This is a genomic window from Vibrio sp. CCUG 15886, assembly GCF_028570825.1.
GTDB lineage: Bacteria > Pseudomonadota > Gammaproteobacteria > Enterobacterales > Vibrionaceae > Vibrio > Vibrio vulnificus_B.
This window is the reverse complement of record NZ_JAQQBT010000001.1, coordinates 1-115,343: the sequence shown is the minus strand read 5'-3', so window position 1 is coordinate 115,343 and position 115,343 is coordinate 1. Positions and strand designations below refer to the sequence as shown.

110 protein-coding genes and 1 tRNA gene (1 of these 111 running past the window's edge) are annotated in these 115,343 nt (G+C 46.0%); 61 read left to right on the top strand and 50 right to left on the bottom strand.

What is annotated here, in order from left to right; all coding sequences use genetic code 11:
* Positions 1–198 carry the 5' portion of an exopolyphosphatase gene (locus PQQ36_RS00555; protein ID WP_011082519.1) on the bottom strand. Its footprint begins 735 nt before the window's first position, so only the first 198 of its 933 coding nucleotides appear in the window; its start codon is at positions 196–198; the stop codon falls past the left edge of the window.
* A 165-nt stretch (positions 199–363) separates the two neighbouring features.
* Positions 364–1,221 (bottom strand): YdcF family protein, encoded by an 858-nt coding sequence (locus PQQ36_RS00550; RefSeq protein ID WP_045619718.1) that lies wholly within the window; start codon positions 1,219–1,221, stop codon positions 364–366.
* Between the two features lie 184 nt (positions 1,222–1,405).
* Between PQQ36_RS00550 and PQQ36_RS00545 the strand changes: the two genes are divergently transcribed.
* Positions 1,406–2,776, top strand: a complete 1,371-nt coding sequence (locus tag PQQ36_RS00545) for an L-serine ammonia-lyase (RefSeq protein ID WP_011151867.1) — start codon at positions 1,406–1,408, stop codon at positions 2,774–2,776.
* A gap of 21 nt (positions 2,777–2,797) precedes the next feature.
* Here the strand turns inward: PQQ36_RS00545 and PQQ36_RS00540 are convergent, their stop codons facing one another.
* The gene (locus tag PQQ36_RS00540; protein ID WP_017790018.1) at positions 2,798–2,932 is read right to left on the bottom strand and encodes a hypothetical protein; all 135 of its coding nucleotides are present in this window, start codon (positions 2,930–2,932) and stop codon (positions 2,798–2,800) included.
* Between the two features lie 212 nt (positions 2,933–3,144).
* On the opposite strand from PQQ36_RS00540, the gene PQQ36_RS00535 reads away from it, so the two are divergent.
* Positions 3,145–4,629: a peptide MFS transporter gene (locus PQQ36_RS00535; RefSeq protein WP_045621160.1), complete on the top strand. Its 1,485-nt coding sequence runs from the start codon at positions 3,145–3,147 to the stop codon at positions 4,627–4,629.
* Positions 4,630–4,719: 90 nt separating this feature from the next.
* Here the strand turns inward: PQQ36_RS00535 and PQQ36_RS00530 are convergent, their stop codons facing one another.
* The 8 genes from PQQ36_RS00530 to PQQ36_RS00495 form a co-directional block, all read right to left on the bottom strand.
* Positions 4,720–5,505: a phosphotransferase gene (locus PQQ36_RS00530; RefSeq protein WP_045621162.1), complete on the bottom strand. Its 786-nt coding sequence runs from the start codon at positions 5,503–5,505 to the stop codon at positions 4,720–4,722.
* 114 nt (positions 5,506–5,619) lie between these two features.
* Positions 5,620–6,498, bottom strand: coding sequence for a LysR substrate-binding domain-containing protein (locus tag PQQ36_RS00525; RefSeq protein WP_045621164.1), 879 nt, complete (start codon positions 6,496–6,498; stop codon positions 5,620–5,622).
* A gap of 115 nt (positions 6,499–6,613) precedes the next feature.
* The gene (locus PQQ36_RS00520) at positions 6,614–8,062 is read right to left on the bottom strand and encodes an FAD-dependent oxidoreductase (RefSeq protein WP_045621166.1); all 1,449 of its coding nucleotides are present in this window, start codon (positions 8,060–8,062) and stop codon (positions 6,614–6,616) included.
* Between the two features lie 141 nt (positions 8,063–8,203).
* Complete coding sequence (locus tag PQQ36_RS00515) at positions 8,204–9,106, bottom strand: DMT family transporter (RefSeq protein WP_045621168.1); 903 nt, start codon at positions 9,104–9,106, stop codon at positions 8,204–8,206.
* Positions 9,107–9,225: 119 nt separating this feature from the next.
* Positions 9,226–9,930: a phosphonate utilization transcriptional regulator PhnR gene (gene phnR / locus PQQ36_RS00510; protein WP_011151851.1), complete on the bottom strand. Its 705-nt coding sequence runs from the start codon at positions 9,928–9,930 to the stop codon at positions 9,226–9,228.
* A 9-nt stretch (positions 9,931–9,939) separates the two neighbouring features.
* Positions 9,940–11,664, bottom strand: coding sequence for a putative 2-aminoethylphosphonate ABC transporter permease subunit (locus PQQ36_RS00505; protein ID WP_123773220.1), 1,725 nt, complete (start codon positions 11,662–11,664; stop codon positions 9,940–9,942).
* An 8-nt stretch (positions 11,665–11,672) separates the two neighbouring features.
* Positions 11,673–12,779 carry a putative 2-aminoethylphosphonate ABC transporter ATP-binding protein gene (locus tag PQQ36_RS00500; RefSeq protein WP_123773219.1) on the bottom strand — a complete coding sequence of 369 codons (1,107 nt, stop codon included), beginning with the start codon at positions 12,777–12,779 and terminating at the stop codon, positions 11,673–11,675.
* Positions 12,780–13,965: 1,186 nt separating this feature from the next.
* Positions 13,966–14,976 (bottom strand): putative 2-aminoethylphosphonate ABC transporter substrate-binding protein, encoded by a 1,011-nt coding sequence (locus tag PQQ36_RS00495; RefSeq protein WP_025533230.1) that lies wholly within the window; start codon positions 14,974–14,976, stop codon positions 13,966–13,968.
* 267 nt (positions 14,977–15,243) lie between these two features.
* Here PQQ36_RS00495 and phnW point away from each other — a divergent pair, with 267 nt between their 5' ends.
* The 3 genes from phnW to phnX all read left to right on the top strand — a co-directional run bounded on the left by phnW (position 15,244) and on the right by phnX (position 18,660).
* A complete protein-coding gene (phnW, locus tag PQQ36_RS00490; protein WP_225470201.1) occupies positions 15,244–16,347 on the top strand; it encodes a 2-aminoethylphosphonate--pyruvate transaminase in 1,104 nt (367 codons plus the stop codon).
* A 26-nt stretch (positions 16,348–16,373) separates the two neighbouring features.
* Positions 16,374–17,753, top strand: a complete 1,380-nt coding sequence (locus tag PQQ36_RS00485; protein ID WP_225470200.1) for an aspartate aminotransferase family protein — start codon at positions 16,374–16,376, stop codon at positions 17,751–17,753.
* A 91-nt stretch (positions 17,754–17,844) separates the two neighbouring features.
* Complete coding sequence (phnX, locus tag PQQ36_RS00480; RefSeq protein ID WP_273660144.1) at positions 17,845–18,660, top strand: phosphonoacetaldehyde hydrolase; 816 nt, start codon at positions 17,845–17,847, stop codon at positions 18,658–18,660.
* A gap of 73 nt (positions 18,661–18,733) precedes the next feature.
* Here the strand turns inward: phnX and PQQ36_RS00475 are convergent, their stop codons facing one another.
* Positions 18,734–19,603 (bottom strand): AraC family transcriptional regulator, encoded by an 870-nt coding sequence (locus PQQ36_RS00475; protein ID WP_086016975.1) that lies wholly within the window; start codon positions 19,601–19,603, stop codon positions 18,734–18,736.
* Positions 19,604–19,716: 113 nt separating this feature from the next.
* Between PQQ36_RS00475 and PQQ36_RS00470 the strand changes: the two genes are divergently transcribed.
* Both PQQ36_RS00470 and PQQ36_RS00465 read left to right on the top strand, forming a co-directional pair.
* The gene (locus tag PQQ36_RS00470) at positions 19,717–20,871 is read left to right on the top strand and encodes an aminotransferase-like domain-containing protein (protein ID WP_072604405.1); all 1,155 of its coding nucleotides are present in this window, start codon (positions 19,717–19,719) and stop codon (positions 20,869–20,871) included.
* A 55-nt stretch (positions 20,872–20,926) separates the two neighbouring features.
* Positions 20,927–21,652 carry a lipoate--protein ligase family protein gene (locus PQQ36_RS00465; protein ID WP_130250375.1) on the top strand — a complete coding sequence of 242 codons (726 nt, stop codon included), beginning with the start codon at positions 20,927–20,929 and terminating at the stop codon, positions 21,650–21,652.
* 35 nt (positions 21,653–21,687) lie between these two features.
* Here PQQ36_RS00465 and PQQ36_RS00460 read toward each other — a convergent pair whose 3' ends face one another.
* Both PQQ36_RS00460 and nrtS read right to left on the bottom strand, forming a co-directional pair.
* On the bottom strand, positions 21,688–22,590 hold the full coding sequence (locus tag PQQ36_RS00460; protein ID WP_045619732.1) for a methyl-accepting chemotaxis protein: 903 nt from the start codon (positions 22,588–22,590) through the stop codon (positions 21,688–21,690).
* A gap of 4 nt (positions 22,591–22,594) precedes the next feature.
* The gene (gene nrtS / locus PQQ36_RS00455) at positions 22,595–22,867 is read right to left on the bottom strand and encodes a nitrate/nitrite transporter NrtS (RefSeq protein WP_045619734.1); all 273 of its coding nucleotides are present in this window, start codon (positions 22,865–22,867) and stop codon (positions 22,595–22,597) included.
* 113 nt (positions 22,868–22,980) lie between these two features.
* On the opposite strand from nrtS, the gene PQQ36_RS00450 reads away from it, so the two are divergent.
* Complete coding sequence (locus tag PQQ36_RS00450; protein ID WP_188010694.1) at positions 22,981–23,907, top strand: AraC family transcriptional regulator; 927 nt, start codon at positions 22,981–22,983, stop codon at positions 23,905–23,907.
* 2 nt (positions 23,908–23,909) lie between these two features.
* On the opposite strand, the gene yjjG is transcribed toward PQQ36_RS00450, so the two are convergent.
* Positions 23,910–24,584 carry a pyrimidine 5'-nucleotidase gene (gene yjjG, locus PQQ36_RS00445; RefSeq protein ID WP_130192378.1) on the bottom strand — a complete coding sequence of 225 codons (675 nt, stop codon included), beginning with the start codon at positions 24,582–24,584 and terminating at the stop codon, positions 23,910–23,912.
* 125 nt (positions 24,585–24,709) lie between these two features.
* Between yjjG and PQQ36_RS00440 the strand changes: the two genes are divergently transcribed.
* Genes PQQ36_RS00440 through PQQ36_RS00430 form a run of 3 tightly spaced genes read left to right on the top strand, consistent with a single transcriptional unit; the run spans position 24,710 to position 26,731 of the window.
* Complete coding sequence (locus tag PQQ36_RS00440) at positions 24,710–25,633, top strand: LysR family transcriptional regulator (protein WP_101957792.1); 924 nt, start codon at positions 24,710–24,712, stop codon at positions 25,631–25,633.
* Positions 25,634–25,685: 52 nt separating this feature from the next.
* The gene (locus PQQ36_RS00435) at positions 25,686–26,000 is read left to right on the top strand and encodes a hypothetical protein (protein ID WP_101957793.1); all 315 of its coding nucleotides are present in this window, start codon (positions 25,686–25,688) and stop codon (positions 25,998–26,000) included.
* Between the two features lie 44 nt (positions 26,001–26,044).
* On the top strand, positions 26,045–26,731 hold the full coding sequence (locus PQQ36_RS00430) for a helix-turn-helix transcriptional regulator (RefSeq protein WP_101957794.1): 687 nt from the start codon (positions 26,045–26,047) through the stop codon (positions 26,729–26,731).
* 57 nt (positions 26,732–26,788) lie between these two features.
* Here PQQ36_RS00430 and PQQ36_RS00425 read toward each other — a convergent pair whose 3' ends face one another.
* Both PQQ36_RS00425 and PQQ36_RS00420 read right to left on the bottom strand, forming a co-directional pair.
* On the bottom strand, positions 26,789–27,337 hold the full coding sequence (locus tag PQQ36_RS00425) for a sugar O-acetyltransferase (RefSeq protein WP_015727642.1): 549 nt from the start codon (positions 27,335–27,337) through the stop codon (positions 26,789–26,791).
* Positions 27,338–27,460: 123 nt separating this feature from the next.
* Positions 27,461–27,859 carry an OsmC family protein gene (locus tag PQQ36_RS00420; protein WP_044024029.1) on the bottom strand — a complete coding sequence of 133 codons (399 nt, stop codon included), beginning with the start codon at positions 27,857–27,859 and terminating at the stop codon, positions 27,461–27,463.
* A 147-nt stretch (positions 27,860–28,006) separates the two neighbouring features.
* On the opposite strand from PQQ36_RS00420, the gene msrB reads away from it, so the two are divergent.
* Positions 28,007–29,149 carry a peptide-methionine (R)-S-oxide reductase MsrB gene (gene msrB, locus PQQ36_RS00415; protein ID WP_011082490.1) on the top strand — a complete coding sequence of 381 codons (1,143 nt, stop codon included), beginning with the start codon at positions 28,007–28,009 and terminating at the stop codon, positions 29,147–29,149.
* Between the two features lie 409 nt (positions 29,150–29,558).
* Entirely contained in the window at positions 29,559–30,575 is a 1,017-nt protein-coding gene (locus PQQ36_RS00410) for a GGDEF domain-containing protein (protein WP_040110599.1), read from the top strand.
* 159 nt (positions 30,576–30,734) lie between these two features.
* Here PQQ36_RS00410 and PQQ36_RS00405 read toward each other — a convergent pair whose 3' ends face one another.
* Positions 30,735–31,307, bottom strand: coding sequence for a malate synthase (locus PQQ36_RS00405; RefSeq protein ID WP_015727639.1), 573 nt, complete (start codon positions 31,305–31,307; stop codon positions 30,735–30,737).
* A 182-nt stretch (positions 31,308–31,489) separates the two neighbouring features.
* Between PQQ36_RS00405 and PQQ36_RS00400 the strand changes: the two genes are divergently transcribed.
* Together PQQ36_RS00400 and PQQ36_RS00395 are read left to right on the top strand one after the other, a co-directional pair.
* Positions 31,490–33,013: a DUF3612 domain-containing protein gene (locus PQQ36_RS00400; RefSeq protein WP_011082487.1), complete on the top strand. Its 1,524-nt coding sequence runs from the start codon at positions 31,490–31,492 to the stop codon at positions 33,011–33,013.
* A 440-nt stretch (positions 33,014–33,453) separates the two neighbouring features.
* Positions 33,454–35,448, top strand: coding sequence for a methyl-accepting chemotaxis protein (locus PQQ36_RS00395; protein WP_011082486.1), 1,995 nt, complete (start codon positions 33,454–33,456; stop codon positions 35,446–35,448).
* A gap of 124 nt (positions 35,449–35,572) precedes the next feature.
* On the opposite strand, the gene PQQ36_RS00390 is transcribed toward PQQ36_RS00395, so the two are convergent.
* Positions 35,573–36,952 (bottom strand): diguanylate cyclase, encoded by a 1,380-nt coding sequence (locus tag PQQ36_RS00390; protein ID WP_011082485.1) that lies wholly within the window; start codon positions 36,950–36,952, stop codon positions 35,573–35,575.
* Between the two features lie 142 nt (positions 36,953–37,094).
* Between PQQ36_RS00390 and PQQ36_RS00385 the strand changes: the two genes are divergently transcribed.
* Positions 37,095–37,706, top strand: a complete 612-nt coding sequence (locus tag PQQ36_RS00385; protein WP_045619746.1) for an alpha-ketoglutarate-dependent dioxygenase AlkB family protein — start codon at positions 37,095–37,097, stop codon at positions 37,704–37,706.
* A 70-nt stretch (positions 37,707–37,776) separates the two neighbouring features.
* Positions 37,777–38,874, top strand: a complete 1,098-nt coding sequence (locus tag PQQ36_RS00380) for a DUF3541 domain-containing protein (RefSeq protein WP_060533483.1) — start codon at positions 37,777–37,779, stop codon at positions 38,872–38,874.
* A gap of 110 nt (positions 38,875–38,984) precedes the next feature.
* Here PQQ36_RS00380 and PQQ36_RS00375 read toward each other — a convergent pair whose 3' ends face one another.
* Positions 38,985–40,193, bottom strand: a complete 1,209-nt coding sequence (locus PQQ36_RS00375; RefSeq protein ID WP_015727633.1) for a NupC/NupG family nucleoside CNT transporter — start codon at positions 40,191–40,193, stop codon at positions 38,985–38,987.
* A gap of 559 nt (positions 40,194–40,752) precedes the next feature.
* Between PQQ36_RS00375 and PQQ36_RS00370 the strand changes: the two genes are divergently transcribed.
* The 4 genes from PQQ36_RS00370 (at position 40,753) to PQQ36_RS00355 (ending at position 42,737) form a co-directional block, all read left to right on the top strand.
* Positions 40,753–40,836: transfer RNA gene (locus PQQ36_RS00370), tRNA-Leu, on the top strand.
* Between the two features lie 25 nt (positions 40,837–40,861).
* Positions 40,862–41,470, top strand: a complete 609-nt coding sequence (locus PQQ36_RS00365) for a DUF2913 family protein (RefSeq protein ID WP_065091017.1) — start codon at positions 40,862–40,864, stop codon at positions 41,468–41,470.
* 62 nt (positions 41,471–41,532) lie between these two features.
* A complete protein-coding gene (locus tag PQQ36_RS00360; RefSeq protein ID WP_130192384.1) occupies positions 41,533–42,090 on the top strand; it encodes a GNAT family N-acetyltransferase in 558 nt (185 codons plus the stop codon).
* Between the two features lie 173 nt (positions 42,091–42,263).
* Positions 42,264–42,737, top strand: a complete 474-nt coding sequence (locus tag PQQ36_RS00355) for a type II secretion system protein (protein WP_011082479.1) — start codon at positions 42,264–42,266, stop codon at positions 42,735–42,737.
* A 61-nt stretch (positions 42,738–42,798) separates the two neighbouring features.
* Here PQQ36_RS00355 and PQQ36_RS00350 read toward each other — a convergent pair whose 3' ends face one another.
* Entirely contained in the window at positions 42,799–43,674 is an 876-nt protein-coding gene (locus PQQ36_RS00350) for an NAD(P)-dependent oxidoreductase (protein ID WP_015727629.1), read from the bottom strand.
* 198 nt (positions 43,675–43,872) lie between these two features.
* Here PQQ36_RS00350 and PQQ36_RS00345 point away from each other — a divergent pair, with 198 nt between their 5' ends.
* The 3 genes from PQQ36_RS00345 (at position 43,873) to PQQ36_RS00335 (ending at position 46,155) form a co-directional block, all read left to right on the top strand.
* A complete protein-coding gene (locus tag PQQ36_RS00345; RefSeq protein ID WP_045597066.1) occupies positions 43,873–44,508 on the top strand; it encodes a fused MFS/spermidine synthase in 636 nt (211 codons plus the stop codon).
* On the top strand, positions 44,498–45,397 hold the full coding sequence (locus tag PQQ36_RS00340) for a spermidine synthase (protein WP_045597064.1): 900 nt from the start codon (positions 44,498–44,500) through the stop codon (positions 45,395–45,397). Before PQQ36_RS00345 ends, PQQ36_RS00340 begins: the two co-directional genes overlap by 11 nt.
* A 110-nt stretch (positions 45,398–45,507) precedes the next feature.
* Entirely contained in the window at positions 45,508–46,155 is a 648-nt protein-coding gene (locus PQQ36_RS00335) for an HAD family hydrolase (protein WP_225470197.1), read from the top strand.
* A 101-nt stretch (positions 46,156–46,256) separates the two neighbouring features.
* Here the strand turns inward: PQQ36_RS00335 and PQQ36_RS00330 are convergent, their stop codons facing one another.
* Both PQQ36_RS00330 and PQQ36_RS00325 read right to left on the bottom strand, forming a co-directional pair.
* The gene (locus tag PQQ36_RS00330) at positions 46,257–47,546 is read right to left on the bottom strand and encodes a peptidoglycan DD-metalloendopeptidase family protein (RefSeq protein ID WP_011082474.1); all 1,290 of its coding nucleotides are present in this window, start codon (positions 47,544–47,546) and stop codon (positions 46,257–46,259) included.
* A 104-nt stretch (positions 47,547–47,650) separates the two neighbouring features.
* A complete protein-coding gene (locus PQQ36_RS00325) occupies positions 47,651–48,277 on the bottom strand; it encodes a hypothetical protein (RefSeq protein WP_224640439.1) in 627 nt (208 codons plus the stop codon).
* An 86-nt stretch (positions 48,278–48,363) separates the two neighbouring features.
* Between PQQ36_RS00325 and PQQ36_RS00320 the strand changes: the two genes are divergently transcribed.
* From PQQ36_RS00320 to PQQ36_RS00310, 3 genes are all read left to right on the top strand, one after another.
* Positions 48,364–48,756 (top strand): GFA family protein, encoded by a 393-nt coding sequence (locus PQQ36_RS00320; protein WP_040110588.1) that lies wholly within the window; start codon positions 48,364–48,366, stop codon positions 48,754–48,756.
* A 150-nt stretch (positions 48,757–48,906) separates the two neighbouring features.
* Entirely contained in the window at positions 48,907–49,575 is a 669-nt protein-coding gene (locus PQQ36_RS00315) for a YoaK family protein (RefSeq protein WP_015727624.1), read from the top strand.
* 295 nt (positions 49,576–49,870) lie between these two features.
* A complete protein-coding gene (locus tag PQQ36_RS00310) occupies positions 49,871–51,247 on the top strand; it encodes a YjiH family protein (protein WP_015727623.1) in 1,377 nt (458 codons plus the stop codon).
* Between the two features lie 119 nt (positions 51,248–51,366).
* Here PQQ36_RS00310 and PQQ36_RS00305 read toward each other — a convergent pair whose 3' ends face one another.
* The gene (locus tag PQQ36_RS00305; protein WP_045597062.1) at positions 51,367–52,584 is read right to left on the bottom strand and encodes an O-antigen ligase family protein; all 1,218 of its coding nucleotides are present in this window, start codon (positions 52,582–52,584) and stop codon (positions 51,367–51,369) included.
* Positions 52,581–53,609, bottom strand: coding sequence for an acyltransferase family protein (locus PQQ36_RS00300; protein ID WP_011151815.1), 1,029 nt, complete (start codon positions 53,607–53,609; stop codon positions 52,581–52,583). The genes PQQ36_RS00305 and PQQ36_RS00300 overlap by 4 nt, the downstream gene beginning before the upstream one ends.
* Positions 53,610–54,310: 701 nt before the next feature.
* Between PQQ36_RS00300 and PQQ36_RS00295 the strand changes: the two genes are divergently transcribed.
* Positions 54,311–56,182, top strand: a complete 1,872-nt coding sequence (locus PQQ36_RS00295) for a methyl-accepting chemotaxis protein (RefSeq protein ID WP_011082467.1) — start codon at positions 54,311–54,313, stop codon at positions 56,180–56,182.
* A 141-nt stretch (positions 56,183–56,323) separates the two neighbouring features.
* Complete coding sequence (locus PQQ36_RS00290; RefSeq protein ID WP_011082466.1) at positions 56,324–58,192, top strand: methyl-accepting chemotaxis protein; 1,869 nt, start codon at positions 56,324–56,326, stop codon at positions 58,190–58,192.
* 94 nt (positions 58,193–58,286) lie between these two features.
* Here PQQ36_RS00290 and PQQ36_RS00285 read toward each other — a convergent pair whose 3' ends face one another.
* The 3 genes from PQQ36_RS00285 to ppiC all read right to left on the bottom strand — a co-directional run bounded on the left by PQQ36_RS00285 (position 58,287) and on the right by ppiC (position 61,041).
* Positions 58,287–59,666 carry an alpha-amylase family glycosyl hydrolase gene (locus PQQ36_RS00285; protein ID WP_101957800.1) on the bottom strand — a complete coding sequence of 460 codons (1,380 nt, stop codon included), beginning with the start codon at positions 59,664–59,666 and terminating at the stop codon, positions 58,287–58,289.
* A 438-nt stretch (positions 59,667–60,104) separates the two neighbouring features.
* Complete coding sequence (locus PQQ36_RS00280) at positions 60,105–60,530, bottom strand: universal stress protein (protein WP_011082464.1); 426 nt, start codon at positions 60,528–60,530, stop codon at positions 60,105–60,107.
* Between the two features lie 232 nt (positions 60,531–60,762).
* Positions 60,763–61,041 (bottom strand): peptidylprolyl isomerase PpiC, encoded by a 279-nt coding sequence (gene ppiC, locus PQQ36_RS00275; protein WP_011082463.1) that lies wholly within the window; start codon positions 61,039–61,041, stop codon positions 60,763–60,765.
* Between the two features lie 167 nt (positions 61,042–61,208).
* On the opposite strand from ppiC, the gene PQQ36_RS00270 reads away from it, so the two are divergent.
* Entirely contained in the window at positions 61,209–62,132 is a 924-nt protein-coding gene (locus PQQ36_RS00270; protein ID WP_011082462.1) for a chemotaxis protein, read from the top strand.
* A 20-nt stretch (positions 62,133–62,152) separates the two neighbouring features.
* Here the strand turns inward: PQQ36_RS00270 and PQQ36_RS00265 are convergent, their stop codons facing one another.
* The 4 genes from PQQ36_RS00265 to hutW form a co-directional block, all read right to left on the bottom strand.
* Positions 62,153–62,686 carry an ATP:cob(I)alamin adenosyltransferase gene (locus PQQ36_RS00265; RefSeq protein ID WP_011151808.1) on the bottom strand — a complete coding sequence of 178 codons (534 nt, stop codon included), beginning with the start codon at positions 62,684–62,686 and terminating at the stop codon, positions 62,153–62,155.
* A 105-nt stretch (positions 62,687–62,791) separates the two neighbouring features.
* Positions 62,792–63,322, bottom strand: a complete 531-nt coding sequence (gene hutZ, locus PQQ36_RS00260; protein ID WP_045621224.1) for a heme utilization protein HutZ — start codon at positions 63,320–63,322, stop codon at positions 62,792–62,794.
* 38 nt (positions 63,323–63,360) lie between these two features.
* Positions 63,361–63,864: a heme utilization cystosolic carrier protein HutX gene (hutX, locus tag PQQ36_RS00255; protein WP_011082459.1), complete on the bottom strand. Its 504-nt coding sequence runs from the start codon at positions 63,862–63,864 to the stop codon at positions 63,361–63,363.
* 71 nt (positions 63,865–63,935) lie between these two features.
* Entirely contained in the window at positions 63,936–65,309 is a 1,374-nt protein-coding gene (gene hutW, locus PQQ36_RS00250) for a heme anaerobic degradation radical SAM methyltransferase ChuW/HutW (protein WP_060533461.1), read from the bottom strand.
* A gap of 160 nt (positions 65,310–65,469) precedes the next feature.
* On the opposite strand from hutW, the gene PQQ36_RS00245 reads away from it, so the two are divergent.
* Genes PQQ36_RS00245 through PQQ36_RS00220 form a run of 6 tightly spaced genes read left to right on the top strand, consistent with a single transcriptional unit; the run spans position 65,470 to position 69,979 of the window.
* A complete protein-coding gene (locus tag PQQ36_RS00245) occupies positions 65,470–66,192 on the top strand; it encodes an energy transducer TonB (protein WP_273660137.1) in 723 nt (240 codons plus the stop codon).
* A gap of 2 nt (positions 66,193–66,194) precedes the next feature.
* Complete coding sequence (locus PQQ36_RS00240; protein ID WP_011082456.1) at positions 66,195–66,887, top strand: MotA/TolQ/ExbB proton channel family protein; 693 nt, start codon at positions 66,195–66,197, stop codon at positions 66,885–66,887.
* On the top strand, positions 66,880–67,293 hold the full coding sequence (locus tag PQQ36_RS00235) for an ExbD/TolR family protein (protein ID WP_072612214.1): 414 nt from the start codon (positions 66,880–66,882) through the stop codon (positions 67,291–67,293). The genes PQQ36_RS00240 and PQQ36_RS00235 overlap by 8 nt, the downstream gene beginning before the upstream one ends.
* Before the next feature lie 11 nt (positions 67,294–67,304).
* Positions 67,305–68,156 (top strand): heme/hemin ABC transporter substrate-binding protein, encoded by an 852-nt coding sequence (locus PQQ36_RS00230; RefSeq protein ID WP_072612215.1) that lies wholly within the window; start codon positions 67,305–67,307, stop codon positions 68,154–68,156.
* A 9-nt stretch (positions 68,157–68,165) separates the two neighbouring features.
* On the top strand, positions 68,166–69,197 hold the full coding sequence (locus PQQ36_RS00225) for a FecCD family ABC transporter permease (RefSeq protein ID WP_072612216.1): 1,032 nt from the start codon (positions 68,166–68,168) through the stop codon (positions 69,195–69,197).
* On the top strand, positions 69,194–69,979 hold the full coding sequence (locus PQQ36_RS00220) for a heme ABC transporter ATP-binding protein (RefSeq protein WP_225454380.1): 786 nt from the start codon (positions 69,194–69,196) through the stop codon (positions 69,977–69,979). Before PQQ36_RS00225 ends, PQQ36_RS00220 begins: the two co-directional genes overlap by 4 nt.
* An 87-nt stretch (positions 69,980–70,066) precedes the next feature.
* Here the strand turns inward: PQQ36_RS00220 and PQQ36_RS00215 are convergent, their stop codons facing one another.
* Positions 70,067–70,528, bottom strand: a complete 462-nt coding sequence (locus PQQ36_RS00215; RefSeq protein ID WP_011082451.1) for a TetR/AcrR family transcriptional regulator — start codon at positions 70,526–70,528, stop codon at positions 70,067–70,069.
* Positions 70,529–71,057: 529 nt separating this feature from the next.
* On the opposite strand from PQQ36_RS00215, the gene PQQ36_RS00210 reads away from it, so the two are divergent.
* A complete protein-coding gene (locus PQQ36_RS00210) occupies positions 71,058–71,357 on the top strand; it encodes a YfcZ/YiiS family protein (protein ID WP_011082450.1) in 300 nt (99 codons plus the stop codon).
* Positions 71,358–71,382: 25 nt separating this feature from the next.
* On the opposite strand, the gene PQQ36_RS00205 is transcribed toward PQQ36_RS00210, so the two are convergent.
* Positions 71,383–71,688 (bottom strand): DUF1496 domain-containing protein, encoded by a 306-nt coding sequence (locus PQQ36_RS00205; protein ID WP_011151800.1) that lies wholly within the window; start codon positions 71,686–71,688, stop codon positions 71,383–71,385.
* 79 nt (positions 71,689–71,767) lie between these two features.
* Here PQQ36_RS00205 and PQQ36_RS00200 point away from each other — a divergent pair, with 79 nt between their 5' ends.
* Positions 71,768–72,379, top strand: a complete 612-nt coding sequence (locus tag PQQ36_RS00200) for a hypothetical protein (protein ID WP_011151799.1) — start codon at positions 71,768–71,770, stop codon at positions 72,377–72,379.
* Positions 72,380–72,467: 88 nt separating this feature from the next.
* Here PQQ36_RS00200 and PQQ36_RS00195 read toward each other — a convergent pair whose 3' ends face one another.
* A complete protein-coding gene (locus tag PQQ36_RS00195; protein WP_040110578.1) occupies positions 72,468–73,571 on the bottom strand; it encodes a 1-acyl-sn-glycerol-3-phosphate acyltransferase in 1,104 nt (367 codons plus the stop codon).
* A gap of 204 nt (positions 73,572–73,775) precedes the next feature.
* Between PQQ36_RS00195 and PQQ36_RS00190 the strand changes: the two genes are divergently transcribed.
* On the top strand, positions 73,776–74,381 hold the full coding sequence (locus tag PQQ36_RS00190) for an AraC family transcriptional regulator (RefSeq protein ID WP_225495132.1): 606 nt from the start codon (positions 73,776–73,778) through the stop codon (positions 74,379–74,381).
* A gap of 118 nt (positions 74,382–74,499) precedes the next feature.
* Here the strand turns inward: PQQ36_RS00190 and PQQ36_RS00185 are convergent, their stop codons facing one another.
* A complete protein-coding gene (locus PQQ36_RS00185) occupies positions 74,500–74,979 on the bottom strand; it encodes a hypothetical protein (RefSeq protein WP_243344852.1) in 480 nt (159 codons plus the stop codon).
* A gap of 20 nt (positions 74,980–74,999) precedes the next feature.
* The gene (locus tag PQQ36_RS00180) at positions 75,000–75,524 is read right to left on the bottom strand and encodes a nicotinate-nicotinamide nucleotide adenylyltransferase (protein WP_011082444.1); all 525 of its coding nucleotides are present in this window, start codon (positions 75,522–75,524) and stop codon (positions 75,000–75,002) included.
* A 148-nt stretch (positions 75,525–75,672) separates the two neighbouring features.
* On the opposite strand from PQQ36_RS00180, the gene nadE reads away from it, so the two are divergent.
* Positions 75,673–76,503 (top strand): ammonia-dependent NAD(+) synthetase, encoded by an 831-nt coding sequence (gene nadE / locus PQQ36_RS00175; protein ID WP_101957821.1) that lies wholly within the window; start codon positions 75,673–75,675, stop codon positions 76,501–76,503.
* A gap of 112 nt (positions 76,504–76,615) precedes the next feature.
* On the opposite strand, the gene PQQ36_RS00170 is transcribed toward nadE, so the two are convergent.
* Positions 76,616–78,436, bottom strand: a complete 1,821-nt coding sequence (locus tag PQQ36_RS00170) for a hybrid-cluster NAD(P)-dependent oxidoreductase (RefSeq protein WP_273660135.1) — start codon at positions 78,434–78,436, stop codon at positions 76,616–76,618.
* Between the two features lie 269 nt (positions 78,437–78,705).
* Here PQQ36_RS00170 and pyrC point away from each other — a divergent pair, with 269 nt between their 5' ends.
* Together pyrC and PQQ36_RS00160 are read left to right on the top strand one after the other, a co-directional pair.
* Positions 78,706–79,734, top strand: a complete 1,029-nt coding sequence (gene pyrC, locus PQQ36_RS00165; RefSeq protein ID WP_224640388.1) for a dihydroorotase — start codon at positions 78,706–78,708, stop codon at positions 79,732–79,734.
* Between the two features lie 130 nt (positions 79,735–79,864).
* On the top strand, positions 79,865–81,028 hold the full coding sequence (locus tag PQQ36_RS00160) for a GGDEF domain-containing protein (RefSeq protein ID WP_273660134.1): 1,164 nt from the start codon (positions 79,865–79,867) through the stop codon (positions 81,026–81,028).
* Here PQQ36_RS00160 and PQQ36_RS00155 read toward each other — a convergent pair.
* Positions 81,025–81,939 carry a DUF808 domain-containing protein gene (locus PQQ36_RS00155; protein WP_243344840.1) on the bottom strand — a complete coding sequence of 305 codons (915 nt, stop codon included), beginning with the start codon at positions 81,937–81,939 and terminating at the stop codon, positions 81,025–81,027. The genes PQQ36_RS00160 and PQQ36_RS00155 overlap by 4 nt on opposite strands.
* Before the next feature lie 172 nt (positions 81,940–82,111).
* On the opposite strand from PQQ36_RS00155, the gene PQQ36_RS00150 reads away from it, so the two are divergent.
* Complete coding sequence (locus PQQ36_RS00150) at positions 82,112–83,029, top strand: M14 family metallopeptidase (RefSeq protein WP_273660132.1); 918 nt, start codon at positions 82,112–82,114, stop codon at positions 83,027–83,029.
* Here the strand turns inward: PQQ36_RS00150 and PQQ36_RS00145 are convergent.
* Complete coding sequence (locus tag PQQ36_RS00145) at positions 83,024–83,812, bottom strand: AraC family transcriptional regulator (RefSeq protein ID WP_026050763.1); 789 nt, start codon at positions 83,810–83,812, stop codon at positions 83,024–83,026. The genes PQQ36_RS00150 and PQQ36_RS00145 overlap by 6 nt on opposite strands.
* Before the next feature lie 99 nt (positions 83,813–83,911).
* Here PQQ36_RS00145 and PQQ36_RS00140 point away from each other — a divergent pair, with 99 nt between their 5' ends.
* The 3 genes from PQQ36_RS00140 (at position 83,912) to PQQ36_RS00130 (ending at position 85,805) form a co-directional block, all read left to right on the top strand.
* Positions 83,912–84,820, top strand: coding sequence for a DMT family transporter (locus PQQ36_RS00140; RefSeq protein ID WP_015727602.1), 909 nt, complete (start codon positions 83,912–83,914; stop codon positions 84,818–84,820).
* Positions 84,821–84,933: 113 nt separating this feature from the next.
* A complete protein-coding gene (locus PQQ36_RS00135) occupies positions 84,934–85,419 on the top strand; it encodes an acyl-CoA thioesterase (protein ID WP_011082435.1) in 486 nt (161 codons plus the stop codon).
* Positions 85,420–85,559: 140 nt separating this feature from the next.
* Positions 85,560–85,805 carry a hypothetical protein gene (locus PQQ36_RS00130; RefSeq protein ID WP_011082434.1) on the top strand — a complete coding sequence of 82 codons (246 nt, stop codon included), beginning with the start codon at positions 85,560–85,562 and terminating at the stop codon, positions 85,803–85,805.
* 366 nt (positions 85,806–86,171) lie between these two features.
* Here PQQ36_RS00130 and malG read toward each other — a convergent pair whose 3' ends face one another.
* The 3 genes from malG to malE all read right to left on the bottom strand — a co-directional run bounded on the left by malG (position 86,172) and on the right by malE (position 89,908).
* Positions 86,172–87,062 carry a maltose ABC transporter permease MalG gene (malG, locus tag PQQ36_RS00125; RefSeq protein ID WP_011082433.1) on the bottom strand — a complete coding sequence of 297 codons (891 nt, stop codon included), beginning with the start codon at positions 87,060–87,062 and terminating at the stop codon, positions 86,172–86,174.
* Between the two features lie 18 nt (positions 87,063–87,080).
* Complete coding sequence (malF, locus tag PQQ36_RS00120; RefSeq protein WP_263222094.1) at positions 87,081–88,652, bottom strand: maltose ABC transporter permease MalF; 1,572 nt, start codon at positions 88,650–88,652, stop codon at positions 87,081–87,083.
* Between the two features lie 74 nt (positions 88,653–88,726).
* Entirely contained in the window at positions 88,727–89,908 is a 1,182-nt protein-coding gene (malE, locus tag PQQ36_RS00115) for a maltose/maltodextrin ABC transporter substrate-binding protein MalE (RefSeq protein ID WP_011082431.1), read from the bottom strand.
* 670 nt (positions 89,909–90,578) lie between these two features.
* Between malE and malK the strand changes: the two genes are divergently transcribed.
* The 10 genes from malK to PQQ36_RS00065 all read left to right on the top strand — a co-directional run bounded on the left by malK (position 90,579) and on the right by PQQ36_RS00065 (position 102,304).
* Positions 90,579–91,694 (top strand): maltose/maltodextrin ABC transporter ATP-binding protein MalK, encoded by a 1,116-nt coding sequence (gene malK / locus PQQ36_RS00110; protein WP_011082430.1) that lies wholly within the window; start codon positions 90,579–90,581, stop codon positions 91,692–91,694.
* Between the two features lie 414 nt (positions 91,695–92,108).
* Complete coding sequence (locus PQQ36_RS00105; protein WP_225457318.1) at positions 92,109–93,509, top strand: undecaprenyl-phosphate glucose phosphotransferase; 1,401 nt, start codon at positions 92,109–92,111, stop codon at positions 93,507–93,509.
* Positions 93,510–93,543: 34 nt separating this feature from the next.
* Positions 93,544–94,758: an outer membrane beta-barrel protein gene (locus PQQ36_RS00100; protein WP_263222479.1), complete on the top strand. Its 1,215-nt coding sequence runs from the start codon at positions 93,544–93,546 to the stop codon at positions 94,756–94,758.
* A 13-nt stretch (positions 94,759–94,771) separates the two neighbouring features.
* Positions 94,772–95,305, top strand: a complete 534-nt coding sequence (locus PQQ36_RS00095; protein ID WP_011151785.1) for a polysaccharide biosynthesis/export family protein — start codon at positions 94,772–94,774, stop codon at positions 95,303–95,305.
* A 19-nt stretch (positions 95,306–95,324) separates the two neighbouring features.
* Positions 95,325–97,505, top strand: coding sequence for a GumC family protein (locus PQQ36_RS00090; protein WP_273660131.1), 2,181 nt, complete (start codon positions 95,325–95,327; stop codon positions 97,503–97,505).
* 23 nt (positions 97,506–97,528) lie between these two features.
* Positions 97,529–98,569 carry a glycosyltransferase gene (locus tag PQQ36_RS00085; protein ID WP_273660130.1) on the top strand — a complete coding sequence of 347 codons (1,041 nt, stop codon included), beginning with the start codon at positions 97,529–97,531 and terminating at the stop codon, positions 98,567–98,569.
* 152 nt (positions 98,570–98,721) lie between these two features.
* Entirely contained in the window at positions 98,722–99,555 is an 834-nt protein-coding gene (locus tag PQQ36_RS00080) for a putative capsular polysaccharide synthesis family protein (RefSeq protein WP_011082424.1), read from the top strand.
* Positions 99,552–100,583, top strand: a complete 1,032-nt coding sequence (locus PQQ36_RS00075; protein ID WP_273660128.1) for a glycosyltransferase — start codon at positions 99,552–99,554, stop codon at positions 100,581–100,583. Before PQQ36_RS00080 ends, PQQ36_RS00075 begins: the two co-directional genes overlap by 4 nt.
* A 10-nt stretch (positions 100,584–100,593) precedes the next feature.
* Entirely contained in the window at positions 100,594–101,907 is a 1,314-nt protein-coding gene (locus PQQ36_RS00070) for a capsular biosynthesis protein (protein WP_273660127.1), read from the top strand.
* A gap of 4 nt (positions 101,908–101,911) precedes the next feature.
* The gene (locus tag PQQ36_RS00065; protein ID WP_372456893.1) at positions 101,912–102,304 is read left to right on the top strand and encodes a VanZ family protein; all 393 of its coding nucleotides are present in this window, start codon (positions 101,912–101,914) and stop codon (positions 102,302–102,304) included.
* A 180-nt stretch (positions 102,305–102,484) separates the two neighbouring features.
* Here PQQ36_RS00065 and PQQ36_RS00060 read toward each other — a convergent pair whose 3' ends face one another.
* The 7 genes from PQQ36_RS00060 to PQQ36_RS00030 all read right to left on the bottom strand — a co-directional run bounded on the left by PQQ36_RS00060 (position 102,485) and on the right by PQQ36_RS00030 (position 110,322).
* A complete protein-coding gene (locus PQQ36_RS00060; RefSeq protein ID WP_047111853.1) occupies positions 102,485–103,825 on the bottom strand; it encodes an HlyD family type I secretion periplasmic adaptor subunit in 1,341 nt (446 codons plus the stop codon).
* Positions 103,818–105,530, bottom strand: coding sequence for a type I secretion system permease/ATPase (locus tag PQQ36_RS00055; RefSeq protein ID WP_158122312.1), 1,713 nt, complete (start codon positions 105,528–105,530; stop codon positions 103,818–103,820). The genes PQQ36_RS00060 and PQQ36_RS00055 overlap by 8 nt, the downstream gene beginning before the upstream one ends.
* Positions 105,531–105,574: 44 nt before the next feature.
* Positions 105,575–106,147 carry a biofilm matrix calcium-binding repeat protein CabA gene (cabA, locus tag PQQ36_RS00050; protein WP_011151776.1) on the bottom strand — a complete coding sequence of 191 codons (573 nt, stop codon included), beginning with the start codon at positions 106,145–106,147 and terminating at the stop codon, positions 105,575–105,577.
* Between the two features lie 318 nt (positions 106,148–106,465).
* Positions 106,466–107,125 (bottom strand): LuxR C-terminal-related transcriptional regulator, encoded by a 660-nt coding sequence (locus PQQ36_RS00045; RefSeq protein WP_011151775.1) that lies wholly within the window; start codon positions 107,123–107,125, stop codon positions 106,466–106,468.
* A 194-nt stretch (positions 107,126–107,319) separates the two neighbouring features.
* Positions 107,320–107,985: a LuxR C-terminal-related transcriptional regulator gene (locus PQQ36_RS00040; protein WP_011082416.1), complete on the bottom strand. Its 666-nt coding sequence runs from the start codon at positions 107,983–107,985 to the stop codon at positions 107,320–107,322.
* A 175-nt stretch (positions 107,986–108,160) separates the two neighbouring features.
* Positions 108,161–108,361, bottom strand: a complete 201-nt coding sequence (locus PQQ36_RS00035) for a hypothetical protein (RefSeq protein ID WP_011082415.1) — start codon at positions 108,359–108,361, stop codon at positions 108,161–108,163.
* Positions 108,362–108,408: 47 nt separating this feature from the next.
* Positions 108,409–110,322, bottom strand: a complete 1,914-nt coding sequence (locus tag PQQ36_RS00030) for a methyl-accepting chemotaxis protein (protein WP_263221523.1) — start codon at positions 110,320–110,322, stop codon at positions 108,409–108,411.
* A 298-nt stretch (positions 110,323–110,620) separates the two neighbouring features.
* On the opposite strand from PQQ36_RS00030, the gene PQQ36_RS00025 reads away from it, so the two are divergent.
* From PQQ36_RS00025 to PQQ36_RS00005, 5 genes are all read left to right on the top strand, one after another.
* On the top strand, positions 110,621–111,577 hold the full coding sequence (locus PQQ36_RS00025) for an AAA family ATPase (protein ID WP_043877463.1): 957 nt from the start codon (positions 110,621–110,623) through the stop codon (positions 111,575–111,577).
* 3 nt (positions 111,578–111,580) lie between these two features.
* Positions 111,581–112,498, top strand: a complete 918-nt coding sequence (locus PQQ36_RS00020) for a DUF58 domain-containing protein (RefSeq protein ID WP_273660122.1) — start codon at positions 111,581–111,583, stop codon at positions 112,496–112,498.
* Positions 112,499–112,503: 5 nt separating this feature from the next.
* The gene (locus PQQ36_RS00015; protein ID WP_011082411.1) at positions 112,504–112,974 is read left to right on the top strand and encodes a DUF4381 domain-containing protein; all 471 of its coding nucleotides are present in this window, start codon (positions 112,504–112,506) and stop codon (positions 112,972–112,974) included.
* Complete coding sequence (locus PQQ36_RS00010; protein ID WP_130306540.1) at positions 112,967–113,938, top strand: vWA domain-containing protein; 972 nt, start codon at positions 112,967–112,969, stop codon at positions 113,936–113,938. The genes PQQ36_RS00015 and PQQ36_RS00010 overlap by 8 nt, the downstream gene beginning before the upstream one ends.
* Positions 113,931–115,343: vWA domain-containing protein (locus PQQ36_RS00005; protein WP_273660120.1), on the top strand; the 1,413-nt coding region annotated here is incomplete at its 3' end. The genes PQQ36_RS00010 and PQQ36_RS00005, both read left to right, overlap by 8 nt.

Here is a 115,343-nt window from a genome sequence, read left to right as displayed (position 1 = left end):
GAACACTAAGTGTGCTTCTGCGACATAAGGCAAGTTGGTAACAATATCGTTTTCCGTAATATCAATCAGGCCGTCTTGCATATCTTTGGGATGGACAAATTTTATCTCATCAATCAAATCTTGTTGTTTTAATAAAACAGCACAAACCAAGCCGTCAAAATCACTGCGGGTTACCAAACGGAATTTTTGTTGTGACATTTACATTTCCTTTGCCAATGATGGGTTGCGATACGATAACCGCAGAGCGAAAAGTGACGCAACAAACCTGTTAATATCAATGGTAAAAATCGGAGCTTCACCACTTGAAACTCTTCTAAGCGTAGTCGAGCGTGCGCTAACTTCCAAATTGCTCAATAACGTTTATCAGTCCCTTAAAGCTTGTTCCGGATCAAAGCGACGATTTAGCCCCACTAAGGTGCGGTTAAAACCACGAGCAATCTGAGAAATCGTTGCCGGCTCTTGCTCAATATCGCTCTCTTCTATCCACTGCTGAAGCTGCGCAAAATCGTGATAATAAGCAGAAAATTCCGCATGTTGTGCTAGCACAGAACGAATGGCCCTTAATGCTTCTTGGGCTTTTTGGTAGGGGATACGGCGCACCTCTTTTAATGGCCGCTGAAACACGCCACGCGCTACCCCTTCCAGGTACACTCGGTATGTGGTGAGCTCATCAATCAACAAAAACAGTTGTGCTTCGCCGCCGACATTTGGATACGGCACGCTAACATGCGCCTCCAGATCATGGCGAATATCAAGATGCACACCGTGTTGAGCGCAGCGCTCGCGCAACACTCGCAATAGCCCTTGCTCATCCATTAATTGTTGGATTTCAAAGATACGCTTGAGATGGTAATCATTGGAAACGAAAGTGACTTTCAAAACGCTGCCCTCTGAACACTGGCCACTTTGGATCAGCAAACGAGACACTTCAAAAATGTTCTCCACTGTGCTGGTCGAGCGCTCTTCCAGCAAAATGTTCTGAGCCGAAAAAGTCAGGTTATTCGCATGGCAACGCTGTTGGAAGTAATCGAACATAGCAATGGCTTCTGAGCGAGTCTGCCCTTGTGTGACGCCACCACAAAATGCAATACGACTCCCTGGTTCAATCTTTCCCGAAGCCATTGCCTCAACCAAAGCGTCTACTCGGCTAACGCCTTCTGGCGTTAACGCATTTTTAAACAGTCTCTTACCCAGCACGATGACCAGACGTTTCTCTTCCATTATTTACAGATCTCTCGTTTTAAACACATCACTCTCATCTTCTGCTGTACTTTTGTTCAAGCTGAGGCTATTTTCACCGCATTAAGATTCATTAACAAAATTTCAACATACATACTCAAGATGAACTGGTACAACTCACTGCTTCATCCATACTTACTAGCAGGTTGTCAGATAGGAAATCATTATGCTGTCGATTTTTGATATTTTTAAGATTGGCGTTGGCCCTTCAAGCTCTCACACCAATGGTCCCATGATTGCGGGGTATCAGTTTACGCAATTGTTGGCAAATGATCTTGATAAAGTGCAACGAATTCAGGTCGATCTCTACGGTTCTTTATCGCTAACAGGAAAAGGTCACCACACCGATCGCGCCGTCATTTTAGGGCTGTTAGGCAATCGCCCTGATACCATCCGTATTAGCAGTGCCAATCAAGCGATGCGCCAAGCCATTCACGAAGGGCAGCTCTCGCTACGTGGTGAGCGCTTTATTGAATTCGACTTTGCCAGTGACATTCTCTTCCATACCGAAAACCTACCACTGCACGAAAATGGCATGACCATCAGTGCCTTCGATGAACAGCAGCAGCGCCTTCACTTCGAGACCTACTACTCCATTGGCGGCGGCTTTATTGCGACCGAAGATGAACTGAAAAATGGCAAGCAAGAATCCGCTGTGAAGGTGGATTTCCCCTTTAGAAATGCCGATGAAATGCTAGAAATGGCGGAAAAGAACGGGCTTAGCCTTGGAGGAATGGTGCTGCGCAATGAGCAAATGTTCCACGATATGGACACCATCGATGCCAAAGCTGAGCAAATTTGGAAAGTGATGAGCCTGTGCATGAAGCGCGGTTTTGAAACCGAAGGCATTCTTGACGGTGGTTTAAACGTCACTCGCCGTGCACCCAACTTGCTGAAAAAGCTCGAAGCCAATGCCGCGATTGAAAACGATCCGATGGAAATCATGGATTGGATTAACTTGTTTGCCTTTGCCGTCAGCGAAGAAAACGCGGCCGGTGGCCAAGTGGTCACCTCCCCGACCAACGGCGCAGCAGGTGTGATTCCAGCGGTATTAATGTACTACCACAAGTTCATCAAAGAACTCGATACTAAGCAGTTGAAAGACTTCCTTGCTGTATCTGGCGCAATTGGCATTTTGTACAAAACCAATGCTTCGATTTCAGGAGCAGAAGTGGGCTGCCAAGGTGAAATTGGTGTTTCCTCCTCAATGGCTGCGGCGGGATTGACCGCATTACGGGGTGGCAGCAACGAGCAAATTTGCATTGCCGCAGAAATCGCGATGGAACATTCACTCGGCATGACGTGCGATCCGATTGGTGGCTTGGTTCAAGTGCCGTGCATTGAACGCAATGCGATGGGCGCCATGAAAGCGATAAACGCTTCGCGCATGGCCTTAAAGCGCACAAGTAAGTGCCTCATCTCATTAGATAAAGTTATCGAGACCATGTACCAAACGGGTAAAGATATGAATAAAAAATATCGAGAAACCTCGCTCGGCGGTTTGGCGCTGATTCACATGGCGCCTCCGTGTGAATAGCCTGTCACTTCATCAAATTGACTAAATAAACATCACAAAGGGTAGCGCTGCTGCCCTTTCTTTGTATGGCTTACGCACAAACTCAGTGCCCCCTCTCTTCTTCCCTTTTTCTGCGCGCTTTTGCTTACCAATACCAATACATTTGTGAAATTTCACAAAAAACTACCGTTAGTTTCATCTGACGAATATTATCCCAATCAATACATTTGATTTAGAACAACCCATTAGTTAAGCAATCGTTTGTCATTAGAAAATGTAGTGCAAAACTTTTACTTTGTGCGACAATTGTTTCAAAATATTACACACCATTAATATACAATAAATCCAGTCATAACCACTGCAAATAATCCAACAGTGAGCAATAAATTATGTGGAATAAACTAAATAAATCCATGATGTTCTGCCAAATGATGTTTGGCTTGTCATTTTACGGCGTGCTCGTTAGCTTAACGCGCTTTTTCTTAGAGGATCTGAATTACAACGAAGCAGATACAATGATGATCGTCGGCGCATTCTCCGCCATCGGTCCACTGTTTGCGATTGCGGGTGGCTTTATCGCTGATAAATTTTTAGGCGCATATCGCTCATTGTCTATTGCATTCCTTGCGTTCTCTTCTGGCTATGTGCTGTTGGTGCTGGGCGCATCCGCCAGTAACGTTCCCCTTTCAATGTGCGGTATCGCGTTGGCCAGCTATGGCCGTGGCTTGATGTCTCCATCCTACCCAAGCCTGTACAAGCGCACTTTCAACTCTCAAGAAGATTTTGAAAAGGGCTACCCTATCAACTATTCCGTTAACAACGTTGGGGCATTCTTAGGTCAATACCTCTTCCCCATGCTGGTGTTGGTCATTGGCTTTAACGGCGGCTTCGTCATTTCAGCCGTGATGGCAGCAGCGGCACTGGTCACCTTGATTATTTTCCGCAAAGGCTTGGTGGGTGTCGCAACGGATCTGGATAGACAGTCCGTGAGTGTAAAAAACTGGATCTTCTTTGCCGTGATTTCTGCAGCCATGATTGCGTTGGTGTTCTTCATGTTCTCAAACATGGCGATTGGCCAAAACATCGTTTACGCCATTGGCGGCGCAGCCATTCTCTACTTCATCTCTTTGATGTTTAAAGTGAGCAAGTCAGAGTCATTGAAGATGGGCACCATCTTAATCGTGACATTCCTGACCACATGTTTCTTCGTCTACTACGGTCAGATGATGACATCGATGAACATGGTGGCGATCAATACGCTAAAAGGCGACCTCTTTGGTTTCATTCCACTTGAGCCAGAAGCGGCCATGGCGATGAACCCATTGTGGTGTATGGTGGGTGGTCCTATCGTGGCAGGTTTCTTTGCAATGCTAGAGAAGCGCAACATCTTCCTCTCAACAGCAACAAAGATTGCTTTGGCGTTTGTTTTAACCGCCATAGCCTTTGGTATCCTGACCTTCGCCGTCATCAATATCAGTGAAGATGTGATCATCCTGCCAGAGATTTTCCTCGCGATTCACTTCTTCCAAGCGATTGCTGAAGTTATCGTGGGCTCAATGGTGGTGGCGTTTATCCTATCGGTTGCACCAAAACACATTGAGAACTTCTCTGTCAGCTTGTTCTCTGTGGCGCTTGCGCTCAGTGGCATCGTTGGCGCGGTATTCTCTACTTCTATCGCCCTAGAGAAAGGCCAAGCAATTACGCAAGAGATCGTGCAAACGGTTTACGGTGATTACTTCCAATTGCTCACCGTACTAGCGGTCGTCATGGTGGGTGTAGCGCTGGCGGCCTCTTGGGTGATTCGTAAGATGCTTGATGCAGCAAAAGAGAGCGAACAGCCTGAAGTACTGGCCGAAGCTGAAATGCAAGGTTAATCACTGACGCATTCTAAACGAAACAAGCCCGCATTTTTGCGGGCTTTTTGATCGTACGATGCCATAATTCGTTCTTCGCGTTTGAGTCGTTTATCTCGCGAGGCCTTGCAGCACTCCTTGGGTGATCGCATGGCGATATTTATTGAGATAGTCGATGTCATTCAGATAGGCCAAGTGATGGCCTTGCGCGATATTTTCTGCGAACTGTGCATTGCCTTCACTGGCCTGGGTTCGCATGTAATCCACCAGTGCGGTCAACCTTAACGTCATGGTTTCGACCAGTTCTTCTCGCTGTAAACGACTGCATTCATAGGAATCACAAAATATCCGTGCGCGGCTAATTTGCTCTTCTAGACTGCCAAGCTTATCTGTTTCATCCGTTTTAAACGGCGCCCAGCCATAAACCGCAAAGGCAATGTCCCAAATTCTTGGCGCTGGGTGCACGGTATCAAAATCAAACACACCAACCACCACCTCTTCTTCAAGCACGACGTTGTAAGGCATAAAGTCACCATGGCAGATCACTTCTGCAGGCTGCCTTGCTGGCAGCATCCAGTGTAGGTTCTCACGCGAATGTAAACTGAGAAAAGATTGTGATGCGTCATGCAGGTTTCGCAGTAGGCGAGCCGCTGATTTGAGAGCATTGATTGACGTGATTTTGCCGCTTAACGGGTAGTTATAGCAGTCCCCTTGCACAAAGCTGACGGTTTCGCGATCTTGCTCAAGATCCAACGGCTCTGGGCAAGCATGAAACCCATGCTGATGCAGATGCCGCAACAGTTGATGGACTGTCACGGTTGATGCGCTCGCCGGACGAGTTACATGATTTCCTTGTCGCAAAATGACCCCTTCTCGGCCACCATTGAGTACTTCCATTTCACGCCTCCCGCTTTTGTTCCGCACCACATACAGCGGAAAAATATCGGTGAGATAGTAACAACGAATACCTTTGATTCGAAAAGAGCAAACGCGTAATTTGTCTGCCGCCTCTCAGCGATTTTTGCAACAATCTGTAAGCCAGTGAACAAACGCATCCACTTGAGGTTTGTCTGCGTTTCGTACAATCAAATGATGTGCGCCAGCACTGGGCATCGACCACTCTCCCACTTGAACCAAGCTGCCTTGGCGTAAGTGGTCATCCACCAATAAATCTCGTACCAACAGCACACCCAGTTGATGCACTGCCGCTTCGATGGAGAGTGTCGAATGGTCAAACTCTAAAGCCATTTTGCCGCAGGCGACGGAGACTTCATGATAGTCAAACCAGCGTGGCCAGGTTTCCACATACCCACTGGTCGCCAAGCGAGGCACATTTTTGAGATCATCTAACGTGGCTATCGGATTGAGTTGCAGAAAGCCGGGGCTCGCGACCAATATCCAGTTTTCCTCTGTTAATTTCGTCACTTGATGGTATTGCCAATCACCATAGCCATTGATGATCTCGACATCTGCCGTGGCGCTGTTATCAGGTAAAGTATTTGATGTTGTGGAAATTTTTAGCGGCCATTGTGGATAGCGACGTCGAAAATCGCCCAAACGTGGTAACAGCCATTGCAAGCAGAAGCTGTGCGCCACGTGTAAAACCAATTGCCCATTTTGCCTACGATTGAACAATTGCTCCGTGGTCACCGCCAATTGCTGAAAAAGATTGGAAACCACAGGCAAATAATCTCTCGCCGCCTCAGTGAGGACCAACTGCGCGCCGTGCCGCTCAAACAAAATCGCCTCTAATTGAGATTCAAGTGCTTTCACTTGCTGACTCACGGCAGCACGGGTGACGTTTAACTCCTCCGCCGCCTTGGTAAAACTCTGCAATCGCGCAGCGGCTTCAAACGCTTTCAGCGCATTCAGTGGTGGTAGGCTTTGCATTCAGTACTCTCACTTGAGCGAAACCAAACACGCGCCCCAATAAGAAGACAACCGCGTGTTTGTTTTCAAATTTACAATGTAAAGAGCAGCCTATCGTCAGTTAGTGACAGTAATATTATTCAAGCTTGTCCGCCTTGCCAGCAGGGCCTGCCAGCTTTGCCAGCCATTTATCCCAGAGCCAAGGCGTTTGTTCGTTGTCTTCCGCCTCTTCTTTTCTTCTCACTGCATTGCGCACCAGCATGGCACCCAACCAACGAAACGGCTCTGGAGGGAATTGCCCTAACGGACCTTTCGCCAAACCGCACTGGCTCCATTCGTTGTCGATTCCCAACACCAAAGAGGAGAGAATCTTGCCCCCCATTCGCGTTTGAGCAACACCATTGCCTGAATAGCCAAAACCATAGAAGACATTACTTTGCCCTGCTAAGCGGTCGAAAAAAGGGAAACCCGTAGCAGAGCGATCCGAACCACCTGTCCAACTGTAAGCAAATTCTTCGCCTTTTAAGCTTGGAAAGAGCTTATCGAAGGAACGACGTAGCAAATCTTGGTAGCGTGTAGCGCGCTGGAACATCGGCTCTACCGCATTGTTATAGGAAAAATGGTTCCCCCCTTTTCCGAGCATTAAGCGGCCATCAACCGTATCGCGGTAATAATGCACAAAAATTCGCGAGTCCAACACGCTGCTTCCTGCCTTCCAACCTGCATCAGACAAAGCTTCAGGTGCAAGCGGTTGGGTAATCACCATATCTGACGAGACCACCACAATGCTGCGCTTAAATTGCGGAAACTGTTCCACCATCCAAGCATTCAGCGCAAGAACCACTTGCTGTGCATAAATTTCCCCTTTGGGCGTAGTGACTTTCGCTGGCTCTCCATATGCTAACGCCGTCATTGGTGTGTGCTCATAGATCTGCACGCCCATCTCTATGGCCACTTTTCGCAGCCCTCTTGCTAACATTGCAGGTTGAACAGTAGCTGCGATCGCCGAATAGTGGCCATCAACATTGCGAGGCGAGCCGCTATGGGTGGCGAGTTCGTGTTGTTCACAATGACGCCAACTGTTGATATTCAAACGCTCTAGCTCCGCGACGACAGGCTGTAATGCGCCTTTCTGCGCCGAGTTGGTCGCGGTGTAATAAACGCCTTTTGACGAAAGTTGTGCGTCAATTTGGTGTTGTTGGCAAAATGCCTCAATGTCTAAGACGGCTTGTTCCGATTGCTCAACCAACCACTTGGCGTGGGCTTCACCAAACAATCGCTTGAGCGTCGGATACTTGGTTGACCATGTCAGCATACAGCCACCATTTGCGCCCGAGGCTCCGCAGCCACATAGCCCCTTTTCAATGACGGTAATCTGTTTTTCTGGTGCCTGCTCTTTGAGCATGATGGCCGTCCACAAACCCGTGTAGCCACCACCGACAATCAAAACATCCGTCTCGAGTTGCCCCTGCAGTGGTTTTGCTGATGGGGGTTGCTCCTGTTCGATCGCTTGTTTAAACCAGAAAGAAGGGTGTGAATGGTTCGACGGTGAGCCCGATTGTTCTGTGGCATTAACATTCCGCATGGGGTTTTCCTTTGCAATAATCATAACGATAAATTACAAAACGCTCGCCAAAGGCACGAGCGAGAAAAACTGTTGTACAGCGTAAGAAATGATAACGATGACTGAAAAACTCGAATTGACTCAGCACCTAGACTAGAGTGTTTAGGTAAGCGTTAATACTAATCCCGCCACGATTGAAGCGACGCCAATCCCACGAGTGAGGTACCACTTCTCACCCAAAAATTGAATACCCATCAGCAAACCAAACACGATGCTGACTTGGCGCAAAGCAACCACCAAACTGACGTTATCAGTCATGGTCATCGCAAACAGCACTAAACCATAAGTCGATGCCATCATTACCCCTGCCAAACTCGCGCTTAGGCGGATGTTCCAGGCATATTCAAATTCGGTGCGCTTGGAGAACTTCAAGCACCAAAGCAACATCGGCAGCCCCATTGCCCAGAATTGAATACCAAGATAAAAAATAGCACTGTATTGATCCGCCAAAACGGAGTGCGCAGTTTGCGTGACCAACACCAACGCTTCTTTGTCGATCACCGAGTAGCCTGCGGTACCCAACGCAGCCACCAGCGCCCAAGCAACCCCAACATTCAGGTAAGAGGCTGGTCTCATCTGGTTAAAATGAGTCAATGGCACCAACATGCAACCTAAAGTGATCAGCATAAAACCGAACCATTGTTGGGCGGTAAGCTCGTATCCCAACACTAGACTTACTCCCCCCACCATCATGACTGGCAGTGAACGCGCGATGGGATACACCACACCAACGTCAGCGTGTTTGTAGGCAATGATGAGGCCAACCAGATAGATCATTTGTGAAATGCCACTAATGATCAGCAGCCACCAGAACGTTGCGGGTAACGCTGACCAACCAACTTGGCTTAGATACCAAATCAGATAAGGCGTGAGCAATAGGGAGGCAGCAAGGCTGGCCACCATAGTAAAAGTAGGACCTGAACCAGAATGGCTCTTACCAAGGATATTCCAACCTGCATGAAAAACGGCTGAAATGATGACTAACACTATCGCCAATGAATTCATCTGCGTTCCTTATAGAAAAGGCTCCAGATGGAGCCTTAACACTGCATAGAAGAATGCTTATCGATTAGGAAAATACTCGGATATGAAACAGACTTCAATCGGCTTATTTCACCATGTGATCATCTTGCCAATTCTGCGAGAGACTCGATACAAATGGCATCATGACGCCAATATTCAATATCGCAGTCAATGAGCTCGCCATGCTGATTGTAGTTAATGCGCTCCACCACCATTGCTGGTGTCCCAGAAGTTGCACGTAGCGCCTGAGCCATCTCTCCGAGCAAGGTACTGGTAGAAATGCGGTAGCGCGTTTTTTGATAGCTGACCCCAAAGTGCTCACGATAGATATCCGTCAGTGAGTTCGATAAATCGTGGTCTAACAGATTGGGAAACAACTCAGGGCGAACGTAATTTGTTACGTACACCACCGGGCGGTCTTCAAGATAACGCACACGATCAACACGGAACACATCAGAAAATGGCTGAAGGTTAAGTAAGCGAGCCGCCACTTTGTTAGCTAAAATCGCTTTTGCGCCGAGCAGTTGTGTTTTCGGCACTCGATTCTGCGCTAACGCCATATTGGTAAAATTCAGTGTTTGAGTTGGGTCGTAACGCAACGGTACAGGCGAGATAAACCAACCTCGGCGGTCTTCGCGATAGATTCGACCTTCCGCTTCCAATAAAGACAACGCCTCGCGTAGCGTAACTCGTGTGGTATCAAACGACTCTGCCAATTTGCGCTCTGCTGGCAACTTTTGTCTTGGCGCTAACATGCCCGCTTCAATCTGTTCAACAATCGAATCTTTAATTTTTACGTACTGCACGAGGTGTCCTTATCTTTTCCGCCAAGCCTGAGTGCGACTGTCTAACCACTTCCCCAACGTCATCTGAACGATCTTCGCAATCGCGGCTGCAATCATGATCATCACGGCCATCGCAGCAGCTGCGCCCGTTTGGCCTGCATCGTCCATATTGAGAATCGATACTGACGCGGGAATGGTATCCGTCGAATAGAGGAATACTACCGCAGAAGTGGTGGTTAATGCATTAACAAACAAGTAGCTAGCAATATCCAAAACCGCAGGAAAGCACACGGGCAAACTCACTTTAAAAAAGAGCTTATACTGTGGCAGCTTGACCGATGCCGCTGTGGCTTCGATTTCTGAAGGCAGTTGCTTGAGCGCCGTTAATGCTGTCATATGGCCGACCGTGTAATAGTGCACTACGGTGTTAATCACCAAGAATGCCATGGTGCCATAAAGCACGTTCAAAGGATTGTTCGCATCGTTAAAATAAAAAATGTAACCCAAGCCAAGCACCATACCGGGAACCGCCATTGGCACCACGCTGAGCATTTGCATCACTTGACGAACTGGCCCAAACGCACGCCCTTTTTCAATGCAATACGCACCGACGAAAATAATGGCTGTACCAATAAGCGCAGTCCAACCTGCCAGCGTTAGCGAGTTAAAGAATGGACTCCAACCGTACGTGCTCATTTCAGCGAAGTTGTAGTTGTTGAGCGTCAACGCTTTGTTCCAAGGCCAGAATGTGACTAACGAACCGTACACCGCCATGCCAAGCACTGCCAGCACTGCGATAGAAATGATGCTGCAGTAAACCAAGCAGATGCTGTCGCGCGCTTTGTTAGGTTCTGGCTGATAAGGCACTGAACGCGTGTCGAATAAGCTCTTTTGTTTTTTCTGTACCCAGCGGTCTGCACCAAACGCCATGACCGCAGGGAATAGCAACATAATGCTGGTCACCGCCCCCATAGCAAAGTTTTGTTGCCCCACCACTTGCTTGAAGATGTCCGTCGCCAGAACGTTGTAGCTGCCACCAATCACTTTCGGCACACCAAAATCGGTAATCACCAACGTGAATACAACAATCAGGGTACTGATCAAACCGTATTTCGCCGCCGGTAACGTCACCATAAAGAAGGTTTTGATGGGTGAGGTTTTCAGCGCGCGGGCGGCTTCATACAAACGGGCATCGGAAGTGCGCAGCGAAGTGGTCAAAATCATCAATGCATGAGGGAAGGTCCAGAAAATCAAACCCATCGAGATACCAATCACGCCGTAAACCGAGTTTCCTAACAGCATTTCTTTGGCAATGCCTTGATTACCAAAAAGGAAGATCAAACTGATCGCTGGCAACAACGAAGGCGCAAGGATCGGCGCAGTACCTAGGATTTGAAATAAGCCTTTAAACGGCATGCATGAACGAGTCAGCGCGTAGGCATAACCAAACGCAAGCACACCCACTACCGAGGTCACAATCACGCCCAAAGTAAAGGTGTTGCCGACGGAAACCCACAAGCTTGAAGAGGCAAAGTACGTCAAAAAGTTGGCTAACCCAACAAACTCACCATCGCTGTTTTGTACGCTTTTGGTCAACATTGCCCAAAGCGGCATTAAGATGAACAGCACCATCAATACCGATAAACCGGCCAACAAGCTAAACAACACGAGGTTGTCACGACTGATGCGCCCGAGTAAAGATTTCGCTTTGTCTTGTGTGGTGAGGCTATTCATTGTCATTATCTTTGCATCCATGTTTACACCTACGCCGCTAGCGCTTTATCAAACGAAGGCACGGCGTAACCATGTAACCCTTCTTCCGCAAACTGGATGTAACGTACATCGCCCGCCTTGATAGTAAGTTTCTGCACTGTTTCTACAGGCACATCCACAACGATGGTTTGGCTTACGCTGTCGTTTTGCAATACACAATCAATGCGGAAAAACGCCCCCAGAAACTCGGTTGCGGTAACACGTACCGGTAAAGAGTTGTTGTAGTTTTCAACGAACTTGATGCTTTCAGGGCGCACCGCAAGGTCGAATCGGTCGCCACGTTGGATCTTACGATTGGTCAGACTTGGCGCTGGCATCAGGGTCTCAGCAATACGCACTTGGGAATCCGTTGCGACGGAGGTTTCAATAAAGTTCATGCTGCCGACAAACTCGGCCACAAAGCGCGTTGCTGGTTGTTGGTAGATCTCTTGAGGTGTGCCGACTTGCTCAATCACCCCATGGTTCATCACCACGATGCGATTGGCCATCGACAGGGCTTCGTCCTGATCGTGCGTAACCATAATGGTGGTGATGCCAAGCTTACGTTGAAGCTTGCAAATTTCATTACGCAAGTGAACGCGCACTTTTGCATCCAGCGCCGACAAAGGCTCATCGAGTAACAGTAGACCTGGAGACAACGCCAACGCGCGGGCCAAAGCAACACGCTGCTGCTGCCCACCAGAAAGCTGGTTCGGGAATTTCTCACCGGAAGTTGGCAGGCCAATGGTCTCAAGCCACATCTCCACAGTCTCTAACGCTTCTTTGGTCGACATGCCTTGGTTCTTCAAACCCACCGCAATGTTCTCTTGCACAGTTAGATTCGGAAACAGCGCATAAGATTGGAATACGATGCCGAAATCGCGCTTCTCTGGTGGTAGGAATGTGGTCTCTTGACCGTTTTGAAAGATTGCACCAGATGTTGGTAGGTCTAAACCTGCAATGGCACGAAGTAAAGTGGTTTTACCGCAGCCAGAAGGGCCCAAGAAACAAACGAACTCGCCTTTTTGTATCGCCAGCGAGATATTCTTTAATGCCGTGAACTGACCGAATTGCTTCACAACATTTTCAATATTTAGGTAAGGTTGGTTAGTTGACATAACACACACTCCAAATGGTATATACCAAATTTAGTTTTAGAGTGTTACGTTCCAATGACAAATTTATAGCCAGAAGATGACAAATAGATGAAGGGAGATCACCGCGTCGACCTAACAAGACTCATCGTTAAAGATACTATGGTCAACTTAAGCCCCAACACCAAGCAAATACCATGGTTTCCCGACCACGCTCCTTCGTCGCTATCGGGAATGACACTTAGGCGCGACACTTCCATTATCCAAGAACTCATCATTCCGGACGAGCGTGAGCGAGCTATCCGGAATCCATTCCGCCGCGAGCACCCATATAACGGATGACATCGAACCTAAAGCGTCGACACGATCAAAAAACAGCCTCATCTTGGTGCCGAAAACAAAAAAATCTATTTCTATCGAGGGAAAAATTCGCCCCAACACCAAGCAAATACCATGGTTTCCCGACCACGCTCCTTCGTCGCTATCGGGAATGACACTTAGGCACGACACTTCCATAATCAGAAAGCACGTCATTCCGGACGAGCCTGAGCGAGCTATCCGGAATCCATTCCGCCGCGAGCACCCATATAACGGATGAGCGTCGAAACGATAAAAGACAGCCTCGCCTAGGTGTGGATGATAACAAACAATCCATTTCTATCGTGGTAAACTTTCGCATTCGCGCTAGAAAATACCATGGATCCCCGATCACGCGCCTTCGTCGCTATTGGCAATGACACTTAAAGCGCGACACTTCCATAATCAGAAAGCACGTCATTCCGGACGAGCCTGAGCGAGCTATCCAGAATCCATTCCGCCGCGAGCACCCATACAACGGATGACATCGAACCTAAAGCGTCGAAACGATAAAAGACAACCTTGCCTTGGTGCCTATAACAAACAATCCATTTCTATCGAGATGAAAATTCACCCCAACACCAAGCAAATGTCATGGTTTCCCGATCACGCTCCTTCGTCACTATCGGGAATGACACTTAAAGCGCGACACTTCCATAATCAAAAAGCACGTCATTCCGGACGAGCCTGAGCGAGCTATCCGGAATCCATTCCGCCGCGAGCACCCGTAAAACGAATGGCATCGAACCTAAAGCGTCGACACGATAAAAAAACAGCCTCGCCTTGGCGCCGCAGACAAAAAAATCCACCTCAACCGAGGTGGATTTCAGTATTCAACTCAAAGCAAATTCGATTAAGACTTTGGCTCTGATTTCGCGTCAAATTTCTCAGACCATGTCGCTAAGATTTCTGCACGTTTGCTACCCATTTGCGCAAAATCCATCTTCGCCATATTTTCTTGAACGTTCGGGAAGTTAGACACAGTCGCTTTCACTTCTTTGTGACCCACCACTGGGTACATTTCTACGTAGAGCTCATTTGCTGCTTTAGAGATTGACCAGTCGACAACGCGCTTCGCTGCATCAGACTCTTTCACTAGGCCAACCGCTTCTGATTCCCAGCCAATGCCTTTAGGTGTGATAACCGCAAGTGGTGCACCTTGTGTTTTCAGCTTCGCGCCGCGACTCGCCATCGAAATACCGATAGCCACTTCGCCCATACCTGCTTGAACGCATGGCTTAGAACCAGAATGTGTGTAGTGTGCAATGTTTTTGTCTAGGTCACGCATGTAGTTCCATGCCTGATCTTCACCCATGTTTTGTAGCCAAGCAGAAACCTGCATGTAGCCAGTACCTGAAGACGCTGGGTTAGGCATTGCAATGTGACCTTTGTAAACCGGCTTTGTTAGGTCTTCCCAAGACGTTGGTTTCGGTAGGTTAAGTTGTTTCGCTACCGCTTCGTTGAAACAAACTGCGTTAAAGAACGCATCGTTACCAAACCAAGCTTGGTTTGATTGAGGGTCGTTTAGGTTCGCGTGCAGCTCTTCCAAACCTTTTGGTGTGTAAGGCTTAAGAAGACCTTCATCTTTAAGCAGTGCCATTGACGAGCCAGCAAGACCCCAAACCACTTCCGCTTGAGGGTTGTTCTTTTCTGCCAGCAATTTCGCCGTCATGATACCGGTTGAATCGCGAACCCACTTAATCTTGATATCTGGGTTATCTTTCTCAAACGCAGACTTGTATTTAGCAAGAATGTCTGTTTCGAAAGCGGTGTAAACCGTCACTTCCTGTGCAGCCATTGCATTGGTAGCAAGAAGAGAGACAAGTGCAGCCAGCGATCCTTTCATCAAACGGTTTTTCATCATTTTCTCCAGTTAATTTGGCTAAGTTTTCATTTGGTCTGTACCAGTTGACGATAACCACCCTACTGAGCCTTTGTGACGAAATCATGACCATTAAATGGCAGTTTTGAGAAAATTATCGATAAATAGGCGACCAAATGATCGGTGGAATTTTGGATATGAAAGTTTTATGAAATTCACTGAATGGCTATTTACGACCCTTTTTCATCCTTGTTAGAGTGAGCCTAATTTCTGGTGTAGACCAATTAATTTATTCTGAAGGAAATCGAGATGAAAAACGAATACCTACTACTGACTCCAGGTCCTTTATCTACTTCTGAAACCGTACGTGAAGCCATGCTAAAAGACTGGTGTACTTGGGATGATGAATACAACAAAGACATTGTAGAAGTGATCCGCACTAAGCTTGTAAAACTGGCGACAAAGCATAGCGGCTATACCAGCGTACTAATGCAAGGTAGCGGCACCGCATCAGTAGAAGCGACGATAGGCAGCGCCATTGGCAAAGATGGAAAGTTGTTGGTTGTCGACAACGGCGCTTACGGTGCGCGTATCGCCCAGATCGCTGATTACTTAAATATTCCATGCCATGTTGTTTCCCCAGGCGAAACATCACAGCCACACTTGAACGAGGTGGAAACTGCATTGGCATCGGATCCTGCAATCACACACGTGGCGATTGTTCACTGTGAAACTACCACAGGCATGCTGAACCCAATTGAGGCCTTTGCTTCTGTCGCAAAAGCGCACGGCAAAGTGGTGATTCTCGATGCCATGTCGAGCTTTGGTGGCATTCCTATCGATATTGCAGAATTAGGCATCGATTTTATGATCAGCTCTGCAAACAAATGTATTCAGGGTGTACCAGGCTTTGGCTTTGTGATCGCGAAACAAACTGAGCTAGAAAAATGCCAAGGTCAGGCGCGTTCTTTGAGCCTTGATCTTTACGACCAGTGGCACTGCATGGAAGTGAACCACGGCAAATGGCGTTTCACATCTCCTACGCACACGGTTCGCGCTTTCTGCCAAGCATTGTTAGAGCTGGAACAAGAAGGCGGTATTGAGGCTCGCCATAACCGTTACCAAACTAACCAGAAAACACTGGTTGCAGGTATGCGCTCTCTTGGTTTCGAACCGCTACTGAGTGATGACCTTCACTCGCCAATCATCACTTCTTTCTACTCTCCGACGCACAGTGATTACCAGTTCAAAGCGTTCTACACACGTTTGAAAGAGCAAGGTTTTGTGATTTATCCGGGTAAGGTGTCGAACGCAGATTGCTTCCGTATCGGCAACATTGGCGAAGTTTACCCAGCAGATATCGAGCGCTTAATCGGTGCGATTGAAAAAGCAATGTACTGGCAAGTTGCATAAAGCAGCCTCCTGATTGAGAGAGCGTTATGACTCAGAATATCAAACCGAGCCACTTCCGCTGCGAAGGCGATGTCAACACGACACCAGCGCGCCAAGCTTGGAATGCATCGATGGACGACGAGCGCACGCAAGCATTATTGAAGCGTGATTCGGAGGTCTTTCTTCATCAAGCCATGTCGACGCCTTGCTTAGATACCTTGGAAGCAGCAGAAGGCATCTACATCCAAGATGCTACCGGCAAAAAGTACATGGACTTCCATGGCAATAACGTCCACCAGTTGGGCTATGCTCACCCGCATGTGATTAAACGCGTGCAAGAGCAAATTGCCAAACTGCCGTTTTCACCACGTCGTTTTACCAATGAAACTGCGATTGAATGTGCCGAAAAACTCACCCAAATCTGTGGCGGCGAATTGAATCGCGTGCTGTTTGCTCCGGGTGGCACATCTGCGGTTGGCATGGCACTTAAACTAGCGCGCCACATCACGGGCAACTACAAGGTGGTGTCTCTGTGGGATTCCTTCCACGGCGCATCGTTGGATGCCATCTCAGTGGGCGGCGAAGCGTGTTTCCGCCAAGGTATGGGACCATTAATGGCAGGTGTTGAGCGCATCCCACCAGCCGTATCTTACCGTGGTGCTTTCCCAGTCGCGGACGGCAGTGATGTGCATTACGCCGATTACCTCGAATACGTGATTGAGAAAGAAGGCGGCGTGGGCGCGTTTATCGCAGAAGCAGTTCGTAATACCGACGTACAAGTGCCGAGCAAAGCCTACTGGAAACGCATTCGAGAAATCTGTGACAAACACAATGTCATGTTGATCATCGACGACATCCCGAATGGCATGGGTCGCAGCGGAGAATGGTTTACCTACCAAGCCTACGACATCGAGCCAGATATGCTCTGCATCGGTAAAGGCTTGGGCGGAGGCTTAGTGCCTATCGCAGCCATGGTAACCAAAGACAAATACAACACTGCCGAGCAAATCTCCATGGGTCATTACACTCATGAGAAAAGCCCTATTGGTTGTGCTGCAGCACTGGCAACCATGGAAGCCATTGAGCAAGACGGCTTGCTAGATAAAGCCAAAGCCGACAGCCAGTTCATGCGTGAAAAGCTGCTAGAGATGAAAGCCAAATACCCAGTGATTGGTGATGTTCGTGGCATCGGCATGTTGTGGGGCATTGAACTGGTCACTGACCACGGAAGCAAAGCACGCGCGTATGACGAAGCGGAAGCTGTGTTGTACCAATGCCTCAACAATGGCGTGAGCTTCAAGGTATCTCAAGGCAATGTGATTCAACTCAGCCCACCGCTGATCATCACTCGCGAACAACTGACAGAAGCGTTGGCGATCTTCGAACAAGCCATCGCCAAAGTGTGCAAAGACTTTAACTACTTTTAGGGTCGATAGACATCGACAAAAAAACAATTTATCCAGAGCGCAGTTCCAACATTTAGGTAAACGTTCTGGCACAAAAGAAAAAGGATTCAACATGAGCAACTCACCAATTCAAGCAGTGATCTTTGACTGGGCTGGCACTATCGTCGATTTTGGCTCTTTTGCGCCAACCAGTATCTTTGTGGAAGCGTTCAAACAAGGCTTTGATTTCGATATCGACCTTGAAGAAGCACGCGAACCAATGGGGCTTGGTAAGTGGGATCACATCCAAGCTGTGGGTCGTATTCCTGCAGTTGATAAGCGTTGGAATGAGAAGTTTGGTCGCTCAATGACCAGCGAAGACATCGACGCTATCTACGCAGCGTTTATGCCGCTACAAAAAGCAAAAGTGGCTGATCACGCCGAACCAATTCTCAATGCGATTGAAGTTGTGAACGGTCTAAAAGATAAAGGCATCAAGATCGGTTCTTGTTCTGGTTACCCGCGTGAAGTGATGGACGTACTGATTCCAGTGGCAGTGGATTACGGCTACAAACCAGATTACGTAGTAGCAACGGATGACCTGCCTCAAGGTGGTCGCCCTGCGCCATTTATGGCACTGAAGAACGTGATTGAGCTGAATGTAACGGACGTTAACGCGTGTATCAAAGTGGATGACGCCGCACCGGGCATCGATGAAGGTCACAACGCCAGTATGTGGACCGTTGGTTTGCTGCTTTCTGGTAACGAAGCGGGTCTGACGTTTGAAGAATACCAAACTGCAGACGAAGCAACGCTTAATGCCGCTCGTGAAAAAGCGCGCGCAAAGCTAATCAAAAGCTCACCGCATTACCTCATCGACACCATTGCAGACTTCCCACAAGTGGTTGCAGATATCGAACGTCGCCTAGCGGCAGGTGAGCGTCCATAGCGATTAAAATCACGGCACAATAAACGAGCGCCGCGTGGACAACACGCGGCGAACCAGTCCTCAGAAAAGCGCCTCAGAAAAAACTGATAGGCAGATAAAAGTCCAGCTCGAACGCTTCACTTTCATTGACAAAATGATTGCTGTGATAGTGTACATAAGCGGGCGTTGAGCGCAGTTTGAAACCTGACGCTGGCAGCCATTTTTCCAGTACCATGCTAATTTGAGGTAGCAATTCACCATACACCCCATGCAGACGAAACACCGCGTGCAAACCACCTGGAATCACCATTTGATTCACCACTCCCCGATATTTCAAAGGCTTATCTATCGCGATACACGCCACATAACGGCACTTATCCAACTCAACCCACGCTGGATTGGAATGGTGCAAGCCAAATTGCACCTCAAATGAGCGCCCTTCACTGTTTGCCCACGCTTTGAGGATCAGCCACGCATTTTTGATGGATCGGTTATACCCCACATGGCGCACATACGCCGCCATCCGCTCAGGCACTTCGGTAATTTTCGGTTCGGGTAAGGTACGTTTCGCCACACGATGATAACCCGCAGCCACCTCGGGATCCTTCAAATAGGGTTTGTCGGAGATGTGTAAATCGTGATAACGCCACTCTCCGGGCGCCATTGAGAATGTCGCTTTGAACGCTCGGCTAAACGAGGAGACCGAGCTAAAGCCACATTTGTTGGCAATATCGAGTACCGACGAGCGCGTATCAAACATCAATTGATTGGCTGCGTACTCCATTCTAGTGCGCCGAATATATTGATGAATGGACTCCCCAACCACCTGTTTAAACACACGATGAAAATGCTGCTCAGAGTAAGCAGCCACATCGGCCAGTGCTTTGGCAGACAGTTCGCGACTGATGTCTTGATGAATGAAGTAAAGAACGTCATTGATACGGGATATGTGCTGCTGGCTCATCAACGAAAATAGCATAAATGGACATATTCAAGAGCATAAATGGACATTTCACAAAACTCAACCCCATGTACTATCAGTCGAATAAACAAAATAAAAGACAGACAGGAAACACAATGGAAATCGCTCGTTCGTTACAACAAATTCAATCGTCCTATATTCGCGAAATCCTCGCTGCTGCGAGCGATCCTAGTGTCATTTCTCTTGCGGGTGGTTTGCCTGATGAGCAGACTTTTCCGATCGAGTTAATGAAACCGACGTTGGAAAAACTCTCGGAAATGCCGCAAGTATTCCAATACGGTGCCACGGCGGGTTACGCCCCGCTGCTTAACTTTCTAAAAACCTACATGTCGCTGCCTGAAACGCACATGGCAATGGCGTGTACCGGTTCACAGCAAGGGCTCGACCTCATCGCTCGCGCTTATATTAACCCGGGCGACACCGTGGTGATGGAAGCGCCAAGCTATCTTGGTGCGATGCAAGTGTTTGGCCTTGTTAGTGCCAACATTGCCACGGTTTCTCAAACCGAAGCGGGGCCCAATCTTGACGAACTTGAAGCGTGTTTTAAGCAACATTCGCCAAAAATGTTCTACGCCGTACCTGATTTTCACAACCCAACGGGCGTGTGTTGGTCACTCGAAACGCGCAAACAGGTCGCCAAACTGTGTATCGAACACAAAGTGGCATTCATTGAAGATGCGCCATACCGTGAGCTTCGCTTCCAAGGTGAAGCACTGCCGCTGGTTTCCGATTTCTGCCCGCAAGATTCGATTGTGCTACGTTCGTTTTCAAAGATCGCCTCCCCAGGTCTACGCATTGGTATCGTGACAGGCAAAGTCAGCTACCTAGAACCGTTGATCAAAGTAAAACAAGGGGCCGACCTTCATTCCAGCGTGCCGATGCAAGCATTACTGCTTGGTTTGCTTGAGCATGAAAAATTCCCAGAGCATATGGAAAAAATCCGCACGCTTTACCAATCTCGCTACCAAGTGTTGGCAGAGGCGCTGCAAAAGCAGTTGCCTGAAAACTGCCAGTTGAAATCGGTCGATGGCGGCATGTTTGTGTGGGTAACGCTACCAGAATGCGATACGTTCGCACTGGCTAAATCACTGCTCGGCAATGGTGTTGCGGTGGTCCCTAGCCCGGTGTTTTACCCTGCTGGACAAAAAGCGCAAGCCGCGCTGCGTCTCAACTTCACCAATGCCACGCCAGAACAGTTGAAAGAAGCCGTGACGCGATTGGCGGAAGGTCTTAAACTGGCCTTGGTTTAAGAACAGAAAGATCGAGACTAAACCGCCTACGGGCGGTTTTTTCATCGTCGTCGTAATGGGTGTGAGGAACATTGTGGCTACAAAAAACCGATTAATTCGCTATCTCAGTATCGATGCAGAAACGCTGTTCCAGCGGGAAGAGGCATTGATCAAGCAGGTACAGGCTGGTGAACTCGATCAAGTGCTGTTGCTCTGGCAAGTAAAGCACCCCACGCTTGTGCTGCCCGCGGGTAATAAATGGCCACAAACCGAACATTTGCGCGCTGAATTGGCTAAGCTTGGCTGGAAACTGACGGCACGAAAAACCGGTGGAGCGCCCGTGCCACAGGTGCCGGGCATTATTAACCTCTCGCACCTTTACCACTGGCCGCAAGATCAAGCCTATGACATCCGCTCAGCCTATCTGAAGCTGTGTGATACTCTGCGCGGCTTTTTTCAGCAATATGGCTTAGAGGCTGATGTTCATGCCACACCGGGTTCTTATTGTGATGGTGACTACAATCTCAACATTGCTGGGCAAAAAATTGTGGGTACTGCGCAACGTGTGCTGCTGAAAAAATCAGGAGGACAAATCATCCTTGCTCAAGCGTGTTTATTGATCGATGCCGATATGGCCGAGATAGTCAAACCCGTTCAATTGTGTAATCAACTGAGCAATCATAACGCGGAGATCCTTGCCGATGTACATACGCCGTTGTATCAACACATTGAGCAAAGACCGTCGATTGACCGCTTGTTTCAATCCTTATCGGATGCGTTTGTCAAACAAGTGAAATCCTGAGAGATGGAGTGCGCGTCCCTGCGCCGTTGGGGAAATTATTTTACGTCAATCAGTGCTTGAGTAATTTGCTTCGCCAGTTCATGGTTAGAACCCGACAAAGATAACGCCGTTCTGGTGTCTTCAACCAAACGATGCATATTACTTTGAATCGTATGTGAATCTGATAGCTGCTTTTGCACACTCTCAATCACATTCGCCACCGAGCGTTGGCTTTCGCCAGACATCAGCACCAAGCTTTCCATATCGCTAACGGTTTTTTCTGCAATTTCTGCACTGTAGTGGATGACTTGCTCCACTTCCTTCTGCTTTTCCATCACCTGAGCAGAAATATCCATGATGGATTTCATCTCAAAGCTAATGCTGTCGGCAGATTCCGTTGCTGTGTTAGCCAAAGAGCGTACTTCGTCTGCCACCACCGCAAAGCCTCGTCCATGCTCACCAGCGCGTGCTGCCTCAATCGCCGCATTCAGTGCCAACAAGTTGGTTTGTGCTGCAATACCTTTGATGGAGTCCACCAATTTGCCGATATTTTGGTTGTTTTGCTCTAACGAATTCAACAATTTGGTAAATTCACAAATCTGCACTTTCGAATCATGAATTTGCTCCATAACACTATGCAACTTCAAAATGGCGTGTGACGCAGTGTCTGCCGTTTGCGTTGCCGAGCGATAAGAATCTGCCGACAAACGTTCAATATCGTTAGATTGCTCAATGAAATACCCCACCAGCTCTGAGCTTTCCGTAATAGAAGTCATGCGATTGGCAGACGCCTTATTCACATTGCTCGCGTTGGTGACAATTTGCTGCGCATAAGCCAAGGGATTATCTTGGACAAACTGCTGATAGCGTGCTTCGGTTGCTTCTAATTCTGCTAGTCGTGAGCGATCAATAATGATCTGGTCTTGCTCTAATTTCTTTTGGAATAGTCTAAATTTCATTCAGTTACGCACTCTTTCGCATGGACAATGTTGCACTCACGCTGGCTTGGGTAGAAACACAAAATGGCACCATATAAGTCAGCAAAATTTTTAGTACGCGCTCACTTTCGACCTGACCCGCAAACAATGCATCACCGTGATTGATCATCATTAATACCGTACCGACAATCGCCGCCACCTTGATGGAGCGTTTCAAAATTGAAGGGGTTTTCGCGGTCGAGATAAAGTCACTCAACGTTGTTTTTCTGCTTGTCGATTTCAATTCTGAAGTTGGCATGGCAAAGGTCAGCTCCCTGTTGTTTTATCGCGTTTTAATTTGTGTGATTGCCTTGGAGTTACCACCAGCAAATGCAGGAATAATTCGTTTTAACGGGGTTAACAGTAAAGGAATTGTTCTGTACGATGAATGCTTTCTCGTCCACAAATTATGCTCAGGAGTACAATTTGGAGCCCTTTTCTCATTTAATTCAACATATGCGGTTGGACGTTGAGGTGTATCACAATGCCCAAGTGTGTGGAAACTGGGTAATAAACAAAGACGAAGCCACCCACACCAGTTTCCATATGGTGACCAAAGGCGACTGTCGTTTAGATGTTCCTGACGTAATGCAACAAACCTTGAACACGGGTGACTTGGTCATTTTCCCCAAAGAGCTCAACCATAGCCTCGCCCCCATTACGCCATTGAGTGGCGAGCAGCAGCATCTCAGCTATGCGCAATGCCAAGATCCAAACGCCACCGGATTATTGTGCGCTAAAGTCGAGTTTCAACACATTGGCATTCATGGCATTTTGCAAGCCTTGCCTTGTGTTTTCGTCATCAAAGCAGAAGAAAGTGAAAAATGGCTGACACCAATCATGTCGATGATTCTTGCTGAAAGTTACCAAGACGGGACTGGGTCGGATGTGATCATCGGCAGGCTTGCCGAACTGCTGTTTATCAACGCGTTAAGGGCTTACTTGTACTCGCACCCCGAACAAGTAGGGCTGCTCTCTTTGTACGCCCACCCCAAGCTGCGTCATGTCATTTCTGCGGTTCATCAACAGCCACAGCATGACTGGACATTGGAATCTCTCGCCAAGCACTGCGCTATGTCGCGCAGCGCACTCGCGAACACGTTTCGTCAGATCAGTGGTTCAACGGTCATCGAGTATTTGACCTGGTGGCGCATGCAGCTTGCATGGAGCCAAATTAAGGCTGGAGACAGCATAGCTTTAGTCGCCGAATCGGTGGGTTATCGCTCGGAAGCGGCGTTTTCAAGGGCCTTTAAGAAAGCGTTTCTTATTAGCCCCGGAAAAGCTCGGAAAGAAGCTTGATCTTACGCTTGAAGAATGGCTTTCAGCTCTGACAGTGATGTCACGGTGTAGTGAGGAGCAATCTTTACATCAGGCTGACTACCTGGGTGTTGCAACCAACAGGTTTCAATACCAAAATTCAGCCCGCCGAGAATGTCAGAGTGAAGGTTGTCGCCCACCATCAGAATTTTGCTTTTGCATGGTAATCCAGCCACTTGCAGCGCGTGGTCAAAAATGGCGAAATCCGGTTTGGCAACGCCCACCTGTTCAGAGATCACCACTTTGTCGAAATAGGCGCTCATTCCGGTGCGCTCTAAACGTACTGCCTGCAATTCAGTAAAACCATTGGTGATGATGCCCATCTTCACTTTGCCGTGCAGTGCTTCCATTAGTTCTCGCGCACCTGGCAGCAAAGTACAAATATCGGCCATGGCATCGAGAAACGCAGAGTTAAGCTCTAAAGTCGTGGTGTCGAGTCTTTTCGCCCAATCAGCAAAACGTCGATGCTTGATCTCTTCTGCGGTGATCTTGCCATCTTGGTAGTCTACCCAAAGTGGCTTGTTGACGGTTTGATACTCTTGAAAGTCCTCTTGCGTGAAATCCACCCCTTTACGGGCAAACATCAATTGCATGCCTTTAAAGGCATCAAAGTGAAAAAGGGTTTCGTCTGCATCAAACCAGATCCATTCGTATTTCATTGTTTTACTTCCACAACCAACTCATTTTTCGCTAGTTTAGATTGTTTTTTTATTTAAGATAATCACCAGAAAGAGAAAAACATTGTATCCTTAGTGGCAACAATTTCATTTTCATCACGAGCCCTATGCATAGCCAATTCTCCGATTTGCCGATTTTTGTCTCGGTTGTTGAATGCGGTAGCTTTTCCTCTGCTGCCAAACAGCTCCATTTAACCAAATCCGCCGTTAGTAAACGCATCAATCATCTCGAAGATAAACTCGGTAGCCGCTTGTTGAATCGTACCACTCGAAAGCTGAGCTTAACGGAGGCGGGAGAACGTTACTACGAGTACGCGGCGCAAGCACTCAATCTGGCCAGACAAGGGGTTGATGCCGTTACCGAACTGCAAGGTGAACCACGAGGAAGACTTAAAATCACCGCCCCGATGACTTTTGGTGTGCTTCATGTTGCCCCGCTGATCAGTGAATTTTTGAGCCGTTATCCTAAGGTCGAAGTCGATTTGCAGTTGGAAGATCAGATGGTCGACCTCGTGGCTGGCCGCTTCGATCTCGGCATTCGTATTGGTCACCTCCCTGATTCAAACCTTATCGCAAAGCGTCTAGCGCCATGCCGTACCGTGTTGTGTGCCTCGCCAGACTATGTTTCTCGCATGGGTTCACCGAGCAAACCTGACGATCTCGCTCAGCACAATTGCTTGCGCTACAGCTATTTTCGCGGTGGTAACGAGTGGCTTTTTCTCAATCAAGGTAACGAATATAAAGTTCTGCCTAAGGGCAATTTTATCGTCAACAACAGTGAAGCCATCCGAAGAGCACTGCTTGCCGGCATTGGCATTGCGCAAATGCCGACATTTATCATCGGCAAGGAGTTACGTGACAGAAAACTCGTCAACCTCATGCCAGAGTATCAGTTGCCACAACATTTTCTCTACGCTGTTTTTCCAGAACGCAAACACATGCCATTGAAAGTTAGGATGTTTATCGACTTCCTCAACGAAAACCTGGGCAGTGATGCACCGTACTGGGATTCGGCTACTGACACGTTCTGACAACGATGAGAGGTAATGTGAGTTCGACTATCACACAACAGGAGAATCTCTCATGGAACAAGTTATCGAGTTAGTAAGCTACACGTTAGTGGAAGGGGCAACAGAGCAGGACATCGTTACAGCGACAAAACAAAGCCATCGGTTTATCGCTACTCTGCCCGGTTTTCTTTATCGCTCGCTAAGTCACGACAGCACCACGAATCGTTGGACAGACATTGTTTACTGGCAAACAATGGACGATGCCAAGAATGCTGGTGAACAGTTTATGGCTTGCCCTGATTGCCAACCATTGATGGGGTTGATCGAACAGCCATCATTAGTGATGCAGCATCAGTTGATCAAAATGAGTTCATGCAGCACTCAGTAATCGACAAGCATCACTTAACCCAGTTTGTTTAATTTAGGAACACCATGAGTAAATCGGAACGACTATTTGAACTGCTCACCCTATTACGCTCAAAGCGTTACGCAGTCACCGCCAAGCAACTTGCCGAAACAATGGAAGTGAGCGAGCGGACGATTTATCGTGACATTCAATCACTGATTCACTCTGGTGTTCCCATTCAAGGAGAAGCGGGCGTTGGCTACTTACTCCAAAGTGGTTCTCACCTGCCACCGCTGATGTTTACTGGAAAAGAGATGATGGCACTGGAACTTGGTATGCGAATGGTGCGAGCTTGGTCAGATGCAGAATTGGCCGACGCGTCGCGCTCCGCTTCCATCAAAATTCTTTCGGTCCTGCCGGATAAACTCAAACAGCAAGTGGAAGATTTTCCTCTCATTGTGCCAGAGTTTCATACCCATTCCGAAACCGCAAAGCGCGGACAACTGCTGCGACACGCGATTGAACATCACTTTAAAGTCAGCCTCGATTATCAAGATGAAAACGGCCAAATCACTGAACGTAAAATCCAACCTCTTGGCCAGTTCTTTTGGGGCAAGGTTTGGACGCTGGTCGCCTGGTGCGAACTTCGCCAAGATTACCGTCAGTTTCGCCTCGACCGAATCCAAGCGCTGCGTATGCACGATGAAGAGTTTGAGACAACCGCAAGCAAATCGCTCAAGCACTATCTAGCGCAATACGAGCCAAAGGATTGATAGCGAACAAACAGCCTGAGCGTTTTTCGCATCAAGGGTGTCGATAACGTGTTCGCGCTACTTGTCTAACCGTCGAATCAGTTTCGCTGGGGTGCCCCCATACAAACAGTCTGGCGGGACATCATGATTGACGACCGAATTTGCAGCGATGACGGAACGAGCTCCAATGGTGACCCCCTGATTGATAACGCAATTTCCACCAATCCAAACATCATCTTCTACGACAATCGGTTTGCAGAAGGTTTCCCACTGGCGTCGGCTTCGGTAATCAAGGGAATGAGAAGCGGTATAAAACTGGCAACTCGGGCCAATTAACACGTGACTGCCGATCGTAATGTGCGCCCCATCCAACATCACAACATTCATGTTGATGAACGTTTCCTCACCAATAGAGATGGTTTTGCCAAATTCACACATAAATGGTGGCTGGATATAACTGTTGCCCATGCTGGCAAAGAGCTGTTTTTGCAGTGTGATGCGTTGTTCTGTTTCCGTTGCTGCGTTGATCTCTTTCAATAACACCGCAGCACGATTGCGAATCGCATCAATTTCCGCATCCGCGCCATCAAAGATTTGCCCGGAATTCATTTTTTCAAATTCAGTCATCGGATACACCTCATCCTAAGTGACGAAAAATACTCATCCATCCTAACCAGAAGTCAAAAATAAAAAAGAGAAAAGCCTTCACTTTTCTCTTCCGCTTTAACGAGTTATTTGGGTCGTTTGGATTTAAACGATTTCCCAGCTGTGCGTCATTTCGACACCGGCACCGAGCATCAAGCACACAGAACAATATTTTTCGAGAGAATCCGCCGTCACTTTTGCCACGATCGCTTCATCAAGTTGTTCACCCGAAACGACGAAATGGATGTTCACTGCGGTAAAAATACGTGGGGCGGTTTCGCGACGTTCAGTGGTCAGTTTTGCGTTCACAGAACTCACTTTTTGACCTGCCGTCTTCAGACCGTCTACCACATCAACAGAGCTACAACCGCCCGCGGCCATTAGCACCATTTCCATAGGGCTTGGCGCCGTTGCACCACCATTTCCGTCCATAACAACGGAATGTCCTGACTGCGAGGTACCCAAAAATTTAAAATCTTCTACCCACTTAACTTCTGCTTGCATGGTTTCTATTCTCAACATTGACCATTAGTGGCTCTACTCTAGCCAGCTAAAACCGGATAGCAACGGAAAATTGCATTTCTAGGAAATTTTTTTGTCCTTTGGCCTTTCTTGTTACGTATGTTCTCAATAAATTCCATTGAGGTAGTAATGAAAAAACTCAGCAAATTACTCATTTCCGCAGCCATTGCGCTGCCACTTATGTTCACTCTGCTCGCCAAAGTCGGCGTTGCCGATACCATGGACAAAACCGCACCAAACTTGGCATCCTTGCCAGTAGCAACGTTAGCTGGTGGTTGTTTCTGGTGTACTGAATCAGACCTTGAAAAACTGAATGGGGTGTATGATGTGGTGTCTGGTTATTCGGGTGGCGAGATGGCGAATCCGACTTATCGACAAGTCTCCTCGGGTAAAACGGGTCACATTGAAGTAATTCAATTCCGCTACGATCCCAACGTTGTCAGCTATGAAGCGGTGTTAGATTACTTCCTACGCCATATTGACCCTACCGACGATAAAGGCTCATTTGTCGATCGAGGTCCACAATATCGCCCCGCTATTTTTTATCATACTGCCGAGCAAAAACAGATTGCGGAGCGGTTTCTTAAAGAAGTCGATGAGGCGAAGATCTACCCAAAACCAATTAAAACGGAATTGATTGAGTACACAGCGTTTTATCCCGCGGAGCAATACCATCAGGACTACTACAAAAAAAGTAGCTTGAAATACAAGTATTACCGCCACGCCTCTGGTCGTGACCAGTATCTCGATAAAGTCTTTGGTGATGATCGCATTGAGCAACCCAAAACACTGCGTCAGTTGATTGATGAGAAGGCACTGACGAAAAACGCCAAAACCTACTCGCGCCCATCAGACAAAGAGATCAAAGCACAACTAACAGATTTACAATATTACGTCACACAGAAAGAAGGCACTGAAAGACCCTTTAACAACGAATATTGGGATAACAAAGAGGCGGGTATCTATGTTGATATTGTCTCTGGTGAGCCACTCTTTTCTTCAACGGACAAGTATAAATCCGGTACAGGTTGGCCAAGTTTTACCAAACCGATTAGCTCGGCTTACATTGTCACCAAAACCGACTACAAACTGCTTTACCCACGCACAGAAGTGCGAAGCAAGTTTGCGGATTCGCACTTAGGCCATGTCTTTGACGATGGACCCGCACCAACCGGATTGCGTTATTGTATGAATTCAGCGGCCATGAAATTCATTCCTGTGGCTCAAATGGAGAAAATGGGTTACGGCGAGTATTTAACCCTGTTCCAATAACAAGGTCGGTTTTCTGTTTATTCTCCAATGAGGGGCACATTTTGTGTCCCTCATTTTCTTTTCAATTCGTCTCATACCTACAAACTGTGATTTCAAACTGGATTTTACAAATTATCTGGTTTAAGGTTCCATCCATTGCAATTCACTCTGTTGCACATTTATTCCCCCAAAATTTGTTCCGCGAGAGGTAAGGCAGTTGTTTCAACACCATCTTTCTCACTTCCCTGCGGAACACTTCCCTTTCAAATTACAATTCAATAGATCGCATACCAGTCATTAAAGATATTGATTGCTGCATGGTTTTTTTTAATAATTCCTGCTCAAAAATGATAAAAATTAAAGCACTACAATCATTGTTCCGCTACTCTTAGCTATATGATTGTTAGCTCTCGTTAAAAGCATAATTAGAATGACAAGCGACGACTTTAAGAAATCCACCGCTAATTTGAAAAAAGCGGTACCTTTGATGATTAAGAATCACGTAGCTGCCACACCCGCAAACTATGCCCTTTGGTATACCTACGTGGACAACACCATTCCTCAACTCAACCAGGAAATGGATACCGTTTTAGAAAACTACGGTATCTGCCCACCCGCGACTAACGAGCAGCTCTACAACAACTACGTAGCAAGCAAAGCGGAAACCAGCATGAAGGACCTGAGAAGCAACATTGAAGTGTTGTTGCTCGAGGTTGCGAGCTCCATGACGGATACCATCGCGGACACTTCCTCTTTTTCGACCCTCGTTGATAAAAATTTCAGCAAGTTAGAGAAAGTCGAAGATGAAGGCTTGAGCATTGAAGAAGTGATGGGCGTTATACGTGAACTGGTGACAGAGTCACGCGAGATCCGCCACTCCACCCGTTTCCTCACTAGCCAACTCAATAACGCGAGCAACGAAATCTCTCGCTTGAAAGAGCAGTTAGCGGAAGTGCAAAGAGACGCTCTCTTTGATGGACTATCCACGCTTTACAATCGCCGCGCGTTCGATAGTGATCTCAAGGCACTCGTGAATGCCCAGCAAAATCTAAGCCTTATCTTGCTCGACATCGATCATTTTAAAACCTTCAACGACAACTATGGCCACCTGTTTGGCGATTCGGTGATTCGCGCGATTGCCAAACGACTGCAAACAAGTTGCCGTGAAGGCATTGCAGCGTATCGATTTGGCGGAGAAGAGTTTGCGTTGATTGTGCCTAATAAATCTCTGCGCATTGCTCGTCAATACGCTGAGTCACTTCGCCGCACTATCGAAAAACTGAAAGTCAAAGATAAACGCTCTGGCCAGCAAGTGGAAAACATCAGTGCTTCATTTGGTGTTGCCGAGTTGAAGCCAGACGAAACTTCAGAATCGTTGATCGAACGTGCAGACAAACTGCTTTATGAAGCGAAGCAACTTGGTCGTAACCGAGTGATGCCACTGTAAAGACGGCAAGAAAAGCAGCGAGAAGACTTCGAGTCCCCGCAGAAAGGCATACTGCATGCTGAGCGCTCAAAAGCGATAACGGCCAACAAACAACGTCAACACAAACAACAAAGCCCCGAGAATAAACAGAGATGCTCGGGGCTTGAGTTGTGTGTTTATTTAGATGCTATAGCAGTAACTCAGTACATAATCTTCACCACTTTTCGCGGTATATTCTTTATCTTCACTGCTTGCCATTGGCTTACCATTCACATCGCCTTTCACTAGACTGATCCAATGACGCATTGCCGTTGGTGCATCACCCGTTAATTCAGGGCTAAAGGTCGTGCGCGTTTCCAATTGAATATCATCGATATCAACAAGTTCCACACTTCCTGTGCCTTTGTGGCAACCCAGCATCACTTCAATGTGGCTGCCTGATTCATCGCGTAGCAAGATAGAGCAAGGATCTTCCTTCTCACCGGTGAAAGCGACAAAATGTTTTGGAGCTTGAAGGCCACTGTGGGAACCATCTGCAAAATATGCCATCAGGTGGCGATAATCGATCACATAGCTGGTTACGTCTTGATGTGAGCCAGATTCTAGCGGAAACATTCTGTCGAGAAGCTGTTTCGCTTTTTGTTGTTTTTCATCTTGCTGATTAGAATTTACCGCTTCGACGGCAAATACAGCTTCAGCGATAAATGGGCGTTGTTGTTGGTTTTCATTTTTATCGAATGTCAGCATATTCATCGTCTTGTCCTCTTGGATAACACACAACAATTTTGTTTTAGAGCACATACTTCAAACTTACGTTTTAGTTGCAAGCAAATTTGTGAAGTTGAAGGTTCTTTTCCTTGCTCTCTTAGTATGTAGACTAGCGAATTTTTTACTACAATTTCACAACAAAAATTTTACAGTGTGAATTTTACAAAATGTCTGTGTCAAAAAGCTTGATTCGCCAATCGCATTTTCTGGGGACAAAAATTAGAAATTTGCGGAAAAATAACCACTTAACAATGGAAGACCTTTCTGCGCGCTGTATCCGTATTAACCCTGAATACGCGCCTTCGGTTTCCTACCTATCTATGATCGAACGGGGAAAACGCGTTCCAAGCATCGATATGCTAGAAGTTATTGCTGAAGTTTTTCAAAAAGATCCCGCTTGGTTTCTCGACGATGAACCCGAGCTAGAAGCGATTACCCCCAACAAAGGCAATCGTGGTGGCTTAAATGGGATGGCGTTAGAGCCCAGCTTTCTTTTCTCCAACGACATTTTACAAATCGCCATTCCCGAAATGCTGTCACAAACGGGCATTACAGGACGACAATTTGCCCACTTATTGATCCGTGCTCACCAAGAAGCTAACCAAAACCATTTCCCAGATTTGGAAAGAGCCGCGGAAGAGGTTGGCAAGAAACGCCTCAATTTATCGGCAGAAGACCTTATCGACATTGCGAAAAGCCTTGGCTTGGACATCCGTTGGATCAATCGCACGCCGAAAGATGTGGTGGACGAACTTGGCGTTAACGCCAAACAACTCGTCACCTCTTTTATGGAGCCACCGGGCACTATCTACCTCAACAATCTGATGAAAGAGTACCCAACCCGCTTGAAATACGACTTGGCGGTGTACATTGGTCATCGAATTTTGCACAGCTCAGACAACGTGAAAAACGTGCTTTCCATTGGTCACCAAAATAACTGGGATCAGAATGACGATTTTAACCCGACCTCTGAGCTCAATTCACAAGACATTCTGCAAGCTTGGCGAGATTTTGAATCCAGTTTTTTTGCTGGTGCACTCCTTTGTCCTAAAGTGCCTTTCCGCCAATTGCTTGATCGCTCAGGTTACGAAATCGATGTGCATCAGAAAGCGGGCGTGTCACCTTCTGTCGCCATGCGACGTATGACGGTGGTGTCACCCTATCCTCACTGGCACTATTTTGATGCTTATGGCCCGGGCAAGTTAAAAGCGGTTTATCGTGGCAATGGCATCCCTCTGCCTTGGGGAAACATGCGAACGGTTAACGATCCATGCCAGCATTGGGCGGTATTTCGCCGCCTATCTGAACCACGTAATGGCAGTTCTGCACAACTTTCCATCTTAAACGTGGGCAATGAGCCAAGGCTATATTGCTGTGAATCCATTAACGTGATGGACCCTGCAGGCAATAACCGGGTGTTGTGCGCCGGCATCGACCTTAACCCTGCGATTAATGCCCAAGGTGGCGATGCACTCGAGATTGCGGAAGAACTGAAACGCCTATGTGTCAAACAAGGCGGAAGTGCTGAGATTCCTTTCCACATGCGAAAAGACCTCAAGACCATCGCAAAAATATTGAACATCAAATGGATTGAACGAGGAATCGAAGCCCCTGCTCGTCTTATTTGTTCTCGTGGCGCTGTCTGTCCAAGGCAGCCAAGCTGTTATGCCAAATGTTCTGAAGAGGAATAAAAAAAGGCCAAACACAATCAGGTGTTTGGCCGTATATATGTGTGAACAAGTCATTATTCACTAACAACGTCAGTTGGCTAGGTGACCCTCGGCTTAATAAGGGTCACCTTAACTAAAGCAGAATACGTGCCAAGTTTAATATGGGCATAAAATCACGAATTCCGTATCAAATCGACGTATTTATACACACAAAATTGCATATTGCATTTGCATAATGCAACCGCAGACCAATATGCTAACAATTTCATTATCAATAACGCATTATTCTCTGTGGTTACGTTTTAAACGCTTGATATAAATCCGATTAAAATTTGTGTGATTCACTCAACGTTATCTCACTTTACCATCCATCATGCGCGTGATCTCACTCTATACTTGTTTAGAAATTCTTAATATAAGCGTGTCGTACGTCGCAGATTCGTATGACTTTGAGAGGTTTTATGCATTCGCTTTTACGTCGGTTCCAACTCTATATCATCGTGAGTATTGTGGCTGGAGTTCCTTTACTGATTTCCATTTTCTTAGCTGGCAATACCATCCTTGATTTCAATCGTCAGGCTAAGATGTCAGAAGTGGACAGAGAAGCTATTCAGATGGTGATCTTGTTTGACAACCTAGCCCATAATTTAGCGGTAGAACGGGGACTCACCGCTGGTGTGTTAGGCAGCAAAGGCAATCCAGACCAAGTCGCCGCCTTAGGGCAGCAAAGAGGAAAAGCAGACCAAGCGATCGCCGCGTTGCGCAGCTACAAACCCGAGTTGCTAAATAGTACCTTCGTCAATATGTTGGTCAGCGACATCACTCAGCAACTAAGCCAACTGAACAACGTCCGAGCCGGAGTCGACAAACTTGCACCAACCATTGCGCCATTCGGTTATTACTCCAACCTCAATCAACTGGCGATCGATAACAGCCGCTTAATGCTGTCACAAGTGGGTAACTACCAGCTTGGTGCACTTGGCGAATCTCTTGTATCGATCATCATAATGAAGGAGCGAGCAGGTCAGGTACGCGGCGCACTTAACGGTGTGTTTGCACGCGGCCAAGCAACCCCGGTTCTGTATGCCAATATCCAAGGCTACATCAGCTCCGGTGACTATGCGAAGCGCAGCGCGATGCTTGAGCTTCCCCCACAATTCAAGCAACAGCTGCAAAACCAAGAGCGCAACCAAGTTTGGCAGCAAGTGGAAAGCATCCAAAAGAGCTTCCTGTCTCAATCTGAGCAGCTCGATGCCATCAACGGTCCAACGTCACAAGAATGGTTTAAACTCGCAACAGAACGCATTACCTTGATTAACCAAGTCCGCAATCTGTTACAAGGTGAAATGAACACCCTTTCAGAACAACGCGCGGCCAGCGCCATCATGACCCGTAATGTTCTCACCATCGGCGCCGCTGTGCTTTCTTTCCTGTTTGCGTGGATCGTTATCGCGACCGTCACCAACTTGAGAAGCCGCGTTGGCTCCTTAACAAACAAGTTGTCTGAGATGGCTAAACGTTGCGATCTCTCCGTCGATCTTGACCAAACGGGCCGTGACGAAATTGCCTCTATTGCGGCGAGCATTAACCAACTTAACCACGCGATTCGTCATTTGATTCAAGATGTCAAAGAGACCAATGATCACAGCACAGAACGTCTAAACCAAATCATCGCAACTTCCGGAGAACTCGACTCAAGCGGCCAAGAAACCATCGCAAAATGTGACAATATCGCCACCGCAATGACCGAACTGTCTCAATCCAGTGTTGAAATTGCCCACTCAGCCGAGCGTGCAACCGAAGACACAGACAATATGAACCAGCAAGTATTGGAGTGCCAAAGCCAAAGTACACTTTCATTTAATTCGGTAAAAAGCTTGCTAGCGCAAATCGACGCCACGCAGCATTGCATGCATGAGTTAGAAAGCGATACACAAAGCATTGGGCAAATCGTCGCGACCATCAACGCCGTATCCGAACAAACCAACCTCTTGGCGCTCAATGCTGCGATTGAAGCCGCCCGAGCAGGAGAACATGGCCGTGGTTTCGCGGTTGTCTCATCTGAAGTCAGAGATCTTGCTCAACGTAGCCAAGAAGCAACAGAGAGCATCAGTAAACTGCTGGATAAAATTCGTGACAACACCAAATCTGCGGTGGATAACATGGCGAAGAGCAAACAGGCCAGTGATGAAACTTTCCATTCTGTCGATGTCGTGAAACAGAGTGTCGAAAAGCTGGAATCGGCTATCGAGCAGGTCAATCAACACATCAGTAGTATTGCCAACGCCACCATTGAGCAGTCTAAAGCCAGTGAGGCGATCGACAAAGATGTCGATGTTTTGGCCGATATTGCACATCGCACCGGTAGCCATGCGAACAACCTCAACGAAATCGTCAACGGTTACCAAGCAGAAGTACATCGAGTCCAAGGTAAACTTCACGAATTTAAACTCTAGCCTTCCAAGGCAAACACAGCACCGCTGTACAAAAATAACAAAGGCCCTGTTGGGCCTTTGTTGTTTCTTTTTGTTAGCAACACGAATGGTGTGCTTTGGGCGACGCTTAATGCTCATCCTCACGCTAGCCAATGGCGGCAAAACGCATTTTGTTGGCTTTCTTCTCGTTATACATACGTTGGTCGGCTTGTTTGAGCATCTCTTCAGAATCTTTCATCTCATGGTGGAACAAGCAGTAACCAATGCTGATGTGCAAATAGATCAACTCACCTTCATACACAATGGGCATAGAGCAAAGCGCCGCTTTGAGTTTATTGAGCAAGATTTCCATGTCTTTTTCATGCGTCATTCTTGCAGAGAGTACCAAAAACTCATCACCACCAATGCGTGCTACTAAGTCGGTCGAGCGCAAAGTGCTCTTCAACCTTTCGGCACAAGCAATCAGTACTTTGTCGCCAGCTGCATGCCCATGAGTATCATTGATCTGTTTAAAGCGGTCGAGATCGAGGTTAATGACGGCAAAGGTATCATCACGGCCTTGTTTCTTGGCGTGTTCAAAATGGTGCTCTAGGGAATACATAAAGTAACGTCGGTTCGGCAACCCCGTCAGCTCATCATGCAAAGAGCGGCTATGTGCCATCGTATAGAGACGATAAATGGCGAGAAACACCAGACAAAGCAATAATGCGGTGGGGTAACCAATCAAACGCACAATTTGTGTTTGATACCAAGGCATTAACGCGGCATAGCGCCCATCATCGGCCACGGCCAACACCCACCCTCCGTAAGGAAAGCTCACACGCTCTTTGACAAATGCATCGTTGAACGTCGCTTCATCACCGTAAATCATCGCTCCTTTCTCGGCTTCACTATCCAAACCTTTTATCGCGACTCGGTATTGATAAGCAAAACTGGCAAATCCGACGTCCATCAATAGCGAATCAAAATTCAGTACGGCACTGCACACACCCCAGTATTGTGAATTAAGCGGGGGATCGCTAAAGATAGGCACACGAGCCACCAGCGCCTTGCCTCCTTGAACTAACTCCATCGGGCCAGCAATAAAAATTTCTTCAATGGTTTTCGCTTTAACGATCGATTCCCACTGTGCTGGTTCTTTTTTGTAGTCCAGTCCTAGAACACCCTCATTTCCGACCCATGGATAGACATAATTCACCACGTCATCTCTGGCGAGGCCTATAACGCGTAAATGTTTCCCTTTACGCAGAATTTTCTCAGAAGCTTGGTCAAGTGCTTGCTTGTTGCTATTTGGATGAAGAGAAATGAGCGTTGCTAGGCTGCTTACGATGTAGATGTCCGACACAATCGCCGCTTCCAACTTCGAACGAATGGTGGATAGCTGATCTTTTGCTTCTCGCTGGAAATACTCTTGGCGCACTTTTTTCTGCTCATGATGGAGCAGTTCGACAATGCCGACGGAAAGAGTGATGAACAGGAGAAACAATAAGTTAACACTCCATCGCTTTCCAAACGTATACTTCATTCAATCCCCAGATCAACGCCTACAACGTAGGACAAGAAAATAATAAATCGTTATTATTGTTAAAAAAGTTAATATACGTATAAGAATAAACCAATCTTGTATTTATAGGTAAGCAATATTTCGTCTCTTTTCAGGTAAGTGTATGTCATCTTCGCTGTTTTTGTTTGATTCACCCGATTGGCTGACCATAACCGATGGCCAGTTGCTGTGGTGGCCGACATTTCTTTCTCAAGATCAAGCCGAAACATACTTTACTCAGTTAAAGCATGAACTTCCGTGGGAGCAGAAAGCCATTCAAATGTTTGGCCGCCAAGTCCTACAACCTCGCCTTCAAGCATGGTGTGGTGACGCGGCTTACACTTATTCAGGCTTGACCATGCAACCTCTGCCTTGGACACCCACGTTACTCGATCTAAAAGCGCGTTGCGAGAATGCCTCCGGCCATTTATTCAACTCGGTATTGGCGAACCTCTACCGCAATGGACAAGACTCTATGGGCTGGCATCAGGATGATGAACCAGAACTGGGCCGCAATCCCGTCATCGCCTCCGTCAATTTGGGAGAAAGCCGTCGCTTCGTTCTGCAACACCTCATTACCAAAGAGAAAATCGAGTTCGAACTGACCAGCGGCTCGTTGTTGATCATGGCAGGCAGCACTCAGCATTATTGGCGACATTGTGTACCCAAAACCGCTAAAACCAAATCGGAGCGGATAAATCTCACCTTTCGCCAGATAATTCCTACCGCCATTTGACCTGACGCTTACATAAACAGCGGCAATAACTGATACCTTTCGATTTATCATCTTGATATGGGACTCAGTCATGAATATCGCCACACGGATACTAGTTACCCTGCTCTCTCTAGGCATCGGCATCTCTGCCTTTGCCAGTGAAGAAAGCAGCAAACCCACTTACCAACAATCAGCCTCACTGATTAAAAGCACTTACGAGCAGCAACTCTATACCTTGTCACCGTTTAAAGAAGGTCATTATGGATTGCGTATGTATCGCCAAACGCTCGACCCCAAATATTCCGCTGCCGTTTGGAGTGATATGGCGAGAGTCGCAAGCCGCTTAAATCGCTTTGCTGCTGAAGTGTATACGCCCGAGCAAATCATTCTTTATTCTGAAAAGCGTATTGCAAGCTATCTTGATGATACTGATGAACGAAGTGTACGCCGCTATACCGCGACAAAACACATGCCTGAGTATCTGTATCTTGGTGTGGATCTGCTTGGCTCGATGGCTCGTGCCAACGAATATGGTTTAGAGCACAAACAAGACGCCAGGTTACGTGAAGTGATCCGCCGCTACGACTTTAAAAAATACGCCACCAATCCGGAAATGATTGAAGCGTGGGCGGCTCAGCTGGCCAATCAAGTTTATTGGCTTAAACAGCTTGGAGAGCAAGACGTCGTGCAAGCGTTTATTGATGCCTTCCGCCAAACCTATCCGGATGCAAAAGATAAGCAGCTCAATGGCCAACAATACGGCAACAAGCTCTACGGAATGACCCATATTATCTTCGCTGATTCAGAGTACTATCAGCATCAAGTGGATGAGAAGCAGCATCAATGGATCTTTGACTATTTCCGTGAACACATTGACACCATATTAATTCGAGCCAAAGAAGACATCATCGCAGAAGTCGGGATCAGCTTTTTGCTCGCAGGATTAGAAGATGATCCGGTTGTGGAAAAAACACGCCAAGCCATTCAAGCTTCAATCGACCCTGAACGCGGTATGATCCCTTCAGTATCCGGTGATTTTGAGTTAGAGTCAGGCGAACACCGTAACGTGCTAGCCATTATGTTGCTCGATTGGCAGCGCGTGAATGAAGCCCCCACCCTGCAACACAACCCGAAAGTCTTTTCCTCAATGCCTTACGGTTTGATTGCCGATAAGCCAGCTCAACCCTAATCTTTGTAAATCTAGCGCATAAAAAAATGCCCTGTTCTCACAGGGCATTTTTATTCTCATTTAGCATTTCTTCTCGCTAGCAAAGAAGAAGTCTGCTGAGGCTGTCTGAATTATAGGGAGATAAAAATCCCAGCTAAACATGCACTCATTAGGTTGGCTAATGTACCAGCAGCAACCGCTTTAAGGCCCATGTTTGCTACGTCACTGCGACGCTCTGGTGCCATCACACCGATGGAGCCCAACTGAATCGCAATCGAACCAATGTTAGCAAAACCACACAAAGCAAACGTGATGATCACTTGGCTGTGCTCTGACAACAACGCTTTGTGTTCCACAAAGTCAATGAACGCCACAAACTCATTCATCACAATCTTCTGGCCAATGTAAGAACCCGCTGCGAGCACTTCATTTGAAGGGATACCGATCAACCACGCCAATGGAGAGAATAGGTAGCCAAAAATCGCTTGCAACGTGACGCCAGTGAAACCAAATAGCTCGCCCAAGTTTTCTAAACCCGTGTTTACCATGGCAATAACACTGACAAACGCAATCAGCATAGTGCCCACCGCAACAGCCACTTTCATGCCGCCCATCGCACCACTTGCCAGTGCGTCAATCACGTTGCTTTGGTCAGATTTATCGAGTTCAATGTTGGTATAGTCGCTTGGCGTTGCACGCTCAGGCACGATGATTTTTGCCATCAACAAGCTGCCTGGTGCCGCCATAAAACTCGCTGCAATCAAATATTTCAGCTCAACACCTAAACCAGCATAGCCACCGAGTACACTACCCGCAACCGATGCCATACCGCCTGCCATCACCGCAAACAGTTCTGAACGTGTCATGCTCGAGAGGAAAGGACGAATCAGCAATGGCGACTCACCTTGAGAAAGGAAGATATTGCCCGTTGCAACAAGAGACTCGGCTTTGCTGGTACCCAAGAATTTCTGGATGCCACCACCAATAACTTGAATCACTTTTTGCATGATACCCAAGTAATACAGGGCAGAGATAAGAGCACTAAAGAAGATGATGATAGGAAGAACGCGAACGGCAAAGATGAAGCCAGAAGAAGCCAAATCACCAAACAAGAAAGCGATCCCTTCATCGGCGAAACCCAGTAATCCTGAAACCGCATTACTTAGCCCAGCTAGCGCTGCTTGCCCCCAAGGAAAGTAGAGAACCAGAGCTGCAAATCCCACTTGCAGCAGCAACGCTCTAAATACCGTTTTCCAGTTAATTGAACGTCGGCTTTCCGACAACAAAAACGCGCAACCGATCAGTGCTGCGACACCTAATAGACTCAACAAAATATTCATGAGTAACGACCTACTTAAAAATTAAAAATGAAAGAGGAGCTGAAAAACGCAGCAAAAGAAGGAGGGGTATGAAGTGGTGACGATTGACACCATGACTCACGAATGAAATTGAACGAATAGTTCGACATCTTTTTTACCTTATACAAGCTTTCAAAAGTCAGCTGGTCCGGTCCTTGGGGTCATTCACTCAAATGGCCAAACTATTGGGCGATTTGTTTCCATGTGACGGCTTGTATGGGTAAGGGTTATGAACGATAAACCCTATTTCCCGCTTAAACGGGTCGCTAGTATAGCCAACAAAAAGAGATATTCATCACATTTATTTACGCAAACGTTCAAGCGTCCATAATTTAACCAATGCGCGCATTTCCTGCGCTTATCACTACTCTAAATAGGGATAATGATGAGTTTTGGCCCTTAGATGGACAATAAATACGCAAACGAACCAAAAACACTAATTTATGTAAAGGAAACACTCGCCTTCCACGCATTTTTAGTTATAATTCGCTTCGGTTTGAAATGAACCGCGTCAAAAAGAAGCTCTGCTTCGACATCCTGTGCCGAGATGGTGAAATTGGTAGACACACTAGCATGAGGTGCTAGCGCCTATGGTGTGAGGGTTCGAGTCCCTCTCTCGGCACCATTCCTTTATAAATATAATCAATGTGATGCAAGGTATTAAGCCAGCTAAAACGAACGCAGATGCGAATCAACTGCTTAGTGAACTTGCTGTTCACGCTTTGTTGCACCTGCAATTCCGTCGCCTTGCCACACCAAATCTTTATTCTCGCCAAGAAAGTAACGATATCCTGCAAAAGTGGTTAAAACCCAAACTTAAGAGCAATCGCTATAAGTTGATAAAAAAACCACTTAAAGCAATGACACAAAAAGCAAAAGGCGAAAGTGGTGATCTAGAGGCTCTGCTCGAACGTTGTGTGGGTGCGGAATCTGCGCCAGTTCAACCTCATCTCGATAGCTATCTGCTACTTATCAATGAAATTGAGAAAAAGTTAGGCACTACCGTCTTACTCTCGCGAGCAGAAGATGTGGATTTGTCTCACGATGAAAATGGCTGTTTACTGTGCGTATTAACCCAGAACCTCAATGAGCATTTTGGTTCAAACAATGAAATGCGCTCCCCTATCTCAATGCTATTCCGCGGCCCAATGAGCCAACGCGCTTTGTTCCTTGGTGCTATCTACGCCAATAATACCTTTACCTATTCTGTGGGTTATCAGGACGAACAATTTGTCCGCATCACACTAGAACTTGCTTAATTGTTCATTTGTAACCTGTTATTCTGATTTTCAAACAAAAATAACAAGTTAAAGGATGACCTATGTTCACTCTCGATGTCACAGAAGAAATTAAACTCGCACTCGTTCAAGACTCCTTCGCAAAACTCTATGCTCCGCTTGTAGCCAAACAACAAACGTATCTATCACAATGGCTAGCTTGGCCCTCTTTTTGCCAAACTGAGCAAGATTTTCAACAATTTGTTCAACGCTCTCTTCATGAGTATGCCGACAAAAAATCCGTGACTTGCGCGATTTTTTACCAAGACAACCTAGTGGGCAACATAGGTTTGCATGAAATCAACCACGACCTACAAAGAGCCTGCATTGGTTACTGGCTCTCTGAAGAAGTGCAAGGGAAAGGCATCGTTACCTTGTCGTGCCAAAAAATGTTGGAATACGCCTTTGGCACACTGTCAATGGAGCTGGTGCAACTGAGAGCCGCAAAAGAAAATACCGCCAGTCGTGCTGTTGCTGAGCGTTTAGGCATGAGTCTGGAAGGCATAATTAGCCGTAATGAGAAAGTGCAAGATCGTGTTTTAGATCATGCCGTGTATGCCCTTCGCAAATCCGATTGGCAAGAAAAGCGCTCTGAGAAGTAAGCCTTATTCCAATACCTTTTTATCCAGACTCAGAGCCCAATGGATTCATCAAAAGACTTCTGTCTCTGGTTCCGATATCCTTACGTACCCTTACAAAACTCAGTGCCGTCAAAGAGACGGCATTGTTGTTTTTATGACACTATGCGTAAGTATTTTCCGAGAGCTGATTTGCCATGAAGTATCGTCAAACTGGTTTTACATTAATTGAAATGATCGTTGTGCTGGTGCTTATCGCCATCGTCAGTGCGGTCGCAGCGGTACGTTTTTTAGGAATACAGGCGGATGCTCGAAGTCAGAAGGTTCGTGACATGGCTGGTCAAATGAGAACGGCTGTGGATATGGTTTACGCGAAATCCGCTATTCTTGGGGTGGAAAGCAGTTGTAACTATATTCAGAAAGTCGAAGTAGAAAGCTATTACGTCTGCCACGGCTACCCGATAGCCTACATCGACGCTGTACGGCGCTTGTTGAATATCGACCGCAATGGTGGATTACACATTAATAACAAAGAAATAGATGGTCATCGTGTCGCCGCCATCTCTTTTTATGCGGACAAGTATACCTTCCAAACCAGTGGTGATTTCTGCCAGATCCTCTATCAACCAGAAAAACAGCCACAAATCGTCAGTCTGACCGATGGTTGCTAAAAAGCACGCTTTCTACTCAAAAGGTGGATAAAAGGGGAATTCAACATTCCCCTTTAATGATTTACTGCTTCGCCACCGCTTTGATCAGCACCGAGGTATCCATGCGCCCCAAACCATCTTGTTGCAACTGAGCGTATTGCTGATCCACTTGCTTTGTCAGTGGCAACTCAAGCCCAACACGCTGAGCCTCTTTTAAGCAAAAGCCGAGATCTTTACGCATCCAATCAATGGCAAAGCCAAAATCAAACTTATCTTGCGCCATCGTAGTTGCACGGTTTTCCATTTGCCAAGAACCTGCAGCACCATGTTTCAGCGTATCTACCACTTGAGCAACATCCAAACCTGACTTTTGCGCCAATAAAATCGCTTCACTTAGCCCTTGCAAAACCCCAGCGATGCAAATTTGATTCACCATTTTACAGCGCTGCCCCTGACCATTTTCACCAAGCAGTGTGGCTTGTTTCGCGTAAGCATCCATAACTGGAGAAACCTGAGCAAAGACGGACTCATCGCCGCCACACATGATGGTTAACACACCATTTTCCGCACCGGCTTGCCCACCAGATACGGGCGCATCAATAAAGGCATTGGAGACTTTCTGACAAGCATCGGCAAGTTCAACAGCCAGTTCTGCAGAAGTAGTGGTGTGGTCAACAAGAATGGCACCAGGTTCTAAACCGGCAAGCACACCATCTTCTCCATAAACAACACTGCGAACATCGTCATCGTTGCCCACGCAAACAAACACAACGTCACAACCTAAAGCAGCTTCACGAGGTGTTTCAAATGCAGCCCCTTGATACTGCTCTGCCCATTTCTGAGCTTTAGCGAAAGTACGGTTGTAGACTCGAGTTTCATAACCCGCTTTGCTTAAATAGCCAGCCATTGGGTAGCCCATGACTCCCAACCCAATAAAGGCAACTTTTTTGACGTCCATTCTTTCTCCCCAATGACGTTATGACTCGAATCGCTGCAGGGGCCATTTCCCGTATCTTATGGCCATAAGAGGTAGAAACCCACACTGAAACGATCTCAGATAGGACCCCATCATAACTGAAAGCCCCCTCACCTTGCTATATCCGCTTTCCGCACAAATACTTGGAAAGAATGAACGCAACACTTCAGGAGATTTTTGATGAGAAAAGCAACCACATCCAATGGATTGATTCTTATGCTGGCATTCATCAGTGGTTTTAGCATTATGTCCATTGAACTCTTGGGCGGCAAAGTCCTTGCGCCTTACTTTGGCAACAGTATCTACGTATGGGGCAGCATTATTACCGTTTTTATGGTGGCACTCTCATTGGGCTATTTGCTGGGGGGCAATCTTTCCGCACACCGTCCTTCTCTAAAACAATTTGCTCGTTTTTACCTTTTCGGAGCCCTGTTTCTCTTGCCCTTGATTTTTGCCGGTAAGCCCATCATGGACTTCACCTTTCTCTGGATAGACGATCCGCGCTACGGTTCTTTAATCGCGGCAATCTTGCTGTTTTTTATTCCTACGGTCATTTTAGGCATGATATCGCCCTATGCGGTGAGGTTGATGGTGAAAAACGAACAGCATAGTGGCCAAATCGCCGGTAGGCTCTATTTTGTCTCAACATTGGGTAGTGCACTGGGTACCCTAGCCACTTCCTTCTACCTCGTGCTTTGGTGGGAGATCAATACCATATTGTTAACGCTGACAGCGCTCTTACTGCTGGCTGGGATATTTGCCTACCGGCTGGATACTGCCCCACTCTTCCACGAGGTAGAACTTGATGTCGATTAATCCTATTGTCTGGCTCTTTGCGCTACTGTGCACGTTGCTCTCTCCTTTCTCCATAGGGCAAAGCACTATCATTCATGAACAAAAGTCGCTTTATCAGGATATCGTGGTATTCGAGCACCAAGATTTTCGTTGCCTCTCTTTCACCGCCAAAAAAGGAGAACGAGTCCAAACCTGCGAATACCAAGACCCGCAAGATAAACGTATCTACTTTCCCTATGTGCGAATGACGTTAGCGGGGCTGCTGTTTAACCCGAAGCCTGAGCGAATTCTTATCATTGGTCTCGGGGGCGGCTCGGTCCCCAGTGCGCTTGCAGAGCTTTATCCCGAGTCGCATATGGACATTGTCGAAATCGATCCCGTGGTTTCTCAAATCGCGGAACGCTATTTCTATTTTCAGCCTAGCCACAACACACGAGTTCACACTGGTGATGCCCGTGTTTACATAAAACGCGCAGGGTTAAAGGGACAAAAGTACGATTTCATTCTGCTGGATGCGTTTAATGGCGAATACATTCCCGAACACCTCATGACTCGAGAATTTCTGATGGAAACTAAGCAACTCCTCAGTAGCAGTGGTGTGTTGGTGGCGAATACATTTTCTACGAGCAAGCTTTATGATCACGAGTCGGCTACATATCGCTCCGTCTTTGGTGAATTTTACAACTTCAAAATTCCTCAAGAGTCGGGCAACCGTGTCATTCTTTCGATGTTAACCTCTTTGCCCAATCAGCAGGCACTGCAACAGCAAGCTGAAGCATTAGCCAGTGCACTGCAGCCATTTGCCATAGAGATAGAGAATTACCCTTCTTTAATGACATTAGAAGCTGATTGGGACGAACAAGCCAGGCTGCTTACCGACCAATTTTCACCCGCTAACTTATTGAAATAAAAACGTTGAATGCGAAATGAGAACGAAGATTGTCGGCACATCACCTGCCAATCTTCGTTCTCCTGTGTCACAATGTCAGTAACAATACATATCTGGTTAAAGCTGTACTGATGAAATTTAATGCTGCCATTTTCGACATGGATGGACTTCTACTCGACACCGAACGCGTTTGTATGCACATTTTCAAGCAAGCGTGTGATGTACAAAAACTGCCTTTCTATCAAGAGACGTATCTTTCTATCATCGGACGCAATTCCGCTGGTATCGACGCGATTTTGCGTGCTGCCTATGGCGATGATCTTGACCGCCTACATGCAGAATGGCGTAAGAGGTATAACCAAGTGGTTCTGCATGAAGCCATCCCTGTCAAAGAGGGCGTGATTGCCCTGCTTGAGTGGCTAAAAGCTCACCAGATACCCGCTGCGGTAGCGACCTCTACACAAAAGGATGTCGCGCTGGTAAAACTCAAGCTGGCAGGGCTTGATCGCTACTTTGAATCGATTACCACTGGTTGCGAAGTCACTCACGGTAAACCGGATCCTGAAATCTACCTGCTTGCTGCCAGCCGTTTAAATGTACCACCAGCTCAGTGTCTGGCTTTTGAGGACTCGAATAATGGCGTTCGCGCTGCTGTGGCGGCCAACATGATGACCTATCAGATTCCCGATTTGGTAGAGCCATGTGAGGAAGTTATTGCTTTTGGCCACCGTATTTGCCCTTCGTTGACGGAAGTACTGAAAGAGCTGCAACCAGACTAGATCTGGCAAATGCCATCACTACCACTCACCGCTAAAACGGGGGTAGGGATAACAATGAAGTAAGGGGCTTTCGCCCCTTACTTTGTTTAACGTTATAGAAACTAAATATTTTGTTTCTCTTGATCGCTTAAGAGCGTATCCATCTCTTTCACCGTGGCAAGGAAACTGGCCATTTCTTTCTTTGGCACCGAACTGGCCATCGGTATCTTAGCTTTCATCGCATCAACCGGACGGTTGTGCTCCAACAGTTCATAATGAAGATGGGGCCCTGTAACACGGCCTGTTTTACCACTAAGGCCAATACGTTGACCACGGGACACCTTTTGCCCTTTCGTCACCAACACTTTGCTCAGATGAAGATAGCGGGTTTTGTACTTACTGCCGTGCTCAACCACAATGTAGTTGCCAGCAAACGGGTGGTTTTTACGAACTAAAATGACAGTACCATCCCCCGTCGACATGACTGGCGTGCCAATCGGCGTCGCGAAGTCTGTACCATTGTGTGGCGCAACACGTCCCGTAACGGGATGTAGGCGGTGTGGATTAAATTGAGAACTTAAACGCCAGTTAGTCGTCACGGGATAACGTTGGAAAGCACGTTGCAAACTTTGACCTTTCGCATCATAGAACTGCCCATCACTGTGCAAATACGCCGTGATCTCACGGCCACGGTTAAAGATCTTAATCGCTTCGATTTGACGTTTACCACTTTCCACGCCATCGATAAATTGATTACGGCGAACGATCTCAAAACTATCTCCAGCACGCAAATCACGAGAAAAGTTGATTTTTTCACGTAGTAACGACACGATTTGGTCGATTTCGATGCTGTTTAACCCTAAGCGATAGGCTGAGCTAGAAAAGCTCCCTTCAATGGTGCCAATAAGAGGCTGTTGTCGCCACTCACCAGGCAAATTCACTTGTTCGAAACTAAAGCTGCCATCGCTATTTCGCGTAAACACCGCTTTATCGGCAATACTTAGCACGAGCTCCATTTTTTCCAGCGCACCCGTTTCTTCGTTTTGCCAGAAACGCAGTGTATTGCCAGGACGCAAGGTATCGAGGACGAGGTAATCCAAGTCCGTTTCCATTACCTTCATCATTTCTTGGTAGCCAAATCCCAATTGGGTGAAGATGGTACTTAGGTTGTCACCAGATTGAATTTGGTACTCGAAGCTCGGAGGAAGTTGCCATCCCTCTAGGGCGTTGGCAGAAAGCGCATCGTTTAGGGCTTGGTTGTCACTAAGATTCAGTTCAATAGTGCGAGTTAACGTCGGCTGATGCAGCGACGATGAGACGCCAATAATAGCAACCAGCGGTAGCGACAATAATAGCCATTTTTTACCACTGGTTAATTGAGAAAAACGTCTGTTGATTACTTGGGAAGACACGGTTTTACTATCTCCTGCGGAACAGGCTTTCAAGCTTATGCATTTCTCGCAGAGAAATCACCAAATAATTGCCTTTTTTAGTACAAAAACTGCCTCAAAAATGATTATTTATTTAGCTTGAGTTTATCGTCTTGTCGTGAAAATTCCTGAACCACAATCTCAAGTGGTTGTTCCGAAAAGGATTGATTCGCAAAATGCTGTTGATAAGAAAGCAAAATGGATGAGTTTTCGGTTTTAGTCAGTTTATCCAGTCGAATACGATCACCAAGAAATTGCGCGTCTGTCATCACCACTCTGCGGGGTACAGGATCGTATTTAAACAAGCCAAGGTAGTAAAAGTGCCCACTTCCTTGATTGCTGATCGCCAGTGGAGCGACAAACCAAGAGACGTTATCTGCCTCGAGCTCACGCCAATACTGTGCAAAAACCGTCACCGAACCACGCTCTGCCCCGGAGTCGTATTGACCAACCACGATCGCATTCTCTGCATCAAAATCCGTCATCAGAGCAAAAGCTTTACTTTCTGGTACAAGCACCGTTAGCGGATTAGCGGTTTTAATACCCGTCAATCTTTCAACGATGGCATCCGCAGCGATCTGCTGTGATGGAAATTTGGCCAGAATCTCCTCATCTGACAGTGTGAATCGATAGATTCCGGCTGTCATCACAACCGCTAACATCACAATTGGAATCAGCAAAATAAGTGGGATCGGCAAAATACGCTTTTTCATCTTCATCGGACTCATGGTTTGGATTGTGCAGACCTTAAATGCGTTTCTTATAATTATCAATAGATGCAAATCTAAGGATAAGAACAATGGCGGACAATAAAGTAAGAACATGTGAATGCCAATGTGGGTTAGTCAAAGTTCACTGTCGTGGAGAACCAGTCAAAACCTCGATATGTCATTCATTCGAATGTCAAAAACGCTTTGGTAGCTTTTATGGGGTTCATGCTCGCTTTATGACAGAACAGATTCAAGTAGAAGGTGATGTCGTCTCCTTTAGCCGCTTGGCCAGCAACGGCCATGAAATTAGCTATCATTTTTGCCCGGCTTGCAGTACAACCATGCTTCTTCTCTTTTCTGCCGCGCCAGCCGCTGTTGTGGTTCCAACGGCAAGGTTTCGCGAACAGTCGTTTTTCAGTGAGTTGGCGGGAACCTATTTCAACCAGCAGCAGCGGCTAACACTGATGAAAAATGGCAAGTAAAACCAACATCGCCAGTGCGAAATGGCAATTTTTCGTAACACGAAAACTTCCGCCTTTGTTGAGACGGATCAAACCTAAACAGCTCTTACCACTTTAACTTGAGCGCGTCAGCGCTATAATCTCGACCTAAGCAATAAAGAGATAAAAATTGTGATTTCAAGACTTCCTCGCTGGGTTGAGTTTGGCGCGTTTCTACTGGCACTCCTTGCTGGCTGCGTCAACGCTATCGGTTTAATGGGCTTCCAACATCAAGCCATTTCACACTTGTCAGGTACCGTTACGCTACTGGGCAGCAGCTTTCTCAATGGATCTTCAAGCACCATTCACCTCATGCTTATCGTCGCCAGTTTCTTGATTGGTTCCGCCTTTAGCGGTTTCTTTATTGAAAGTACCGCATTGAAACTCGGACGTCGCTACGGTGTTGCGCTTTGCATTGAAGGCTTTTTACTTCTGATGTCACTCAGTTTCCTGATTAACGGCAACATTTATGGCCAGTACCTCGCCTCTGCGGCCTGCGGATTGCAAAATGCCATGATCACCACGTTCAGTGGTGCTGTTATACGTACCACTCATATGACAGGTATTATCACTGACTTAGGTATCATGATCGGCGAAAGCCTACGCGGGCAAAAATTCGATAAACGCAAAGCGAAGTTATTTATCTTTATTTTTCTCGGTTTCCTCTTTGGTGGCTCTGCCGGCGCATTCGCCTTTATGCATTTCAACCTTTATGCATTGGCGTTTCCCGCTACGTTTGCCGTTATCATTGCCATTTCCTACTGGACGTTGCTCTATTTCTCCACGCCTAAGCAGGCATAACCTTCTCAATAAGCCAAAAACTTGCAACTTAGGTCACATTTCTTTTGACCTAGTTGCAGTCCAACAGCCAGCAAAATCACAAAAAACCAACAAACAAAACATTTACAAAACAAAAGTCGGCTATCATTACCCCCTGCAAACGTAACATCTGAATAGTTACAGCATTCTAATGAATAGTATTGCAATTAGCTCATTTTGGGGGTAATCTCTCGCCCACTTTGATTAAATACCACTGTTTAGTGAATAACTATTCCTCAGAATGCATAGTATTGACTAGTAGTAACAAGAGAAAAGCATGACCAATAACACTGAAACTGCAGCAGTGCCAAACACCGAGAAGAAAGCGAACTTCTGGAAGTTTTTCATTCCTTCTGTGATTGGCTTACTTCTGTTTATGGCACCTATTACCTATAACGGCGAATTGACTATTCCTGTCGCGGTTATGGCAAAACTGATCCCAGCCATACTGGGAGATCATTTGATCGCGCTCGTCACAACGATTATCGCATTCATGGCGCTTGCCTCTCTTGTCACCAAAATTTTCAAGCCAGCGAAAATTGTTAACAACACCTTCTTAAATGGCCTATTTAACCCAAGCCCACTGTGGTTAGCTGTACGCGTCTTTGGTGGTATTGCCGTTGTTATGACGTTTTTCCAAATGGGTCCAAAAGCGATTTGGGAAGAAAACACTGGCGGCCTAGTGCTCACAGGTTTGCTACCGACTCTTTTCGCGGTGTTTATTTTTGCTGGTATGCTATTACCTCTTTTGCTCAACTTTGGCTTGCTTGAGCTGTTTGGTGCGCTACTGAGTAAAGTGATGCGTCCAGTATTCAATCTTCCTGGTCGTAGTGCGATTGACTGTATGGCGTCTTGGTTGGGTGATGGCAGCGTCGGTATCCTTCTGACCAGCAAACAGTATGAAAACAAATTTTATACTCAACGTGAAGCGGCGGTTGTCGGTACGACTTTCTCTGCGGTATCCATTACGTTTAGCTTGGTGGTGATTGCACAGGTAAAACTGGAGCATCTTTTCCTACCATTTTACGGCGCCATCTGTTTGGCGGGTGTGGTTGCTGCGATCATCATTCCTCGCTTGCCACCACTTAGCCTAAAGAAAGATTGTTACATCGATGGCAGCAAGCCGCACGCTGATCAAAATGCCGTACCAGCAGGCCATACACCATTTAGTTGGGGGATGGATCTGGCACTGAAACGTGCTGGTGAAGTGAAGTCGGTCAAATCTGTTTTCACAGAAGGCGTACACAACGCAGTTGACATGGTTTTTGGCGTACTACCTGTTGTAATGGGCTTAGGTACCATTGCGCTCATTATTGCTGAGTACACCCCTGTCTTTGCCATTCTTGGTCAGCCTTTCATTCCATTTTTGGAGCTATTAGGCGTACCTGAAGCAGTAGCAGCTTCTGAAACCATCGTCGTTGGTTTTGCCGATATGTTTATCCCAGCGATTCTCGCGGCTTCTATCGACAATGAAATGACACGCTTTGTCATCGCAGCGATGTCGGTTACTCAGCTTATCTATATGTCTGAAGTCGGTGCACTGCTTCTTGGTAGCAAAATCCCAGTGAACATCGTAGAGCTGTTTATCATCTTTATTCTGCGTACTCTGATCACTCTGCCTATCATTGCCGGCGTTGCACACCTTATTTTCTAAGGCGTCACGAAAACACGAAGCCCCGCGATTGCGGGGCTTTTTGTTGCATCCAGTGGTATCCAAATAGAGAAACCCATGTCTAGTGATGCTTGTTTCACCACAGCCTAGCTCGTTATGCTTTAATTCTCACGCTCTTCGCTTGCCCCCCTAGGCAAACGAACATCAATAAAAAATGGCAGCATGAACATAAGAATCACCGTGCTTTGAGTCGCAGCAAAAAGGGCGGTAGAAAGTGTATAAATACACAACAAAAACGGAATAGAATTCTGCCGTCTCGTTTTGAATGCTTTTGCCAAACGCACGAGCACCCCACCAAAAAGCAGTGCAACACCGATAATTCCGTATTCAACAGCAATATCAAGTAGCATATTGTGGGTATAGACAATCAGCTCTTCGTTGCCGACAAAGTATGGTGCTATGTACGAAAGCAACATTTTCGGCCCGACACCAAAATAGAAATGGTCCATAAAAAGAGAAAAACCATTAGCTAAAAGCAGCCGACGCCACAATTCTGAATCCCAACGCGCTTCATGAAGATCTGCGTTATAGATATCATTTTGAGTGAGAAAAAGGCTTTCTGCGATCCAGTCCGTACCAAAATAGTAGATACCCGCCCACACCGAAATAACCCCAAATGCTGCTGCAAGAGACATCACCACATGGGTCATTTTGGTATTTTCACCTCTGACGAAAAAGTGGTCGATAAATAGCACCAACAATACCCCAAGCATGGCTTTTCTTTCACCAGAGAGAATTAAAAGGACAAACGCGATAAACAACAGAATATGACTGTTCTTGATTTGACTTCTAAACAGATAAAGCATCACGGTCGAGAAACCAAAAAGATACTTTGCATTGTGTAAATGTTTAAAATTCTGAAAGTCACCAATGACGACGACATGCCACACCGCTGTGTACACTGCCGCATAGAAAGCATAGAGCGCGACTAGAGACAAAAACCGTTTCGATTTAAAGAGATTCAAAAAGTGGAGAACGCAGAGAAAGGCAACAATGGAACTCCACTGGATAACCTCCACAATGATATTTTTCATCCCGGCATCATTGATGATCCCATTCAATGCAATGTAGCCAATAAAAATGACGTTTATTCCCGCCACCTTTACTGTCTCCATCGACATTCGACCTTTCAATATGATGAGCAGTAAAAAACCAATCGATGCCAAGCCTATCATGTCCGCAATCGTCACGGTTACGCCCGCGATTTGGGTGCGGAGTGACACAAAGTAGAGAATCACCGCGACAGCGTAAAGATGTAACTCAAGAGCCCTTTCACCCTCTTGATATAGCCTCTCCGAAGTATCCATTAATTGCTTCATAGCGCTTTCTTCTTACTCCGAAAAATAAAATCACATACGGGGGCGGAGAATAAATATTGAATGTTCACTCGCTCTATGACTTTTGTTAATACGATCGGAAGCACAACCCCTGCACTCGTCCCTACAACCAAGTGAATGAGGGTTGAATCCACATGAAAGATTTTGCTCATCATAATACGCGCACCACTGCCCGTTAGAATGTGCATGAGGTAGATTTGCATTGAATACAAACCGATCACTTGTAACCATCCTACCTTCACCTTAGATAGGGTAATGGATAAGCAAATCACTAAGGCAATCGCAATGGTGGCGATGGTTAAAGTCATCACCCCTTTATCGTAATGCCGATAGCCTAAATTGAAGTGGAATAACCATTGCAACACGATAAAAATCAGTAAACAGGCGAGTAGTGATGTTTGAGGACGAAGCCACTCTTCATTCCGAGACATGTTTTCCGCAAACACAATACCCAAAACAAAATAAACAAGGTTGATTGCAATAAGGTTAAGGAGATAACTCTCTGGAAGCGAACCGCGAAACAGATACAACAATACAGAAAGGACAAAAAGAAGCTCAACCTGTCTGCGTTTCACCATAGAGAAATAAACGGCCATTACGCAGAATATGGCGAACAGAACATAAAGAAACCAAAACTGAGCTCTGGGTGCCCAAAGTATTTGGATGAGATCCGAGAAAGACGTCGACCCATTGGTATAATTGGAAAGGCCAACTTCAATGCTCCCTTGAAGTAGAGACCACAGTAAATAAGGGTAAATAAGGGTGTCTATTTTGGCTTTTAATACCCCTGTTCCTCCTCGTTTTCTAAAAGACTCCATGCAGAACAGCCCCGAAAGGAAAAAAAACAAAGGCATATGAAAGCTGTAAATTACACTGTCAACAACGCTATGAATGCTTTCTGGCAAACCAAAGCCTGCGTCGTATATCCCTCGATTAACATGGCCAAATACAACGAGAATAATCCCTATCGCTTTGGCGTAATCAACCCATTCCGTCCTTGTGCTCATCCCATATCCTTTTTAAATCACAGCCAATCAACATCCGTTTGCCATTTATCTAGGTTTGAATTGCGACATCATGGGCGAACCATATATTTCCTTTTCGCTTCCCATTTAGCTCAGTCGTCTCTGTCTTTTCAACCCTTAACAAGACAAATGTTTCGGTGATATTTCGATTTCTAATATTCACACTTTAAGTGAGCGGTAGCGTATCAATGAGTATGAATAAGACAAACAGGCAACCGGCTCAAACAAGGTTTTTTCCTATAAATAAGACAATCGCTACCGCACTTTAGTCATGACGAAATGAATGAAGACTATGTTGGAATTTAAATCGTAAGGTTACTTGAAGTGTGTTTCCGCAGTACGCTTTGTCTATTTTTTCATCAAGCACGCGGATTGTAATAACATTTGTCTAAAGAACGCTCTTTGCGAGGCTCAAAATACTCGCATTGCAAAAAACAGTTCAGGAGTAAAATATTCCGATTTAATATCAACAACTTAATAAAATTTACCGTTCATTTTATGTAATAAGCAGTCAAACACATAATAAAGCCACTATTATCACAGAAATTACACTTTCATAGACAAATCATTGCCTCAGGTTAAAAAAAGTAACAAATTGTACTCATGTTTGAGACCTAAATGTCGATATAACTTCTACAATTAATAAAAATGAAAGAACAGTAATTATAAGCTGAGGGATTTATATGAAATTTAGTCACAAGGTTGTAGCCGCTTCCTCCGTGCTTCTATTGGTGACCATTTCTTTGCTGTCGCTAAAACAAATTTATACCGTGCGTAACACCATCGAAGATCACGTCACGACCAGCCTCAACGAAATGGTCAGCAGTGTCCGCAATACCGTTGTTTCTGAAATGGAAGCAAAGAAAAACCTCGCACAGTCGACAACAGAGGTCATCGAAATTGATCCTTTTGACCGCGACTATGTGAAAACCATCTTGGAAAAACCAAAACTAAAGACCAGTTTTCTTGCTGTGGGTTTTGGCTATGAAGAGAATGGATTTGTTATCGAAAACGATGACGGCTGGGAAGCCGCCCCAGATTACGATCCTCGTAAACGCCCTTGGTACGTGGATGCCAAATCGCAAAACAAATTGATTGTCACCGCACCTTATGTCGATATTTCCAGTAAAACGGTGATCATCTCAGTGGGTACACCAGTCAAAGAAAACGGTAAGTTTGTCGCGGGGATGTTTTACGACATGCAGTTGACTAACCTGGCGCAATTGGTTAACCAAGTGAGTCTTTTTGATGCGGGATATCTCTTCCTCGTCTCTTCAGACGGTACAACCATCGCTCACCCAGATGCGAAAAATAATGGTGAAGTTTTCTCCAAATATCTTCCTGAAGTTCAGCTCAAAGAAGGTGAGCAGCACTTTGAAAGAGATGGTGCGCGCTATCAAGTCACCTTTACTAAGATCCCAAGTGAAAACTGGTATATCGGTGCGATCATTGATGAAGACATCGCTTTCTCAGCCGTCGCTGACTTACGTAACAGCTCTATCCTTTATTCTGTCATCGCATTGATTCTTAGTATTATCGCTTTGACGGTTCTGATTCGTGTCCTAATGCGTCCGCTCGATGCTCTGAACGCCGCCATTCAGGATATCGCCTCAGGCCAAGGGGATCTGACTCACCGCTTAGATACCAATACCGATGAAGAGTTTTCAACGCTAGCGACAGGCTTCAACACCTTTACCAGTAACCTACAGAACCAAATCATTCAGTCGAAAGAGATTGGACGTGAGATCATGCACGGTACAGAGCTCACAGCGACAGGGGCAAAAGGCTCTGCTGAAGCCATGGGGACGCAGTTGCAAGAACTAGAACAACTTGCAACGGCAATGAATGAGATGGCTGTGACAGCCACCGAAGTAGCCAATAACGCACAAGGGGCAGCGGGCGCGGCTCAAGAAGCCGATGACGCGACTCAACAAGGTTCCGTAGTCGTCAATGAATCAACGGAGTCGATTAATCAGCTCTCCGAGCGCATTGATATGGCCGTTGAAGAGGTTCAAGGTCTAGAATCTGCCACCGCTAACATCGAAACCATCTTGAAAGTGATTAACGACATTGCCGATCAAACGAACTTGTTGGCACTGAATGCTGCTATTGAGGCCGCTCGAGCGGGTGAATCTGGTCGTGGCTTTGCGGTGGTTGCGGACGAAGTTCGTACGCTGGCACAACGAACTCAAGAGTCTACAACAGAAATTCGTAGCATGATTGAGCAGTTGCAATCTGGGGCTGCATCCGTTGCAAGCGCCATGAAAGAAAGTAAAGGCAGCGCGGTTGAAGCGGTTGAACGCGCACGCGAAGCCAATGACTCTCTGCAACGTATCCGCGACGCGATTCAGCGTATTACCGACATGAACATGCAAATTGCCTCTGCGGCAGAAGAACAGAGTTTGGTCGCAGAAGAAATTAACAACAACACAGTCAATATTAAAGACTTGTCGACACAAGTGGCTGGTGAAGCCTCAAATGCCAACCAAGCGATGCAAGTTCAAACGGAAAACGTTAGAAAACTGGACGAAATCTTAAATCGATTCATCGTCTAACCCACACAAAGCGAAGGCATAGCCTTCGCTTTTTTCTTATCTAAAAGTGGCTTAAAACCATCAAATAATTGGATGAACTCCAGTTTCTTAACTATAAAAATATAGATAGTTGGCGACTCAACCATATTCGGGGGAATTGGGATGAAATTTAGTCATAAAATTGTAGCCGCTTCATCTGCGCTATTGTTGGTTACCGTATCCTTACTGACAGCCAAGCAGTATTTCACCATGCAAGATGAGCTGACGGAGCAAGTCGAAGCGAGTGTCACGGAAATCGTAGATGGGGTTCGAAATACCGTCGCAGCAGAAATCGATGGCCGCAAAGCCATTGCTGCTTATGCCACGAGCATGATGGAGACCGATCTGTCGCCCAAACATATTTCCGATGTCATTACCCGCCCTATCGTTAAAAACACCTTTTTACTCGCGGGTCTCGGCTTTGAAAAAGATGGGTCAAACATTAACAACGATCCAAGTTGGAACCCAGGACCGACTTGGGATCCTCGCGTTCGTCCTTGGTACAAAGATGCCAAAAATGCAGGACAACTCATCATCACCGCTCCCTATGCGGATTCCGCTACCAATGAAATTCTGGTTTCCATCGCCACCCCCGTGAGAGACAACGGGACATTTATTGGCGCCATATTCTACGACGTGAGCTTAGCGGGCCTTGCCGAACTCGTGAACCAGGTGAAATTGTTTGATGCGGGTTATGTGTTCATCGTTTCCGAAGATGGCACCACCATCGCGCACCCTGACACTAAGCTCAACGGCAAACCGATGTCTGAATACATGCCGAACGTGCAAATTCGCGAAAACCCACAGCAAGTCGTACTAGATGGCATTTCATATACCCTCGATTTTGCTTCAGTTCCAGGAGAAAACTGGTATGTGGGCGTCGTCCTCGATGAAAGTATTGCCTATCAATCCATTAATGACTTACGCAACAGTTCCATCATATACACCATCGTTGCCTTGCTCTTAAGTATTGCGATTTTGCTGGTACTGATTCGCACCTTGATGCGCCCTCTTGATGATCTCAATAACGCCATTCAAGACGTGGCATCAGGTGAAGGGGATCTGACCCAACGATTGGACACCAACACAGACAAAGAATTCTCTCAACTGGCAGATGGGTTTAACACCTTCACGGGCACGCTTCAGCAGTTGATCAAACAGTCGAAAGCCATTGGTGAAGAAATTCTGCGTGGCTCTGAAACCACCTCTGGTGGCCTACAAGAATCTGCGGCGGCAATGCAAGAGCAGCTACGTGAACTGGAACAGCTTGCTACCGCAATGCATGAAATGGCCACCACCGCGTCCGATGTCGCCTCTAACGCGCAAGGCGCTGCCTCTGCAGCGAAAGTGGCGGACGACGCTACCGTTGATGGCACCGATATTGTTAGTGACACGACACAGGCGATAGACGATCTTTCCGTGCGCATTGATCAAGCAGTGGTAGAAGTTCAAGTGCTTGAATCTGCAACGGCGAACATTGAAACCATCTTGAAGGTGATCAACGACATTGCCGATCAAACCAATTTGTTGGCACTGAACGCCGCCATCGAGGCCGCTCGTGCAGGTGAATCTGGCCGAGGATTTGCTGTGGTTGCAGACGAAGTTCGCACGCTCGCTCAGCGTACTCAGCAATCCACTACCGAAATTCGCACCATGATTGAAAAACTGCAAAGCAGTGCAAATTCGGTTGCCAGTGCCATGAATCAAAGCAAAGACACCGCCACCAACGCCGTTGCCCGAGCACAAGAAGCCAACCATGCCCTTGAACGTATTCGTAATGCGATTCAGCAGATAAGTGACATGAACATTCAAATTGCCTCTGCAGCGGAAGAGCAAAGCCTGGTGGCTGAAGAGATCAATAACAACACAGTGAAAATTAAAGACCTCTCTGTTCAAGTCGCGGATTTGGCAGAAAACGCCAACATCGCGATGCAAGTTCAGGTAGAGAACGTTCGAGAGCAGGACGCAATTCTTAATAAATTTATTGTGTAAGTCCGGCTCGAACGGCAATAGAAAAGGCGAAGTGAGACTTCGCCTTTTTTGTTTTCGCTCTTTTGTTTCGCTATCTACCAGCCTTGACGTTATCTCAACACATCATCAATGCCGTTTTTGCCGCAACGACAATGTCAATCTTGCCGTTCATTGGTAAGAAATGCTTGCCCGTCAACATATCTTGAAGAGGACGCGCTAATGGTAAGGAGATTGTTTGTTTCCGCGCCGATTTGTTGATCACCACAAAACCACGCTCACCACGGCTGAACACCAACATATCATCATTCCCTTCCAGCACCGTCATTGGCTCGCCATGAAAGCGGTTGTGGAATGCAATCATCTGTACCATTCGCGGATCATGCCAAGCGTCTTTCCAACGTGGCTGCCCGTTCTGGTTAAGTATGCCGCTCGTATCGAGATCGGTGTAAATCAGAGGTGTTCCACCATCACGCCCCAATACATAGGCGTAAGCTAACCACTCGTTTTCTTCATCCAACACTAAGTTAGCAAACACATCATTGTTGGGAATGTCATGTGTGGTGACAAACGTAATTGCGCGCCGATTCGACAACGCCTGACCAAAACAGTAAGGGTCTATCAAGCTTTTAAAGCTGCCTTTCGCGGCAAAGGCTTTAAATAAGGTGCTAAAAAGAGGGAAATCGTACGCACCGAGACGAGTCTCTTGTAAGTAAGGTTGCAGAAAGAGTTCATACTCCTCTTCCGTGGCTCCCCCATCGGTAATGATTTCACCGAAGATATGCATGCCTTGCGTAATGTCTTCTGTCCACACTTGCTTGATATGCTCTAGCGTCATGTGCTTTGCTGCATCAATGCGAAACCCTTTGACACCCATCGCCTTCAGCGCCATTAAGTAATGACGCTGCTGGGTGATCACATGCTCATGAACACGTAAGGTCGGTAAACCGGGATCAGTCGGGCCGCCGCTGATACGGCCATTTTGCACTTGCCACTTGTCTTTCCAATCTTGAATGCCGAACGCTTCAACAAAATCTTCTTCGGTAAATAGAGGCTCAGAGAGATCACCAAACAATCGCTGGCTTTCATAATACTCAGGATCGCACATGTACTCTTCGAGCACGGTTTTGCTTGGGTAGTTTAAGTCCGCTCTCTGTTTTGCTTCATTCGCCATATGATTAAACACCACATCCGCATAGACCCAAACACCACAACGCTGAAGCTCGGTCACCATGTTCTGAAAATCAGTGGTGTTACCAAGTGCGTTATCAATCACGCGGTAATCTTGTGGCTGGTAACGCTGCCACCACTTGGGTGATTTGGCGCTGCGTAACGGCGGTGAAACAAGCACTGAGCCATAACCCAGCTCTTGAATTTTTTGTGCCTGTTTAGCGATATCGGCATATTTCCAATCAAATGCATGCAAAATTACATTGGCTTTGCTGGTCGGCAAAGCGTGTTCTGCTTGATTCATTTTCTTCACGTCACCTTTAGTCATCGTTCTTTTCTGTACGAGTGAATTCAATGACTGAAATTATAAAAGGAGTCTGCTCGCCGCCCTCCCCCTTTGCAAACAAGTTGTAAGGGTGAATGGAAAGGCGTAGTGACTCCTTTTCATCAGCGTATGGTGGAAAAATCATAAGCCATTGAATGGAGACAGGAATAACAACTTAGTTAACGTACTGTTTTAAATATTAAAAAGCCAAATTCATCTCTATGTTTACCACCTCTTTCCATACGCCTTTATGCCAAAGCTAACCAAACTTTCTCCCCTTGCTGCATTTTCTCTTTTCCTGTCCATCGACCAGAAATGCCGCACAAGTCACACTCGGTGAGAATACAAAAATCGATTTTCGACTGGATGATGCTTTGCTAGCCACTCACCACAACAAAAAAGCCGCCTGTTTAGCAGGCGGCTCTTAGGATCATGGCTTGGCTAATCGAAGATTGGCACCACCAAAATATCCACGGGAGATTTGTTCACCAACGTTCTTGAATACGAGATGATCTTGCTCCAGAAGTTATGGTGATGACCGCAGATAAGTAGATCAACTTCGTGCTCTTTGATGGTGACTTCAAGTTTGTCGCCTAGATCGCCAGTCCCGACAAAAAAGTGTTTCAATGGATATTCCATATAATCGCTAAAGCTTCTTAAACACTCCATTGAATGTTCTGTGAGCGGCCTTTGCGTCGGATCGACATTCAAGTCGATGAGTTCACGATAAATCTCCCCATGAGTCCCATCAATGTGGATAAAGGAAATTTCTGAATCAAAGTAGTTCGCCATTTCAACGGCTCGGTCAATCAGCACGGTGCTGTCGTCTGAAATCTCCAAGGCAACCAAGATATGTTTGTATTTCATAGCCTCACCCTTTTGCGCAATGCGTTATCTTTAGCATAGCGATCTCTAACGAAAAAAGTGTCGATAAGATCCCGAAATAGCTCATTTTTTATCGAGGGATGGGAGGCGTTTTCCAAAAGCTATAAACGCAAAAACGCAGCCAACTGGCTGCGTCTTAACTTGGTTTATTTGCAATACCCACCACTTGTTACCGGCCGAGAATAAAGCATTCAATCAATAGCAAGTTAGGGCGTTAGGTTCTGTACAACACCTTCAACACATGCCAACCGAACTTGGTTTTCACTAAGTGTGGCGTCAAAACTTCACCAGTAAAGCAAACTTTATCGAACTGGGGTACCATCTGGCCACGTTTGAATTCACCGAGGTCACCGCCACGTTTGCCCGAAGGGCAAAGTGAATGCTTCTTCGCAAGCACATGAAATTTCGCTCCTTTCTTCAACTGAGCGATAATATCTTCCGCTTGCTCTTTATGCTTCACCAAAATGTGAAGCGCTGCTGCTGTGTTGGCCATCAGACACCCCCTAAAATAAAAAACGCGCAAGTGTAACCTAAAGGCAGGTATCGGTCATTAATTTGATCTAAACACACGACCATACGCTTTAACTTCGCTTTAGCCCTTGCTGGACTAGAATTATAAAGTAAGATTGAAGCGTTAGAATTTCAAAACAAGGTATACCCATGGCTAAAACCCCAAGTAAGGCTAATCAATCGCAAGGAATGCTGGTCTTCAAACTGACCTTAAAGCAAAATTTTGCTATTGGTACGCTCAAAGTTAGGGAGATCGTGCCATACATGCCGACGACACAAATACCTTACTCTCATCGTCACGTGGTCGGCACCGTCACGATTCGTAACCTCACCGTGCCCGTTATCGACATGTCCGCTGCGATTGGTTTTCGCCCGATCGACAAATCGGAATACAAAAATAGCTATTTGATCGTAACAGACTGCTTACGTACCGTTGTGGCTTTCATGGTGCGCTCGATTGAAAAGATCATCGATTGCGATTGGCGCTCGATTGAAACCCCACCTGCCAGCGCGGGTCATAACGTGTTCGTCACTGGCATCACGCGCTATAACAACGAAATCGTGCAAATGCTGGACGTGGAGTTATTGCTTTCGAAGATTTATCCGCAATACGAGAACGCCAATATTCCAATGTTGACCGATGTGGAACGTGAACGTCTCAAAGCGCTGAACATTCTACTTGTCGATGACTCCTCTATTGCTCGAAAACAATTGAGTGATGCGCTCGACGGTATCAACATCGGTTATCAGATCTGTAAAAACGGCTTAGATGCATTGGAGCTGATGCGAGTTGAAGCTGGACGCGGTCGCCCATTCGATTTGCTTGTAAGCGATATCGAAATGCCCGGATTGGATGGCTATGAATTGGCGTTTGAAGTGCAAAATGATCCGGCGTTAAACCGCTCCTATCGTATTTTGCACACCTCATTATCCAGTGAAATTTGTGTTGATCGCGCTCACCAGGTCGGGGCACACGAAGCGTTAGAAAAATTTAATGCTGGCGAGCTGATTGAAGCGATGCTGCGTGGTGCCAAGTCACTGGAACAAGCGAGAAGTCAAACTGCCGCAGTTTAATCGCAGCAGCTTTTGCTGGCTTATTTGGGCATAGAATAACTTTTGCTGACAAACTCGGTTTCTTGCACCTGATAATATTGATTGGTGTAAGAAGCCAAGGCATACATGACATTTGCTAATAGATTGCCATAGCGAAATAAAATCGCTTCGGGTGATTTCTTCGCCGAATGTTCAATCATCACCAATGCTCTCACCACCTTCTTGGCTTGGCATCGACATAGATGTAACTGAGCAGACACCGCATGACCACCCGGTAGAACAAAGCCAGCGAAGCCACCATTTAATTCATTGCGTAGCGTTTGATAGTCCTGTTTGAGCTCAGCAATCATCGTTTCATCAATGGCCAACTTTCCTCGCACGGAACCATTTAGGTGATAAATGTTCGGTTGAACTCGCGTCAGAATATCACGAACAAGATCCGGCAGATCCATGGTCAGCAATAAGCCAACTCGACTGCAAAGTTCATCGGCACTGATCTCAAAATCACAGACGGGGCTGTCTTCATAAATAAAGGGGTAGCAAAGTTCATCAAGCTGCTTGGATACAGGTTTCATTATTTGTTATTTCGCCATTGAAAAAGGGAGTCAGTATAACTGAGCTCCCTTGTCTTTGTTGGAGAATCTAAGTTGGAGAATCTGACGCGTTCAGACTCGCATTCGTTATCCGTTGGAGATCTTGCGATGCCCTTCTTGAAGGTGGACAAAATCAACCAGATCATCACCAGACACTTGGTACGCCTGACCAAAGCCTTTTACAAACAGGCCACGTTCCGCCTTAAGATTAAACAAAACGAAATCTTCCAGTTGACTTAAACCAGAGACAATCTCGCCAAAACGCTCTTCCATTTGAGTAATCACTTGATGCCAAAGCTGAGTATCACGTTCAATCACACTCGCTACCGCATCAAAGGTTAGACGCTTACGCGCAAAAAGCTGCTTAGCGCCTTCCTCATCTTCGATCATCATCAAAGACACTTGCGGATTCTCAAGCAGGTTACGCGCATGACGCGCGATTTTCGAGATCAAAACAAAGTACCCTTCTTGATTCTGTACAAAAGGCGCATAACTCACGTTTGGACGGCCATCCGCATCTACCGTCGCAAGTTGCAACGTTTGACGCTCCTGACGAAACTCTTTAATTTCCGGCTCTAGGCGACCTTGTAACCTTTCTTGTTTTACCTGCGGATCCATGGCTTTCTCCTCGAATTTTTGTTGTTATTAGATTGATATTATTGAGCAAACTCATTTTGCATTGATTTAAAACGTGCCACTTGCTCTGGGAACAGTTCACGTTTTTCATCGCGACCTAGATAGATCTTAAAAATGTTCTCACCAGAGGCCGAAAAGAAACCAAAGTAGTGGCTTTCTTTCCCCATGAATGGCTTGCTGACTAAAGCCACTGCAACAACATTGTCCAACTTGAGATGGCCGTGCAGCTCGCCCTGTTTGCCCATTAGGTTGTAATAGCCTCTCGCCTCTTTCCCTTTCGGGAAGGGCGCTTTCACCTCAAAAATCGAGCCGAACGCATGTACGATGGTCGTCACTGGGCCAAAATCAACCAGGTTCTCTAAAATGGATTGCGCGAGCTCTCCCTTAACCAAAACAGCCATATCCTGAGGGAGAGACTGAACGATGTCGAGCTCTGTTACGCTTAGGCGTTCTGCCATCGCTGCGGGTAATAACGTGGGTTCTTGTTGTAGCAGTTCAGCCACTTGTTGTTGCAGAGAATTCATCTTCTTTCCTACAAATTATCGATTCATTGATGTTTTTCCGCCTGACCTATAAGCGTTAGGCGAACACGCCACTACTGTGCGATGGCTTGTGTCTGATGAGCACTTTGATACTCAGAGCTTAGTATTTGAATACACGCTTGTGCCAAGGAAACGGCCCAAAAACTGCCTGCCAACGTCAATGTGGCACTACGCTCATTCAGTTCAACCAACCCTCTCTCTTGCCAAAGTCGGAATAGAGGTTGAAGAAAATCAAAGACGTTGTCGCCCATGAACTCAGGCAGTTTATCTGCCATCACAACACCGCGATCAAATCCAGATTTCAACGCGGCGAAAATCGCCTCTAACGGATGTTGCTGTGTCATCATCATAAGGGGAAGCTGGCCGTGGTTTATCGCCGCCATATAGGCGTCGAGGCTACGATGTTGCATCATGCCGTAACCACCAATAGAGCCACCAGCACCGCAACCAATAGGCAAAACTTCTGCGTAGGTCTTGGCCAAACTATTGTAGAGGCTGCGCTCGCGGTTATCCGTCGCCCAGTGGTTGACACTCAGTTGTTTGAGATGATGCTGGCGCATAAAGTTCACTCCAATCTCATACATGCTGGCTTTATCAGGCGTTGTCGCGGGAGGAGGTAGCTTGCCCTTCTCCACCAAATTCAACATAGGCGCACTGCCACCCACCACCAACTGGTATAAGTCCAAACCGTGCGCACCCGTTGAGATGAAATCGTTGAGATCTTGCAACAAGATGTCACGAGTTTGATGTGGTAAGCCATATAGGAGATCAACGATCACTGGTGCTTGATCGTAACTGGCTAACTCACTGAGACGCGTGAGCACTTTCTCTCGGTCATCTAATCGCTTCGCACTGCGGCGCACCAAGGTATCAAAGCTCTGTACACCAAATGAAAAGCGGTTAAAGCCGCCTTTCATCGCGCCATCGTACATCTCGTCGCTAAAGCGATTAATACGCCCTTCCAGCGTGATTTCACAATCAGCAGAAAGCGGAAAATGGCTTCTAATCGCCTCTCCCAGCTGCCTTACTTGGGTAGGAGAAAGGTCAGTAGGCGTACCGCCGCCAACGTACACAGCATGGAACACACCACTTTGTGTCCATGGCAGCGCCGATTTAATCGCAATTTCTTTCAGCAGTGCCTCGAAATAACCATCAACCAGTTGGCGACTGGCGGCGTTTTGGAAGAAGTTACAGAAGGTACATCGCACACGGCAAAACGGAATGTGGATATACAAACAGCGTTTTTTGCGCGAAAACTCATTACTTTGGGTCAAGGTATTAAACTGTTCCACCAATTGAGATGGGTTTAATGGTCGACTCATTCCACCAGCGTGAGCTGAGTGTTTTTGAGCGAAGGCAAAACGCAACGGATCGGGGGTATCAATACCGATAATGGATTGATCATACTTATCTAATGTAAGCGTCATATTCACTCGCTTATTCCCCGCTGTATAAGGCTTAGCGGGTTAATCTCTAAAACTGATGCGATCATAAAATTAGTTAAATGATAATGCAATTGATAATTGATCTTATTTGCAATGTAAGTGATAATCTCGCCCAGATTTAGCTTTTCGGAACAACAGCATCATGAATTTACCCAGATATCTTTTTGCGGGTTCGCTCTCGTTGATGTTGCATGCGGCGTTCATCTCAGCCAAAGAGCAAGCCGTCATTTTTCAAACCAAAGCGGGTAGCGACTCTGCGTCCGTCTCATTAAATTTGGTCTCCAATCCTTCCCCTTCCTCCAATAACGCGGTGGAAAAAAACGTTGAGCCAAAAGAAGAGACCAAACCACCCACTAAACCAAAACCCAAAAAGCCAGTAGAGCCAAAGAAAGAAGTGGTGAAACCCAAACCGCCTACCCCAAAGAAAGCGTCTTTAGAAAAACCCGTGGTAGAAAACAAGAGCAGCACGAAACCCGCAGAGTCAACGCCTGTGGAGCAGCCAGAACCCGTGGAACATAAAACGCCAAAAGGTGCAGACAATGACAAACCGGCCAGTTCCGCTTCTCAAGGAGTCAGTAGCCAACCGACGCTGATAGAAAAGCCGAGCTTCATGGAAAAACCCGTTCAGCCGAAATATCCTCGAGTCGCACAAAAGCGGGGGATTGAAGGCACTGCCTTGTTTGAATTGTGGATTGATGAGCAAGGAAAACTAACCCAGTTACTGTTGATCACGTCGAGTGGCGCAAAAATGCTTGATGACGCGGCTCGAAAAGCCATTCAGCAGTGGAAATTTACCCCTCACGCAGAGAATGGTCAAAAAATGCCTTCTCGAGTAAGAGTTCCCGTTCGATTTTCTTTGGACTAACCATGCAACAACTACTAGAACTGCAAAACCAACTTGGCCTAATGACTTGGCCGTTAATTCTCTGTTCCGCGGTGACGGTGATGATCGTCATCGAGCGTCTGATTCAGGTCGCCTTAAGTATTGGTGTCGGCAAAAGTGCTATACGCCGCCAACTCAGTACGATTTCACCGACGAATAGCCAACAGATTGAGCAACTTGCACAAGCTTTATCAAACAAACGTCCGTTGCTCTACCGCGGGGTTGCCATGCTTTTAGCACATCACGACTTTGCTAAATCGTTACGCGAAGATGCCGCTGGGATGTGGTTACAGGAAAAACGTCATCAACTTCATTCCGGTTTGCGTCTGCTGACATTAATTGGCGTGATCAGCCCACTGCTCGGCTTATTAGGGACCGTTCTTGGCCTTATTGAGATGTTTAAAGGCGTGGCGGCGTCCAGTGGCAACATCACCCCCAATGATCTTGCGGAAGGTTTAGGGCTGGCGATGAGAACCACCGCTGCCGGGCTTTTGATTGCGCTTCCTGCCATTGCCAGCGCGCAACTGCTCGGCCTATGGGCGGATCGCGTCATGTCCAAACTGGAGCATAGCTTAAACTACGTCAACCTCTGGTTAGAGGGGGTGTCACTTCAACATGTTTCGCCGGGCAAGCATATTTCAGAGCAAAACAAGCTGCAGGTTACCGCCCATGATTAAAGTGCCTCAAAGTCATCAAGACTCAGGATTAACTCCAGACTTAACACCATTGCTCGACATCATTTTCATTGTGATGGTGTTTCTAATGTTAACAGCGGCAGTGAAACTGGAATCTATCGATGTCAATTTACCCAGCAGCGATTCAAAAGTGGTTTCTCCAGTAGATAAACAATCGCTCACCATCAACATCTTAGCCGACGAGCCACATTGGGCAATCAATGGTCAACGCTACCTCGACTGGCAAAACTTCACTTTGGCCTTAACGGAAGAGACCAAAAATTCGGACAACCCCGTTGTCATCGGCGCTGATAAAACGGCAGACATTCAACACTTGGTCACCCTATTAGCTTTCTTGCAAGAAAAAGGCATTAAAGCCACTCAGCTCCTCACCGATCAACCACAATAAGAGATTCAGGAATGAAAAAAACCATGATTTTAGGGCTCAGTTTTGCCCTTCTAAGCACCGCCCTTAGCATGCCTTTACAGGCAGCCCAAGAAAGAATCATTAGTGCTGGCAGTGCCGTTACTGAGCTAATTTTGGCTTTGCACGCCGAGCAATCCCTTATCGCTGTTGATGTAACAAGTCAGCTACCCGATGGTCAGCAACTTCCCAAAATCGGTTATCACCGTCGCTTGTCGGCCGAAGGCTTATTAGCGCTATCACCAACGAAATTAATTGGCTCTGATGAAATGGGGCCAGCCCCTGTATTGCAACAACTCAAGTCCACTGGCGTCGATATTGAAGTGGTGAACACGCAAGCCAATGTAGACGGGCTAAAAGCGCGCATCGACCAGATTGCCGCCATTCTAAACAAACCGCAAGAAGCACAGCAGTTGAAGTCTCTAGTTGATCAGCAAGTGCAAAGTTTAAAGGCGAATCAGCCGACCAATCAGAAAAAGAAAGTGCTGTTTTTGCTGATTCACGAAGGACGAGCAGCAAATGTGGCCGGAACGGACACAACACCTGATGCCATCATCAATTTGGCAGGCGCCATTAACCCCGCCGCCGATAAGATTACCGCCTACAAGCCTCTTTCAAGCGAATCGATGGTAGAAATGCAGCCAGATGTGATTTTAGTCAGTGGTCGCAGTTTCGAAAAGCTGGGTGGCCCTGACGCCATCATCAAAATGATGCCTCTTTTGGCCGCCACGCCTGCTGGACAAAATAAACAAATCATGACGATAGATGGCGCCGCTTTAGTTGGCGGTTTGGGTTTAAAGAGCCTCGCAGAAGCCAAGCGACTCAACCAGTTACTTTACACACAGTAATTTATCATCATGTTACGTCATATCCCTCTTTCCATCTGCGTCACGGTGCTTTTAGTGACGCTGAGCTTAACCGCTATCTCCTCAGTGACCGTGGGGCCAATGAACATTAGTGGTGCCGATACCTTGCGTAGCTTGCTGCGCCTAGGTGACCTTGCACCGCATATTGATGTGGTCATCCAAGAAATTCGCCTTCCCCGCACACTACTTTGCATGTTGGTGGGGGCAATTCTCGCGCTTTGTGGTGTCGTGATGCAGGGTTTGTTTCGAAACCCATTAGCCGAACCGGGCATCATTGGCGTCTCAGCCGGTGCGGCATTAGGCGGCGCGGTTGCCATTGTCGCCCTTTCTCAAGTGGCAATGTTGTCTATCTCAATCATGAATTTAGCGGTGTTACCTATTGCCAGCTTCCTTGGTGGTGCACTGGCGACGGCCTTGGTCTATAAAATGGGGGCCGGAAAATTTGGGACCTCGGTCACCATCATGCTGTTAGCGGGCGTCGCGATTAGTGCTATTTCCGGTGCAGCGATTGGCTATCTCAACTTCCTTGCCGATGATCAAACACTGCGTGACCTCTCGTTGTGGTCAATGGGCTCACTCGCGGCAGCAAACTGGGGATCCATTGCTTTGGCGGCTTTTACCTTATTAGCCCTTTATGGGTACTTTGCTCGTAAAGCCATGGCGCTGAATGCACTACTTTTGGGAGAATCTGAAGCTCGTCATCTAGGCATTGAAGTACAACGCCTCAAAAGAGGTTTGATTGCACTTTCAGCTATTGGCGTTGGGGTGACGGTCAGTATTTGTGGGGCGATTGGTTTTATCGGTCTGGTGATCCCGCATCTTGGTCGTATGCTTGCAGGACCAGACCATCGCAAATTAATTCCGCTCTCAGCGTTGCTAGGCGCGTTACTGCTGACCTTTGCTGACATGGTGGCAAGAGTTGCCGTCGCACCTGCTGAGTTACCTGTGGGCATCGTCACTGCCGCTATCGGCGCACCTTTCTTTATTTATCTTCTCTTCCAGCAGAAAGGACGAATTCTATGAAAAAGCCTGTTGTACTTCGAGGGCAAAATCTCTCATTGCAGTTCGCCTCTCGCCAGGTGCTCAAACAGATTGATGTGGCATTTTGCGCTGGTGAAGTGGTGGCATTACTTGGCCCAAACGGCGCAGGGAAAAGTAGCCTGCTCAAGTTGTTGAGCGGTGAGATTACTTCTTCACAATCCATCGAATATTTTGGCAAAGCCGCCAAAAGCTGGCGGAGCGCAGCGCTTTCTCGCCACTTGGGTTTGTTGCCACAAAGCAGTTCACTCACCTTTCCTTTTCTGGCGCGAGAAGTGGTCGAATTGGGTGCAATCCCCCTGGCGTTATCCCAAGCTGAAGTGAAAACCATCGCTGAGAAATACATGGCCATAATGGACGTCGTCCATCTGGCAGACAGCTTATATCCTGCCCTATCTGGCGGCGAGAAGCAGCGCCTTCATTTTGCACGAGTATTAACTCAGCTCGATCAAAGTGGCGATAAGAAGATCTTGATGCTGGATGAGCCAACCTCTGCGCTCGATCTGGCCCACCAGCACAATACTCTGCGAGTGGCGAAACAGTTTGCCAAAGAGCAAAATGCGTGCGTCATTGTGGTACTGCATGATCTTAATCTGGCGGCTCAATATGCCGATCGCATGGTGATCCTACATCGTGGTGAGATTGTGGTTGATGCCTGCCCAGAAGAGGCTCTGACGCCAGAAATTATTGACGCGGTATACGGCTATAAAGCGCTGATTGGTCGTCACCCTACACTGGACTTCCCGCTAGTTCAGCCTGCCGCCTAGCGCGTTTGAGCGATGAAAATCGCCATCGTCCGCGCTCTGCAAAAATAAAGCTCCCAAAAGGGAGCTTTATTTATTGAATATTGGTCGTTATTGACTAATACGAACGAGAGACTTACCAAACAGCCACTCGAGCTCTTTCTTGCTCTCTTCACCAAACTGGCTTTCCGTCATTTTGTAAAGACGGTCGATACCGTTTGCTGCAAACTCGTGCGCACGCTCAGCCGTTACGATATGGTGGAAAAGCAGACGCAGGATGGCACGGAACTCTTCATCTTCCAACGCAACAACCCAGCTTTGAGAAAATTCGTTTAGACCTTTATTGAATTCAAGGTGCTCAACAAACAGTTTAAAAATTCGACCGTCTAGTGCAGCGGTAAAGTCCGTTTTCTTAGGGAAATGATGACTTATACCGGTACGTGAAACACCTGTCTGTTGACTCAACGTCGTGTACGACATTTTGTCGTAACCGAGCCTAAGCAACTGATCAACAACGGCATCCATAATTTTCTGGATAGTGATTTCGGTATCTTCTTTACTACGCTTTGGCATATTTTAGCTCTTCTCTTTGTAAATCCATCTAACTCAAAGTCTGAGGTCAGAATGAAAATCGTTCTCAATAGGTTGCCAGAAAACACCCTTTTTCGAAATAAACAAGCCTACTTTTTATTACGAAATACTGTAAACCAGGTTTGCAGATGCATGTCTTCAAGCAAAACAAAATTTCAGAATATGCAACTAAATTAATACCATTAAATGACATTAGTTTAATATTTACATCTGCATTTTGAACCGATTGATAGCGATAGATTATGTAAAAATAATTTATCTCGAGATACTCTTATAAAATCTTGCTAGGTGCAACTCACTCACTGTGATTACTAAGTAAGTAAAAGGTGAAATCCGGTAAATTATTGACTCGGATCACATCGTCCATTAACAAAATCTAAAGTTATCTCTTGCTTAACCCTCTCAACAAACAACATAGCATACCGATATTTTTTTATCCAAGTTGTTCCATTTATTTCTATTGAAAAAAAAACGAGTTGAGTATAATCCCTTTTTTAAGTGAGGATTCGTTATGAGCATTGAACACGAAGAAACCCAAGTATGTGAAGCGTGTGGTTGCGCTGGTGAAATTGGCTTTATCATCAAAGAAGGCGATGACGTTGCAGACGTGACGATTTACGCTGGTTCAAAAGAATTGCTACAAGCGGAATTTGCCAAGTATCTAGAGCTGGCGAAAGCAGTAAACGAAAATGTGGAATACAACACTACAGATTTGACTGATGACTCCACTGAGCTCACTGCTCGCTTTAAATTCGAAGTGAGTGCAGAGAAACTGATTTTTGAACTGAAAAGCCGCTCTTTATCACGTTAATCCCTAACGCTATTCTTAGACGAGCCTACGATTTAGGCTCGTCTTTTATTTTGATCTGCTGCCATTTCAGTGCACCGTTGGTTTCAAAACTCTTTTCCGCGACACACTCAAGCAACACACCTTCGACATTCAATACCGCGCCAATGGAATACGCTTGATCTTGGTAATAACACACCCGTAAGCGTGCAGAAGATTCTGCTGCCACGACGGCAACGACCTTGTCCCCTGTCGATACCGTTTTTGCTACCGCAGGCCCAGAGCTCAACAGCAAAAACATCAGCGTAGCCAAACCACGAATCGCAGTGATACCTGTTACCCAATTTTGACGCATACACTCTCTCCAACTTCTATTAGTACGCTACAATGCGATGAGATAGGCTTTATGGCCTAGAGCACAAGATTCACCCCAAATGGACATCGCGATGAACACACTTTTCGTCACATCACTGGCCCTTTTCTTTTCCACGGTTACCGTGGCGGTTCCTCTCGACTACTATCAAATTCTGAATCATCTCGATAACTACGGCAATCTGGATTTGCGTAATAAGCCTTACAGCTCACTTCCAGATGGCTTAACGGTCAAAGGCAACCTCAATATTGGTAGCACCACAATAAAAAACTTGCCGAAAGATCTCTCAATCGAAGGCAGTCTAGAGGCAAGTAATAGTCAACTCGCAACGGTCTATCCAGGCACCTCCATTAAAGGTTACGCCAACCTATTGGGTTCTCAAATCAAAAACTGGCCTGCTGGCATCACGCTTGGGGGATATTTGAATCTCACCGATACACCGTTAGAAAAGCTGCCATCTGGCTTACGTGTGAAAGGGGACTTGAGTGTCATTCGCACCCCCATCAAAGCTCTGCCCGAGAATCTGGTGGTGGAAGGCAATTTATACATAGGTGGCTCTGCACTGACAGAGTTCCCAGACAAAATGACCGTCAAAGGCCATATCTTCCTCGGTGGAAATCGTATCAGCAAGTGGCCAAGTGAACTTGACTTAGGGGGCGCGGTGGCGAGATAAAGCCACGTACTTTCCCTCTTTGACATTCCGTTGATAGACAAAAGCCAGCAGTGTGAAGTGATGCTGGCTTTTGTTTTAGGAGCTTATGTTACTTGTTATTACAAGGGTTAGCATAGCTCGCCACTAAGTACTGCTGCGCGCCTTCAGGCAGCTGCAGAAGCTTCTCTGTAAGCGAAGCTCGCACCGCGTCGGTAATCGAGTCATCTTCCAAACCAGCCGCCAACTTATTGATGGGGAATAGATGGTAATGTTCATGTATCTGACGGTCGATCTCTTCGGCTAATGCTTCTGGTGTGGCAAAATCATCCACGATAACATCACCAAAGGCCACTTGAACACGCCCTTTGTATCCAACGATGCCCTGAATAATGCTTTCGATGTCTTCAAATTCACCTTTTTCGTAACGGCCATTGGTTGCCTTTTCGTACAGCTCTCTCGCTTTTGCGATATCGCAGGGATCGTTCTCATAAGAAATCGACACAGGCACAATTTTCAATGACTTCATATATTCGGCAAAATCGATTTTCTGCTTGCGCCCTTCAACATGAAACATTTTCAAAATCGCAGGATCGGTGAAATCATTTCCATCCTTCGCTCGGCCCTCTTTTTGTGCAATCCAAATGGAATTGCCCGTATCAAGGGAATGCTTGATGTAAGACGACAACTGCCCTAGCACTTTCATCATTTCGCGAGGCGCTTTGACTGAACGTTTGACAATAAAACTCTTGTTCAGCTTCATCAGCTCAGTGGCACAAGGCTTTTTCAGTAGGTTGTCACCAATCGCAATGCGCACCGTTTTGTGGCCATGCTTAAACAAACCGTAGTTCACCAAAGCAGGGTCCATCGCGATGTCACGGTGGTTGCAGATAAACAAATAGGCGCTGTCTTTATCCAGCTTTTCTAACCCGGTGTAATTCACGCCATCAGTGGTTGTCTTCAGCGTCTGTTCTAGATACTTCTTTACAACTAACTGTATTGCTTCAACGGAATCAAGCTTGTTCCATTTTCTTTTCAGATAGAACTTCAGAAATGGCGCCACTAAACCTCTAAACCAAGGCGAACTATTGGCATAGCGGTGCTGCAAAATGGCACTAATGAATTCATCATCTTGCACTAAACGGTCGAGTGCTGCAGAAATCTCTTCGTCGTTATAAGGACGAATTTCTAAATATGGGTCAATGTTGTCTGTCATTATTCTTGTCGTATTAAAAAAAACTGGCACATTCTACGCATTGTTGGCAACGCTCGCAGCTACCTTAGCCGTTGTTTCTCTAAGGTCATACCAGTCAACTCACAAATATGACAAATAGTGCCTTAGTTCGTTCCCTGTTTTTTGAGGTTGGCATTTCTCTCGCTAGAAGGTAACCTTAGCGCCCCATGATTTGAGGTACCCAACATGAACTACGCCATTGAATTTAAACGTGAGTCTTTCAGCCATTTAACTGCGATGGCAAGAAAGCGTTCATTGAAGCACAAATGGTTGCTTGTACGTTCAGGATTGGCACTCATTAAAATGGGGAAACAAGAATTTTGCCTGCAACCGAATCAGTCATTTTGGATTCCACAAAACAGCTTATGTTCCATCACGCTGTTTCCGGGGACACAGCTCGATACCCTGGATGTTTCTGTCAGAGTTCGAGAAACATTTCCATACAGCGCTGGATACGTCACGCTCTCGGCTTTATCTTTGGCAATTTTTAACAAACTGGCAGAGACTACTCCTCGCTCGGAAGAACAACTTGAACTGCTTGCGGTACTCAAACGCGAAGCGACACAAATTCGTCCTCTTTTTGAACCATCTGAACTGTGTAAACAGTTGAGTCGTTGGTCCCCTCAGTCACATGAGCTTGATAAAGAGTGGCATATGGCACTACTGGTTCGCGAGGCACAAAAGCGCATGCTTTCTGGTGGCAAAAAAGAGCAAGTGGTCAGCGAGCTGTTTAGCGGCGATGAACAACAATGCAACGTGATCTGCGAGATGTTATTAGGTAAGACGTTGTAAAAGAAGTAGAGCGCACCTTTGCGGGGGAAAAGTGCCGCCACACTCAATCTCAATAAAAACGCCAGCAAACTGCTGGCGTTTTTATTGAGATTCTTACAAAGAGCTTTTGTTGCTGAGATTAGAAAGGCACTTCTATTTGCATCATCACATCGGCTTCAGAGGTTTCGTGCCAACGATAATCAAAGCGCATTCTTGGTTCACCGGATTTTTTATCGCCCAAGCCAATGCTGAACATCAAACCATGACTTCGTAACCACTCTTCAGTTGTCATGTTCGTCACTTGGTTTTCGTACTCTTCCGGCAACCAGAAACCCAGACCAAAGTGCTTATCAGAGAGGTTTTGCGTCAAGACCGGGTTATCTTTTGGCTTTAACGCCCATTCACCCCAGTAATCTTCTTGTGTTTCTTGCTTGTCCTCATTAAGCCAAACCATCGCATTATTTTTCAAGAAATTGATTTTATCTTCGAGTGACGTGCAAATTTCCATGGCACTGTCTTGCAGCATAATTGAACGCTCTTCCAGCAATGCACAAGACGCCGCAGCTTGCTTGGCAAACAACATCGATACAATGCAACATAGGAACGTTCTTTTTAGCATACTCATCAGACCTCTCTAAACTACGGAATTGTCTTATATAACTGCCGTTCTATCAATAATTTTCTTACGGATGGTGTGGTTAATTCCGCCAAATCGTCCCCACAATCGATCGCATGACGTATATCTGTACTTCTAATCTGCACTTTTTCCGGACAAGCCATCACCGCCCATTTCTGAGTGATCTCTTCCGCTTGATAAAAATTGGCGAACTTGAAAAAGTTATCAGGGCCAATCACAAAGGTTATATCGGCCTCGGGGTAGATTTCTTGAATTCGTGTTAGCAAGGCGTAAGTCGTGACACTTTCACCTGGCTGGTATAACTCTTGCTCAATGTTGGAACGCTTCGCAGTCGACAGCGTGAGATCTTGGATAAATGCGTCCAGAAGCTCGCAACGAACTGAGTAGTCAAGCATCTCTTTGCCCCATGCATGTGCAATGGAAGGTTCAAGAAGGACCAAATCAAAATGGGAAAGTGATTCAATAACACTCAGGTGACCAAGGCTAGGAGGATTAAAAGCACTGCCAAAGACGGCGATTTTCAACATAAACGGTATTTACTCGGGTTAGAGAGTTTTCTAATAAAACGAATCGGGTATGATACTACCAGTCATAGTTATTTTGTAATACTAGCCTTGATATTTGTGCCTTTGTCGCCATTTAGGCTAGTTTAGCTTGCAGGAAAAGGAACCCTAAATGGAACAACTCATCCGCGATGAAATGCGTGTGCTTCCAACCATTGATCCGCATTTCGAAATTGAGCGTCGTGTCGCTTTCATCAAAAAGAAGCTGGTTGAATCTGGCTGTAAATCGCTTGTTCTTGGTATCAGCGGTGGCGTCGATTCAACCACGTGTGGCCGTCTCGCTCAGCTTGCTGTGGATCAACTCAACCAAGAATCGAACAGCAATGACTATCAGTTTGTCGCTGTTCGTTTGCCCTATGGCGAGCAAAAAGACGAAGAAGAAGCGCAACTTGCCCTATCGTTTATCCAACCAACGCATTCTGTTTCCGTCAATATTAAAGCCGGTGTCGATGGCTTACACGCGGCTTCTCATGTTGCGTTAGAGGGAACAGGTCTTATCCCACAAGATGCAGCCAAAGTCGACTTCGTTAAAGGTAACGTCAAAGCACGCGCTCGCATGGTAGCTCAGTATGAAATTGCTGGTTATGTGGGTGGCCTAGTACTCGGTACCGACCATTCTGCAGAAAACATCACGGGTTTTTACACCAAGTTCGGTGACGGCGCTTGTGACTTAGCCCCACTGTTTGGTTTGAGTAAACGTCAGGTTCGTCTTGTCGCAGAAACGCTTGGAGCACCGGAACTTTTGGTTAAAAAGGTACCGACGGCTGACCTAGAAGAGCTGGCACCACAAAAAGCCGATGAAGATGCGCTTAATCTGACCTACGAACAGATTGATGATTTCTTGGAAGGCAAACCCGTCTCTGAAGCCGTCAGTGCGCGTCTAGTGAGTATTTACAAAGCCACGCAACACAAACGCCAACCTATTCCTACTATCTACGATTAATCGAGTTTAGGATTCAGCAAGCTCCATACGAAGTGAGCTTAGAAATCGAGATAAAACAATGACCTCGCTTTAAGCGAGGTCATGATTTATGACTTACTTAATCTAAGCGTCGCTACAGAGATTGAAAACGAACATCCGTTAGAGGCACGCAACAACATGCTAGCGCTTTACCCTCGCGTTTTTCTTGCTCAGTCAATGCAGGAACCTCAGGCTGATGAACTTGCCCACTGATGACGCTCACCTTACACGCACCACAAAAGCCTGCTCGACAACTATGCGCGATCGTCAAACCATGATTTTCAACGTGTTCCAGTAAGGTTTGCTGATTATCAGCCGTAAACGTTTCACCATTAAATTCCAGCTCAACCGTTTTGCGCTCACTGTTAGGCGACGTCGAGACACCAAACGCTTCTTGATGATAATGGCTTTCAGGCAGCCCTTTTTTCAGCAGTAGATTCTTCGCCTTTTGCATAAAGCCATCGGGGCCGCACACAAAAACCTGACGAGATTCCACCGCCTTGATCTGTTTAAGATGCGATAAACTCAAGCGCCCTTTGAGACCAAACCAATCTATCGGGGCTTGAGTGAGCGAGATTTTAACCGTGAGCCCAGAATAGCGTGATTTCAGCGCATCAAGCTCCTCTTTACAGGGGATGTCTTCAACGGAGCGACATTGGTGGTAGAACACCACATCCTCGACAAGATCATGATCCGCAAGATAGCGTAGCATCGACAACATGGGGGTTACGCCACTACCCGCCGAGAGCAGCAACAAAGGTTGATGTTTGTCCTCTTGAATATGGAACTGGCCTTGTGGGGATTGTGCAAACAGCTCATCGCCTACCTCAAGATGATCAATCAGCCAATTTGACACTCGTCCACCATCGATGCGTTTGACGGAAATGGCGTATCTTCCTGGCCGAGAAGGGCTCGACGATAAGGTATAACGACGTGAAATGGTTTCACCATCAACGGTGATTTCTAATGGCAAATGCTGCCCTGGTAGATACGCAGGTAGCTGCCCGTGTTCTGGTTCGAGCCAAAACGTGACGAAATCCCGTGCAATGGACTCTTTTTCGACGCAGGTAAGGCGAATATCGTGACAAGCACTGTCCGGATAGACTTCTTTCTCTTTCACTTCCAACACCTCTACCCGGTCTCCCACTTGGATCATCCCTTCATTCAGTGCGACTAAATTTTGTCCGAAAAAGACGCCACCTTGTTCATTGGCGCGAAACGTCAATAAGGTGTTCAATGGTTCTTTATTGGCGCGAAACTGCCCTTTCTCGACATCGACCGTGGTGAGAATACAGCGCTCACAGGGCTTCACCGCTTCAAATATCACCTCACCAATGCGAATTTTTTTCCATCCATCTTCGGCAAACGCATCACAGTTGCTCACCACTAAGTTGGTGCGAAACTGATCCATCGAATGCGTTTCCGGGCTGCGTCGATTGAGTTCTTTTAGTGACGCATCGCTTATGACCAACAGTGGGTAGCCATCCGCAAAACTGACATTGTGTCCGATCTTCTCACGGACTCGATTCGATTGCTCCCCAGAAAACAACAGCTCAACACGGATCCCCAGAATATCGCTAAACCAATCGTCCGCTTCATCAGTGGTGGTGTAAGCGGTGAAATTGTCTTTCCACACTTGCGCCGGTGTTTCTTGTCGCTTGAAGTCTTGATACTTCAGCATCAGGGCGGGTTTGTCTGGGTAAGTGAAAACAATCCCATCAGCAACCAAAGCGGAGCGTATCGTCACCATTTGAGGATATTTACGTGCAGTGACCATTTCACCTAACGCCGTCGCGACCATAAATCGGCGATCGAAAGCAAGCCCTTGTTTTTCTACCCAAGCGGACGTTAAAGCGATTCCTCCAACGGATTTCACTGGATAAACATTAATCTGTTGTAATGTGGCTGACGACATGAACGCTTCCTTGATTATTATCATTCGTGATTTGCCATGATAGTCGTTTGAAAGCACAGAGAAAACCTGAACCTCACTATTCTCACCAATTCTCAGACAGTCATAAAAGTGCGCCTTTGAAGAACAAAAATACAGCGCCTCGAGAGCAAAGCGGAAAAAGCGAGTGAAATAGACAGCACTTTCCTATATCATCCTGTCGCCTAAACGGAAGCGTTTGCCTTCTCTTATTTAGGCTCCTTTTGGATTCTTTTTCTATGGTGGGAGCAACAATGACAACACTTACTATTACTCGTCCTGATGATTGGCACGTACACTTGCGCGATGGCGAAGTTTTGGCAGATACCGTTCGCGATATCAGCCGTTACAATGGCCGCGCACTCATCATGCCAAACACTGTCCCACCCGTCACCACGACTGAAATGGCGCTTGCCTATCGCGATCGCATTCAAGCACATAACCAAACAGAACAATTTTCTCCGCTTATGTCGCTGTATTTGACCGACAATACAACTGCGGATGAAGTACGCAAAGCCAAGGCCAGCGGTGCTGTAGTCGCAGCAAAACTGTACCCTGCAGGCGCAACAACTAACTCCGACTCTGGCGTGACGGATGTGAAGAAAATTTATCCAGTCCTTCAAGCGATGCAAGAAGTGGGCATGTTGCTACTGGTACACGGCGAAGTGACCACACACGATGTGGACATCTTTGATCGCGAAAAAGCCTTTTTAGACAATGTGTTGGCGCCGATTGTTCAAGACTTTCCTGATTTGAAAATTGTCCTCGAACACATCACCACCTCAGATGCGGTTGTGTTTGTGAAGAATGCCAATGAAAACGTTGCCGCAACCATTACCGCTCATCACCTGCTGTACAATCGCAATCATATGTTAGTAGGCGGCATCAAACCCCACTTCTACTGCTTGCCAATTCTTAAGCGCAACACCCACCAACTTGCGTTGATCTCAGCAGCGACGAGCGGCAACAAGAAATTCTTCTTGGGCACGGACTCTGCGCCACACGCCAAAGGCGCAAAAGAATCCGCTTGCGGTTGTGCGGGCTCTTACACGGCCCACGCTGCTGTAGAACTGTATGCAGAAGTGTTTGAGCAAGCGGGCAAGTTGGAAAATCTCGAAGCGTTTGCCAGCCATAACGGCCCGGATTTTTACGGTCTTCCTCGTAACCAAGATACGATCACTTTGGTCAAAGACGCATGGCCTGTTCCTGCTTCAATGCCATTTGGTGGTGATATTGTGGTGCCAATTCGCGCTGGTGAAAACATGGAGTGGAAGGTTAAGTAACCCTAAATCGCCTTGTTGTGTATGCAAATAACAAAATGCCGCTGTTTTCAGCGGCATTTTTTCTAAGTTTTGCCATTCGTCATCTAAGCTAAATGGAGACTTGTGATAGTTAATTGATAAATGGCCGCTTATGGAATTAGACCTGGACATTAAAACCTTGTCTATTGTCACGGTACTGATCTGTGTTGCATACGGATTCGGTATTTTGATGCTGCAATCGATCCAGAAAAATGTTCATGGCCTGACAACCTTAGCCATTGCGGTTTTTGTTATTGCTATCGGTTTTTTTACCTTGAGTTTTGGTAACAGCGCCTCACTCTGGCTATCTAAAGTGCTTGCCAATAGTATGATTTGCTTAGGGTTCACCCTGATTGTCTATAGCTTACAGCGCTTTCGGTCCGCTCCTCCGCTCGCCTCACACATTGCCTTTTTCTTTCTGCCAGTATTGATTGTCTCGCTCGTCTACTTTTCTCAGATAACCGTTTCCACCAATGCACGGATCATCGCGGTGAGTCTGTACATCGCGCTTTGCTGCTTACTCTCCGCTTACGTCGTCCGGCAAGGGAGCGCCCAAGACAACCACTTAGCCATTGGGTTGCTACTCGCGGCCTTTGTCACATTGGCACTCTGGATGCTGTTTCGAACCTATGTGACTCATATGAGCTCACAGATCGTGGATTTTATGTTTGCCAGTAGCATTCACCAGCTCTCTTTCCTCGCCCTTATCATGTTGGTCCTGACGTTGGGCTTCACCTTCCCTTGGATGATCAATGCTCGGCTGATTACCAATATCTACCAAACCTCTCTCAGAGACACCTTAACCAATATTTACAATCGCAGAGCAATGGAGGAGATGATTCCCAGAGAACTCTCTCGAGCAAGCCGCTTAGGCGCTGAGTTATCCATCATTATCCTCGACCTTGATCACTTTAAGCGCATCAATGACCAATATGGCCATCAAGTGGGAGACCAAACTCTTTCTGGCATTGGCCAGCTACTCACGAGTCAGTTGCGTAAACAAGATATATCGTTTCGTATTGGCGGCGAAGAGTTTCTCGTGGTGCTTCCTGACACACCGATTGAAAGTGCGGTTTTAGTTGCCGAGAAACTCCGGCAGAAAATTGCTGAAACGAGGTTTGCGCCGAAACAAAGAGAGACATGGACGGCGAGCTTTGGTGTGGCGCAGTTGATCACCGGAGACGACTGGGATGCGCTAATGAAAAGAGCAGACGCGGCCTTGTATCTCGCGAAACACAAAGGCCGCAATCGAGTCTGTGAAGTCTCCGACGTTTAATGGGTAGCTTGCGAAGAACGCAGTTTTGCTACTACGCTCCACACAGCAACAACCAGTAACCCAGCGAGCAACCCGACTAACCCATTTAGTAAGGTAGGAACGATGGCGCTGACAAATGAGAGGTCCGATAAATTCATGATGATAGGTTCAATCCAATGATGAACCGCAGGGACGTTGTGCACAACAATGCCGCCACCCACCAAAAACATCGCCGCAGTGCCGACTACCGTTAGTACTTTCATCAGTTTTGGCGCAAATCGGATCAGAGCCTGGCCCATGCTATTGAGTGCTCCTTTGCCTTGCGATTTTCTCTCGAGATAGAAACCCAGGTCATCCAATTTAACAATGCCAGCCACCAAACCATACACACCAATGGTCATGGCCAACGCAATCAAACTCACCACCAACACTTGTGTCATGGTGCTCTGCCCCTGCACGGTGCCTAACGCAATGACGATGATTTCTGCTGACAAAATGAAATCAGTACGAATGGCACCTGCAATCTTTTGTTTTTCGTATTGCTCAATGTCCTCTATTACTCGCTCTGCACTGCTGCTTTCGGTTTGATGAGAAGAGTGGAACAGCTTTTCCAGTACCTTCTCCGCCCCTTCAAAGCACAGGAACAGGCCACCCAATAGCAATAAAGGCATGATGAGCCAAGGAATAAAGGCACTGATAAGCAACGCTGCCGGAACCAAAATGCATTTATTTTTGAACGACCCTTTCGCGACCGCCCAGACCACCGGAATTTCTCTTTCTGCCGCCACACCCGACACTTGTTGGGCATTGAGCGCAAGGTCATCCCCTAGTACACCTGCGGTTTTCTTTGCCGCGACTTTCGACATCACCGCAACATCATCTAACACCGTTGCAATATCATCCAAAAGCGTTAATAGACTTGCTCCAGCCATAATTGATTTCTCATAGATAAACTCGAATTATTTCAAAATGTAACAGCGCTCTTCGGTGTCGCCAAGTGAATATTGTGCAAAAAATTGAGTAAGCCTCGTATTGCGGTTGTATCTCAAGGTAACTCGATCTAACCTTGCGACATCATTTGCGCAGCCACCAATAGGGAATTCTATGAAGACGCATTCAACGTATCCAATCGGTATCGCCGGACAAAAATGGGGAGATGAGGAGCGCCTCACTTGGCGACAGCAAACCCACATAAAGCGTGAATATCAGCTTGAAGTTGTCCCTAAGATTCTTGCTTTGGCCGAAGAGTTTGAGCTTGAACAATACGGCGCCCTCTCCTACGATCCCGCCCGCTATCCGCTTTACTGCTTAAAAACCAAAGCTTGGGATGAGAGTAAACCAACCGTATTGATCACCGGTGGCGTGCACGGTTACGAAACCAGTGGTGTGCATGGTGCTCTCAAATTTATGGCGACCGAAGCCACCCGATACGAGCCTTACTTCAACTTGGTTTGCACACCTTGCATCAGCCCTTGGGGTTACGAAACTATCAATCGCTGGAACCCAAATGCGGTTGACCCTAATCGTTCATTTTACGCACAGAGTCCCGCCGAAGAGTCCGCCAACCTGATGCGGTTAGTGGCCACTCTAGGCCCGATTTTGGTTCATTTTGATCTGCACGAAACCACGGACACCGATGAGAGCGAATTCCGTCCAGCACTCGCCGCTCGCGATGGCATCGACTATATCGAAGGGATGATCCCAGACGGCTTTTACACCGTCGCGGACACTGAGAATCCTCAGCCAGAGTTCCAAGCTGCTGTGATTGAATCGGTATCGCGTGTCACGCATATCGCCCCTGCAGATGAGAATGGTGAAATCATCGGCTCTCCTGTCATTCAACATGGCGTCATTCACTACCCAATGGTGAAGCTGGGTTTATGTGGTGGCGTGGCTCGTTGCCAATTTGGCACCACGACAGAGGTGTACCCAGACAGCCCTAAAGTGACCGCACAAGAGTGTGATGATGCACAAGTTGCCGCGATCGTGGGTGGTCTAAACTACGTGATCACGCAGTTATAACAGGCGGTTTTTATATTGCTCCGGGGTTTGCCCGGAGTATTTTTTAAACATACTGATAAAAGGACTGGCTTGGTTATAACCGAGCGTCAATGCCACTTCCTTCACCGTCTGCCCCTTGCGCAATAACTCCATCGAATAAAGATAACGCACACGTAAACGCCACTCGGTAAAGCTCATTCCAAGTTCACTCTGACAGTGTCTGGCTAATGTTCGCTCCGTGGTATGCACTTTTTCAGCCCATTCTGACAAGCTCGTCGTGTCCGTCGGATTCTCTTCTACATGAGCCAAAATAGGCGCTAAGTATTTGTGATCGGATGACGGTAGAAAATGATGTTGGGTTTCTTTGGTTGCCAGTTGATCAAGCAGAACTTGCACCAATCGTTTATCCGACTCTTCGGTCGCCACGTTAATATCGCGCAGGCGAAAATCATCGATAATGGCCGACACAATCGGGGTGACCTGAATCAGACAAGTTTTCGCGGGAAATTTATCCGTCAGCTGTTTGGCAATATTGAGAGAACAATACTCCAATGGTCGTCGATTGAAACTGCGGTGCATAATGCCGGGCGGTACCCAAATCGCAAGGTGAGGCGGAGCTAAAAAGCGGGTTCCTTGCGCTTCCATTTCTAAGATCCCACCACTGATCAATTGAACCTGCCCCCAAGTGTGGCTGTGTTCACGTGTTTCGGTATTCGATAGAAACTCTTCGAAATTCATAAACACATCAGATGGTGGAGTATCGATTGATAACGAGGGATGAAGATGTCGAGGGGACTTTTTCAAACTTGTCTTCCTATCACGCGCAATGTCTTTTAAGAGATACTTGTAATTATAACGACCTGACAAACTATCTGACAACTGTCATTCTGCGAGTAAGTTCTCATGGTTTATCTGCTTCCACTTTTTACTGTTCTTATTTGGGGCGGCAACTCCATAGTTAATAAGTTGGCAGCATCGGCTATTGAGCCGAGTGCAATGAGTTTTTATCGTTGGTTTGTGGCCATGGCGATTCTCACCCCATTTTGCCTACCTCATGTGATTCGCCAATGGCAGCAGATAAAACCGTACCTCAGTAAACTAGCGTTTTTGGCAACGTTAGGCATGGTGTTAAACCAATCTTTAGGTTACTACGCGGGCTTAACCACCAGCGCGTCGAACATGTCGTTGATCACCTCATTGGTCCCTTTGATCAGCGTCTTTCTCAGTGTGCCTCTTTTGGGCAAACGAGTGTCTGCTCTTAGCCTTATCGGTGGTGCAATTTCACTGTTTGGTTTGGCCTACATGCTTGGCCAAGGTGATGTGGCCTTCTTTATTGAACAACCCGTCACGCAAGGGGATGGACTGATGGTGCTTGCTGCGATTGTCTATGCCGCCTACTGCGTGTTACTGAAACGCTGGAAAATGCCATTTTCCAATTGGACACTGATTTACATGCAAGGTCTGTTTGCTGTTGCCATGCTCACACCATTGTGGCTGACCAGTGAGCAGTTGCTACCTAGCGCAGAAGCTCTGCCTTTGATCTTTTATGCGGGCGTCGCGGCCTCCATTCTCGCACCTTGGATGTGGGTCAAAGCCATCGACAGCATTGGCGCAGAATCCAGCGCAATGTTCATGAATTTGCTTCCGGTCGTCGCAGTGGCTTTAGCGACAAGTGTGCTGGGAGAGCAGGTACACCTTTACCACTTTGTCGGTGGGTTATTGGTGATCTTCGGTGTGATTCTTTCGCAACTGAAACCTCGCAAAAAAGCAGCCATGGTTCAGTCGGAAGTCACCTCCGCCACCATTTCATAGTTCGTTGTCATGCGTAACAAGCGCGCCTTGGCGTCTATACGCTAAACTCATTGCTAATAAGTAACATTTTTGTTATCAAATAAGCACAATAATGACATGTTAAGGATTGGCATATGAGTCGTGGTCAACGCAATATTACTCTGCGCTTTCTCGCAGAACCTGGGGATGTGAATTTTGGTGGAAAGGTCCACGGCGGCGCCGTAATGAAGTGGATCGACTTAGCCGCCTATGCCTGCTCTGCAGCTTGGAGTGGCAAGTACTGTATTACTGCCTACGCGGGTGGCATTCGTTTCGTCGCACCGATACATGTGGGTAACTTGGTTGAAGTCAGCGCCAAGGTGATTTACACAGGGACAACCTCGATGCACATTGCCATTGATGTGCAAGCCAGCGATCCCAAAGATCTCAAAAACCGACTCACCACCCATTGTATTGTTATCATGGTTGCTGTTGATGAAAATGGACAACCTACCCCCATTCAAAAATGGATTCCTGAAACCGACGAAGATAAAGCGCTCGAGCAATCTGCGATTCGCTTGATGAACATGCGTAAAGAAATCGGTGAAGAGATGGAAGCACACGTTAAATACCTCAAATAGTTCACCCTACCATCGAGCGTGTGACCTCAGCTAAGGGCTCACGCTCGTCTGTTTCGACATCATTCCAACATCAAAACGTCATAAAAGCGTCATTTTGGTTTGTTTTAATCGCTCAACTAAACTGAGCAAGAGACAACACATTGAAACTAAGGGAAACCACATTAAGTGAAAGCACACTGGCCAATCTCAAGTCGGTTGAATATCAGTGGGTGCGCACCATGTATGTGGAAGGATACGCCAGTGACGAAATCAATCACTACATCCAGGCCTGTTTTGGTGGCGATGTGACGTTTGCCGATCTTTTCCGTCGAGTCGCTCTGCAACAAGAAAGCTTGTACACCCTCCTCCAATACCTTGGCTGCGCACCTTCGAGTAAAGAGTTTTGAGCTAGATCAGAACCTTATCTAACCCGTTTAGCATTCTACAACTATTTCTGTGAACTGATACGCATCAGATCTCATCTCAACTATGCGACTAAAGTAGGAATGGTTACTCTGCTTCCGTCCTTTGTACATACTATCAAGACAAAAACATCAGATACAAAAAAGCCTGAGGACAAACTCAGGCAATTGGTTACAAACACTGTTAGTGATAATCGTAAGGAACAAAGCTAACAGCCAGCTATGCGTAACGCCATGATACTTTCTATTACTAGATCGGCGGCCAAACCAAATGGGTAATAAAAAGTAATAAAACGAGCGACCTGATACGGTCGCTCTTATTCTTATCCTTAAGTTAATCGCAACAAGGGATTAACCTTTAACACCACCGGCAGTCAAACCACCTACTAACCAGCGTTGTGCAAGTAAGAATACGATGGTAATTGGCAACGCTGAAAGCACCGCTGCTGCTGCAAAGTCACCCCACAGATAGTTTTGAGGGTAGAGATACTGCTGCATACCAACCGCTAATGTATAAGAGTTTACATCAGAAAGTAGCAAAGATGCCACAGGAACTTCGCCTACTACACCGATAAACGACAGAATAAAGACCACTGCAAGAATCGGCACAGACAAAGGTAGAAGTACTAAGCGGAATGCCTGCCATGGTGTAGCACCATCCAACGCTGCAGCTTCTTCTAACGAATTATCGATGGTCTCAAAGTAGCCCTTAATCGTCCAAACATGCAGTGCGATACCGCCAAGGTAAGAGAAGATCAAACCACCGTGCGTATTCAAACCAAGGAACGGAATATACTGGCCAAGTTTGTCAAACAAAGCATAAAGTGCCACTAGCGCCAATACTGCTGGGAACATTTGGAAAATCATCATCGCTTTGAGGATAGTCTCCTTACCTTTAAAACGTAGACGCGCAAATGCGTAAGCCGATGTCGTTGAAAGCGCAACAATCAGAATCGATGTAATACCTGCTACTTTTACCGAGTTCCATAACCAAGTGAGAACGGGGAACGGCGGTGGAGTAACAGAGCCATCTGCATTGGTCACGGAGAAACCAAGAGCCAGCTTCCAGTGCTCCAATGACGGGTTGTCTGGAATTAAACTGCCTGTTGCAAAGTTACCCTCGCGGAACGAGATTGCTACGATCATCAACAAAGGGAAGATGATCATCGATAAGAAGGCCCATAATGCAATATGGGTTGCCCATACGCGGTATTTAAGTGATTTACCTTGTACCATTGCCATGTTGTATGCTCCTTACCCTTAGTTCTGAGACAGCTTAGTGAAACGCAGGTTAAGTAGAGCCAGCGCGCCAACCAGTAGGAAAATCAGTGTTGCGATAGCACTTGCCAAACCGAAGTCTTGGCCGCCGCCGCCTTCAAACGCAATGCGGTAGGTGTAGCTCACCAACAAGTCGGTGTAACCCGCAGGCTCTGACGTACCAATCATGTTTGGACCACCTTGCGTCAACAACTGGATCATGACGAAGTTGTTGAAGTTAAATGCAAAGCTCGCAATGAGCAGTGGAGTCAACGGCTTAATCATCAGTGGCAACGTCACGCGAGTGAAGTTTTGCACAAAATTGGCGCCATCAATCGCCGAGGCTTCGTACAAGTCCTCTGGAATCGCTTTCAACAAACCCATACAAAGGATCATCATGTAAGGGAAACCAAGCCAAGTGTTCACAATCAGCACCATGCTTTTTGCCATGATTGGATCAGAGAACCAGCTTGGGCTGATGCCAAACAGCGCATTTAACACCATGTTGATCTCACCAAAACTTTGGTTAAACAGACCTTTAAAGATCAAGATTGAGATAAACGCAGGAACCGCATAAGGCAGAATCAGCAATACACGATAAATAGCACGGCCTTTTAGCTCTTCCCATTGCACGACACTCGCCAACACCAAGCCAATGATGAGCGTGAGTAATACGGTGAGAATAGAGAAAACCACCGTCCAGATAAAGATACTGATGAATGGCTCTTTGATGCCGTCATCTTTCCAAACACGTTCAAAGTTATCGGTACCAATTTGCACCACAAAACCTGGAGAGACGGTGTTGCCAACAAAGTTGCCTGCCTCATCCATCGCTTGGTAAAAACCCAAGTCCATATTGGGCTTGAGCAGTTCACCAGTCTGATTATTCTTCAGCGTTTCGCCATCCGCTTGCATGGTGTAAAGAGGCACTACACCAGCAAACTTGCGTAAACCACTCATGCGGATGTCATCACCATTAGCAAAGTGCAAATCGATGCTGCTTAGTGCGGTACGGTTGCTGACAATGGTCTTAATTGGTTCTGCCGTGCCGCTCACCGCATCCACCGGTGAAAGGTCTAGATCGCTGATGGCGCTGCCAAGAACAAACTCAGGTGTCGACAGTAAGACATCGCCATCTTTAATGACAATACGGTGACCAGAATCGGTTTTATACAGAGTAAACGGATAGCTTTCACCACTTTGGAAAGTACGGTCCAAAAGCACGCTTTGCGCACGATCGAGAGAAAGCTGGTTTTTAGCGCTGTAGTTGGTAAACGCAAGACCAACGGTGTATGCCAAAGGGAAGAGGATGAACAAAATCATCCCGGCAATACCCGGATAAATGTAGCGATGAGCGTAAGTTTTTTTACTACCAAACACATACAACGCCAACGCAGTAAGAATCACAGTAAGCATTGCAAAAGCAACCTCACCGCGAGAATACATTAGAATCGTTGCATAACCATTAATAAGACCGACCGTGCCAAGAAGCGCCCATTTAATAAACACTTTTTTGCTGCCCGGCAGGCTGGCTGCTGGAGCTGTCATAGCATCTGTACCTTGAACTGACTGCATAGGGAACCTGCTAGCGATATATATAGAAAAGAAAGAAAAGTAAGGAGGAGTTACCCCCTCCTTAAAAAGTTACATTATTTTGTCATTTGTTTTTCTGCGTCAGCCAGAGCAGCATCCACAGTTTGACGACCATCCACTACGTTAACGATCGCGTTTTTCGCCGCACCCCAGAATGCATTCATTTGTGGGATATTTGGCATGATTTCACCGTTCATTGCGTTGTCCATCGTCGCCGCAATACGAGCATCTGCATCAAGCTCACGTTGGAACGAGTTCAGTGCAACAGCGCCTAGCGGCTTATCGTTGTTCACCATACGTAGGCCATCATTTGTCAGTAGGTAGTTCTCAATGAACTCTACCGCAAGGTCTTTGTTTGGTGATGCCGTTGAGATGCCCGCAGTAAGAACGCCAACGAAAGGCTTAGAAGATTGACCATTGAACTTAGGCAGTGTAGTCACGCCGTAGTTGATACCAGACTTCTCAATGTTGCCCCACGCCCAAGGACCGTTGATGGTCATCGCCGTCTTACCTTGGTTAAATGCAGATTCAGATACTGAGTAGTCCATGTCTGGAGAGATGATGCCTTTCTCAACTAGCGATTTAACGAAGTTCATTGCGTCTTTCACGCCATCTTTCGCGATGCCTGCGTCTTTAACGTCGTAACCTTCAGAAGTGTATTTGAACGCGTAACCACCATCAGCCGCCATTAGTGGCCACGTGAAGTACGGTTCTTTTAGGTTCCACATGATGGCAGATTTGCCTTCTTTCTTCAGTTTCGCGTTTAACGCTTCCACTTCTTCCCAGCTCTTCGGTGGGTTTGGAACAATATCTTTGTTGTAGATAAGAGATAGAGACTCAACCGCGATTGGGTAGCCGATGATCTTGCCATCGTACTTCACTGCGTCCCATGCAAAATCCACAATGCCTTCTTGAATTTGTTTAGAAGGTTTGATTTCAGCCAACAGACCCGCTTCTGCGTAACCACCGAAACGGTCGTGTGCCCAGAATACGATATCAGGACCGTCACCCGTTGCTGCCGTTTGTGGGAATTTATCTTGCAGCGCATCTGGGTGAGCCACCGTCACTTTAATACCTGTGTCTGCTTCAAACTTTTTGCCTACTTCTGCTAGACCATTGTAACCTTTGTCACCGTTGATCCAGATAGTCAGTTGTCCTTCTTCAATGGCAGCGTGTGCACCGAAAGAACCCAGTGCAACAAGAGTACCTAGTGCGACAGCGCTTAGAGCATTTTTCATGTTCGTATCCTTTTTATATTTTGATGTAGGGCCACTCCACAGAGGATGAGCCGTATTTCGACGTATATCATCTGAAAAAACCTGCTCTGTCTCATCCTCCTATCCTCTACGCCCCAGATATTATGGCGTATTTTCGTGATCTACATCGTCAGAGGTAAGAGAGCAAAATCACAAAAACGGCACTCGATGCGATCGAATTCACATTTAATGACGCGATTATTGTGATATTTGCCCACTCTGGGGGAAGAGGCGTAGAACCCCCTCCTCCTTTTCTACTCCCCCTACAATTAATTGCCGTAGGAGGATGTAGGCGAGTGCTATATCGAAGAAACTGCACTCATCCAAGAGTGGATGGTAAGAACCCTTTCCCAGCAGACCAACTTGGTCACTGTTTTTGCTGGTTTTCATTGCCATACGAGTGGAATGTCATTAGTTAAGATGTTAGTGGTAGTTTGTTATTCACGGGGGAGACATCTTGATGAATGTGGGGGAGAAAACTCGTATTTGGCTATGGTGGGTGGCACTTTAATTTTAGGAACTCCATTTTTAAAGTGCCACCCTGTTTTCTTACTGTTGCTTAACTTACCGATTCCTACTGTTACTGTCCGGCTCCATAATTCATATAATGATGGGCAGTGAATTATAAAAAAATTGATCGAGGACGAGCTAAATGGCGAGTGTCACGTTAAAAAATGTTTGTAAAGCGTATGGCGACGTATTGATTTCTAAAAACGTTGATCTTGAGATCAACGAAGGCGAATTCGTAGTATTTGTCGGTCCATCGGGTTGTGGTAAATCGACATTGCTTCGTTGTATTGCAGGGTTAGAAGACATCACCTCTGGCGATCTTTACATCGGTGAAGAGCGTATGAATGATGTAGAGCCATCGAAACGTGGCGTAGGCATGGTTTTCCAGTCTTATGCACTTTATCCGCACCTAAATCTCTATGACAACATGTCATTCGGCCTTAAGTTAGCGAAAGCAGACAAAAAAGAGATCGACAAACGCGTAGAGCAAGCCGCTGAAATCCTGCAGCTTGGTCACCTACTCGAGCGTCTACCAAAAGCCCTTTCGGGTGGTCAGCGTCAACGCGTGGCGATTGGTCGTACCCTTGTTTCACAACCAAAAGTGTTCTTACTCGACGAGCCGTTGTCTAACCTAGACGCAGCCCTGCGCGTTCAGATGCGAGCCCAGATTACCAAACTGCAACGCCAACTTGGCTGTACCATGATTTACGTTACGCACGACCAAGTCGAAGCAATGACTATGGCTGATAAAATCGTGGTACTTGATGGCGGTTTTGTCTCTCAAGTTGGTAAACCCCTAGAGCTGTACCATTACCCTGAAAATCGCTTTGTTGCTGGCTTCATTGGTTCGCCAAAAATGAACTTTATGAGTGTGCAAATCGTGGATGTAGAGAGCGAACGCGTTCAAGTTAAGCTATCAAATGGCGTGACTTTCTGGGTCCCAGTGGATGGAACAACCGTCAACAAAGGTGATCGCATGTCTCTAGGAGTACGTCCTGAGCACCTAGTCTCCTCTGCACAAGGCGACGCGGTGATCGATGGTGAAGTGATGATCGTCGAGAAGCTGGGTAATGAAACACAAGTCTACCTCAACCTAGAAAGTGCCGATGCAGATGTAATCTACCGCCAACCAGATACGTTGGACGTGGATTCTGGCGATCGCTTAGAAATTGGTATCCCAGCTCATCGCTGCCACCTATTCCACAGCGATGGCCGTGCTTGTAAGCGCCTATTTAATGAAAAAGGCGTAGAGCGTTAATACTATTTTAATCTTCATGTCTTTAAAGGCCTCTTCCTAAATAAGAGGCTTTTTTATTTTTTGTGCTACACCGACATTTCTTTGTATTTCTGACACTTTCTACTGATTATTCTCCACTAGCATCTTGCACTATAGTTTTTCTCATTCCGCAATAACTAACACTTTTCTCGTTTTCTCGATTTTAGGTATTAGATTTTTATGATTTAGGTCTATTAACCGAAGGTCGAAATTTCATTCTTAATTCCACTAACCAAACTCACTCAAATTCTTACACTTCCTTGCAACTGTTGTTGATATTTCGCGAGGCAAATTGCGTCATCTCAAACAACAGACACCATCACATTGAACTGTTAGCACGACATTGAGAAACGACACTCAAGGGCGGTAGCGTGCCAAATTTGACGGAATGACATTATGAATAACAAAGGATTGATTCGCTCACATGAGACTGAATTTTCTTTTCTGTATCGCTTGGCAGATCTAACGATCATCATCGGCTTTATGGCCTTGCTGACACTTTATCATTTGGCTGCCATTCCAAAAGACTATCTGATGCTGGCAATCGTCTCAGGACTCATCTTTATTCTCTTTGCCGAAAGCGCGCAGCTGTATCGCTCGTGGCGTACCAGTTCAATTCGACAACAGCTCACCCTTGCCTGCGCAGCGTGGCTAGCAACAAGTTTGCTGCAAATTGCCATTCACTTCTTCACCAAAACTCTGGATACCTACAACGAAGATATTGTAACCCCTTGGTTACTTATTACACCGATTCTACTCATGTGCTGGAGGATACTTTTTCGCTCGACTTTATCTTACCTCCGTCGCTTGGGACTAAACACACGTACCGCGATCATTGTTGGCCAAACACCGCATGGCATCACCTTGGCCAATGAGCTGCAAAATCACACTGAACATGGCGTGATCTTTCAAGGTTTCTATGATGAAAGAACCGTCGAGAGAGATGAGAGCAATGCGGACTATCCAATCAAAGGCAATGTTGCAGACGCATTGAGCAAAGCGAAAAATGGCGAAGTCGATTACGTCTATATTGCGATGCCAATGCACGCTAACGAACGTATCGCCAAATTTCTACACCAGTTCTCAGACACCACAGCAAACACCTATCTCATTCCCGATTTCTTTACTTACAATCTGCTTCACTCTCGTTGGGATCAGATCGGGCAAGTCCAGACCCTCAGCGTCTTTGACACTCCGTTTGCCGGTTTTTCATCATGGCTTAAACGTTTTGAAGATATCGTTTTTTCTAGCCTAATACTGCTGTTAATTTCACCAATCCTCATTGCAATCGCCATTGGTATTAAGTGCACATCTCGCGGTCCCGTGATTTTTAAGCAAGACCGATATGGTCTAGATGGACGCAAAATTCGCGTATGGAAATTTCGTTCCATGACGACCATGGAGCAAGGCTCTGACGTAAAACAAGCAACAAAAAATGACCCTCGGATTACGCCATTTGGCGGTTTTCTGCGCCGCACGTCACTCGATGAGCTGCCCCAGTTCATTAACGTACTTCAAGGAACCATGTCCATTGTTGGCCCGCGTCCTCACGCGGTTTCGCACAACGAAGAATATCGCCAGATCGTTGATCGCTACATGCTTCGCCATAAGGTAAAACCAGGCATCACAGGATGGGCGCAAATCAACGGTTATCGTGGCGAAACCGACACCCTAGACAAAATGGAAAAGCGCGTTGAGTTTGACTTGGACTACATTCATCGTTGGTCAATTTGGATGGACATCAAAATCATCTTTCTCACCGTGTTTAAAGGCTTTACTGGTTCTAATGCTTACTAAGCCATACAGCCAATACTTAGTAAAAGGAATGACGATGAAACGCTATACCGGATTTGTCTTAGGTTTGTTACCCGTTTGGGTGGGTGCGGTCGAGCCACTTGCGCTTTCGACAGAATCCGGCATTGAGTTTATTCCGACACTTCATACTTACTATCGATTTGATGACAATATCGCCAAGCAAGAAGCTGACTCCTCTCATGTCTCCACGATAGGCGTAAAACCCGCCCTATTGGCAAGGATTGACCGAAATCAGTACAAAGCGGATTTTATTTATGTTGCAGATTTTGGCCGTTCTTCAGATGAGCAGAATGACTATTTAGACCACAAGTTTCAAACAACCAACTATTTTACTTTTAATCATCGTAATCGTTTGGTCTTGGACTACCAATTTCGCTTGGGTCACGAAACGCGTGGAGAAGGTCTCACCGAAGGTGAACAGAGCTCAATAGCGCTTCCAGAGCTCATCACATTTCAATCGAATCAGTTAAAAAGTAACTATGTGTTTGGTGCTATTGGTTCGCAAGGAAGGCTGGAGTTTGGCCTTAACTATTTAGACAAAACGTTTACCAAATATGAAAACGGCACCAGCACTCTGACAGCAACCAAATACAGCGACTTTAGAACCCCGTCTCTCCATGGTGAGTTCTACTATCGTCTGCGCCCTGAAACGTATTGGTTAGTCGGCTCCCAACTTCACCTCACTGAGTATTTACATGAACGAGAATCCGTTGCCTCACGCGATGGAACCAGTACTTTTGTTTATACCGGTATCAGTTGGGAAATAACCGGTAAAACCAAAGGCACCGCCAAGCTCGGCTATCAGATCAAGGAATTTGATGACAAGCAACGCGCTACGTTCGAAGGACTCAGTTGGGATATTGGCCTCAGTTGGCAACCTCAAGAGCATACGACCTGGACTTTGTTAACCACGCAAGCCGCGGTCAATCCAGAACAAGACGGCGACTACAACCTACAAACTCGCTACTCACTTCAGCTTGACCAAGCATGGAACAGTTATTTCGTCACGTCCCTAAAAGGACTCTATCAACAAGATGATTACACTGGCTCCTACCAAAGTGGCGTATTGCGAGAGGAAGAGCGCTTTCAGCTTAGCGCAGAAGCACAATACCAATTCCGACGCTGGGCAAGGATAGACGCGGCTTGGCAATACCAAGACAAAACATCCAATTGGTCTGGATACAGCTTTGATCAACACATTTGGACAGTGACCGCTAGGCTGTCGTTATAAGCATGGAGCAAACATGAAATTTTTACTCAAGGTGCTACTAGGGTTAAGTCTGATAATGGCACCCTATGTCTCAGCATCGACATCCGACGCGGGCTACCAATTAAACAGTGGCGATTCGATATCCATTTTGGTGTATGGCGAGGATGACTTATCAATTCCCAATATTTTACTCACCTCCGATGGCCAAATTGACTACCCCTATTTAGGCCGAGTGCTGGTAAAAGGGAAAACCCCTAAAGAACTAAAAGAAGAGATCGAGCAAAAGCTAAAAGGGGACTATTTAGTGAACCCTAAAGTCATGGTTTCGATTAATAAGTTCCGCGCCTTTTATGTTAATGGCGAAGTAAGGCGTCCCGGTAGTTTTGAATATCAACCTGGATTGACCATTGAAAAAGCCATTGCCATTGCAGGAGGGCTAACAGACAGAGCCTCTCGTAGCAATATTCACCTTACACAAAGCCAAAATGGCGAAACCATAAAAAAAGTCTCACTAAGCCAGAAAGTGTCTCCTGGCGATATTGTCGTAATTGAACAGAGCTTCTTCTAGAGTGAACGGATACACTGCAATGAATGAAAATCAAACAAACCGTTACTACATCGGTAATAAAGAATTGTTCCAATTTGGAAGTTATCTAAAAGTACTCAGAAAGCATTGGTTTAGTATTGTCACCCTGTCTCTGGTGATTACGTTAGCCGCAACTTGGTTTATCTATTCTAAACCATCAATTTACCAGGCAACGGCCACCATTTTAATTCAAGAAGAGCAGCGCAACGCATTATCGATCGAGGAAGTCTATGGTCTAGATACCACCAAAAAAGAGTACTTTCAGACACAAATAGCGATACTTCAATCTAATCACATCGCTGACAAGATCATCCAACAATTTAACCTTACCAATCATCCACACTTTACGGGTTCAAGCTCGCTAAAAACAAAGCTTAATGAGCTCAAGTCAGTTCCTTTGATACAAGATTTGTTGAATGTTTCACCAAACCCAACGGAAACCAATGAGTATCACTCTTCCTATTATGAAGCCTTGCAAAGCTACAAAAACAGAGTTGATATTGAACCGATACGCAACACTCAGCTGGTCAAAGTCAGCTTCCGCTCGGCCGATCCGAAACTCGCAGCGGAAATCGCCAATGCCATCGGTCAAGCCTATATTGATTCCAACTTTGAGGCGAAACTGGCAGTAACGCAAAATGCAACCAATTGGCTGGACAGTAATGCCAGACAATTGGAAGACAAACTGCACAAGTCAGAACAAGCATTACAACAATTTCTCACCACAGAAGGCCTCGTCGACATCAATGGCATCGATGATATTTACGCGAATGAATTGGAAGAGCTGAGTAAAAAACTCAACATTGCGATAGAAAAGAGAATTCAAGCACAAACCCTAAGTGATCTTCTACTGCGAAAATCCGCACAAAACCTCGATAGCCTGCTTTCGATCGATGAGTTCGCTAATCAAGCTCAAATACGCGAACTCAAAATGCTGGAGAGTAACGCAGAGAAGTTAGTGGGTGAACTTTCACAGCGTTATGGCTCTAAACACGACAAAATGATTCAAGCGAAAGCCCAATTGCAAAACATCCAAGAGCGCTCGCAAAAGTTGATCATGGAAATGGTGCTGAGCAAACAACAGGATCTCAAAGTGGCTCAAAGCTTTGAAAACAGCATTCGTCGAGAAATGAGCAACAAGAAGGCCGAAATCCAATTAGTGGGCGGAAAAAAAGCAGAATATGAGAAACTCAAACGTGACGTTGAAAGTAATCGAGAACTGCTCAAAGCGTTTGTAAACCGCGAAAAAGAGACCACGGCGACCAGTGATTTTCGTAACGTCAATGCTCGTTTTACAGACAAAGCTCTCGAACCACTTTTCCCTATTGCTCCGCAACGACTAAAACTCGTCATCATCTCCGCGGTGTTTGCTCTGTTTTTCTCATCTGCCGCAGCCATCATCTTAGATATGATTAAGGACGTGATCCGTACGCCCGAAGACGTTGAAAACAAACTCGGTTTAAGCTGTATTGGTACCATACCTTACGTTCGCAGTCGCAAATTACGTAAACCCGGCGTCAGTTTCCAAGCCTATCTTGATCCTCAAAATCGCGTGTTTAGCGAAGCGTGTCGCTCCATCCGAACCTCGCTACTGTTACGTTTGGTGAACAGTAAACAAAAAGTCTTGGTCTTTACGTCAGCCATACCTGAAGAAGGGAAAACCGCCACTTGTATCAACATCGCATCCACCTTCTCAAACTTAGAACGTGTACTTTTGATCGATTGTGATTTACGCAGACCTTCACTAGAGAAACGTTTCAACATTCCCGCGCAAGTTCCCGGGTTAAGCAACATCCTGACGATGAATACGCCTTTAGAAGAGTGCATCATTCGAATCGATGAAGCGAATCTCGACGTATTGACCGCGGGCCTACTTCCGCCAAATCCACAAGAATTGCTGTCGTCAAAGCGATTTCAAAATCTACTGAACACGCTACAGGAAAAATACGATCGCATCATTATTGATACTCCTCCACTGCTTTCCGTCAGCGATGCATTGATTCTTGGCCAGTTGGCTCAAGGATTGATTACCGTCATTCGCTCAGACTCTACCAAAGTTGCTTTGGCTAAAACGGCGCTGTCGAAGCAACGTCAGCACGATATTCCTTCATTTGGCGTGGTTATTTCGCAAGCAACAACCCCACAAGAGGAAGCCCACTATGTCCAAAAATATGCTTATTAACTCAAGATAAAGAACGAAACATCATGAGAATTTTACATATTATCAATGACCTATCTAAAAATGGTGGCGCACAGAAGTTTTTGGTCGACCTCGTTACTGGCGAAGAGGCTAAGTACGACATAAAGATTCTGGTGCTTTGCCACGAAAATGATTATCTCGAAACGCTCAGTCGTCATGGCATTGAGTGTTATGTATGGCAAACGCTCACCTTTAAGGAAAAATGGGCCTTATTTCGCTGGCCAGACATTGTTCATGGGCATCTTTATCCGTCGATCTATCTTGCACTGCTTGCCTTAGGTAAGAAAAAGCTTCAGACAGAACACAGTTCAAGCAATAGAAGACGCGACTATCCGGCATTTAAGTTTATGGAGTATCTCTTGTATCTAAGCCACGATCTGACCATCAGTATTAGCGAGAAGGTGCAGGAAGAGTTGATCAAGTTCATGCCGAATTTTCGTCAGAAATACAAAGTCATTAACAATGGCGTTGATCTGTCATGCTTTTCGATGTCCGCGAGAACAGGCATCAAACATCCTGCTCAAATCAAAATAGGCATGGTGGGTCGACTGCATGAGCATAAAGATCATGAAGCGCTGATTAGAGCGGTCGCCCTACTCCCAACACAATACCAGTTACACCTAGCTGGTGATGGCCAAAAACGAGAGGTGCTGGAATCTCTCGCTCAGCAGTTAGATATCACGAATCGAGTGTTTTTTCATGGTGTCGTCAGCGATATCCCTACTTTCTTAGAGCAAATGGATCTCTATGTACAGTCTTCCCTCATTGAAGGATTTGGGTTGGCGGCTGTAGAAGCCATGGCGGCAGGGTTGCCTGTATTGAGCTCGAATGTTCCAGGGCTGGATGATGTCATCGGCAACGCTGGTTATCTATTTGAAGTTTCTAACAGTGAAGAACTGGCGAATAAAATAATTCAAGTTTGCGACAGTAATGAGAATTATAGCGTAGCGAGTAAATATTCCATATTACGTTGCAAGGAATTCACCATTGAGAAATTTAGAGACAGTTATTATAAAGCTTATGATGGACTATTCACCCAAGGATGATTAACCACCCAATTTTTATTACCAATCAATAAAACAAGCACTTTCAGATCTTAATTGTAGATATTGAAGAAACACCCTTCTTATTAATAATTTTCAATAATCATTCATCAAGCCTGTGCTCAATCGCACACTATAATCTATGGAATGGAACTATGAAATACTCATTGAATCGACAGTTTGAGAAAAATAAAGAGCTCAAATCCGATAATTTCGTCTTGGTGTACCAAATGGGGAAAGTCGGATCTTCTTCTATTGAGCATACGTTGAGTGACTACAATATACCTAGCTATCACATTCATACATTTGACGATCATGAAGAGTTTCAAATGTATCACAATCGTCAGGATGTCAAAAAGTTCTTTGATTTTAAAAATCGGACGATGTACCGCGTTATCCTGAATCATAGAAAACGGCTCTTACAGAATCGAAATCATCTAAAAATCGTGACACTTGTTCGAGATCCGATTGCTACTGTTCTTTCTCGTTTTTTTCAAGACCTTCATATTCAGTTTATCGAAGGTAAAAAGAATGATGCCATTCATCGAGACATGGAGAGAACTTATCAACATCTCGAGTTTTGTTTCGACCATTATATTAACCTTAATTATTTCGCGAATTGGTTCGATAATGAATTAAATAAAAACTTTGGTATTGACGTCATTAAAAGTGACATTAATAACAATGAACCATTCTATCTTTTCAAAAACAAAAAAACAGAAGTGATGCTAATCAAATGTGAGCATCTTAATAAATTAGACAGTGATATCGCTAAATTTCTCAACGTTGACGGCTTTATTTTAAAAAACAGTAATGAAGCAAAAAACAAGTGGTATTCCAATATCTATAGTCATTTCAAAGACACTTACGATTTTTCAAAGCTATTTTACATGTACGATCTTCCACTCTACCGACATTTATATTCAGAAGAGGAGAGAGCTCAATTTAAAAACAAATGGCTAAAGACACCAGGGACGAGTAAAAAATGAAAAAAGTACTGCATATTACAGAAGCATTTGGCGGTGGTGTACAAACTGCACTTTATAGCTACGTTTATTCATCAAGGAATGAACCGATTGAACATCACCTTTTTGCCCGAGCCCGCGAAGAAGATTCTACGAAAGAAAACGGTAACAACCAATTTCAATCTTCCACCTTCATTGATGGTCATCTGCTTCAATTTTTCTTAAGTGCCAATCAACGTATCAAGCAACTCCAACCGGATGTGATCCATCTCCACTCCAGTAAGGCGGGATTTCTTGGGCGATTTTTGACAGTGGGCAAGGCAAAACTTATCTATACCCCACATTGTTACGCGTTTGAACGAGAGGATATCTCGGTCTATGCACAAAAATTCTATCGAATACTCGAAGGGATCCGCATAAAAAAATTTACTGCGATTGCTGGATGCAGCCAGCGTGAATGCGATTTGGCCATCTCGTTGGGAGCCAAAAAAGCGGAGTTACTGAATAACTACGTGACCTACCAATCTAACGCCGGTAACAGTGTTCCACGAGGCGAAAAGATAAACCTTGTGGCCTTAGGGCGAGTGGCGAAACAAAAAGATCCCCAATTTCTTTGTCACGTCGCTGAACATATCTTGCAGCATGACTCGGCTATTCAGCTGAACATTACTTGGATAGGAGGCGGGGACCCTTCGTTAGAACAGCAGTTGCGTGACAAAGGTATCGAAGTCACTGGTATGTTGCCAAGAACAGAAGTGGTTGAACGCCTTCGCAATGCGGACATCTATTTACACACAGCTGCATGGGAAGGTATGCCTCTTACCATTCTCGAAGCGGCCAAACTGACTCGTCCTATGGTCATTCGCAAAATCGGCGCAACAAAAGATCTGGATTACCCATTTCTAGCCAGTACTCCGCAAGAGATGGCAAAACAGATCATCCACTGTGTAGAACACTTCGATACCATTCCATTCCAACAGTACTGTAGTGATATGAACAACACCTACAGTGAAGAAAAACAAAGATTGGCGCTCAGCAGCCTCTATATTTGAGATTCATTTTATGCTCAGCGTGCTTAATCAAAAATTGTCTGGGTTATCCCATGAGAAAAAAAAACTCGTTTCACTTGGGGTACAGACAGGGATCATGCGAATTTTATCGGCCTTGTTTGCGTTTGTACTCACGATTGCTGTTGCGAGGTTCTCAGATGCCACGGTCGCCGGACAATTCTTTTATCTTTTTAATTTGGTCTCCTTCGTTGCTATCGTCAGTCAACTTGGATTCAATGTTTCATTGGTGAAATACAACGCCATCGCTTTCAGTCAGAATTCGATACAGCAACAAAGCGAAAACTATACCATCTCTGTGAAGAGAAGCTTGGCCTTCTCTTTTTCTCTGTGCATTTTAGCCTTCATCGTTCAATTTGCCTTTGGCGCATCACTCATCAATGTAAACATCACTCCTAGCCTCTTCGCTTTGTTTTCACTCACCATTCCACTTATGGTGTTAGCACAACTCAATAGCTATGCCCTACAAGCGATACGCCATGTTACTCCTGCAATATTTGCTTTGCAGATGGGCGTGAGCTGCTTTCTAGTCTTGTTCATTACGATATTGCATTTCTTTGATCTCATTACTCTGGTAAGCATGTTGCTGGCTCTGCTACTTTCAGCTTTTTTGGTTGCATTGATATCAACACTCCAATGGCTTCGTTCAGGTCAATACTCCACGGTGCCCTTACCCGTTGCTCATAATGCGGAATTAACCGACAGTGCAAAACAGGTTTGGATTGGCAATATCTTTACCAACGTGATCCAGTGGGGCAGTTTGATCATCGCGGGATTCTACCTAACAGATAGCGATCTGGGCTTATTGGCTGCTGCTCAAAGGACTTCGCTGCTCATTGGATTTGTGCTGATCACCGTGAATTTTATTGTTGCACCAATGCTTGCTTCCCTATATCAGCAAGGAGAGATGAAAAAACTGCAGAAACTAAGCACCAACGCCTTCCGACTCAATATTTCTCTTTCTCTCATTCCAGTCATTGCTTGTACCTTTTATTCGCAAGAAGTCATGACTCTCTTTGGTGCAGAGTTTGAGTCTGCAGGTATTTTGTTAGCCATATTGGCGCTTGGGCAGCTGGTGAATGTCGCCACCGGCTCGGTTGGCTTTCTCCTGTTGATGAGTGGCTACGAGAAAACAATGAAATACATCACGATCACCTCTGGAAGCATTGCCATCATTTTGCTGTTGGCCCTGAGCCAAATGTATGGGGTTATTGGTGCCGCCAGTTCAATTGCAATCGGCATGGCAATACAGAATTTGGCGGCACTTTACTATGTGAAACGATACTTAGGCTTTGTACCCATCGGATAGAGACATGAGAAAATTAGGATTATTTGTCATTTGCGTCATGACAGTTTCACTTTCACTTTGGAAAAGCAGTGGAATGGAAAGTCATGTTTATGAACAATTTGAATACTATATTGGTGGGAGTCGAGCTCTTCATTCCACATTAAGCTTTTTAATCGCTTACATGGCTGTTCTCGCCTTCCCTTCAATGTGTAAAGCCATATCCAATGATATCTTTGCAATTCGACTGCTAGTCTTGTTGCTTTTTATTGTGTCACTCGATGAGCTCTCACAACTGTTTTTAAGTCATCGTACGTTTTCGACATCCGATATGATGACAAACTGGTTTGGAATTACGACAGGCTATCTTCTGGCTCGTCTTTATCTGTTTAAGTTTAAACCTTTGCTCAAGCAGCATTAGGTTCTCTAATAAACGTCGCCTACTGTGTGGCTCGATCTCGCAGCAAGACATCGCCATTGCAGCCAAATACGATTCAATGACAATAAAAAAGGAGAAACTGAGTTCTCCTTTCCTCACTCACTTCTCCTAACACTCACCGACCACATCTCGATACATCAGTAATCATTCGAGCTCACTCCATTACTCTTCCCTAAAAGCACGATTAAAACTTTCTGTAATCGGTTTGAGAAGATAACTGATTGGCGTCCGTGGCCGAGATAAAATAAGCACTTCCGCATTCATTCCTGCCGTTAACTGATGCTGCTGAGCATCTTGGTCATTCAACGCAATTCTCGCTAAATAGTAGTCTTCTTTATTTTGTTCAGACAGTTTATCCGCCGAAACCGTCAGTACCTTACCATTGAGTGGTTCCTGAATACGCGCATTGAGTGCCGTAAGTCGCACTCTGGCATCTAAACCTGGAGAGATAAGATCGATATCTTGAGGACTGACTCTCGCTTCCACGATTAAGCTGTCATCGTCAGGAACCAATTCTAGTAACGTTTCACCGCTACGAATCACACCTTGTTCGGTGAATACTTTCATATTCACTACCTTGCCTGAAATTGGCGCGCGTATCCCGGTGCGTTTATATATATCTTGAGCCACACGATACTCTTCTCGAATAGAGACAATTTCATTTTGTGCCTCTCTCAACTCAACAACCACTTCGTTGATTCGCTCGAGTGCCATTTCCTCTAAACGGGATTGGTTTTCATCAATGCGTTTTTGTACCGTTAACGTTTGTCTATCAAGTTGACTCAAGGTACTTCTTACTTCAGTTGCTAATCTTTTCAACTGCAGCAACGTTGATTTACCAGAAAACCCCTGTTTTACTAATGTCTGATTACTCAGGATTTCTTCTTCGATTAACGAAAGTCTTTCCCGCTCAATTTTTTTGGTTTGCTTCAAATTATTGAGCTCCAACTTTGCACCAGAAATCGTCTGATGAACGATGTTGAGTTTACTTTCGAAGTAACGGGCTCTCGCCTCAAAAATCTTTTTTTGAATTTGCTGTGCTTCCAGCAATGTATTTGAGATTGCCATTTTCTCGAGATCACTTTCCCAGACAATCTCACTCGTATTATTAAACTCTGCTTTTAAACGACTCTCTTTTGCGACGGCATGGACAAACTTTCCTTTAAGAGATTCTAAACGCGACAAAGATTGCTGTTCAGAAAGCTGTATTAGTAGCTGGCCTTTCTCAACATAATCCCCTTCTTGGATCATTAAGCGTTCGACAATACCACCCTCAAGATGTTGAATTGCCTGGCGTTGACTACTTACTGACAAATCACCATAGGCGATGGCAGCACTTTCGAGTTTTGCTGTTGCCGCCCAGTAGCCAATACCACCGCCAAATAGTGCAATAGATAAAAAACCCATAACAATGGGCCCTTTGATATTCAGAGTATCTTGTGGTGAAAAACGTTCTACAATATCTAACGTCTCACCATTTCTCTCCGTTATTTGATTAGCCATGATTGACCCTCGGAATGTCTGTTTGACTCGATCCCATCAAACGCTTCAGTACTTCGTTCTTTTCGCCATACAGCTTAACTCGGCCTTCAGAGAGATAGAGCAGACGATCCATATTTCTCATCGTGCTCGGATTATGAGCAATAACGATCACAGTGGCTTTTTGATTTTTTAAGTGAGTAATAACATTTTGATACGCCGCTTCTCCTTCACCATCCAGGTTGGAGTTCGCTTCGTCCAATATCACAACCGATGGGTCATCATAGATGGCTCTCGCCAACGCAACTCTCTGCCTTTCTCCACCAGATAATCCTCTCCCGCCTTCTCCTATCTCAAAATCGTAACCTTTTGGCTTCTTGAGTATCATTTCATGGCAACCCGCCAATTGAGCGGCTCGTATTACTTTTTCTGGCTGCTCTATTTTGAGTCGGGCGATATTTTCTCTGATGGTTCCAGGGAATAACTCTATTTCTTGAGACAAGTAACCTACATGCCTTCCCAAATCTTCTGATGCCCAGAGAGAAACATCCATTCCGTCTAAGGTCACCTTTCCTGCTAAGGGCTTGATATTGCCGACCAATAACTTAGCCAACGTTGATTTCCCTGTGCCCGAAGGGCCGATAATGCCAACCGCACAACCAGGAGGAATGGAAAATTGAGCGCCAGAGAGAACGGGCTCAGCAACACCGGGATGACGATAAGAAACGTTAGCTAACTCGAAATGCCCTCTGGGTCTGGGCAATGGCATATTGAGTTCATCAACTTGAACTTTGTCACTGATTTCTTTCAATCGGCCATAAGCACGTTTAGCGAGGGATGCAGAGCGCCAAGTCGTAATCGCTTGCTCCATTGGAGAGAGGGCTCTTCCCATCAAAATTGAGGCGGCAATCATGGCACCAGCGGTTATTTCATGCTCAATCACTAACCATGCCCCACCACCTAGAAGTAAAATTTGTAGGCCACTACGAATGAACTTAGAAATATTGGCAATAAGGATCGAACGACTTACCGCATTATCTTCAACCACTTGCGTTTGCTGATTGTACTGATACCAATTCCTGAGATAGTCATTCATCATCCCCATCGCCAGCATGGAATCGGCATTTTGTGCCGCGGTTTCTGCGTTAGCGATGGCGTTAACCGCTCGGTTATCACTATCGAGTGCCGCTTTACGAATCGCAAACTCATTAAATAAGCCTAAAGACAATAGAGTAATCGCACCCCCTAACGCAATTTGTCCTAGGACAGGGTGCAGCATATAAACGAAGAAAACGAACAGTGGTGTCCAAGGAGCGTCAAGCAAAGGATAAAGGGAGGAACCACTAAAAAAAGATTTAAGCGTCTGTAAATCTCTCAACACCTGCGCAGTATAATTACGCCCAGTGTGTGTTTTAAAATGAACGGTTTGTCTTAACATTTGGCTAGAGAGACGGTTATCAATCCAAAAGCCAAAGCGTTTGCTGATATGTGCCCGTACCACTTCAAGCGCAGACATAGTGAATAAAGCCAACAGAACAATGACGGTCAGCAAAACCAATGTGTCAACGGAGTATGACGAAATCACTCGGTTGTAAATTTGAAGCATGTAAATGGGTATAGAAAGTACAAGAATATTGATAAAAAAACTAAAAAAAAGTGACCAAACAAATAGTGTTCTTAGTTTCTTCTTCACTTCCTTAAACGCGGAATTTTGCAAATTACTACCCACCTAGAAGTAGTGCTACGCAAAACGTAGCACTATTTATCTCTAATTTAGAATTGGAACATGTCATCCGCATGAGCGACAAAATCTGCTTCTGTCACACCAATCAACTTCACGGTAAATGCTCCACCATCGGAAAGAACTAGGTTACCCACTGCATCATAGCTTACTGACAGATCATCCAATGAATGAATCGTGGCACTGTCGATACGTACTGTGTCCTCACCAATAGTGAAATCCACCACTTTAGCTGTACCGTGCCCGTCAAACTTATCGGTAAAAATAAATTTGTCGGCACCTTGACCACCAATCAGAACATTGTCACCAGAGCCAGCAACCAAAACATCGTTATCTAGGCCACCATTCATATGGTTGTTACCATAAAGACCAAGTAATAAGTCATCCCCTGATCCGCCGCCAAGATAGTCATCCCCTAGTCCAGCTTTGAGAATATCATCACCTCGTCCACCAACTAATCTATCATCGCCAGCCCCGCCGATAATGAGATCATTACCGCCGCCACCAATGATATTGTCGTTATCACCATGTCCTACGAACTTGTCATCGCTACCAGTATAGTTACTAAGAACATCTACATCTGCAGTTCCAGAATAAACAGCCATTTTTTATCCCTCTTTTTGATTCCATTATTGGATATAGAACGTTATCGTTAAATAACATCTGACTTCACTACTTCAAGACATCAGAAGTATATGAAAGCTCATGCTCTATATGAGTTTGATTTTCGGTTGAGTTTTCACTCAGCGAATAAGGAATCAATAATCAGGCTCATACTTTTCAACGCTTATCCATGATAAAACAAACAGTTATTACTAGTACTCTGTATGGTTAATAATGCTCAGTAACCTGTAGAACTCGATAACCTGATAACCTGATAACCTGATAACCTGATAACCTATAGAAATAGTGGCCAGGTGGCTTTATAAATTCCGTTTTGCCCACGCGGTTGCCTGTGTCCGGTTTTTTACATCAATCTTGCGGAAAATATTATAAAGATGAGATTTAATCGTGTGTTCGCTGATAAAAAGAGAATCCGCAATTTCCATATTCGAACCACCTGCTTTAAGAAATTGTAATACTTGAATTTCTCGTCTAGTTAGCTCGATATCTAGCTGTGGCTCTTCCTTCTTCGCTCCACCTTTTTCCTCATAATATGAGATAAGTTGCATCATTAATCGTCTCGGGAGCCAATTATCCCCTCGAGCGATCGCTTCAATCCCGCGACACAGCTTCTCTATGTTGTCTTTTGCACCAAATACACCTTTGATGTAAGGCCATTTGATCAACTCTTCCGGCTCTAAGTCTTCCAGTAGATTCAGAAGTATTGTCCCTCTCAGATCACCCCTATTTTTAATAATGTCAATATTATCCATTGATATATCTACAGAGAGATCAACAAGCAGAATACTTTCAGCATTTATTCTCTCTTTCGAGATTGGTTTCTTTGCATCAAGAATTTCAATTGTCATCCCAGTTTCAGCCATCAGAATATTTTTTAGATTCTCACTCTGAAGGCTTTGTTGAGTGACTAATACAATCGTTGTGTCTGCCATATTACAACCCATACTGAAACGTCTCATTCTAAAATTTTATACTTCATACTATTTTTGTTTTAAGAAGCACTCAGCTAATCGCAAAGTGCTAGAGACAACTTTAAGGCTGTTTTATTCACTTTTAAAATACTAATTAAGTAAAAGTGAATCTAAAATTTATTCATCTCATATGTGATACATTGATATCAGGAATGGTATATTTTTGTGATTAGTCGGCGGGATTAGATCGTAGAAGATGTGGGAGAAAGATGTTCCTTAGCCCAAATTAGAGCTTGAACTCTATTTTTAACATCAATCTTTTTAAAGATGTTGTGTAAATGCGTTTTCACTGTGTTTTCTCTAACAAAAAGCTTGCGTGCAATTTGCTGATTTGAATTCCCCAGTGACAAGAGGGTTATTATTTGCTGTTCTCGTTTCGTCAGCTTTGTAGATACGTTTTTTGAGATAGGTTTACTGTGCTGACGCAAAGTTGAAATAAATTCTTGTGATATTTTACGACTAAACCACATATCACCCGACAGGATTCTGTCAATTCCTAGTTCTAAAGTACTAATATCATCAGATAAATAAAATATCCCAGTCAAAGAACGCCAAATACATAATTCTTCAATACTAATATTATTTTGGCAATTAATCAGAACCTCTTGGACTTCCGAAAAGTTTTCATCTATAAAATTCAAATATGAAGAATAAAAATCCTCTTCAACAACACTATAATCCACAAGAATTGCCTTGATCGAAGAATAACTCGTCGTTCGTTCATCTAACTCTTTAGGAGTGAGCAAATGAACGACCATATTGAGTTTTTTCTCAAGAATTTCTTTTAGCAGTGAGGATTGCAGACTGTCTTCCGTAATCAATATCACTTCCTTGTTTTGACTCTCCATGCTCCCTACAGCCCTTTATTCATCAATTTAGCTGAGCATAAAATTTAGGCTCACAGCCAATAAAGTCAAGTATGAAAAAAAGACCGAGTAAAGCAAAAGTCTGAGATAAAGTAACGGGCAATAGTATGAAAAGCATGAAAAAGGGAAGCTTTCGCTTCCCTTAATTTTGAGGGGGTTAGTGAATCGGTGTTTCACCTTTTTGAGCATATTTACCAAAGTAATGCTCTAATACTTCAGGAGTCAGTTTTCCTTCAGCTTCCAGTCGCTTAAGCTCAGCAGCAATCTGCTTTTGCTCTTCAATCGACGGCAGTTTCACTTCCGGCTCTTGACTGGCCTCTTCAGACATCATCTGCAATTCTTTTTCAAAATCACTCATTTTCACTTACCTAAAAATGTCAAAACTGTGAAGGATTCTACCTAAGTTTACAGTTTGAAGCTACCCACCATACTATCGAGACGACGCGACAACTCGCGCAGCTCTTGGCTTGCATCGGCCAACTCTTCTGCTGTGCTTGTCGTTACTTCATTGATGGCATTGATTTCTTCTATATTCTGATTAATGGTATGAACCACGGTAGATTGCTCTTCCGTTGCAGTCGCCACTTGCGTATTGCGATCTGAAATATCAGCAATACGCTCTGAGATGCTCATCAGCACATTAACCGCTTCGTCTGTCGCACCAACGCCCTCAAAGGTGACCGCTTTACCTGCGTCCATGGCCGAAACAGCATCTTTGGCGTCACTTTGTAATTGGTTGATCATCTTTTGAATTTCTTCGGTGGAATCTGCCGTTCGGCTTGCTAAGTTACGCACTTCGTCAGCAACAACTGCAAAGCCGCGACCTTGCTCGCCCGCACGAGCCGCTTCGATTGCCGCATTCAACGCCAGCAAATTGGTTTGGTCCGAAATATCTCGAATCACATCAAGAATGGAGCCAATTTCTTGTGTTGTTGTCGCTAACTGCGATACTACTTGGCTCGTGGTTTCGACATCATCTGCAAGACGCGAAATGACGTTCTTCGCTTTTGTCACCACTTCTCGGCCAAGTTGAGTATTGTCAGAGGCTTGATTCGCTGTATCAGCAGCCGTTGCTGCGTTCGAGGCGATTTCGCTGATGGTCGCCCCCATCTGATTGATGGCCGTCACCACTTGAATCGTCTGATCTCGCTGTTCTTGACTGTTGTCGTGCGTGGTTGCCGCCTTCGATGAGACAGTTTCAGCGGCGCTACTGAGCGAGGTACTGGTCGCCGCCACTTCTTTCATCGTGGTATGAATCTTCTCAATAAATCCATTGAAGCCCATCGAGAGCTGAGCGATTTCATCTTTCCCTTTAATGTCAATGCGCTGTGCAAGATCGCCATCCCCTTTGCCTAGATCGGTGAAACGTTCGGCAATTTGTTGGATAGGTTTGGTAATACTGTTCGCAAGGATCACTCCCATGAAAATAAAGACAGCAGCCACAACTAAGGTCGTAATCAGCATTTGTTGCGCTGCAGCATCAAGGTCCGCAAAGACTTCATCTACAGGCACAATACCAACCACGTACCAGTTCATCGACGGCACATAAGCACTCGCGACGAAAACACGTTCACCATCGACTTCGGTTTCAAATACCACGTCTTGCTGCTTGTTTAGCAACGATGAAGGATTCTCCGCAACATAGCTAGAAAGAGGTTTACCGACGGCTTGTCTGTCTTTGTGGATTTGAATGTTACCCTGGCTGTCGACAAGGAACACGTAACCCGTTTTTTCAATCTTGAAGCTGTTCAGTTTGCTGACCATTTCATCCATCGACTTAGACACACCAGACATGGTGAATCCCGATAGGTGTTGATAGTTGGCAAACATTTTCACTTCACCATTGGCTTCGGTAAAAATGCTCACCATCGTCGCCTGACCAGAATTGGTGAAGCCGAAAAACCAACCATCCTGTGATTGAGTAAGCTGACGCAAGAAGCCATTTTGGTTCCAGTAATACGCCGTTTTTCTATTAGCCACCGACGCATCGTTCAAGCGATATTGATCTTTGACGTTATTGAGTTGCTGCACCAACTTCGTTTGCCCTTCAGGGTTTTCCGTTTGCACGACGCTTTCGCGAACAAATTCGTTCTTTGCTAATTGCTCTGCCGCAGATAAGAGTTGCGATACATCTTTATCAACTTGCAAGTTAATCTGGCTCAAGATCAATGGCAGTTCGATATCAACAAGACGATGGCTAATCACTTCACGTGATTGTTTTTGCGCCATAAAACCGAGGATGATGGTGGATGCAAGCACAGCGAAGGTTATCCCAAGGACAACTTTTTGCTTAATGCTCAAAGAGTTAAGATTAATCATATTTGGACCTTTAACAAGAATCACTTATTGTGGGTAATGCGCGATAAAGCAATACAAAAAGCGCAAAAATATAACATATATTTTGTTACATTCTTATGGGTATAGCTTATATCGGCCAAATAAACCCAAACTGAAGCAAAATCTTTCTTAACGATCACACTTCATCCCTGCAAGAAAAGTCTCGCGACTTCCCTTGAAACGCAAGCCTTTCACCCTCATCTGCTAATTTGTCGCTAACCATGGAACTTTCTTGGATTTTTACGACCCAAGAAACCAAACCAACCGAAGTAGTAGAATCATGCAACAACGTAGTTTTGATGCCTTAGCTAACTATTTACAGTCTCAAATCGTTGGCCAACCTGAATTAGTCAAACAGTTACTCATCGCACTTCTTGCAGACGGACACATCTTAGTCGAAGGGCCTCCTGGCCTTGCTAAAACACGAGCAGTGAAAGCGCTATCAGACTGCATCGAGGGTAATTTTCACCGTATTCAATTTACCCCCGATCTCTTGCCTGCAGATTTAACGGGCACCGATATCTTCCGACCAGAAAAAGGCGATTTTAAGTTTCAAGCTGGCCCTATCTTCAATCATTTGATCCTTGCCGATGAAATCAACCGAGCTCCGGCCAAAGTACAGGCCGCAATGCTCGAAGCCATGGCGGAAGGGCAAGTGACCGCTGGGCGCAATACCTATCCACTCCCAGAGCTGTTTTTGGTGATGGCAACACAAAACCCGATTGAGCAAGAAGGTACTTATCCCCTTCCAGAAGCCCAGCTTGACCGATTTTTGTTGCATCTTAATGTCGATTATCCAGACGCAGCTCATGAACTGGCGATTTTGCGCATCAATCGTGGTGAAGCTAAAGGTGAACAGACACCTGAAAAGCCTTTAGTCACACAACAAGAGATCTTTTCAGCTCGTCAAGAAGTGTTGAATATTCAAATGGCCGAGTCGCTTGAGCACTATTTAGTACGACTGGTGATGGCAACTCGCCAACCTTCTCATTACAACGCCGAACTTGCAGAATGGATTAGCATGGGAGTCAGCCCTCGCGCGACGATTGCCCTTGACCGATGTGCACGAGCGTATGCTTGGCTAGATGGACGTGACTATGTCACTCCGGGCGATATTCAGACAATGGCTTATCCTGTATTGAGGCATCGCTTGCTACTCTCCTACCGAGCTCAAGCCGAAGGGATTTCGGCCAACCAAGTGATCGACAAGCTGATTAGTTTAGTGGGAAGCGCCTAAGCCATGACCCCCGTTACATTGCCACCTCATTGCAATGGCGTGGCGTTATCGCTAGAAGAGTTGCTTTACTACCAAAGCCAAGCCGTGCGCTGGATCCCTCCTGCACGCAGCGTTTGGTCACATCTAAGTGGTGGCCATGCTAGCCGTGTACGTGGGAGAGGGATGGATTTTGAAGAAGTTCGCCAGTACCAACAAGGTGATGATATTCGCAGTATCGATTGGCGAGTCACCGCCCGCACTGGTAAAGCACACACCAAACTCTTTAGCGAAGACAAAGAACAAGCGGTGATCCTGTATTTGGATCTCAACAGCAGTATGTTTTTTGGTTCACGCTACGTCTACAAATCTGTCCAAGCTGCGCATTTAGCCAGTGTAATTCTGTGGACGACACTGGCAAAAAAAGATCGCTTCGGCGCCATGATTGACGACGGCGAAACCTTATTCGAACACAAACCATCAGCCTTAGTGCGTAACGGTTTGGCTTTTCTCAATCAATTGACTCAACGTCATAATGAACAACTAGAACAAGCCACTGAACATCGCCGCCCTTTCAGTCAAACCATTGAGCGGCTTAAACGGATGTCACCCAAAGGGTGTGAAATAATTTTTATCAGTGATTTCATCAAAATGAATGAGCAAGAACTCAACCAAATCACACAGCTTAGACAACACAATAATTTGAGGCTGGTGCAGCTTTATGACCCGTTAGAGCAGGGCGAAACCCGTTATCGAGGAAGTGTGCTCGCCAGTGATGGCCAACATTCTCGATGGTTTGATTTCGGTTCCAAAAAGCAAAAATTGGCTTTGAAGAACAACTTCGACCAGCATCAACAATCTTTACGGCTGTTAAGTTATCGTAATGGAATACCGTTCAGCACCCTATCGAGTGCTGAATCTCTTATCAACCAATTATCCGTGTAATAATAATGACAACAAATTCAACACCTTTAGAGCTGCAACCTCTGATTTTACCTGCTGTTCCATCTTGGTTTCCTCTTGCTTGGGGATGGTGGGCTTCTTTCGCCAGCGTTGTTGTGGCTTTACTGCTTTTAACTGCCTTTTTTTTGTGGCGAAAAAAACGTCTCAAAGCAAAGCGTGCCGCACTCAAATTGTTTGTTAAACCCATCACGCCGCATACGCCTTCGTCGGCCATCGAGCTGCTAAGGCAAGCCGCGCTTTGTTATTACCCACGAGAAGCGATCGCGTCGCTGCATGGTGAGCAGTGGTACCAATTTCTTGACTTACAACTGGGTGAAACCCGTTTTAGCGACAAAATGCCGTTATGGCAGGCAGCGCTCTATCAGAACAAACACGGTGAGCATGACAGTGAGCTGGTCAATGATTGTTTAGTCTGGGTGGAAAAAGCACTCCCACCTAAGCGAGGTATGCGTGGCTGAAGGGTTTGAATTCCTCTGGTGGTGGGCGTTTTTGCTGCTGCCACTGCCATTTTTGGCCTATCACTGGCTGCCACAACTCAGCGACAAGAACACATTGCGCCTCGCCTATCTGCCGAAAGAAGTTGAGGCCGCAGGCGTAAAAAACAAATTCAGCAAACTGGTTACTTTACTTATTTGGTGTAGCCTGATTGTGGCTTCCGCAAGGCCAGTGTGGTTTGGTGAGCCTATTGAGCATTTCCCAGAGTATCGTGATCTCATGCTCGTTGTGGATCTCTCTGGCTCTATGCAGCAAGAAGACATCTTGCAAGATGGCGATTACATTGATCGCTTGAGTGCCGTCAAAAACGTGGTGACTCAGTTTATTGAGCAGCGCCAAGGTGACAGACTGGGCCTAGTATTGTTCGCTGATCATGCGTATTTGCAAACACCGTTAACCGCAGATAGACAAACCGTAGCCAATCAACTCAATCAGACCATCATCGGCCTGATCGGGCAAAAAACCGCAATTGGAGATGGACTTGCTTTAGCAACCAAAACCTTTGTCGACAGTGAGGCGCCGCAACGAGTGGTCATTCTGCTCAGTGACGGCAGCAACACCGCTGGCACACTTGACCCCATCGAAGCCGCAAACATCGCCAAGAAATATGGCGTGAAGATTTACACCATCGGTATTGGCGCTGGTGAAATGGAAGTGAAGCAGTTTTTCATGACACGCAAGGTTAATACCTCGGCAGATCTTGATGAAAAAACACTGACAAAAATTGCCACAATGACGGGTGGCCAATATTTCCGAGCCCGCGACGCGCAAGAGCTACAGACAATCTATCAAGCGATCAATCAGCTTGAACCCGTCTCTAAAGACGCACAAGTTTGGCGCCCTCAACAAGAGTGGTTTGTTTATCCTTTGAGTTTCGCTTTCGTGTTATCCATCTTATTGTTTGTATTACGGAGAAATCATGTCTGAACTGATTTTTCTAGAGCCAAAATGGCTATTCGGTTTGATTGTCCTACCTGTCGCTTGGTTATTTTGGCGCTTTAAAAGGCAAGCATCGCAAGGCCCAGTGGCAGCCCATCTTAGCCAAACGCCAACAAAAGGTGCAAAAAACACCTGGTCAATACTATTGTGGTTGAGCGCTTGGGTTGTCGCCATCCTTGCGCTGGCATCACCAAGCTGGCAACACACCACGCGCCCCAACTTCAACAGCCATCAAAATCGGGTTTTGGTCATGGATATGTCGCAATCCATGTATGCGCAAGACATTGCGCCAAGCCGTTTACAACAGGCAAGGTATAAGGCGCTCGACCTACTTCCGCAATGGAAAGAAGGCAACACCGCATTAATTGCTTATGCCGGTGATGCCTATTTACTTAGCCCACTGACCAGTGACAGCCAGACGTTAGCGAATCTCATCCAGAACCTATCGCCTGACATCATGCCCTATCAAGGCTCACGCCTTACAAGCGCCTTGGTGTTGGCCAAAGCACAACTTGAAAAAGCGGGAGCGGCGAAAGGCGATATCATCGTTATAAGTGATGATATTGATGATCAAGAACTGCAGGCAGCATTGAAGCTTGTTGCCAACTCCGCGATTCGAGTGTCCATTCTTGGGATTGGTACACCAAACGGCTCGCCAATTCCTCTGCCGAATGGCTCGTTGCTGACAAGTTCAACAGGGCAAGTAGTGGTAGCTAAGTCTGATTTCAACAACATGGCAGCACTGGCGCAGAAAACGGGAGGCTACTTCGCCCCCATTCAATTTAGTAACCAAGACGTTGTAGAAATTGCCGCAGCAACGCAGGCCAATTCAGAGATGCATCAAGCAAAAGCCGACAATACACAGCAAAGCGAAGTCAGGGAAAATGGGGGTTACTGGTTGTTGCCACTCTTGTTACTGGCAGGATTAGGCTTATTCCGACGAGGCTTTGTTTGGATGGTATTAGTACTGAGCTTACCCCTAACTCAGATACCTCGCGCTCATGCTTCTGCATTTCTTACCGCCGATCAACAGGGCAAGTCGTTGTTCGACCAAGGGCAATATAAAGCGGCAGCTGAGCAGTTTTCCAACCCGCAATGGAAAGGAAGCGCCGCATATAAAGCAGGAGAATATGAACAAGCGGCAACACTGTTTGCGCAATCAGACAGTGCAGAATCACTGTACAACTTGGGTAACGCATTAGCGCAAAACGGCCAGTATGATGACGCGATAGAGGCTTACCAAAAGGCGCTTGCGAAAAACCCGAACCTCAAACAAGCAAAAACCAATCGCGAAATTGTAGAAAAAGCAAAACAGCAACAGCAACAGCAACAGCAACAGCAACAGCAACAGCAACAGCAACAGCAACAGCAACAGCAACAGCAACAGCAACAG

Bases quoted from the DNA above. Each gene is read 5' to 3' on its own strand.
- PQQ36_RS00430 (WP_101957794.1), top strand. From the start codon at position 26,045: ATGAGTAAATCGGAACGACTATTTGAACTGCTCACCCTATTACGCTCA.
- PQQ36_RS00515 (WP_045621168.1), bottom strand. From the start codon at position 9,106: ATGAATTCATTGGCGATAGTGTTAGTCATCATTTCAGCCGTTTTTCAT.
- hutZ (WP_045621224.1), bottom strand. From the start codon at position 63,322: ATGGATCCGCAGGTAAAACAAGAAAGGTTACAAGGTCGCCTAGAGCCG.
- PQQ36_RS00205 (WP_011151800.1), bottom strand. From the start codon at position 71,688: ATGCGTCAAAATTGGGTAACAGGTATCACTGCGATTCGTGGTTTGGCT.
- PQQ36_RS00305 (WP_045597062.1), bottom strand. From the start codon at position 52,584: ATGAAGCAATTAATGGATACTTCGGAGAGGCTATATCAAGAGGGTGAA.
- PQQ36_RS00265 (WP_011151808.1), bottom strand. From the start codon at position 62,686: ATGAAACCTGTATCCAAGCAGCTTGATGAACTTTGCTACCCCTTTATT.
- PQQ36_RS00470 (WP_072604405.1), top strand. From the start codon at position 19,717: ATGGAAATCGCTCGTTCGTTACAACAAATTCAATCGTCCTATATTCGC.
- malG (WP_011082433.1), bottom strand. From the start codon at position 87,062: ATGGCAATGGTACAAGGTAAATCACTTAAATACCGCGTATGGGCAACC.
- PQQ36_RS00045 (WP_011151775.1), bottom strand. From the start codon at position 107,125: ATGAGACGTTTCAGTATGGGTTGTAATATGGCAGACACAACGATTGTA.
- PQQ36_RS00035 (WP_011082415.1), bottom strand. From the start codon at position 108,361: ATGAGTGATTTTGAAAAAGAATTGCAGATGATGTCTGAAGAGGCCAGT.
- PQQ36_RS00355 (WP_011082479.1), top strand. From the start codon at position 42,264: ATGAAGTATCGTCAAACTGGTTTTACATTAATTGAAATGATCGTTGTG.
- PQQ36_RS00465 (WP_130250375.1), top strand. From the start codon at position 20,927: ATGGGTGTGAGGAACATTGTGGCTACAAAAAACCGATTAATTCGCTAT.
- PQQ36_RS00335 (WP_225470197.1), top strand. From the start codon at position 45,508: ATGAAATTTAATGCTGCCATTTTCGACATGGATGGACTTCTACTCGAC.
- PQQ36_RS00235 (WP_072612214.1), top strand. From the start codon at position 66,880: ATGATTAAAGTGCCTCAAAGTCATCAAGACTCAGGATTAACTCCAGAC.
- PQQ36_RS00025 (WP_043877463.1), top strand. From the start codon at position 110,621: ATGCAACAACGTAGTTTTGATGCCTTAGCTAACTATTTACAGTCTCAA.
- PQQ36_RS00290 (WP_011082466.1), top strand. From the start codon at position 56,324: ATGAAATTTAGTCATAAAATTGTAGCCGCTTCATCTGCGCTATTGTTG.
- PQQ36_RS00500 (WP_123773219.1), bottom strand. From the start codon at position 12,779: ATGTCAACTAACCAACCTTACCTAAATATTGAAAATGTTGTGAAGCAA.
- PQQ36_RS00015 (WP_011082411.1), top strand. From the start codon at position 112,504: ATGACAACAAATTCAACACCTTTAGAGCTGCAACCTCTGATTTTACCT.
- PQQ36_RS00030 (WP_263221523.1), bottom strand. From the start codon at position 110,322: ATGATTAATCTTAACTCTTTGAGCATTAAGCAAAAAGTTGTCCTTGGG.
- PQQ36_RS00530 (WP_045621162.1), bottom strand. From the start codon at position 5,505: ATGGAAGTACTCAATGGTGGCCGAGAAGGGGTCATTTTGCGACAAGGA.
- PQQ36_RS00350 (WP_015727629.1), bottom strand. From the start codon at position 43,674: ATGGACGTCAAAAAAGTTGCCTTTATTGGGTTGGGAGTCATGGGCTAC.
- PQQ36_RS00150 (WP_273660132.1), top strand. From the start codon at position 82,112: ATGAAGACGCATTCAACGTATCCAATCGGTATCGCCGGACAAAAATGG.
- PQQ36_RS00525 (WP_045621164.1), bottom strand. From the start codon at position 6,498: ATGCAAAGCCTACCACCACTGAATGCGCTGAAAGCGTTTGAAGCCGCT.
- PQQ36_RS00215 (WP_011082451.1), bottom strand. From the start codon at position 70,528: ATGCCAAAGCGTAGTAAAGAAGATACCGAAATCACTATCCAGAAAATT.
- PQQ36_RS00160 (WP_273660134.1), top strand. From the start codon at position 79,865: ATGGAATTAGACCTGGACATTAAAACCTTGTCTATTGTCACGGTACTG.
- PQQ36_RS00080 (WP_011082424.1), top strand. From the start codon at position 98,722: ATGAAATACTCATTGAATCGACAGTTTGAGAAAAATAAAGAGCTCAAA.
- PQQ36_RS00085 (WP_273660130.1), top strand. From the start codon at position 97,529: ATGAGAATTTTACATATTATCAATGACCTATCTAAAAATGGTGGCGCA.
- PQQ36_RS00070 (WP_273660127.1), top strand. From the start codon at position 100,594: ATGCTCAGCGTGCTTAATCAAAAATTGTCTGGGTTATCCCATGAGAAA.
- PQQ36_RS00155 (WP_243344840.1), bottom strand. From the start codon at position 81,939: ATGGCTGGAGCAAGTCTATTAACGCTTTTGGATGATATTGCAACGGTG.
- nrtS (WP_045619734.1), bottom strand. From the start codon at position 22,867: ATGCCAACTTCAGAATTGAAATCGACAAGCAGAAAAACAACGTTGAGT.
- PQQ36_RS00195 (WP_040110578.1), bottom strand. From the start codon at position 73,571: ATGACAGACAACATTGACCCATATTTAGAAATTCGTCCTTATAACGAC.
- PQQ36_RS00095 (WP_011151785.1), top strand. From the start codon at position 94,772: ATGAAATTTTTACTCAAGGTGCTACTAGGGTTAAGTCTGATAATGGCA.
- msrB (WP_011082490.1), top strand. From the start codon at position 28,007: ATGAAAAAACTCAGCAAATTACTCATTTCCGCAGCCATTGCGCTGCCA.
- PQQ36_RS00475 (WP_086016975.1), bottom strand. From the start codon at position 19,603: ATGAGCCAGCAGCACATATCCCGTATCAATGACGTTCTTTACTTCATT.
- PQQ36_RS00200 (WP_011151799.1), top strand. From the start codon at position 71,768: ATGGACATCGCGATGAACACACTTTTCGTCACATCACTGGCCCTTTTC.
- PQQ36_RS00020 (WP_273660122.1), top strand. From the start codon at position 111,581: ATGACCCCCGTTACATTGCCACCTCATTGCAATGGCGTGGCGTTATCG.
- malK (WP_011082430.1), top strand. From the start codon at position 90,579: ATGGCGAGTGTCACGTTAAAAAATGTTTGTAAAGCGTATGGCGACGTA.
- PQQ36_RS00040 (WP_011082416.1), bottom strand. From the start codon at position 107,985: ATGGAGAGTCAAAACAAGGAAGTGATATTGATTACGGAAGACAGTCTG.
- PQQ36_RS00185 (WP_243344852.1), bottom strand. From the start codon at position 74,979: ATGCTAAAAAGAACGTTCCTATGTTGCATTGTATCGATGTTGTTTGCC.
- PQQ36_RS00140 (WP_015727602.1), top strand. From the start codon at position 83,912: ATGGTTTATCTGCTTCCACTTTTTACTGTTCTTATTTGGGGCGGCAAC.
- PQQ36_RS00180 (WP_011082444.1), bottom strand. From the start codon at position 75,524: ATGTTGAAAATCGCCGTCTTTGGCAGTGCTTTTAATCCTCCTAGCCTT.
- nadE (WP_101957821.1), top strand. From the start codon at position 75,673: ATGGAACAACTCATCCGCGATGAAATGCGTGTGCTTCCAACCATTGAT.
- cabA (WP_011151776.1), bottom strand. From the start codon at position 106,147: ATGGCTGTTTATTCTGGAACTGCAGATGTAGATGTTCTTAGTAACTAT.
- PQQ36_RS00065 (WP_372456893.1), top strand. From the start codon at position 101,912: ATGAGAAAATTAGGATTATTTGTCATTTGCGTCATGACAGTTTCACTT.
- PQQ36_RS00420 (WP_044024029.1), bottom strand. From the start codon at position 27,859: ATGCAAGCAGAAGTTAAGTGGGTAGAAGATTTTAAATTTTTGGGTACC.
- PQQ36_RS00105 (WP_225457318.1), top strand. From the start codon at position 92,109: ATGAATAACAAAGGATTGATTCGCTCACATGAGACTGAATTTTCTTTT.
- PQQ36_RS00220 (WP_225454380.1), top strand. From the start codon at position 69,194: ATGAAAAAGCCTGTTGTACTTCGAGGGCAAAATCTCTCATTGCAGTTC.
- PQQ36_RS00170 (WP_273660135.1), bottom strand. From the start codon at position 78,436: ATGTCGTCAGCCACATTACAACAGATTAATGTTTATCCAGTGAAATCC.
- PQQ36_RS00295 (WP_011082467.1), top strand. From the start codon at position 54,311: ATGAAATTTAGTCACAAGGTTGTAGCCGCTTCCTCCGTGCTTCTATTG.
- hutX (WP_011082459.1), bottom strand. From the start codon at position 63,864: ATGAATTCTCTGCAACAACAAGTGGCTGAACTGCTACAACAAGAACCC.
- PQQ36_RS00380 (WP_060533483.1), top strand. From the start codon at position 37,777: ATGAATATCGCCACACGGATACTAGTTACCCTGCTCTCTCTAGGCATC.
- PQQ36_RS00535 (WP_045621160.1), top strand. From the start codon at position 3,145: ATGTGGAATAAACTAAATAAATCCATGATGTTCTGCCAAATGATGTTT.
- PQQ36_RS00400 (WP_011082487.1), top strand. From the start codon at position 31,490: ATGTCTGTGTCAAAAAGCTTGATTCGCCAATCGCATTTTCTGGGGACA.
- PQQ36_RS00375 (WP_015727633.1), bottom strand. From the start codon at position 40,193: ATGAATATTTTGTTGAGTCTATTAGGTGTCGCAGCACTGATCGGTTGC.
- PQQ36_RS00225 (WP_072612216.1), top strand. From the start codon at position 68,166: ATGTTACGTCATATCCCTCTTTCCATCTGCGTCACGGTGCTTTTAGTG.
- pyrC (WP_224640388.1), top strand. From the start codon at position 78,706: ATGACAACACTTACTATTACTCGTCCTGATGATTGGCACGTACACTTG.
- PQQ36_RS00135 (WP_011082435.1), top strand. From the start codon at position 84,934: ATGAGTCGTGGTCAACGCAATATTACTCTGCGCTTTCTCGCAGAACCT.
- PQQ36_RS00440 (WP_101957792.1), top strand. From the start codon at position 24,710: ATGCATAGCCAATTCTCCGATTTGCCGATTTTTGTCTCGGTTGTTGAA.
- PQQ36_RS00270 (WP_011082462.1), top strand. From the start codon at position 61,209: ATGGCTAAAACCCCAAGTAAGGCTAATCAATCGCAAGGAATGCTGGTC.
- phnX (WP_273660144.1), top strand. From the start codon at position 17,845: ATGAGCAACTCACCAATTCAAGCAGTGATCTTTGACTGGGCTGGCACT.
- PQQ36_RS00360 (WP_130192384.1), top strand. From the start codon at position 41,533: ATGTTCACTCTCGATGTCACAGAAGAAATTAAACTCGCACTCGTTCAA.
- ppiC (WP_011082463.1), bottom strand. From the start codon at position 61,041: ATGGCCAACACAGCAGCAGCGCTTCACATTTTGGTGAAGCATAAAGAG.
- PQQ36_RS00395 (WP_011082486.1), top strand. From the start codon at position 33,454: ATGCATTCGCTTTTACGTCGGTTCCAACTCTATATCATCGTGAGTATT.
- PQQ36_RS00230 (WP_072612215.1), top strand. From the start codon at position 67,305: ATGAAAAAAACCATGATTTTAGGGCTCAGTTTTGCCCTTCTAAGCACC.
- PQQ36_RS00345 (WP_045597066.1), top strand. From the start codon at position 43,873: ATGAGAAAAGCAACCACATCCAATGGATTGATTCTTATGCTGGCATTC.
- PQQ36_RS00245 (WP_273660137.1), top strand. From the start codon at position 65,470: ATGAATTTACCCAGATATCTTTTTGCGGGTTCGCTCTCGTTGATGTTG.
- yjjG (WP_130192378.1), bottom strand. From the start codon at position 24,584: ATGAAATACGAATGGATCTGGTTTGATGCAGACGAAACCCTTTTTCAC.
- PQQ36_RS00390 (WP_011082485.1), bottom strand. From the start codon at position 36,952: ATGAAGTATACGTTTGGAAAGCGATGGAGTGTTAACTTATTGTTTCTC.
- PQQ36_RS00190 (WP_225495132.1), top strand. From the start codon at position 73,776: ATGAACTACGCCATTGAATTTAAACGTGAGTCTTTCAGCCATTTAACT.
- PQQ36_RS00410 (WP_040110599.1), top strand. From the start codon at position 29,559: ATGACAAGCGACGACTTTAAGAAATCCACCGCTAATTTGAAAAAAGCG.
- PQQ36_RS00310 (WP_015727623.1), top strand. From the start codon at position 49,871: ATGACCAATAACACTGAAACTGCAGCAGTGCCAAACACCGAGAAGAAA.
- PQQ36_RS00210 (WP_011082450.1), top strand. From the start codon at position 71,058: ATGAGCATTGAACACGAAGAAACCCAAGTATGTGAAGCGTGTGGTTGC.
- PQQ36_RS00425 (WP_015727642.1), bottom strand. From the start codon at position 27,337: ATGACTGAATTTGAAAAAATGAATTCCGGGCAAATCTTTGATGGCGCG.
- PQQ36_RS00520 (WP_045621166.1), bottom strand. From the start codon at position 8,062: ATGCGGAATGTTAATGCCACAGAACAATCGGGCTCACCGTCGAACCAT.
- malF (WP_263222094.1), bottom strand. From the start codon at position 88,652: ATGCAGTCAGTTCAAGGTACAGATGCTATGACAGCTCCAGCAGCCAGC.
- hutW (WP_060533461.1), bottom strand. From the start codon at position 65,309: ATGACGCTTACATTAGATAAGTATGATCAATCCATTATCGGTATTGAT.
- phnW (WP_225470201.1), top strand. From the start codon at position 15,244: ATGAAAAACGAATACCTACTACTGACTCCAGGTCCTTTATCTACTTCT.
- PQQ36_RS00075 (WP_273660128.1), top strand. From the start codon at position 99,552: ATGAAAAAAGTACTGCATATTACAGAAGCATTTGGCGGTGGTGTACAA.
- PQQ36_RS00385 (WP_045619746.1), top strand. From the start codon at position 37,095: ATGTCATCTTCGCTGTTTTTGTTTGATTCACCCGATTGGCTGACCATA.
- PQQ36_RS00285 (WP_101957800.1), bottom strand. From the start codon at position 59,666: ATGACTAAAGGTGACGTGAAGAAAATGAATCAAGCAGAACACGCTTTG.
- PQQ36_RS00340 (WP_045597064.1), top strand. From the start codon at position 44,498: ATGTCGATTAATCCTATTGTCTGGCTCTTTGCGCTACTGTGCACGTTG.
- PQQ36_RS00505 (WP_123773220.1), bottom strand. From the start codon at position 11,664: ATGGATGCAAAGATAATGACAATGAATAGCCTCACCACACAAGACAAA.
- malE (WP_011082431.1), bottom strand. From the start codon at position 89,908: ATGAAAAATGCTCTAAGCGCTGTCGCACTAGGTACTCTTGTTGCACTG.
- PQQ36_RS00100 (WP_263222479.1), top strand. From the start codon at position 93,544: ATGAAACGCTATACCGGATTTGTCTTAGGTTTGTTACCCGTTTGGGTG.
- PQQ36_RS00060 (WP_047111853.1), bottom strand. From the start codon at position 103,825: ATGGCTAATCAAATAACGGAGAGAAATGGTGAGACGTTAGATATTGTA.
- PQQ36_RS00550 (WP_045619718.1), bottom strand. From the start codon at position 1,221: ATGGAAGAGAAACGTCTGGTCATCGTGCTGGGTAAGAGACTGTTTAAA.
- PQQ36_RS00365 (WP_065091017.1), top strand. From the start codon at position 40,862: ATGCAAGGTATTAAGCCAGCTAAAACGAACGCAGATGCGAATCAACTG.
- PQQ36_RS00485 (WP_225470200.1), top strand. From the start codon at position 16,374: ATGACTCAGAATATCAAACCGAGCCACTTCCGCTGCGAAGGCGATGTC.
- PQQ36_RS00300 (WP_011151815.1), bottom strand. From the start codon at position 53,609: ATGAGCACAAGGACGGAATGGGTTGATTACGCCAAAGCGATAGGGATT.
- PQQ36_RS00405 (WP_015727639.1), bottom strand. From the start codon at position 31,307: ATGAATATGCTGACATTCGATAAAAATGAAAACCAACAACAACGCCCA.
- PQQ36_RS00460 (WP_045619732.1), bottom strand. From the start codon at position 22,590: ATGAAATTTAGACTATTCCAAAAGAAATTAGAGCAAGACCAGATCATT.
- PQQ36_RS00240 (WP_011082456.1), top strand. From the start codon at position 66,195: ATGCAACAACTACTAGAACTGCAAAACCAACTTGGCCTAATGACTTGG.
- PQQ36_RS00545 (WP_011151867.1), top strand. From the start codon at position 1,406: ATGCTGTCGATTTTTGATATTTTTAAGATTGGCGTTGGCCCTTCAAGC.
- PQQ36_RS00280 (WP_011082464.1), bottom strand. From the start codon at position 60,530: ATGAAATACAAACATATCTTGGTTGCCTTGGAGATTTCAGACGACAGC.
- PQQ36_RS00090 (WP_273660131.1), top strand. From the start codon at position 95,325: ATGAATGAAAATCAAACAAACCGTTACTACATCGGTAATAAAGAATTG.
- PQQ36_RS00325 (WP_224640439.1), bottom strand. From the start codon at position 48,277: ATGAAAAAGCGTATTTTGCCGATCCCACTTATTTTGCTGATTCCAATT.
- PQQ36_RS00435 (WP_101957793.1), top strand. From the start codon at position 25,686: ATGGAACAAGTTATCGAGTTAGTAAGCTACACGTTAGTGGAAGGGGCA.
- PQQ36_RS00320 (WP_040110588.1), top strand. From the start codon at position 48,364: ATGGCGGACAATAAAGTAAGAACATGTGAATGCCAATGTGGGTTAGTC.
- PQQ36_RS00495 (WP_025533230.1), bottom strand. From the start codon at position 14,976: ATGATGAAAAACCGTTTGATGAAAGGATCGCTGGCTGCACTTGTCTCT.